Origin of the sequence: Pseudovibrio axinellae (genome assembly GCF_900110875.1) — a bacterium.
In the GTDB taxonomy this organism is placed as follows: domain Bacteria; phylum Pseudomonadota; class Alphaproteobacteria; order Rhizobiales; family Stappiaceae; genus Pseudovibrio; species Pseudovibrio axinellae.
In genome coordinates this window covers 1-107,949 of record NZ_FOFM01000012.1, presented here as the reverse complement: position 1 = coordinate 107,949, position 107,949 = coordinate 1, and the positions used below count along the sequence as shown (strand labels likewise).

At 51.0% G+C, this 107,949-nt stretch carries 97 protein-coding genes and 1 pseudogene; 47 read left to right on the top strand and 51 right to left on the bottom strand.

Annotated elements, in window-relative coordinates; all coding sequences use genetic code 11:
- The 3 genes from BMZ51_RS19720 to BMZ51_RS19710 form a co-directional block, all read right to left on the bottom strand.
- Positions 1-326 (bottom strand): transposase (locus BMZ51_RS19720; RefSeq protein WP_175485050.1); only part of this gene is annotated, 326 nt, incomplete at its 3' end.
- Positions 327-755: 429 nt separating this feature from the next.
- Positions 756-2,252, bottom strand: coding sequence for an NAD-dependent succinate-semialdehyde dehydrogenase (locus tag BMZ51_RS19715; RefSeq protein WP_068009265.1), 1,497 nt, complete (start codon positions 2,250-2,252; stop codon positions 756-758).
- A gap of 71 nt (positions 2,253-2,323) precedes the next feature.
- Complete coding sequence (locus BMZ51_RS19710) at positions 2,324-2,494, bottom strand: cyclase family protein (RefSeq protein ID WP_208979585.1); 171 nt, start codon at positions 2,492-2,494, stop codon at positions 2,324-2,326.
- Positions 2,495-3,179: 685 nt separating this feature from the next.
- On the opposite strand from BMZ51_RS19710, the gene BMZ51_RS19700 reads away from it, so the two are divergent.
- Positions 3,180-4,343, top strand: coding sequence for an MFS transporter (locus BMZ51_RS19700; RefSeq protein ID WP_082825690.1), 1,164 nt, complete (start codon positions 3,180-3,182; stop codon positions 4,341-4,343).
- A gap of 251 nt (positions 4,344-4,594) precedes the next feature.
- Here BMZ51_RS19700 and BMZ51_RS19695 read toward each other — a convergent pair whose 3' ends face one another.
- Positions 4,595-5,281 (bottom strand): hypothetical protein, encoded by a 687-nt coding sequence (locus tag BMZ51_RS19695; RefSeq protein ID WP_068009259.1) that lies wholly within the window; start codon positions 5,279-5,281, stop codon positions 4,595-4,597.
- Between the two features lie 387 nt (positions 5,282-5,668).
- Between BMZ51_RS19695 and BMZ51_RS19685 the strand changes: the two genes are divergently transcribed.
- From BMZ51_RS19685 to BMZ51_RS19670, 4 genes are all read left to right on the top strand, one after another.
- Positions 5,669-6,994, top strand: coding sequence for an MFS transporter (locus BMZ51_RS19685; RefSeq protein WP_082825695.1), 1,326 nt, complete (start codon positions 5,669-5,671; stop codon positions 6,992-6,994).
- Positions 6,995-7,008: 14 nt separating this feature from the next.
- On the top strand, positions 7,009-9,204 hold the full coding sequence (locus tag BMZ51_RS19680; protein WP_208979584.1) for a TonB-dependent receptor: 2,196 nt from the start codon (positions 7,009-7,011) through the stop codon (positions 9,202-9,204).
- A gap of 65 nt (positions 9,205-9,269) precedes the next feature.
- The gene (locus tag BMZ51_RS19675) at positions 9,270-10,289 is read left to right on the top strand and encodes a siderophore-interacting protein (protein WP_068009255.1); all 1,020 of its coding nucleotides are present in this window, start codon (positions 9,270-9,272) and stop codon (positions 10,287-10,289) included.
- A gap of 542 nt (positions 10,290-10,831) precedes the next feature.
- Positions 10,832-11,989: a helix-turn-helix transcriptional regulator gene (locus BMZ51_RS19670; protein WP_068009254.1), complete on the top strand. Its 1,158-nt coding sequence runs from the start codon at positions 10,832-10,834 to the stop codon at positions 11,987-11,989.
- A 75-nt stretch (positions 11,990-12,064) separates the two neighbouring features.
- On the opposite strand, the gene BMZ51_RS19665 is transcribed toward BMZ51_RS19670, so the two are convergent.
- Together BMZ51_RS19665 and BMZ51_RS19660 are read right to left on the bottom strand one after the other, a co-directional pair.
- The gene (locus tag BMZ51_RS19665) at positions 12,065-12,691 is read right to left on the bottom strand and encodes a 2-hydroxychromene-2-carboxylate isomerase (RefSeq protein ID WP_068009253.1); all 627 of its coding nucleotides are present in this window, start codon (positions 12,689-12,691) and stop codon (positions 12,065-12,067) included.
- An 11-nt stretch (positions 12,692-12,702) separates the two neighbouring features.
- Entirely contained in the window at positions 12,703-13,446 is a 744-nt protein-coding gene (locus BMZ51_RS19660; RefSeq protein ID WP_068009250.1) for an SDR family oxidoreductase, read from the bottom strand.
- Positions 13,447-14,121: 675 nt separating this feature from the next.
- Between BMZ51_RS19660 and BMZ51_RS19655 the strand changes: the two genes are divergently transcribed.
- The 3 genes from BMZ51_RS19655 (at position 14,122) to BMZ51_RS19645 (ending at position 16,558) form a co-directional block, all read left to right on the top strand.
- On the top strand, positions 14,122-14,910 hold the full coding sequence (locus BMZ51_RS19655; protein WP_068009327.1) for a pentapeptide repeat-containing protein: 789 nt from the start codon (positions 14,122-14,124) through the stop codon (positions 14,908-14,910).
- Between the two features lie 178 nt (positions 14,911-15,088).
- Positions 15,089-16,189 carry an NAD(P)/FAD-dependent oxidoreductase gene (locus BMZ51_RS19650; RefSeq protein WP_068009248.1) on the top strand — a complete coding sequence of 367 codons (1,101 nt, stop codon included), beginning with the start codon at positions 15,089-15,091 and terminating at the stop codon, positions 16,187-16,189.
- A 15-nt stretch (positions 16,190-16,204) separates the two neighbouring features.
- On the top strand, positions 16,205-16,558 hold the full coding sequence (locus BMZ51_RS19645) for a RidA family protein (RefSeq protein ID WP_068009247.1): 354 nt from the start codon (positions 16,205-16,207) through the stop codon (positions 16,556-16,558).
- A 90-nt stretch (positions 16,559-16,648) separates the two neighbouring features.
- Here the strand turns inward: BMZ51_RS19645 and BMZ51_RS24545 are convergent.
- Positions 16,649-17,075, bottom strand: a pseudogene (locus BMZ51_RS24545) (IS6 family transposase).
- A 547-nt stretch (positions 17,076-17,622) separates the two neighbouring features.
- On the opposite strand from BMZ51_RS24545, the gene BMZ51_RS19630 reads away from it, so the two are divergent.
- The 5 genes from BMZ51_RS19630 to BMZ51_RS19610 all read left to right on the top strand — a co-directional run bounded on the left by BMZ51_RS19630 (position 17,623) and on the right by BMZ51_RS19610 (position 22,816).
- Positions 17,623-18,678, top strand: coding sequence for an ABC transporter ATP-binding protein (locus BMZ51_RS19630; protein ID WP_068009243.1), 1,056 nt, complete (start codon positions 17,623-17,625; stop codon positions 18,676-18,678).
- A 22-nt stretch (positions 18,679-18,700) separates the two neighbouring features.
- Positions 18,701-20,068 (top strand): ABC transporter substrate-binding protein, encoded by a 1,368-nt coding sequence (locus BMZ51_RS19625; protein ID WP_068009241.1) that lies wholly within the window; start codon positions 18,701-18,703, stop codon positions 20,066-20,068.
- A gap of 55 nt (positions 20,069-20,123) precedes the next feature.
- Positions 20,124-21,044 carry an ABC transporter permease gene (locus BMZ51_RS19620; RefSeq protein WP_068009324.1) on the top strand — a complete coding sequence of 307 codons (921 nt, stop codon included), beginning with the start codon at positions 20,124-20,126 and terminating at the stop codon, positions 21,042-21,044.
- Complete coding sequence (locus BMZ51_RS19615) at positions 21,041-21,895, top strand: ABC transporter permease (RefSeq protein WP_068009240.1); 855 nt, start codon at positions 21,041-21,043, stop codon at positions 21,893-21,895. The genes BMZ51_RS19620 and BMZ51_RS19615 overlap by 4 nt, the downstream gene beginning before the upstream one ends.
- 165 nt (positions 21,896-22,060) lie before the next feature.
- The gene (locus BMZ51_RS19610) at positions 22,061-22,816 is read left to right on the top strand and encodes an SDR family oxidoreductase (RefSeq protein ID WP_068009238.1); all 756 of its coding nucleotides are present in this window, start codon (positions 22,061-22,063) and stop codon (positions 22,814-22,816) included.
- 54 nt (positions 22,817-22,870) lie between these two features.
- Here BMZ51_RS19610 and BMZ51_RS19605 read toward each other — a convergent pair whose 3' ends face one another.
- From BMZ51_RS19605 to BMZ51_RS19575, 7 genes are all read right to left on the bottom strand, one after another.
- A complete protein-coding gene (locus BMZ51_RS19605; RefSeq protein ID WP_068009236.1) occupies positions 22,871-23,737 on the bottom strand; it encodes a YjjW family glycine radical enzyme activase in 867 nt (288 codons plus the stop codon).
- Entirely contained in the window at positions 23,712-25,244 is a 1,533-nt protein-coding gene (locus BMZ51_RS19600) for a YjjI family glycine radical enzyme (protein WP_068009234.1), read from the bottom strand. The genes BMZ51_RS19605 and BMZ51_RS19600 overlap by 26 nt, the downstream gene beginning before the upstream one ends.
- 201 nt (positions 25,245-25,445) lie before the next feature.
- Complete coding sequence (purU, locus tag BMZ51_RS19595) at positions 25,446-26,330, bottom strand: formyltetrahydrofolate deformylase (protein WP_068009322.1); 885 nt, start codon at positions 26,328-26,330, stop codon at positions 25,446-25,448.
- 99 nt (positions 26,331-26,429) lie between these two features.
- Entirely contained in the window at positions 26,430-26,942 is a 513-nt protein-coding gene (locus BMZ51_RS19590; protein ID WP_068009232.1) for a sarcosine oxidase subunit gamma, read from the bottom strand.
- A gap of 10 nt (positions 26,943-26,952) precedes the next feature.
- On the bottom strand, positions 26,953-29,955 hold the full coding sequence (locus BMZ51_RS19585; protein ID WP_068009231.1) for a sarcosine oxidase subunit alpha family protein: 3,003 nt from the start codon (positions 29,953-29,955) through the stop codon (positions 26,953-26,955).
- Positions 29,936-30,253, bottom strand: coding sequence for a sarcosine oxidase subunit delta (locus BMZ51_RS19580; RefSeq protein ID WP_068009229.1), 318 nt, complete (start codon positions 30,251-30,253; stop codon positions 29,936-29,938). The genes BMZ51_RS19585 and BMZ51_RS19580 overlap by 20 nt, the downstream gene beginning before the upstream one ends.
- 12 nt (positions 30,254-30,265) lie before the next feature.
- Complete coding sequence (locus tag BMZ51_RS19575; protein ID WP_068009227.1) at positions 30,266-31,519, bottom strand: sarcosine oxidase subunit beta family protein; 1,254 nt, start codon at positions 31,517-31,519, stop codon at positions 30,266-30,268.
- Between the two features lie 116 nt (positions 31,520-31,635).
- Between BMZ51_RS19575 and BMZ51_RS19570 the strand changes: the two genes are divergently transcribed.
- Complete coding sequence (locus BMZ51_RS19570; protein WP_068009225.1) at positions 31,636-32,634, top strand: GlxA family transcriptional regulator; 999 nt, start codon at positions 31,636-31,638, stop codon at positions 32,632-32,634.
- Positions 32,635-32,724: 90 nt separating this feature from the next.
- Here the strand turns inward: BMZ51_RS19570 and BMZ51_RS19565 are convergent, their stop codons facing one another.
- Positions 32,725-35,286, bottom strand: coding sequence for a GcvT family protein (locus tag BMZ51_RS19565; RefSeq protein ID WP_068009319.1), 2,562 nt, complete (start codon positions 35,284-35,286; stop codon positions 32,725-32,727).
- A 554-nt stretch (positions 35,287-35,840) separates the two neighbouring features.
- Here BMZ51_RS19565 and BMZ51_RS19560 point away from each other — a divergent pair.
- Entirely contained in the window at positions 35,841-36,875 is a 1,035-nt protein-coding gene (locus BMZ51_RS19560) for a GlxA family transcriptional regulator (protein WP_068009224.1), read from the top strand.
- 75 nt (positions 36,876-36,950) lie between these two features.
- Here the strand turns inward: BMZ51_RS19560 and BMZ51_RS19555 are convergent, their stop codons facing one another.
- The 4 genes from BMZ51_RS19555 to BMZ51_RS19540 all read right to left on the bottom strand — a co-directional run bounded on the left by BMZ51_RS19555 (position 36,951) and on the right by BMZ51_RS19540 (position 42,572).
- Positions 36,951-38,600 (bottom strand): BCCT family transporter, encoded by a 1,650-nt coding sequence (locus BMZ51_RS19555; RefSeq protein ID WP_068009222.1) that lies wholly within the window; start codon positions 38,598-38,600, stop codon positions 36,951-36,953.
- Between the two features lie 140 nt (positions 38,601-38,740).
- Entirely contained in the window at positions 38,741-39,871 is a 1,131-nt protein-coding gene (locus BMZ51_RS19550; RefSeq protein ID WP_068009220.1) for an FAD-binding oxidoreductase, read from the bottom strand.
- Positions 39,868-41,142, bottom strand: a complete 1,275-nt coding sequence (locus BMZ51_RS19545; protein ID WP_068009219.1) for an aromatic ring-hydroxylating oxygenase subunit alpha — start codon at positions 41,140-41,142, stop codon at positions 39,868-39,870. Before BMZ51_RS19545 ends, BMZ51_RS19550 begins: the two co-directional genes overlap by 4 nt.
- A gap of 554 nt (positions 41,143-41,696) precedes the next feature.
- Positions 41,697-42,572 carry a MurR/RpiR family transcriptional regulator gene (locus tag BMZ51_RS19540; RefSeq protein ID WP_068009217.1) on the bottom strand — a complete coding sequence of 292 codons (876 nt, stop codon included), beginning with the start codon at positions 42,570-42,572 and terminating at the stop codon, positions 41,697-41,699.
- 159 nt (positions 42,573-42,731) lie between these two features.
- Here BMZ51_RS19540 and BMZ51_RS19535 point away from each other — a divergent pair, with 159 nt between their 5' ends.
- The 7 genes from BMZ51_RS19535 to BMZ51_RS19505 all read left to right on the top strand — a co-directional run bounded on the left by BMZ51_RS19535 (position 42,732) and on the right by BMZ51_RS19505 (position 50,713).
- A complete protein-coding gene (locus tag BMZ51_RS19535) occupies positions 42,732-43,562 on the top strand; it encodes an N-formylglutamate amidohydrolase (RefSeq protein WP_068009216.1) in 831 nt (276 codons plus the stop codon).
- A 1-nt stretch (position 43,563) separates the two neighbouring features.
- Complete coding sequence (locus BMZ51_RS19530; RefSeq protein WP_068009214.1) at positions 43,564-44,073, top strand: TRAP transporter small permease subunit; 510 nt, start codon at positions 43,564-43,566, stop codon at positions 44,071-44,073.
- Complete coding sequence (locus BMZ51_RS19525) at positions 44,070-45,395, top strand: TRAP transporter large permease (protein ID WP_068009213.1); 1,326 nt, start codon at positions 44,070-44,072, stop codon at positions 45,393-45,395. Before BMZ51_RS19530 ends, BMZ51_RS19525 begins: the two co-directional genes overlap by 4 nt.
- A gap of 140 nt (positions 45,396-45,535) precedes the next feature.
- Positions 45,536-46,591: a TRAP transporter substrate-binding protein gene (locus tag BMZ51_RS19520; RefSeq protein ID WP_068009211.1), complete on the top strand. Its 1,056-nt coding sequence runs from the start codon at positions 45,536-45,538 to the stop codon at positions 46,589-46,591.
- Positions 46,592-46,727: 136 nt separating this feature from the next.
- A complete protein-coding gene (locus BMZ51_RS19515; protein ID WP_068009209.1) occupies positions 46,728-48,125 on the top strand; it encodes a glutamine synthetase family protein in 1,398 nt (465 codons plus the stop codon).
- Positions 48,126-48,161: 36 nt separating this feature from the next.
- A complete protein-coding gene (locus tag BMZ51_RS19510) occupies positions 48,162-49,544 on the top strand; it encodes an aldehyde dehydrogenase family protein (RefSeq protein ID WP_068009317.1) in 1,383 nt (460 codons plus the stop codon).
- 5 nt (positions 49,545-49,549) lie between these two features.
- Complete coding sequence (locus BMZ51_RS19505; RefSeq protein ID WP_068009207.1) at positions 49,550-50,713, top strand: iron-containing alcohol dehydrogenase; 1,164 nt, start codon at positions 49,550-49,552, stop codon at positions 50,711-50,713.
- Positions 50,714-50,817: 104 nt separating this feature from the next.
- Here BMZ51_RS19505 and maiA read toward each other — a convergent pair whose 3' ends face one another.
- Together maiA and BMZ51_RS19495 are read right to left on the bottom strand one after the other, a co-directional pair.
- A complete protein-coding gene (maiA, locus tag BMZ51_RS19500) occupies positions 50,818-51,453 on the bottom strand; it encodes a maleylacetoacetate isomerase (protein WP_068009201.1) in 636 nt (211 codons plus the stop codon).
- Positions 51,454-51,483: 30 nt separating this feature from the next.
- A complete protein-coding gene (locus BMZ51_RS19495) occupies positions 51,484-51,993 on the bottom strand; it encodes a MarR family winged helix-turn-helix transcriptional regulator (protein WP_068009200.1) in 510 nt (169 codons plus the stop codon).
- A gap of 307 nt (positions 51,994-52,300) precedes the next feature.
- Here BMZ51_RS19495 and fahA point away from each other — a divergent pair, with 307 nt between their 5' ends.
- Together fahA and BMZ51_RS19485 are read left to right on the top strand one after the other, a co-directional pair.
- Positions 52,301-53,569: a fumarylacetoacetase gene (gene fahA / locus BMZ51_RS19490; protein ID WP_068009198.1), complete on the top strand. Its 1,269-nt coding sequence runs from the start codon at positions 52,301-52,303 to the stop codon at positions 53,567-53,569.
- A 15-nt stretch (positions 53,570-53,584) separates the two neighbouring features.
- Entirely contained in the window at positions 53,585-54,535 is a 951-nt protein-coding gene (locus BMZ51_RS19485) for an MBL fold metallo-hydrolase (protein ID WP_068009314.1), read from the top strand.
- Between the two features lie 214 nt (positions 54,536-54,749).
- On the opposite strand, the gene BMZ51_RS19480 is transcribed toward BMZ51_RS19485, so the two are convergent.
- On the bottom strand, positions 54,750-54,944 hold the full coding sequence (locus BMZ51_RS19480; protein ID WP_068009195.1) for a hypothetical protein: 195 nt from the start codon (positions 54,942-54,944) through the stop codon (positions 54,750-54,752).
- Between the two features lie 22 nt (positions 54,945-54,966).
- Here BMZ51_RS19480 and BMZ51_RS19475 point away from each other — a divergent pair, with 22 nt between their 5' ends.
- From BMZ51_RS19475 to map, 9 genes are all read left to right on the top strand, one after another.
- Complete coding sequence (locus tag BMZ51_RS19475) at positions 54,967-56,586, top strand: FAD-dependent oxidoreductase (protein WP_068009193.1); 1,620 nt, start codon at positions 54,967-54,969, stop codon at positions 56,584-56,586.
- Positions 56,583-56,792 carry a DUF2783 domain-containing protein gene (locus BMZ51_RS19470; RefSeq protein ID WP_068009191.1) on the top strand — a complete coding sequence of 70 codons (210 nt, stop codon included), beginning with the start codon at positions 56,583-56,585 and terminating at the stop codon, positions 56,790-56,792. The genes BMZ51_RS19475 and BMZ51_RS19470 overlap by 4 nt, the downstream gene beginning before the upstream one ends.
- A gap of 20 nt (positions 56,793-56,812) precedes the next feature.
- Positions 56,813-57,355 (top strand): VOC family protein, encoded by a 543-nt coding sequence (locus BMZ51_RS19465; RefSeq protein ID WP_057461348.1) that lies wholly within the window; start codon positions 56,813-56,815, stop codon positions 57,353-57,355.
- An 88-nt stretch (positions 57,356-57,443) separates the two neighbouring features.
- Positions 57,444-58,493, top strand: coding sequence for a TRAP transporter substrate-binding protein (locus BMZ51_RS19460; protein WP_068009188.1), 1,050 nt, complete (start codon positions 57,444-57,446; stop codon positions 58,491-58,493).
- A complete protein-coding gene (locus tag BMZ51_RS19455; protein ID WP_208979583.1) occupies positions 58,490-59,002 on the top strand; it encodes a TRAP transporter small permease in 513 nt (170 codons plus the stop codon). Before BMZ51_RS19460 ends, BMZ51_RS19455 begins: the two co-directional genes overlap by 4 nt.
- A gap of 4 nt (positions 59,003-59,006) precedes the next feature.
- Positions 59,007-60,323: a TRAP transporter large permease gene (locus BMZ51_RS19450; protein WP_068009184.1), complete on the top strand. Its 1,317-nt coding sequence runs from the start codon at positions 59,007-59,009 to the stop codon at positions 60,321-60,323.
- A 154-nt stretch (positions 60,324-60,477) separates the two neighbouring features.
- Positions 60,478-61,737, top strand: coding sequence for an FAD-dependent oxidoreductase (locus BMZ51_RS19445; RefSeq protein WP_068009182.1), 1,260 nt, complete (start codon positions 60,478-60,480; stop codon positions 61,735-61,737).
- Positions 61,738-61,827: 90 nt separating this feature from the next.
- Positions 61,828-62,034, top strand: coding sequence for a ParD-like family protein (locus BMZ51_RS19440; RefSeq protein ID WP_068009180.1), 207 nt, complete (start codon positions 61,828-61,830; stop codon positions 62,032-62,034).
- Positions 62,031-62,810: a type I methionyl aminopeptidase gene (gene map / locus BMZ51_RS19435; protein ID WP_068009177.1), complete on the top strand. Its 780-nt coding sequence runs from the start codon at positions 62,031-62,033 to the stop codon at positions 62,808-62,810. The genes BMZ51_RS19440 and map overlap by 4 nt, the downstream gene beginning before the upstream one ends.
- A 184-nt stretch (positions 62,811-62,994) precedes the next feature.
- Here map and BMZ51_RS19430 read toward each other — a convergent pair whose 3' ends face one another.
- The 4 genes from BMZ51_RS19430 to BMZ51_RS19415 form a co-directional block, all read right to left on the bottom strand.
- Positions 62,995-63,849, bottom strand: coding sequence for an isocitrate lyase/PEP mutase family protein (locus BMZ51_RS19430; protein WP_068009174.1), 855 nt, complete (start codon positions 63,847-63,849; stop codon positions 62,995-62,997).
- Positions 63,850-63,864: 15 nt separating this feature from the next.
- Positions 63,865-65,136 carry a TRAP transporter large permease gene (locus BMZ51_RS19425; protein WP_068009172.1) on the bottom strand — a complete coding sequence of 424 codons (1,272 nt, stop codon included), beginning with the start codon at positions 65,134-65,136 and terminating at the stop codon, positions 63,865-63,867.
- Between the two features lie 9 nt (positions 65,137-65,145).
- Entirely contained in the window at positions 65,146-65,652 is a 507-nt protein-coding gene (locus BMZ51_RS19420) for a TRAP transporter small permease (RefSeq protein WP_068009170.1), read from the bottom strand.
- 183 nt (positions 65,653-65,835) lie between these two features.
- Entirely contained in the window at positions 65,836-66,825 is a 990-nt protein-coding gene (locus tag BMZ51_RS19415) for a TRAP transporter substrate-binding protein (RefSeq protein ID WP_068009166.1), read from the bottom strand.
- 529 nt (positions 66,826-67,354) lie between these two features.
- On the opposite strand from BMZ51_RS19415, the gene BMZ51_RS19410 reads away from it, so the two are divergent.
- On the top strand, positions 67,355-68,500 hold the full coding sequence (locus BMZ51_RS19410; RefSeq protein ID WP_068009163.1) for an NAD-dependent epimerase/dehydratase family protein: 1,146 nt from the start codon (positions 67,355-67,357) through the stop codon (positions 68,498-68,500).
- Positions 68,501-68,520: 20 nt separating this feature from the next.
- The gene (locus BMZ51_RS19405) at positions 68,521-69,534 is read left to right on the top strand and encodes a glycosyltransferase family 4 protein (RefSeq protein WP_068009160.1); all 1,014 of its coding nucleotides are present in this window, start codon (positions 68,521-68,523) and stop codon (positions 69,532-69,534) included.
- Between the two features lie 17 nt (positions 69,535-69,551).
- On the opposite strand, the gene BMZ51_RS19400 is transcribed toward BMZ51_RS19405, so the two are convergent.
- The 6 genes from BMZ51_RS19400 to BMZ51_RS19375 form a co-directional block, all read right to left on the bottom strand.
- On the bottom strand, positions 69,552-69,854 hold the full coding sequence (locus BMZ51_RS19400) for a cytochrome o ubiquinol oxidase subunit IV (RefSeq protein WP_068009156.1): 303 nt from the start codon (positions 69,852-69,854) through the stop codon (positions 69,552-69,554).
- A gap of 9 nt (positions 69,855-69,863) precedes the next feature.
- Entirely contained in the window at positions 69,864-70,472 is a 609-nt protein-coding gene (locus BMZ51_RS19395; RefSeq protein ID WP_068009153.1) for a cytochrome (ubi)quinol oxidase subunit III, read from the bottom strand.
- Positions 70,469-72,472, bottom strand: coding sequence for a cytochrome o ubiquinol oxidase subunit I (cyoB, locus tag BMZ51_RS19390; RefSeq protein WP_068009149.1), 2,004 nt, complete (start codon positions 72,470-72,472; stop codon positions 70,469-70,471). Before cyoB ends, BMZ51_RS19395 begins: the two co-directional genes overlap by 4 nt.
- On the bottom strand, positions 72,466-73,392 hold the full coding sequence (gene cyoA / locus BMZ51_RS19385) for a ubiquinol oxidase subunit II (protein WP_082825689.1): 927 nt from the start codon (positions 73,390-73,392) through the stop codon (positions 72,466-72,468). Before cyoA ends, cyoB begins: the two co-directional genes overlap by 7 nt.
- 169 nt (positions 73,393-73,561) lie before the next feature.
- Positions 73,562-73,987, bottom strand: coding sequence for a hypothetical protein (locus BMZ51_RS19380; RefSeq protein ID WP_068009146.1), 426 nt, complete (start codon positions 73,985-73,987; stop codon positions 73,562-73,564).
- Positions 73,988-74,714: 727 nt separating this feature from the next.
- Positions 74,715-75,041, bottom strand: a complete 327-nt coding sequence (locus BMZ51_RS19375; protein WP_068009144.1) for a hypothetical protein — start codon at positions 75,039-75,041, stop codon at positions 74,715-74,717.
- A 727-nt stretch (positions 75,042-75,768) separates the two neighbouring features.
- Here BMZ51_RS19375 and BMZ51_RS19370 point away from each other — a divergent pair.
- On the top strand, positions 75,769-76,899 hold the full coding sequence (locus BMZ51_RS19370) for a manganese-dependent inorganic pyrophosphatase (protein WP_203416220.1): 1,131 nt from the start codon (positions 75,769-75,771) through the stop codon (positions 76,897-76,899).
- A 346-nt stretch (positions 76,900-77,245) separates the two neighbouring features.
- Here BMZ51_RS19370 and BMZ51_RS19365 read toward each other — a convergent pair whose 3' ends face one another.
- Positions 77,246-78,604, bottom strand: a complete 1,359-nt coding sequence (locus tag BMZ51_RS19365) for a ferredoxin reductase family protein (RefSeq protein ID WP_074882251.1) — start codon at positions 78,602-78,604, stop codon at positions 77,246-77,248.
- 584 nt (positions 78,605-79,188) lie between these two features.
- Between BMZ51_RS19365 and BMZ51_RS19360 the strand changes: the two genes are divergently transcribed.
- The 4 genes from BMZ51_RS19360 to BMZ51_RS19345 all read left to right on the top strand — a co-directional run bounded on the left by BMZ51_RS19360 (position 79,189) and on the right by BMZ51_RS19345 (position 83,896).
- Positions 79,189-80,280 carry a patatin-like phospholipase family protein gene (locus BMZ51_RS19360; protein ID WP_068009138.1) on the top strand — a complete coding sequence of 364 codons (1,092 nt, stop codon included), beginning with the start codon at positions 79,189-79,191 and terminating at the stop codon, positions 80,278-80,280.
- Entirely contained in the window at positions 80,277-81,176 is a 900-nt protein-coding gene (locus BMZ51_RS19355; RefSeq protein ID WP_068009135.1) for an alpha/beta fold hydrolase, read from the top strand. Before BMZ51_RS19360 ends, BMZ51_RS19355 begins: the two co-directional genes overlap by 4 nt.
- A gap of 23 nt (positions 81,177-81,199) precedes the next feature.
- Positions 81,200-82,750: an MFS transporter gene (locus BMZ51_RS19350; RefSeq protein ID WP_068009132.1), complete on the top strand. Its 1,551-nt coding sequence runs from the start codon at positions 81,200-81,202 to the stop codon at positions 82,748-82,750.
- Positions 82,751-82,843: 93 nt separating this feature from the next.
- Positions 82,844-83,896 (top strand): serine hydrolase domain-containing protein, encoded by a 1,053-nt coding sequence (locus BMZ51_RS19345; RefSeq protein WP_068009128.1) that lies wholly within the window; start codon positions 82,844-82,846, stop codon positions 83,894-83,896.
- 342 nt (positions 83,897-84,238) lie between these two features.
- On the opposite strand, the gene BMZ51_RS19340 is transcribed toward BMZ51_RS19345, so the two are convergent.
- Complete coding sequence (locus BMZ51_RS19340) at positions 84,239-85,144, bottom strand: LysR family transcriptional regulator (RefSeq protein WP_068009125.1); 906 nt, start codon at positions 85,142-85,144, stop codon at positions 84,239-84,241.
- A gap of 109 nt (positions 85,145-85,253) precedes the next feature.
- Between BMZ51_RS19340 and dkgB the strand changes: the two genes are divergently transcribed.
- Positions 85,254-86,054, top strand: a complete 801-nt coding sequence (dkgB, locus tag BMZ51_RS19335) for a 2,5-didehydrogluconate reductase DkgB (RefSeq protein ID WP_068009122.1) — start codon at positions 85,254-85,256, stop codon at positions 86,052-86,054.
- Position 86,055: 1 nt separating this feature from the next.
- Complete coding sequence (locus tag BMZ51_RS19330; protein ID WP_068009306.1) at positions 86,056-86,634, top strand: NAD(P)H-dependent oxidoreductase; 579 nt, start codon at positions 86,056-86,058, stop codon at positions 86,632-86,634.
- Positions 86,635-87,010: 376 nt separating this feature from the next.
- On the opposite strand, the gene BMZ51_RS19325 is transcribed toward BMZ51_RS19330, so the two are convergent.
- The 7 genes from BMZ51_RS19325 to BMZ51_RS19295 form a co-directional block, all read right to left on the bottom strand.
- Positions 87,011-88,327, bottom strand: coding sequence for an HlyD family type I secretion periplasmic adaptor subunit (locus BMZ51_RS19325; protein WP_068009119.1), 1,317 nt, complete (start codon positions 88,325-88,327; stop codon positions 87,011-87,013).
- Positions 88,320-90,044, bottom strand: coding sequence for a type I secretion system permease/ATPase (locus tag BMZ51_RS19320; protein WP_068009303.1), 1,725 nt, complete (start codon positions 90,042-90,044; stop codon positions 88,320-88,322). Before BMZ51_RS19320 ends, BMZ51_RS19325 begins: the two co-directional genes overlap by 8 nt.
- A 77-nt stretch (positions 90,045-90,121) precedes the next feature.
- The gene (locus BMZ51_RS19315; protein WP_068009115.1) at positions 90,122-90,475 is read right to left on the bottom strand and encodes a hypothetical protein; all 354 of its coding nucleotides are present in this window, start codon (positions 90,473-90,475) and stop codon (positions 90,122-90,124) included.
- Positions 90,476-91,428: 953 nt separating this feature from the next.
- Positions 91,429-92,742 carry a TRAP transporter large permease gene (locus tag BMZ51_RS19310; protein WP_068009111.1) on the bottom strand — a complete coding sequence of 438 codons (1,314 nt, stop codon included), beginning with the start codon at positions 92,740-92,742 and terminating at the stop codon, positions 91,429-91,431.
- Positions 92,743-92,747: 5 nt separating this feature from the next.
- The gene (locus tag BMZ51_RS19305) at positions 92,748-93,281 is read right to left on the bottom strand and encodes a TRAP transporter small permease (RefSeq protein WP_068009108.1); all 534 of its coding nucleotides are present in this window, start codon (positions 93,279-93,281) and stop codon (positions 92,748-92,750) included.
- A 61-nt stretch (positions 93,282-93,342) separates the two neighbouring features.
- Positions 93,343-94,323, bottom strand: a complete 981-nt coding sequence (locus tag BMZ51_RS19300; RefSeq protein WP_068009105.1) for a TRAP transporter substrate-binding protein — start codon at positions 94,321-94,323, stop codon at positions 93,343-93,345.
- A gap of 32 nt (positions 94,324-94,355) precedes the next feature.
- Positions 94,356-95,597 carry an NAD(P)/FAD-dependent oxidoreductase gene (locus BMZ51_RS19295; RefSeq protein WP_068009102.1) on the bottom strand — a complete coding sequence of 414 codons (1,242 nt, stop codon included), beginning with the start codon at positions 95,595-95,597 and terminating at the stop codon, positions 94,356-94,358.
- A gap of 603 nt (positions 95,598-96,200) precedes the next feature.
- On the opposite strand from BMZ51_RS19295, the gene proC reads away from it, so the two are divergent.
- The 3 genes from proC to BMZ51_RS19275 all read left to right on the top strand — a co-directional run bounded on the left by proC (position 96,201) and on the right by BMZ51_RS19275 (position 98,019).
- Positions 96,201-97,031 (top strand): pyrroline-5-carboxylate reductase, encoded by an 831-nt coding sequence (gene proC, locus BMZ51_RS19285; RefSeq protein ID WP_068009097.1) that lies wholly within the window; start codon positions 96,201-96,203, stop codon positions 97,029-97,031.
- 123 nt (positions 97,032-97,154) lie between these two features.
- Positions 97,155-97,508 carry an ArsR/SmtB family transcription factor gene (locus BMZ51_RS19280; protein WP_068009094.1) on the top strand — a complete coding sequence of 118 codons (354 nt, stop codon included), beginning with the start codon at positions 97,155-97,157 and terminating at the stop codon, positions 97,506-97,508.
- Positions 97,509-97,521: 13 nt separating this feature from the next.
- Positions 97,522-98,019: an SRPBCC family protein gene (locus BMZ51_RS19275; RefSeq protein WP_068009092.1), complete on the top strand. Its 498-nt coding sequence runs from the start codon at positions 97,522-97,524 to the stop codon at positions 98,017-98,019.
- Positions 98,020-98,147: 128 nt separating this feature from the next.
- On the opposite strand, the gene BMZ51_RS19270 is transcribed toward BMZ51_RS19275, so the two are convergent.
- The 9 genes from BMZ51_RS19270 to BMZ51_RS19230 form a co-directional block, all read right to left on the bottom strand.
- A complete protein-coding gene (locus BMZ51_RS19270; RefSeq protein WP_068009090.1) occupies positions 98,148-98,438 on the bottom strand; it encodes an SCP2 sterol-binding domain-containing protein in 291 nt (96 codons plus the stop codon).
- Positions 98,439-98,557: 119 nt separating this feature from the next.
- Positions 98,558-99,394 (bottom strand): S-formylglutathione hydrolase, encoded by an 837-nt coding sequence (gene fghA / locus BMZ51_RS19265; RefSeq protein ID WP_068009087.1) that lies wholly within the window; start codon positions 99,392-99,394, stop codon positions 98,558-98,560.
- A gap of 80 nt (positions 99,395-99,474) precedes the next feature.
- Positions 99,475-100,584, bottom strand: a complete 1,110-nt coding sequence (locus BMZ51_RS19260) for an S-(hydroxymethyl)glutathione dehydrogenase/class III alcohol dehydrogenase (protein WP_068009085.1) — start codon at positions 100,582-100,584, stop codon at positions 99,475-99,477.
- A gap of 188 nt (positions 100,585-100,772) precedes the next feature.
- Positions 100,773-101,837, bottom strand: coding sequence for a YeiH family protein (locus BMZ51_RS19255; protein WP_082825687.1), 1,065 nt, complete (start codon positions 101,835-101,837; stop codon positions 100,773-100,775).
- 154 nt (positions 101,838-101,991) lie between these two features.
- The gene (locus BMZ51_RS19250; RefSeq protein ID WP_074882249.1) at positions 101,992-103,191 is read right to left on the bottom strand and encodes an MFS transporter; all 1,200 of its coding nucleotides are present in this window, start codon (positions 103,189-103,191) and stop codon (positions 101,992-101,994) included.
- 129 nt (positions 103,192-103,320) lie between these two features.
- Positions 103,321-103,635, bottom strand: coding sequence for an ArsR/SmtB family transcription factor (locus BMZ51_RS19245; RefSeq protein WP_068009075.1), 315 nt, complete (start codon positions 103,633-103,635; stop codon positions 103,321-103,323).
- 241 nt (positions 103,636-103,876) lie between these two features.
- Positions 103,877-104,431 (bottom strand): GNAT family N-acetyltransferase, encoded by a 555-nt coding sequence (locus BMZ51_RS19240; protein ID WP_203416218.1) that lies wholly within the window; start codon positions 104,429-104,431, stop codon positions 103,877-103,879.
- An 11-nt stretch (positions 104,432-104,442) separates the two neighbouring features.
- On the bottom strand, positions 104,443-104,703 hold the full coding sequence (locus BMZ51_RS24785) for a YjhX family toxin (protein ID WP_068009073.1): 261 nt from the start codon (positions 104,701-104,703) through the stop codon (positions 104,443-104,445).
- A 454-nt stretch (positions 104,704-105,157) separates the two neighbouring features.
- Complete coding sequence (locus BMZ51_RS19230; RefSeq protein WP_068009071.1) at positions 105,158-105,718, bottom strand: TetR/AcrR family transcriptional regulator; 561 nt, start codon at positions 105,716-105,718, stop codon at positions 105,158-105,160.
- 462 nt (positions 105,719-106,180) lie between these two features.
- On the opposite strand from BMZ51_RS19230, the gene BMZ51_RS19225 reads away from it, so the two are divergent.
- Positions 106,181-106,810 (top strand): pyridoxamine 5'-phosphate oxidase family protein, encoded by a 630-nt coding sequence (locus BMZ51_RS19225; RefSeq protein WP_068009069.1) that lies wholly within the window; start codon positions 106,181-106,183, stop codon positions 106,808-106,810.
- 108 nt (positions 106,811-106,918) lie between these two features.
- Here the strand turns inward: BMZ51_RS19225 and BMZ51_RS19220 are convergent, their stop codons facing one another.
- Entirely contained in the window at positions 106,919-107,725 is an 807-nt protein-coding gene (locus tag BMZ51_RS19220; RefSeq protein WP_068009066.1) for a GNAT family N-acetyltransferase, read from the bottom strand.
- Positions 107,726-107,737: 12 nt separating this feature from the next.
- Here BMZ51_RS19220 and BMZ51_RS24365 point away from each other — a divergent pair.
- On the top strand, positions 107,738-107,949 hold a 212-nt coding region (locus BMZ51_RS24365; RefSeq protein ID WP_208979582.1), incomplete at its 3' end, for a hypothetical protein.

Sequence of the window (107,949 nt, the reverse complement as noted above, 5' to 3'; positions counted from 1 at the left end):
CGGGACAGTGTCGAAAAGTCTGGAACTAACAAATCAATTTTCATCAATCGGACCACAGAGCGCATTAATCCTTGCGTCTGCCGCAACGCCAGGGCATACACGCTACGCAGTGTCAGCCACGCCTCAATGGCCAAATCAGAATACTTGCGTTGCCCTCCGCGAGTGGTCCGGCGCTGCGCTGACCACTCCTTCCCAATCTCACCGTTGACCCAGATCGTCAAATCTCCACGAATACGAAGACTTTCGTTATAGGCACGCCAGTTCGTGACACGATATTTCTTCTTGTCAAATTTGTGACGACGGCTGGCGTTGAATTTGTGGGGCATCGGATAGCTTTATGAAGACGAACAAGCCTTCTAATTACAGACACTGAGCGACCCCTGCAACAAGGCCTTAATAAGGAACTTGCGGCTGTTGGTGCGCGTGTAAATGAGCTAACCGGAAAACAAAGTGATGCTGCTTCAGCTGATGCACTCATTATGGGCATCGGTCTTTTTGTATTCTGGCCAAGCCTATTCCTGCTTGCTGCGACAGAAGACAATAAAGAGGAACTGGCTCGCCTGAAAGGCGAATACGATGCGCTCCAAGCATCGGCAACAGAGAAAAACTGTAAGCCGCCCGCGCCATCAAAAAGCTCTTAAGCGCAATTGAATTTCAAACCATATGCGCCGTTTCAGGGATAACTTGCCTTAGAAGATCAAGCCATCCCTGAGCTGCAACTAAGCCCCGGCGAACACCTGTTCGCCGGGGCTTTCTCAAACACCACCAACGCAGACGTACTTGATTTCTAGGTAATCATCGCAACCATATTTTGAGCCTTCGCGCCCAGACCCTGATTGTTTGATTCCACCAAACGGGGCCACCTCGGTGGAGATTAGACCCGTATTCACGCCAACCATGCCGTATTCCAAAGCCTCGGCGACTTGCCACACCCTTGATAAATCGTTTGCATAGAAATAGGAGGCCAAGCCGAAAATTGTATCGTTGGCTTGCTCAATCACATCGTCGACGCTGTCGAATTTAAAGAGAGGAGCAACCGGACCAAACGTCTCTTCTTTTGCAATACGCATACCTTGTTTGACGCCAGTCAGCACGGTTGGCTCAAAGAAGGTTCCACCAAGCTGGTGCCGGGCACCGCCGGTCACGATTTCAGCACCTTTGTCGGAGGCATCTTTAATGTGCTCTTCAACCTTTTTCACGGCAGCTTCACTAATAAGCGGCCCGGCAACAACGTTTTCTTCAAAACCATCACCGACCTTCATTTTCTTTACAGCAGCAACGAGTTTCTGGGTGAAGTCTTCGTAGACGGCAGCCTGCACATAGATTCGATTGGAACACACACACGTTTGGCCGTTATTGCGAAATTTGGAGATCATAGCGCCCTCAACAGCGGCATCCAGATCAGCATCATCGAAGACAATAAGCGGCGCATTTCCGCCAAGCTCCATGGAGGTCTTCATTACCTGATCAGCAGATTGCCGCATTAAAATGCGCCCAACCTGAGTAGAGCCGGTGAACGTGAGCTTTCGCACCTTCTCGTTCTCGCAAAACTCCTTGCCGATATCTGAGCTTAGGGTAGAGGTAATGACAGAAAAGAGGCCCTTGGGCAGTCCGGCCTCTTCTGCAAGCAATGCCATTGCCAGCGCGGAAAGCGGCGTTTCATCTGCAGGTTTTGCTACAAACGCGCAGCCAACAGCAAGAGCAGGGGCGATCTTACGGGCGATCATCGCATTTGGGAAATTCCACGGGGTGATTGAACCGACAACGCCAATCGGTTGTTTGAGCACCATAATCCGCTTATCGCTCTGGTGCCCTGGTATAATATCGCCATATACACGTTTGGCTTCTTCACCAAACCACTCAACGAAACTCGCACCATACATAATCTCCCCTTTTGCTTCCTGAACGGGCTTTCCCATTTCTGCGGTTAAGATCACTGCAAGGTCATCAGCATTGGCAACCATGAGTTCAAACCACTTGCGCAGCACGGCTGCTCGTTCCTTCCCCGTTCTCTTTGCCCATTCTTTTTGCGCAACATATGCAAGGTCAATCGCGGTTTTGGTCTCTGCTCTCCCCATATTAGGAAGGCTTGCAATCAGATCATCGGTCGAAGGATTAACCACATCAAACAGAGCGCCATTGTTACTGGCAAAGTCGTTTGAACTTATCCATTCACCGCCTACAAAGGCCGCGTTGATAAGCAAGTCTTTCCTCACGAGTCGCTGCTCGAGGCTCTTGTTTGGTTTAGACATAAGTGGTCACCTTGACGATCTGAGAACTCCAAAAAGTGTGACCGAGAAATGTCCTCGCCCACACTAAACGATCAGCGAATTGCAATCGGGTTGATGAGCATTTGCACAGCACCCTTCAAACGCGCTGGTCCAAGTACAAACATAAATTCGTTGACATCATCTGCAACAAGCTGACGTGTTTCCATATTCTCCAGAATGTAAATCCCGTTTTTGGGGATCAGTGTCTGATGAACCGAGAACACTCCATCGTTTTCGCCTCAATCATTGCCCACTTCCTTTGATTCTGCCCTAGCTTCTCTTCAAGCTTGCCTGAAGTCGAAGAGATGCAGACTGAACGCTCTATTGCGGTCTCGTTTGAAGCGTTCCGCTGATGGGCAGTTTAGGTTCATCCCGGTTTATGTTCGGCGAGGGGACCGCAAAGTGCCACGCATCAATGATATCTGGTATCTTCTATCTGGATGAGTTTTTCGTCAGCATCGACGGCAAGAAACTTTATCTCCGGCATGCCACTGTCCATGGTAGGAATGTGTTTGACGAAATCGTGGAAAATCGATGCAATAGAAGACCTCACCCGCTCACTCAAAACTCGCAAAAAGAGGGTCCCGTATTGCACCCGAACTTACAGAAAGCGGCATAAGGTCGTAAACCGGTTCGCCAAGCTCAAACACTAGCGCAGCATTGCAATGTCACACGATCGCTGTGCCAGCATATTCAAATCCGCAATCTAGATCGCCGCAATAGAAATATTCTGCTGACCTTCGGCTCAAGTTAACGTTTCATCGCCGTGCCAACCCACCAGTTCCTATCTCAACTGCATCACCACTGCCAAAGTTACCTTTGAGATCGCCCGATCTATCCAACTCCATATAGCCAAGCTAAACAAAGCTATAGAAAGTCTCGATTGGCATAGGGTAAACATCCTGTCAAATGACAAGCATGTCTAAACTAATATACCAAAGATCATTTTTTTCCTGTATTGCCGTCCTTTTGCTCGGATATATCACAGGATTGCAACTGGGGCGAATTACTCCATACGCATTCCGTCTGACTTCAGAATATGGCTTCAGCCTACCAATAATTGGTTGGCTCACTTCGCTAGTGACGCTGTTTGTGGCCATTTTTGCACTGCCTGCTTCCCGACTAATTCCGACATTCGGGTTAGCACGCATGGTTAAGGTTGGAGCGGCGACCGTGGCGACAGGGGCCTTCCTGTTCATCTTTGCTGATACCCTCACAATGATGATAGTCGTTCGGATTGTCGAAGCGACAGGTCATATAATCACTGTAATTTCAGCACCTTCATACATAGTAGCCAAGGCACCGGAGAACCTTAAGGCTGTCTTCCTTGCTCTATGGAGCAGTTTTGTTCCAATTGGCTTTGCTCTTTCAAACACTTTGGGAGGAACGCTACAGAAACAAACTGACCTGCAGATCATCTGGTCTTACTATGCAATTGCAGCAGTCGTTGTAGCTATATTTGTCTTTCTGTCTTTGCCTAACACCCCTCTAGAGAAACCTGATAGCCCAAACAATTTGAATAAGACGAGCATAGCCTGGATCCTTGTGTATTCATTTGGCACTTATGGGTTTCTATCGATTGGTTTTTTTGCCTTTATGCCCTCATTTATCAAAATGACTGGCCCCCAACTCCTGGCCCCTGGCGTAATCCCACTGTTTGTACCGCTGGGAAGCTTTTGCGCTGCTTTTCTTTTTGCGCGAGCGAGCCTGGCTTTGGCCTCAAGGACCATTAGCGTTGGATTTCTAATCATCGCAATCGCGTCTTTTTTCTGCTTTCCGCTTGCTGCCTCAGATGCGTCAATCTACAGAGCGCTCTTTGCCTTTGGGTGCGGTATTACAGCAGCATCTATTTTTACCTCCGTTCCAGATCTCACTCGCTCATCAATGGAAGCGACACAAACAATCGGAGCAATTGCTCAGGCAGGCGGCCTGATGGTTTTGATCGGAGCACCCTTTGCAGGTTTTATCATTGAAATGGCAGGCTGGCAGACACTCGGGATATCATTCGGATTTGCTGCGTTCTCTGCCTCTATCGTGGCGGGTGCCGCGGCGCTGACACGTAAACTAGAGTGAGTCGAAATAGGTCTGTAACCTTATGGCTCAGGCCTCAGTCATGGTAGCGCTTTTCCAGAGGGCGATATGGGAATCACCGAGGAAGAGAAAACTCCAGCAAATTCCGAGGCATAACTTCTTAAGTTAGCGCCTATGGGGGAACTAGCCCTAAAATGCGCTTAACGCCAACGCGCAAGCCTAGGAGAAATAGTTCCCCTTGGATAGCAGGAGATTTGCGTACCTCCTGCCATGTATCATTTTAAGCAGTTGTCTTAGCTCAAGAATTCCTGAAACTCTGCTATGCGTTTCGTCAGGTCCTGGGGCTTTGCAGAGTGCTTTACGAGCTTGGAAAGCAAGTCGGTACAGCGCTGACAAGACATACGCAATGCGTTGTCTTCCTCTGTCATTTCATAGCCATCAAGGTTTTCATTGGTCCGCAATGTCGAGACGGCATGGTCCGTACGTACGATCGCCTGATTTAGAGCTTTGTCCAAGAGCATTTGATCGCGGCCTTCAAAAGCCTCTTTGCTTGCAAGGTTGGACAGGTGCGGAAGCATGAACAAAATATCGGTGGCGATCGAGCTTTTCATAGCGAAGGAAACGCGTTTTAAGGCTTTGGAAATAACGGGCGGCATGCGGCCGACGGAGCTGCCATAGCCAGCACTTTGCATGAACTTTGGCAGGTTTTGGGAGTATTTCATAATCGCAAGGTAGAGGAAACCAGAGCACTGAAACAGGTCAATCGCGGCGCCCTGTGCCACATTGTCTGGCTCTTCGTCAGCGTTAAGAAATACGGCTAATTCACTGAGCGCGTTGAACCTTTCAGTGGTGAGCTCGTGCGTTTCATCCAGGCTCTTGGCAAACGCTTTAGGTGATCCGGCTGGCGCGGTAAACGGTGATCCAAAGCTTTCAAAAAGGTCGGTCACCTTTCGGGCAGCTGCTTCGATTTGTTCAGACAAGGTTCGTCCTCTGGTCGTGTGAATTAGGCATGTTGTTTCCTACTCACTCCTTAGCTCCTATGCAATCAGCAAATTCAATGCATTAGGGACCGCAGCGAACGCTTGCGCGGTTTTGCGCGATATGTTGCGTTGGTTTGAAAGGAAGGCGGATTTTTTGCGTTTTTGCGGTGAGGGCTGTCCTGTAATCCCAACACGAAATTGCAGCGCAAAACCTGCTTGTCGAGCGCCCCTTTTACCCCTGCCTGAGCGCGACCATACACTTTCATTTAATAAAGTTTGATAGAGTCTCTTGCAAACATGAGTATTACACTCTAGTTATTTTTCATATCTTATTGGTCAGCCCGAATCTCATTTCCAGCCAGCCTGTCGCACCACATGGACAAAGCAATGGCAGGAAGCAAACCCGATACCCCAAGGGCTGGCAGACAGGCACTCAGAGTTCCCCTGACACGCACATCACGAGCACGTGTTATCACCGTGCTTGCCGGTTTGTATGTCGCACAGGCGATTCCGGTCTATCTGGTTGGCGCAGCAATGCCTGCAATTTTGCGTCAGCAAGGCATCAGCCTGGTCAGTATTGGGTCGATGGCCTTGTTGATGTTGCCGTGGGTGACCAAGTTTTTATGGGCACCTGTTGTTGACCGTTTTTATGTTGAACGGTTCGGCAAACGCAAAAGCTGGGTTGTGCCGATGCAAACTATCTGCGTGGCGATTGTCCTGTACCTTTCCACGATCGACGTACAGCAGCAACTCCAAATCCTGTTCCCCATGCTTATGGTGTTGGCACTGGCATCCTCCACGCAGGACATTGCAACAGACGGGTATGCGGTGGAACATTTGCCGCCTGAAGATCAAGCGTTGGGCAACGCGGTGCAAGGTGGCAGTGTGGCTGCTGGCGTTCTGATTGGCGGATCGCTTTCGCTATTCCTGCATGATCTTTGGGGCTGGAGTATCGCTTTAAAGGTCGCGGCAGCTCTGTCTTTCCTCACCATGCTTCCACTGCTGTTACAGCGCGAAGGGGAGAACCTGCGTGAGGATAACAGCGCACCGACAGCTCAGGCCCGCAAGCCCTCTGTTTTCCAGTTTTTCAAACGACACAACGCTTTGATGATTTTGTGTTTTGCACTTTTGTTTCGCCTTCCCGAAGGCCTGATCAAAGGCGTGGAGCAGGCTTTCCTTGTTGATTTTGGTTTCACGCTCTCTCAGATCGGATTGGTCAGCGGCGGCGCAGCTGCTGGTGTTGGGCTGGGAGGCGCTGCCATTGCTGTCCTGCTCATCAAGCGACTGGGTCTTGAAGCATTTTTGTGGGTCATCGGCATTTCGCGCAGCCTTTGCTTTGCAGGTTATGCCTGTGCGGCCCAGTTTGGGTACAGCGGCTTCGCCTTTCTTGTGGTTCTTTCCGCAGCCAATACCTTCATCCGCTACATGGAAATTGTCGGCCTTTACAGCGCCTTCATGCGGGTCAGCTCACTCAAGCAAGCGGGCACAGACTTCACCATCTTAAGCTGTGCCAACATTTTCGTTTACATGCTTGGCAGCGTCGCTGCTGGCGCTATTGCACAATACTTTGGTTACGGGCCTTTGTTCACTTTAGCCACGTGCCTGTCACTCCTTGGCATCGCCGCGAGCATGGCATTCTTCAAAAAAGCGTCGATTAGTGCAGGCCACCCTGACTTCGATGCATCTCTAACAAAACTATCAGCTTCTAAATAAGGACACATATCGTGATGACTGTAGCGCGGGGGAGCGCTTGTTCCCTGGCACGCGTGTTGCTTTGCACAACTGCCGTAATTTCACTGTTTCAAACATCGCTTTACGCATATGCACAAGAGAGTGTGAGCGAAAGCGAGGAAGACCTGACGGTTGTTGTCACCGCAAGCCGAACCGAAGAATCCGTTGCATCCATTCCCGGTGCAGTGCAGGTCATTGGCAAAAAAGAGCTAAACAAAGCGCTGCAAGGTTCTAGCGATATCAGCACTGCACTGTCACGTCTGGTGCCGGGCTTTTCACTGGATAATCAGACGCTTTCGGGCGGGGGGCAATCATTTCGTGGTCGCTCTGTTCAGATCCTTGTAAACGGAGCACCTCGCACCACGTCCTTGCGGCGGTTGTCTCGCGCGCTCAGCCTGATCGACCCGGACAGCATCGAACGAATTGAAGTCGTAAACGGCGCAAGTGCTATTTATGGCGATGGCGGAACCGGTGGTGTCATCAATATCATTACAAAGACAGCTGAAAGCGAAGGGTGGTCTGGAGACATTTCCACCACGGTATCCGCATCTGAGCGTGATGTTAGCGACAGCCTGAATGTGACGACCAGCCTTGGTGCAGGGTTCAAAAAAGACGGCGCAAGCATTCAGCTCAATGGCCAGTTCAAAAACACTGGCGATATGTTTGACGGCAATGGATCGCGCATTCCAGAAGACCCACTCACAGGCCAGGGCGGTGGCTCTGGTATTGAGCAGTACGACCTGTCGGGCCAATTTGTGTTTGAAGGCGATGCATTTGACCTGAGCGTTTACGCCAACATCGTCAAGATGGAACAGGACATTAAATACAATACGGATTACACAAGTGATCCGGTGTCGATCGATTATAGCAGTGAATACCTTGGTCTTTCCCCAATGGAAGACAGCGCAAATCTCAGCATGACGCTGAACTTTTACGACCTGGGCGCCGTTGGCGATGCAAAGCTTGAGCTTTATTACAACAATGCTGAAAAGCGAGCAGCCTACGTGCCAATTAGCGCTGCGAACATCATTGAATACGACACGGTTGCCAATGAATCCCAAACCGTTTTGTTTGCCGAACAGGCAGGCGCACGCCTGACAATCGACACTGATTTGAGCACGCTTTATGAAGGCTTGCAATTGACCTGGGGCTCTGACTACAGCTTCGACGATATCTCTCAGAGTTTGCCTGACGGTCAAGACATCATTGCGCCAATGACGCAGCATGGTATTGCAAGTTTTGCGCAGATAAAGGCACCAATCGGCGAGCTTTTTGAAGTTCGCGCTGGAGTGCGTAATCAGCTGTACTTCCTCGACATTGACAGTTTTGTACGCCCGGGTGGAACACTGCTTTATAACGGTGTTGAATACCCGCTTGGGGAACACACTTTTACCAAGGCTCAAAAGTTCTACTCCGCTCACGTTTTCAATATTGGGGGTGTGATGCATGTGAATGAAGCCACGCAGGTTTTCGCCGGCTTCTCACAGGGCTTCTCTGTACCTGATGTTGGTGGGTTCACGCGCCGCGCGCTGCCTGCAAACTTTACGGTTGATGATGTGATCGATGTCTCAGCGATCGCGCCTGAAGCAGCAATCACGAACAGTTTTGAAGTGGGATCGCGCTACACGACTTCTAACCTCTCCATTTCTGCCTCTGCCTTCTACTCCACCTCTGATAAAGGGGTGAACTTTGATGATGCGACACAAGAGATATTGCAGGCGGAAGAACGAATCTGGGGTGCTGAGCTCAACGTGAGCGGCAAAATCACTCCAGTTTGGGGCGCTGGTGTCGTCCTGGCTTATGCAGAGGGCGTTTGGGATCAGGATGGCGATGGCAAGCTGGATGAAGACCTGCCAAACAACCGCATTCAATCTCCGTTTAAAGCAACGTTATTTAGCGATTATGACTTCAAAAATGGCTTTAGCGTGCAAGGCGAAGCGGTCATCGGCTCTGGTCGTTCTGGCAAGAAGGGAACGACTAGTTCTGGCACAGCGTACGACCTGACAAAGCTGGAGCCGAGCGTCACAATCAATGCCAGTGGTACCTATGCCTCTCAGTATGGCGACTTCCAGTTTGGGGTTTCCAACCTGTTCGACACCGATCAGGACAACGTGACGGCCACTGCTCTTAGAGACCGTGTTGTGCTTGCTGAGGGACGTCGGTTCTTCTTAACCTACAGCAAGAGCTTCTAATCTTTGAAAATGATCATAACCGGGAAGGGCTCCTTCCCGGTTATGTGCTTAGCTTTGAGGCCCCAATGAAAAAAACAGGCAGCGCAACTCTTTCCCCATCACACAACATCCTTCAAGAACTTGCAGATATTTGCGAGCGTGCCGATGTTGAAGTGCACGGCGTGCCTTTTGGGCTGGTTGCCACCACCGCATTCGGCAATGTCCTTTTTGAGGTACATGCAACCACCCTTCGTTTTACCCTGACAAGCGAAACGGAGAACCAGTGTTTGCAGCTCATACCTGCTGTCGTGTCTGCGCTGAAACATTGTAGCTGCGTTGATTTGGACTCACTTGCATGGGATGGCCGCTTAAACACCAACAGACCACTCCTCAACTTCCGAAAGGTGGTCGTTGAAGAGATCCAAATGCTCTCTGAAACTATGAAGCGTATCTGGTTTAGCGCAGAGGATCTGGCGGTTTACGCCACTGAGCTTCACTTGCGTTTGCTTATACCGAAAAGTCAGACGCATGATGTTGAATGGCCCTTTTATGATGCATCAGGTTCAATCAAAAACCCCGGCACGGACAACCCTGTCCAGATGCGCGCCTATACGGTGCGCGAGCTTGATGTGCCGCGCAAACGCTTGGCGATAGATTTTTACCTGCACCACTGTCAGGGGGTGGGCTCTGACTTTGCACACAACGCCAAATCCGGCGATACGCTTGGTATCTCAGGCCCGGGAGGAGGGGGAATACCAACCGCGCAAAAGCTTATCCTTGCTGGCGATGAAACCGCTCTTCCTGCGATCCTGCGTATCTTGGAAGCTCGCCGCGCCGCCCCGCCTCTGCATGTATTCCTGCTTTTAGGTGACCAGGCAGACGAGGCTCTCATTCCGCAGGAATTTCGCGGCCACATTACATGCCATTTTCGCGCAAAAGAACAAAGCGCAAGCTGGGAGCAAAAGGTGCTCGACCAGGCTTTCCAGATGGCCGAGGCTTACAGCTGGGTTGCAGGCGAAAAGACAGCCATGCGCCGGATACGCAAAGCACTGCGAGAACAGGGCAGAGCAAGCGACACCTACTGCATCGCAGGATACTGGAAGTAGCAGCTACCTTTACGCGCACGGGCAACCAGATCATCTGCAAGGTCATAAAGGACACAAAGCGGTGCCCTTTGCTAAAACCACTGGTAAACCTTGGCGGTTGTCCAAGCGTAGTGAGGAACATAAATCGGTATCGGACAATTATGTGGCCGTAGACTCAGGTCAAGCGAAGCGTATCGCCACACAAAACGCTATGTGCATTGCCATGCTTACGGAAAACAGTGCAGCACAAGATGAAACACCTTTAGCGCGAATGCCTTCAACATCATTAAAGTAGACACCTCTTCATTGTTATCTGTTGTGCTTACCAGGCGAGCTTTGGGAGCAATATTAGTTTCGCAGGTCAGATCATTTTGCAGTCAAAAAGCTTCATGCTATTGCCGCAGCGTAGCCTCACAATTATTCACCTAAGTGTTTTTATTAGGTCATATGCTTCATACAGCTTGATTTACCCAGCTGATCTTTGAATACTGATCTGGTTTTCTAAGAGGAATCACAAGGTTTTGCCTTGTCATTTTAACTTGGCCCAACCCGCGAGCTGTCTGATGAACCCGCTCCTTGACCAGAGTATCAGTGATATTTTCAGGACCTTCATGAGCGAAGAGCCGCTGGAAAATGCGCTAAAGCAGCTGCAAACCAAGTACTCTGAGGTTCCCTTTGCCATCAACGTTCAGAACCTGAGCGATAAGGAATTCACCTATCGTAAGGTCCTCAATGTAGACCAGTTCTTTCACGATACGTTTGAACCGGTGGCAAAATACAACCCGCTTCCCAGCATATATTCTAGCATTGACCTAGGCTCGCCATTTCGGTCACAGCAGTTTGTCAGCAAAGAGGATGTGCACCCCGATTATGTCGGCAGCTTTATTGAGCCCAACAACAACATTGAGCGCTCAATTGGCATGATCATAAATCGTCACAAACACACGGCCTCATACATCAATATCTGTTTGCCTGAGGCGGTTTCTGAAAGTGATGAGAAACAGCTTTTTCAGGAAATTCAGTACCTTCAGCCGTACTTTCGAAATGCCTTTCAACTGGCGTTGCAACGGCGCATGCGCGAAACCATCTCCCTCACCAAAGACCTTGGCAAATTCTGGCTGGAACAGATGCCATACAGCGCCCTGATCGTTGATGAGAACGCGCAGGTGCAGGAGATGAACGCGCGGGCAGAAAACTTGCTGAGCGACCACGCAAACCTAGGTCTTTGCGCCAACAAGTGCATCACAGCGAAAGCGAGCGCTGATGCAAGTGCCCTTGAGAGCAAAATAAAACAGAGCCTGCAACTTGGACAGCAGGCCGAGCCGGTGGTTGTGAATAATGAATATGGGCCCAATACCTTAATCTACATCCAGCCTACTGAAAGCAAAGTGGATGCACCGTCATATCTCTCCTCGTTTTTGGTAAAGCCTCAATACTGCCTGCTGATGATTTTTGATCCGACGGACTTTATCGCAGTGCCGGACGATATGGTCAGCTACCTGCTGAACCTGACGCCCAAAGAAACCCAGGTTGTGCGGGCATTGACCAACGGCGCCTCAACCCGAGAGGCTGCTGAGCAGCTTGGCATTTCTTACAATACAACGCGCAACCACATCGCCAACGTTTCGCGCCGGCTTGGAGCCAGTTCGCAGAGCGAAATTGTACGTCTCGTAATGACAACGCTTTCACGCTACCCGTGGCCCGCTGACACCGCCTGTTAAAGCACGCCCAAACCCCTTGGTGCGGCACCCAGCGCATGTAGCGCTGGATTTAAGCCCGGTGAAAGAGGGGGGGTATCAGCTGACTTTAACTGCAGCCATTTGTGAGAGGACCTCTTCCTCCAGCTGCCCCAAACGCTCCTTACCAAAAAACATCTCATCACCCACATAGAACGTTGGAATACCGAAAGTTTTACGGGCAACAGCGGCTTCGGTATTTGCCACAAGCTTCGCCTTGATCTGGGGGTCTTTTGAGCGCTCCAGCAGCGAGGCACCATCAAGTCCAGCTTCGTTCATCACCGCCACAAAGGTGTCCGGGTCGTCCATTTTCTGGTCGTTCTCCCACATGGCAGCCATACCCGCTTCAACATAACGGGCGAGATTTCCGTCCATTTCGCTGGCAACGGCACCGCGCATCATGAGAAGTGTGTTTACCGGAAAGTTTCGGTTGAAACGGAAGTCATTAAGCTGGTGCCGTTTGATGAAACGCATGATCTCGATGCGTTCATAATCATTCTTGCCCTTGACCTTGGCGTAGGCCATCATCGGCGCCTGGTTGCCTGTGGCTTTAAATATGCCGCCCAGAAGGCAAGGCACATAATTAAACGTTGCGCCCGTACGCTTTTCCATATCCGCAAGCAAGCGGTGGCAAAAGTATGCATTCGGGCTGCCAAAATCGAAGATAAAATCTACAGAAACTGTCATTGTCATCTCTCCTACCAATTTTCTTTCCAGGGACGAAGGTCAAGTTCATGGGTCCATGCGGTGCGGGGTTGTTTGTGGAGCATGACGTAGTTTTGCGCGATGTGATCGGGGTTGAGAATTGCATCTTGCTCACGCAGCTCGTCCACCTGCGGAAGAAGCTCACGAATGAAATTTGAATCAATAGCGCCATCAATGATGGTGTGCGCCACATGGATGTTCTTGGGGCCAAGTTCGCGTGCCATGGACTGTGCAAGCGCACGCAAACCATGTTTTGCTCCGGCAAACGCAGAAAGGTTCGCGCGCCCTCGCATACTGGCGGTCGCCCCGGTAAAAATGATGGTACCGCGCCCGCGCTCCAACATGCGTTTAGCAACTTCACGCCCCATGAGGAAGCCAGCAAAGCAAGCCATTTCCCAGACTTTCTGGTAAACACGCGCCGTGGTCTCTGTAATGGAAAACTGAACGTTCGCGCCAATATTGAACACAGCGACTTCCAGTGGACCAACGCTGGATTCAATGGTCTCTACAAGCTTGATGACCTCTTCCTCTACCCGAGCATCAGCGGGCATCGCCACTGCCTTAAATCCCTCATCACGAATGGACTGAGCCAGGGCCTCAAGGCTTTGTGCGTGCCGCGGCCGCCTTACAAGGCACGACGTTAATCCCTCGCGCGCAAAAGCCCTGCCGATGGCAGCACCAGTATCATCGCCTGCCCCAACGACAAGGCAGGCCCCAACTTCCTTTGTCTGTTCCAAATTCTAATTCCTTGCAAAACCCTATGTTTTTAAATCACTAATCAATTTCCCCACGCACAGAAGACCGCACCAATTAAAAACATAGTGCGGCCTAAGCACCAGCTTCAGGTTACGGTCTTTAAGAGGTGCATGGAAACGGCTGCAACAGGATAATATCCAAAACCTCTACCAAAGATGGAGCTTGCAACTGTGTTCAGGTGCGCCTTAACGCGTTTGCTACTGACACCGTCCAATTCCGGGCCTAAAATGCCATATGTATTTGTTTAAAAGGTCTTTTTTCTTGCGGCGTGCATAGCTGGTTGCATACATTTTGACCCAACCTATAAAAATTGCAGATTTGTCAAAAACTAGTGCATTTGTATCAATCTCTCCGCTGAGAATCATGTTACCTTAACGTCAGCAAGTACGGGGTGTCGGGAGCATTCATCTTTGGGAGGTACTCTTCAGCGAAGAGGGATATCTTCTTTACGCAATTCGTCTCTACGTTGTTTGCTAATTGTGGTTTGTTTGCTTGGGAGACAAATCGCTTTCATTTTTTACACATTGTTGACTACCCGGCTCAGCCTTCTTTATTTCAAAAGGCGATGCCGGTTTTTTTATGCGCATATTACCGCTTGAACACCAATTGAGCGCATGGCACAGTGTCGTCTCTGTCCTCTTTCTTATGGTGCGGCCATGACCTCCTCTGAAACCTGTAATACGTTAGATTACAAAGGCTTTTGCGATTTCGTTGAAGCTGGTAAGCCGATTGAAAATGCTGAACTGGAGGCGAACTGGCTGGAAGGGAAGGACCTGACAGACATTGAGTTCAAAAACTGCTATTTCGAGCCGGAAAGCGAATTTGATAGTGTTGACTTTCGTAACTCTCGCTGGAAGGACACCGAATTCGCGGCCTGCACGTTTAAGAACTGCGATCTTCGCGAGGCGACCTTTGAAAACTGCGGCTTTTATTTCGCCACGACCCGCGCTGGCAGCTCATTTCGTCATTGCGATCTAAGCGATGTGGAGTTTCATAGCTGCGACTTACGGATCTCATCATTCCCGTTTGCCCACTTGTTTTGTGTCAGCTTTCAAAACTGCAGAATGGGTGGCACTTTCTTTGAGGGCAGTGATTTCGGCAAATCAATGGGCGCGCGAGCCCTTAAGCCACGTGCCTCATTTACCGATTGCCAGATGGCATATGCTTCACTGAATGACCTCGACCTTGACGACGCCATTATGACGGATTGCGACCTTTCAAACACCAACTTGTCCAATACCTCTTTAAGCGGCGCAGACTTGCAGCGCAGCTCCATTGAATACGCCGAAACCGACCGGCTTAATCTCTCCTATGCAGATTTGAGAGGAGGGCAAATCGGTACATTACTGTTGCAAACTCTAAGCGGGTATCGTGGTCTTATGATCTCGGCCAACCAACAACATCTTTTATTGACAGGCCTCGGCATCAAGGTGGAGCCAGACTAAAAAGACCCATCAACAGCTAACAGACCGATGAGCGCCATATCCAATGCCTCATGGAGCACTTCTGGCCTGTGATTGTCATAAATACAATATATACGTGCGTAAGCTGGTTTTTCGCTCGCACGTTCCCCCAGTAATGATAGATATATCACCTGTTATTCTAGGTATTTATGAGGGGCCTATGGTGCAGCACTGCGATTTTCTTGTGGTTGGTGGCGGCATTGCTGGCATCAGCGCAGCAGCTCGGCTGGCAGAACAAGCCACAACGATTGTGCTGGAAATGGAGGACGTGATTGGTCATCACTCGACCGGACGTTCGGCTGCTGTTTTTGTACGCAATTACGGCAATGCAGTTATTCGTGCGCTCAATGCTGCCTCAGAGCCGGTGCTCAAACATCCCGATGGGATTTGTGAGGGCTCTGTACTCACTGAACGTGGTCTTCTTATGCTTGCAGAGGAAGGCAAAGAGGACCAGCGGGATACCTTTGAAGTAGGGGCGGTCGGGTTAGAGCAATGCTCTCCACAGCAAGCGCTCGAGATGGTTCCAATTCTCAATCCCAAAAAAGTTTCGGGCGCGCTCTATGAACCAAATGCGCTAGACATAGACGTAGACCGTTTGTTTCAGGGCTATGCACGCCTCTTCAAATCTCGCGGCGGTGAGATTGTAGTTTCAGCACCAGCCAAAAAAATCGATCGGGAACAGGACTATTGGCGGATTACGACGCCCAAAGGCGAGTTTTGCGCACCGGTGCTGATCAATGCGGCAGGCGCGTGGGCGGATAAGATTGCCGAACTTGCTGGTGTGAGCCAGATTGGCCTGACGCCAAAACGCCGGACAGCCGCCATCATCCCTTTACCAGAAGGGATAGACCCCGGCGATTGGCCCTTGTTTGAAGGTGCAGCCGAGCCATTTTACGCAAAGCCAGAAGCCGGTAAGCTGCTTGTTTCGCCTGTCGATGAAGACCCCGTTGAACCGCATGATGCATATGTTGACGATATGGTTCTGGCAGAGGGGCTTTATCGCTTCGAGAACACCGTAAATTTCCCCATAACGCATGTAGAACACAGTTGGGCCGGCCTGCGCAGCTTCGTAACAGACCGAAGCCCTGTGGTCGGCTTTGCGCATGATGCTGAGGGCTTTTTCTGGCTTGCCGCGCAAGGTGGCTACGGGATTCAGACCAGCCCCGCGCTATCTCGCCTGGCGGCAGACCTTTGCCTAGCACGCCCAAGCGAGCTTGATCCGCAGATCATTCAGGCTCTTTCACCACAACGATTTCAATAAGCTATAGGAATAGGTATGACTGACATCATTCGGCTCAACAAGAATGCTCGCATGAGCCAAACGGTAATCTATAACGGCATCATTCACCTTTCCGGTCAGGTTGATACAACTGGAAAAACGACAGCAGAGCAGACCAAAGCAATTTTGGCGAATATTGACGCCCTGCTGGAACAATCAGGCTCTGATAAATCCCGCATTCTGCAAGCCACGATCTGGTTAAATGATGTGGCAGATTTTGATGAAATGAATTCTGTCTGGGACGCTTGGGTTGACCCTGAAAACCCACCAGCACGGGCGTGCGGCGAATGTAAACTGGCACTGGATGGCCTAAAAGTGGAAATCCTGATCACGGCAGCGGTTGGCGCATAGTCTATTGGTGTATGCAGCAAAGGGTTGCCAGCTGTGATGCCGCCTAAGGGCAACAGATGCTGAAAGCCGACTCTTCATTGGGCATGGCTCTCAGCATTGGGCTTGGGTTCTGCCCACCGGCGATGAAGCTGGTTCGCTTGCAATGCCGTGCACTATGCTGGCAGGCGTTAGTTCACTCAGGCGTTTGAGCTTGCCATGATCGTTTTCAAGCCGGCTATTCAGATACTTCACCTGTCGCAGTTTGACGTAATCGGGGGCTTTCCCCTCGCGTTTAAGCTCAGCTAAGGCCAGATCATAGGCGGGGCTCTTGTCTGTGTTGATCCTTGAGGGAACATACCGCCCTGACCGCCTCACCGCTTTGGCAAAAACCCGCCTTGGTGTTGCGCCGGGATGTCAGCAGAAAATCAATCGTATCACCACGCTTGTCGATTGCCCGAAACAAATATTTCCATTGTCCTTTCCCCCAAACATAGGTTTCATCGACACGCCAAGAGAACGCAGCCGATTTTGATAGCATAAACTATGCTTTTCTAGCTCAGGCGCGTCGTGCTGAACCCAGCGGTAGAGGCTGGTGTGGTCAACATCCACGGCGCGCTCTTTCAGAATTTCCTCAAGATCACGGTAGCCGATGCCATATTTGCAATAGCACCTCACTGCCCGAAGAATGATCTCTCCCTGAAACTGACGCTACTTGGAGTCTGACATTGATAAACTCACACAACCGAGGATCATGCAGGCAGGGTTCAAACTTGCAACAGGGTCCAACAAGTCCAGTCAAGTTGTTCACTGTGCCGAATTACCTGGTATGTGGGGTAAGAAATATGTGCAAAAGAGCGTTGTTTCATGGGGCGTTGGTCATCGTAACGCTTAAGTCACGTTGGTTTTACTGTACCTGCAGCAATAAGCTGGGTTAGCACGCGGGATACTTAATTGAGAGCAGCGACAAAAAAGCTTCGCAGCTGGTGGGTAGGGTGTTGTCATTGCCGCGTTTTCTCTAAGGTTTCGAGGCATCTATTAAACGGAACGGATTTCCAAATCCGATCAAGACGCGTGAAGAGGCACTGGTGACACAGGTTCAGCTTAAAAACCTATCAAAAGTGTTTTCTGGCGCGCCAGCGGTTGATGCTATCGACCTTGATGTGGTCAGTGGTGAATTCCTTGTCTTGCTTGGCCCCTCGGGCTGCGGGAAGACAACCACACTGCGTATGGTATGCGGGTTGGAGCAACCAACGTCAGGGTCCATCTGGTTCAACGAGGCGGATGTTACTCAGGTCTGCGTGCAAAATCGTCGTGTCGGGTTGGTTTCGCAGCGTTTTGGCCTGTTTCCGCATATGACAGTTGAACAAAACGTTGCATTTGGTTTGTCTGTTCGCGGACTACCTGCTGAGCTGCAAAAAAAGCAGGTGAATGAAATGCTCGACATTGTGCACCTTTCAGAATTTGCAAACCGCTTCCCCTCTCAGCTTTCTGGCGGTCAGTGCCAGCGCGTTGCAATTGCACGCACGTTGGTGACCAAGCCAGATGTGCTATTGCTCGATGAGCCAATGGCAAGCCTTGACACTTTGCTGCGTGCGCAAATGCGACAGTTCATTCGGGACTTACACGATGAATACGGCATGACGACCTTGCTGGTTACGCACGATCAGGTTGAGGCCATGGACCTTGCAGACAGGATCGCGGTGATCTTTGATGGACGCATTGCCCAGCTTGCAACGCCAGAAGAGATCTATCAAAATCCCGTAAATGAACGGACAGCCCGGTTTATGGGGCACTCTAATATCTTTGAGTGCACGCCCTCATCTGACGGGCATATTGAGAGTCCGTTTGGGCGCTTAACTTTGGGCACGCCAGCACGGCCCCGCGCAAATCAGCCGACAAAAGCGATGTTGCGGTTTGAAAGCATCCAGATTGACTCGCACAAAAGTGATACGCAGCATAATGTTCTTAAGGGAACGATCAAGAGAGCGGAATTTCTTGGCGCGATGATGCGCTATACGCTTCAGGTGGCGCAGGGAACGCTCACCGTAGAAGAAGCATCGACGAACATCAGAAAAACGGGCGAAGTGGTTAGTATCAGTCTTCCGCCAGAACAAATTTGGCTGCTTGACGCGAGCGCCTGAAGAACCGATTGGGAACAAGAATATGCGAAAAGCCAGTTTACGCTCAAGCCAGATGCTTCTTGCAAGCGCACTCGTTTTTGCAAATATGAGCAGTGCTTTGCTGGCTGAAAGTGCACCGGGAGTCTTTCGCAGTGAATTCTTAAAGGGCAACCTGGGCTGGGCAGATGTAACAGCCAAAGCGCGCACCGAAGGCAACGTCAACTTTTATTACTGGGGCGGCTCCGACCTCATTAACCTTTGGGTGGATCAGGTGGCTGTGCCCGAGCTTGCCGCAGAAGGGATCAAGTTAAATCCTGTGCGCATCACCGCAACAAAAGACACAGTTGATGTTGTCATTGCGCAGCTTGCGGCTGGTCGGGGCGAGGAGCAGGGCAGCGTAGATCTGGTCTGGGTGAATGGAGAGAATTTCTTTTCTTTGCAGCAACAAAACGCATTGTGGGGTGCGTTTGCAAACCGGTTGCCAAACTCTGTAAATTTTGAGTGGGACGAAGCCGATGCCCGCTCACTTCTTAACCTGCGAGATTTTGGCGTTGCGACAGAGTTTCAGGAAATGCCGTTTTCTGGCGAGCAGTATGTCTGTTCTGTCAACCGTGCTTATGTATCCACCGATCAGACACCAGCCACCTTTGCAGAGTTGAAGACCTATCTGGAAGCGAACCCAGGAAAATTCACGTATGTGAAGCCCCCCCACTATCTGGGCAACACCTTTGTGCAGTCTGTGCTTTATGCCCATAATCCCGATGGAACTGGCGCAGAGCCATACCAAAAGACCTTTGAGGATCTGGGCAGCGCTGAACTGGCGCGCCTTATCGAGCCCGGCTTTGATTACTTAAAGAGCATTGAGCCCCTGCTTCTGGGCGGTCCTTCTGGCCAAACCCGTTACCCAGAAAGCTCAGGCGAGTTAGATAATATGTTTCTCAATTCGCAGGTGCACTTCAACTGCAAATTTGGAGTATTTGCCAACCATACGGGCTTAATTACCGGCGCTTACCCTGAGCAGGCAGAGGAAATGATCTTTCCGCGCGGGAATATGATCAAGAACAAGAACTATCTTGCAATTCCTTTGAACAGCCCCAACCCCGCAGCAGCTCTTGTTGCAATCAACTACTTCTCATCCGTCGACTCACAAGCCTCCAGGCTAAAAACCGCCGGAATGCCAGTGGGCCTTGATGTATGGCGCTTAAATCAGAGCGATAAAGACCTGATTGAAGCATCTGCACCGCCTCATTACGGCATCACCCAGCAAGAGCTGGACGACAATACGGCGCCAGACACGAATGCAAGCCTTGTCGATGTTATTGAAGCCACGTGGCTCGCGGTGATTGAACGTAAAGAAGACAAGCCAATTGCAGACATTGTTGCGCAGGTTTCGGGCGAGTTAAACAACTAACCTACTCCCTTGAGCAGGCGTTCCGCCCTTTGTTCGTTTGGAAATGACAGATCTGATGCCCAAGCCGTATAAGGCACATACCGCGATAACAGGCCCGCTTGCCCGGCGGCAAACTCTGCGTGATCTTGCGCAAGTGCTGCCACTGTTTGTGGTGCTGTTCTTTCTTTTTGGCGGGGCGGTGGTGCTGGCCGTTCTGCAAAGCTTTGGGTATGCGCCCTGGTTTGGTATCAATGAGTTTCCGAGCACGCACTATTATGAACGGCTCTGGCTCTCAGCTGATTTTTGGCTTTCGCTGGGGTACACGCTCTACTATGCCATTGCTGCAACGCTTATCGGGCTTGTCATCTCCATTCCCCTTAGCATTGCGCTATGTGCCCGGTTTAAGGCCTCCCGCATTTTCAGCGCACTTATTCGCCTGCCTTTGATGGTTCCTTATAGTGTTGGTATTGCGCTGGCGCTGGTCATGCTCGGAAACGGCGGCCTCCTGTCTCGCTTCTCCGCCTTTATTGGCTGGATAGACGACCCTGCACAATTCCCGCTTATCCTGCGAACCCATTGGGGCTGGGGTATCATTGCGGTTTATGTGTGGAAGCAAGTCCCCTTCATGACGCTCGCGCTTGCTGCTGTTTTGGTCCGTAAAGGGGATGACACACATGAAGCCGCTCTGGTTTTAGGGGCAACATCCAGCCAGATTTTTTGGCGCGTCACACTCCCCCAAATCATGCCCGGTATTGTTTCTGCCTCTTTGATCTGCTTTGCGTTCAATATCGGAGCTTTCGAAGCCCCCTTTATTCTTGGCGGAGGATATCCAGATACGCTGCCGGTCCTCGCCTGGCGCTATTTTCAAGATGCCAACTACGCGTTTCAGTTGCAGGGCATGGCCGTGGTCGTTTCGCTGGCATTGGTATCTGGTCTCATCCTCTCACTTTATCTGCTGGCTTATCGCAGATATGAAAGAGCGAGGGGGCGTGTATGAAACTCAAAGGCCACACACAGCCGCGAGATTTCAAGGCTATCAACCCATGGCAACGCCTGCTTGTGCTGGCTATGGTCACGTTCACCATTGCACCGTTTGCGCCTTTAGTTATCCAGTCGCTCGCGTTTCGTTGGGCATGGCCAAACATTCTTCCAACCGTGTGGTGGCATGAGCAACGCGGTCTCTCTCCGCTTCCGCTGGCATGGGATTATGTGTTCTCATCAAGCTCTCGCGTTGCAGAAGCAACGGCCAACACGCTAGGTATCGGGATAGCAGTAACCTTGCTTTGTCTGGTGGTATGCCTGCCTGCAGCAAGGGTGCTGGCACAGAGTAATTTTCGCGGCAAAAGCCAGCTGGAATTTCTAATCGTACTGCCGCTTCTCCTTCCTGAAGCCGCAATCGGTATTGCCTTGCTGATGATCTTTATAGGGCTTGGTTTGGCCGGAACTTATGTAGGGGTCATTATTGTTCACCTGATCCCGACGATCCCCTACATGGTGCGGATGCTCACCGCTGTTTATCAAGGGCATGGAACCGAGGCGGAAGATCATGCCCGCGTGCTGGGAGCAAGCCGCTCGCAGGTCTTCTTTCAAGTTACCTTGCCCATGATATTGCCCGGTGTCATTGCGGGTTGTCTGTTCACCTTCCTTGTCTCTACCAACTTGTTTTTGTTGACCTTCTTTATCGGGCAGGGGGAGATCATCACCTTACCGACCTTGCTGTTTGCCAAGATTTCAGGTGGCGCGCTGAACGCAACAGGAGCAGGCATCGCGTTGATAGCATCCCTTCCAGGCATCATCCTGCTCTTCTTCACGGACCGCTTCATTCGTAGCTATCCGCTGGCGACATAAGCCGCGCCAGACCTCGGGCGCGGCTCCATCACTTCCGGTAATTCGTGATCGCAAATCATCTCATTTTTTGCTCTTCAATTTAGGTCGCTACCTCTCGCAAATCGGGTGGGTTTGTGCCTCCAGTCTTCCTATCGTCCTCTCATCACAACAGTGAGGAAACAAGACATGGAACTTGATGAAAAGACGATCATTATCACCGGTGCAAGCAGTGGAATAGGCGCTGCAGCAGCACAGCTTTTTGCGCAGGAAGGTGCCAACGTCGTCCTTGGAGCAAGGCGCCAGGCAGAACTGGAAGAACTCACAGATCAGATTACCCAGCAAGGCGGAAAAGCAATCTACCTTGCTGGTGATGTGACTGAGGAGACCTATTCAGCGGATCTGGTGGATGTCGCGAAGGCAGAGTTCGGCGGCGTCGATGGTGCCTTTAACAACGCAGGCATTGTCGGGGACATGGCCCCTATCTCTGACATGACAAGTGCAAATTGGGATAGTGTTTTAAGCACCAATTTAACTAGCGCTTTTTATGCAGCCAAAGCGCAAATACCGGCACTCAAAGAAAACGCCAAAGGTACAATCGTGTTTACATCCTCCTTTGTGGGGCATGCAAACAGTGGTCTGCCAGGGATGAGCGCTTATGCGGCCAGCAAGGCCGGGTTGGTTGGGCTGGTCAAATCGTTAGCAGCTGATCACGGCGCTGATGGAATACGCGTGAATGCTTTACTGCCAGGAGGGACGAAAACCGCGATGGCAGGCGATGACCCCGATGGACATGAATTTATCGCCAATCTGCACCCTTTGAAGCGACTTGCAACTGCCAATGAGATTGCGCAGGCTGCTTTGTTCATGCTTTCGGATCGCTCCAGTTTCGTCACTGGAAGTGCGATGGCAACAGACGGTGGTGTTTCTATTCGCCTTGTCTAAAACATCATAGTGCTGGCCGAAGCAGGGTCCCTTCGGCCAGCATAATTTGTAGCCTTAGATATAGACTGAGGGCGTGACCACGTTCTTCAACCCTCTTGCTTTGAGGTCCTGCGCAATGCGTTCAACATCCGCTTTTTTCATGGTCGGCCACTTCAAAGCACCTCCCTTAACGCCATGATGCTGAAACGCGTTGAGCCGTAACTTCAGGTCCACATCCAGCTCACGAACAAACTCAAACAGCTGTTTTAATTCCTGTTGGCCATCGGTTCGCTCAGGAATAAGCAAGTAACGCAACTCGTGGAGCTTGCCAGCTTCAAAAAGCTGTCTGGCTGACGCCAAAACCCGCTCGTTGCTGCGCCCGGTAAGCTTGACATGCAACGCGCGGTCAAAAGCCTTAATATCCAGCATCACCCCATCAGTTACCGGCAGGACGCTCTTCCAGGCAGCTTCCGGCAAATGACCGTTGCTGTCGATGAAGCAGGTGAGGTCATGAAGTGTTTTGTCCGCTTTGATGGCCGTAAACAACGCGATAATGAACTTTAATTGCGTCGTTGCTTCACCGCCCGATACCGTGATCCCATTCAAAAACGGCTTGTTTTTGCGCACCAGCGCCAACACGTCGTCCACGCTATATTGCGTAACTTTTGGGTTGGCGTTGATTGGGCATACATCGAGGCACTTATCGCATTGGCTGCAAATAGAGGCATCATGCAACACCTTACCCTCTACCATTGTTAAAGCGCCGGTTGGGCAGGTTGGCACGCAATCACCGCAATGATTGCAAAGGTTGATAGTGTGTGGGTTATGGCAACTCGGACAGGCGAAATTGCAGCCCTGCAAAAACAGGACAAGCCGGTTACCCGGCCCGTCCACGCAAGAAAACTTAAGGACCTTACTAACTGTAGCGAGGGCTAAGTTCATGGCTCATCACGCGCGGTGCACGCTCCAGTATCTTGCCTTTGTCAGCAGCTTCAGCACCAAGCACTGTTGTATTGGTGCGCGACCCGCCACATTCGTTAAACTTTTCAATGTCCGACAAACGCACCATATAGCCGGTGATCCGCACCAGATCATTGTTGGAGATGTTTGCAGAAAACTCGCGGAAACCTAGAGAGAAAGCACCTTTGACCAACTGCTCCAAGGCAGCGGGGTTGTTCTCGATGGTTTCATCGAGTGTCAAAATCTCAGATACACCTGAGGGATAGTAGGCGTGATGCTCAGCAAGGGCCTGTACGTGCGTTACCGGATCCGGTTCGCTGCCATATGGAATACGAACACCCGGAGTGCATCCATCATCATCGCTCAGGCCAGCTTGTGAGTGCAACATAGCTTTGCCGCGCCACACGTTTTCCATTGGCCGTGCATCTACCGCTTCAAAAAGCACTTTTGAAATACGGTGACCTAGCTTATTGGCGGTCTCATCGTGCCCGTACTGGCCAGAACGGCCTTCTTTCTCCTGAAGCTCATTCACGCATTGTGCCATGGCAAACACGCCATACATTGCGGTGAACCGGTCCCTTTGAATCCAGCCTTCCTTCACAAGGAAGCTTTCAAAGAAGCCCGACTTGTTGAAGAGATGATCGATACGCGCTTCTGTCAGACGGAAGTTAAGATCGATGTATTTGGGCAGCACATTTTCAAAGAAGTCTGTTGTGTCTTTTGAACGACGAGCCACTTCGCGCAGGTTGATACGTGTCAGTGTAGAAGCGCCACCGCATAACGGCAGCACGTTATAGCAACTTGCAACGCCGTAGCCATACTCATCAAACAATGGCTGGTGCAGCGGATTGTTTGCAATGTGAGGCTTGGAGCACTCAATGATGCTCTGACAGGCCTGGCTGAAGATCTCGTCAGAACTGACCTGCGGGTCCCAAAGGAATGTCAGGTTCGGTGCAATCTGCTTGAGCTCTGCATCAATGCGCATGATGGTACGCGCAACACGGTTATCGCTTGGCCCCACATTCGCATGCATAAATGCGTCAGGTAAAACACGGTCCAGATAACGCCAAAACAGCTTGAGTTTTTTATAAAGGTCCTCATCACTGACATCGCTGCAATACCGAAGCAGCAGATCATCAAGGCGACCAATGAACACCGGCATGTTGGTGACTGATGGCACATGGTGATACGCAATCATCAACGAGTTGAGTGCTTCATCCAGCGTGGTGGCCGGGTCTAGCTCAAGGAAGGCACTGCCCTTTTCAAGCACCACCGAATAATCCGGCATGACATAGCGTGGTTTGAACGGCGCATGGCCCTCATACATGTCGCAGATAACCCGCTCACTCAGTGCCTTAGCGGTATCCGCATCAAGAGCAGGGTAAGGCAGCGCGTTTTCTGCCTCCAGCGAAAGGTAACGCGCTTTTTGCGCAAAAGAGAGGCCAGGGTCTTCAGTAATTCCCTTAAACCGTCCAAGAAGCTCCGTCATGGGTCAATTCCTTTTGTTCTTTGGAAAAGATCTTAAACGCCATAACGGAGCAAGGAATTGAACTAACGCAATTTTTGGGTAAATTCTGACTGTGATACACACAGCAAAATAGCATGCCTTATGGTCACTTTCAGGCAGGAAACGAGTGACCACGATCGTCTGCTCGTTACCTTACAAAATGTAAAGATCAGGCGAGTGCTATCAGCCGACTTTGCTCGACGCGAAACTACCGGGGCTTGCGGGGAATACAACTGCTTTCTCACCGTTGAGGAAAGAACGCCGATGGGAATGAGCGTGAATTGCGCGTGCGAAAACCTGGCTCTCCACGTCGCGCCCCAGTGAGACAAAGTCTGCCGCAGACTGTGCGTGTGTAATCCGCACAATATCCTGCTCGATGATTGGCCCTTCATCCAGATCCGGCGTCACATAGTGGGCCGTTGCGCCAATGAGTTTAACGCCGCGCTCGAAGGCCTGCTGATAAGGCTTTGCGCCTTTAAAACTTGGAAGAAACGAGTGATGGATGTTGATAATGCGCCCCGACATCCGCTGACACATTTCGTCAGAAAGCACCTGCATATAGCGGGCCAGCACCACCAACTCAGCACCTGTTTCCTCAATGACCTGCATCTGCGCGATTTCAGCTTCGGGCTTGTTGTCCTTAGTCACCTTGATATAGTAAAAAGGTATATCGTGATTAACAACAAGCTTTTGAAAATCAACGTGATTTGAAATAACACCAACGATCTCAATCGGCAGAGCACCAACGCGAACACGATAAAGCAGATCATTCAGACAATGCCCGAAGCGCGAGACCATCACCAGAACTTTGATCTTCTCCCCATCGCGGTAAATACCAGCCTCAATCTCCAGTTTCTTGGCAATTGGGACAAAGTCAGCTTTCAGGCTTTCAAGCGTCTCGCTGTCTCTGGCTTCAAAGGTCATGCGGGCAAAGAAACGGTCAGTCTCGTTGTCGTTAAATTGGGCCGCATCAAGAATATTGCAGCCCCGTTCTGCCAAAAACGTAGAAACAGCAGACACGATGCCAATCTGAGATTTGCACTGAACAGTTAAAACATATGCGCTCATTTTAAAGCCTGTCGATAGGGGCGACGTGTTCAGCTTGCTTGAAAGCTTGCTGCCTGCACGCTCATTAATTGACGTTGATTGCCAAACGGGATTACTCATCTAAACCCCGCTCTTGAATTCCGCATTTGCTGCACTCAAAAGAGCATGCACATGGGGAAAGAAAGAGCACCAGATATCCAGACGGTACTGATCGGTTTCTTCGCGTGTCAGGATCACCTGCACGCTGTCAAAGATTGTCCGCACACCGCGACCAGAGGGAAGTTCTGCCAGGTTACGCGGGCACGAGGTATTTAGCAAAGCGGCCGCCTCGCGCCCTTTCACCCGAATGCTTCGTTCTCGGCTGGAAATATCAGTCAAGCTGTGCGGGGCACTCTCACACACCTTTGCAAGGGCTTCCTTTATGGCAGGGCGGTCATCGCACTCACAGCTCAGCACCCATTCATCCGGTCCCAGCATGAGTGCGGTACGCCCGTTAGCTGCAACCTGTAAGCTGATCTTGGTTGGCAGGGCGAGGCCGAGCGCGCGCGATAAGACGGCGATGTTTTGCTCTTTGCAACGCAGGCTGAAACGCCCTGTTGCAGGCAGGCTTTCCAAACTAGTGTTATTATTCATTGTCACACCCTCACATGTTCAGCCGTTCGCCCTCAGGATCGTAAAATACGGTTCCTGTGACGTTTGCTCTGTGCGTTTTTCCTGGCATTGGAATGTCAACGGCTCCGCCATCACGATGATGCCCACCTTCCACAAGTGCCAGAGCGATGGACCGATTGAGCGCGCTGCTCCAGTAAGAGGAAGTGACATGCCCAAGCATCTTTGCAGGAATGGCGGTATCTCCGACCTCAACGATCTGCGCACCTTCTTCCAACACTGTATTTGGGTCTTCAGTTAGCAGGCCAATCAGTTGTTTGCGGTCAGCTTGCAACATGTCCGGGCGGGATAGCGAGCGCTTGCCGACAAAGTCCGGCTTCTTCTTGCCAATGGCCCACGTCAGCCCCGCATCTGCCGGAGTTACGGTGCCATCCGTTTCCTGCCCAACAATAATGTAGCCCTTCTCGGCGCGCATCACATGCATGGCTTCAGTTCCATAAACACACAAGCCGTGTTTTTGGCCCTCTTCATGAAGCAATTCCCAAAGCGCCCGGCCATGTTCTGCTGGCACATTAACTTCAAAGCCGAGTTCACCGGTAAAGCTCACGCGAAACACTCGCGCTTCAAACCCAGCAACCAAACACTCTTTCAGTGCCATATGCGGGAAGGCTTCTGCCGATAAGTCAGCGTCTGTCACGAATGGCTCCAGCACTTTGCGCGCATTGGGGCCATTAAGCGCGATGGTGGACCATTGCTCTGTTGTTGACGTGAGCCATACATCCAGTTCCGGCCACTCCGTTTGCAGGAAGTGCTCCATCATCGTAAGTACCCGCGCAGCTCCGCCAGTTGTTGTGGTGACGTGGAACCGATCCTGCGATATACGGCCAATCACACCATCATCACGGATGAAACCATCTTCCCCCAACATCAACCCATAGCGACACCGGCCAGGTGCAAGTTTGCTCCACGGATTGGTGTAGATCCGGTTCATGAACTCGGCGGCGTCTGGCCCAACCACTTCGATTTTACCCAGAGTTGAAGCGTCAAACATTCCAACACTGGCCCGGGTTTGACGGCATTCGCGCAAGACTGCCGCATCCATATCCTCACCAACCTTGGGGAAGTATCTAGCCCGCCGCCATAGAGAGACTGACTCAAAAACAGCGGCGTTTTCTTCTGCCCAGCTATCAATGTTTGTCTTGCGCGTTACCTCAAACAATTCACCCTTGTGGTAGCCTGCAAAGCTGCCGAAGGTCGTTGGCGTATAGGGCGGGCGGAAGGTGGTCAGTCCCACAGCTGGAACCGGGCACTCCAGCTGTTTTGCTGCAATCTTCAGCCCGTTCATGTTGGAGAGCTTGCCCTGATCAGTCGCCATGCCTGTGGTCGTAAACCGCTTTACATGCTCAATAGAGCGCATGCCCTCGCGCACGGCCAAGCGAATGTCTTTCGCACAAACGTCGTTTTGGAAATCAACAAAAGCGCGCGGTGCCGATCCGCCCCCAGCTCCCGGTAGCTCCTCCATCACAACTCCGGTACCAGTGCGATCACCACGCACGTTAACAGCGTTTGGTGTTGCGCTTTGACCGAGTGCAGACAGGGCCTCTAGTGCCGCATGCTTACCATCGTCAAACGCCTGTTGCTGACCCCACAAGCCACGTCCGGCCCCTGCAATATGGCAGCGCTCTGTTTTCTCACCGGGTAGGAATACTTCATTTTCCTCATCCCAAATCAGGCTGCCCTTTGTATGAGAGAACAGGTGAAGGGAAGGCGTCCAACCACCACTCATCAACACCGTATCGCACGCAATGCTGCTCACAGCGTCAGACTGGCTGCCAGCGTTTACTTCGCAAATGGTAATACCTGAAGCCCGCTTGCGCCCCTTTACGGTTGCAACAGTATGGCCCAATCGCACTGCAATTCCGCGCTCAGCTGCACCGCGTTGCAAATCTTGGGAGGCATCTTGGCGCAGATCAACAATGACCGGAATTTTCACCCCTGCATCAGCCAGATCAAAGGCAGCAAACCAGGCAGAGTCATGCGTGGTGACCACCGCAGCGCAGTCTCCTACTTTCACGCCAAAGCGATTGAGATAAGTTTGTGCCGCGCTTGCCATCAGCACACCGGGGCGGTCATTATTACCGAAAACCAGTGGCCGCTCGATAGCGCCTTGCGCAAGAATGACTTCCTTTGCACGGATACGCCACATGCGCTCGCGCGGTGCTCCATCAGGAACTCGTGTCAGATGGTCCGTCAGTTTTTCTGCAACACCCACCATGTTTTCATGGTAATATCCGATGGCTGTGGCGCGGGTAAGAACGCGTACGTTTGGTGCTGCTGCCAGCTCTGCAACGGCCTTGGCCAACCATTCATCGCAGGCTTGGTCATTCAGTGTTGTGGCGTTTTCAAAGAGCAAGGACCCACCAAGCTCTGGGTTTTCATCCACCAGCACCACATCGGCTCCGCTTTTCATCGCAGTGAGCGCGGCTGCAAGGCCAGCTGGCCCAGCCCCAACAATAAGCAGGTCAGTGTGCAGATAGCGCGAGGCGTATGTATCTGGATCATCATGTGACGGGGCTTTTCCAAGACCCGCTGTTGCACGGATAACAGGCTCATAAAGCTTGTCCCAAAAGCTCTTCGGCCACATAAATGTTTTGTAGTAAAACCCGGCGGCGAACAAACGGTAGAGCCGGTCATTGATCTCCCCTATATCAAAATTCAGGCTTGGCCATTTATTTTGACTGGTGGTGATCAAACCCTGATAAATTTCTTGAGTGGTTGCCTTCGTGTTCGGCTCAAACTGGCCTTGACCAGCACGCGATGTGCCGATCAAGGCATTAGGTTCTTCAGACCCCGCAGTGACCGGTCCGCGTGGGCGGTGGTATTTAAAAGAACGGCCCATGAGATGAACACCATTTGCCAACAAGGCAGAGGCGACCGTATCTCCCTCATACCCCTTATAGGCTGTGCCATCAAAGGTGAAGCTGACCGTTTTATTGGTGTTGATGCGGCCTTTGCCTTTAACGCGCCAGTTGTTCATTTTTCTCTTCACCTGCACAATTGATGTCAGGACGCGTTTCGCCCATTGGATAAGTGGTGATGAACTTGTCACTCACGGTGTTGCGCAGGGCGTTGAAGTAGCGCCCGCATCCGTGTGTATGCCGCCATTGCTCGGCATGTTCGCCGCGCACGTTAGAGCGAATGAACAGGTAGTCCTTCCACTGATCATCTGGTTCATCACTTGGGTTTTGCGGGCGCGCAATATGCGCTTCCCCGCTATATTCAAATTCCAGTTCGGGCAGCGTTTCTGCGCAATAGGGACAGCGGATCAAAAGCATGAATATCTCTCCTTAGTGCGCAACGGCAGCAGCGGCCGCTTCATCGATCAACCGACCAGTTTCAAACCGTGACAGTGTGAAGGGGGCATTGATTGGGTGTGGTTCATCTTTGGCAATGGTGTGCGCAAACACATGGGCAGAACCGGGCGTTGCTTTAAAACCGCCCGTGCCCCAACCGCAATTGAGGTACAACCCACCAACAGGCGTTTTGCCAAGGATAGGGGAGCGGTCTGGCGTTACGTCTACAACCCCGCCCCATTTGCGTAACATCCGCATACGCCGAAAGCTCGGAAATACCTCACAAATTGCTGCCAGAGTATGCTCTATCAGCGGCAGCCCGCCGCGCTGTGAATAGGAAACGTATTGATCCGTACCTGAACCAATGACCAGCTCCCCCTTGTCAGACTGGCTGATATAGGCGTGGACTGTGTTGGACATAACAACCCCTGGACAGACCGGTTTAACAGGTTCCGAAACCAGTGCTTGAAGCGGATAGCTTTCCAGTGGCAGGCGAACGCCAGCTGTGTCCATAATCACCGAGGTGCCACCAGCCGCAGAAACAGCGACTTTCTTGGCCTTTACAAAACCACGCGCGGTTTCAACCCCGTTCACAGCCCCGTCTGCCCCTCGGCTAATCCTTACGACAGGACAGTTTTGTACAATATCAACACCGCGTGCAGCAGCCGCTCGTGCATAGCCCCACGCCACGGCATCATGACGAGCCGTGCCCGCGCGTTGCTGGAACGCTGCGCCCATCACAGGGTAACGCGCTGTGCTTGAAATATTGAGTGGCGGGCATTTGGCTTTGGCTTGTTCAGGACTAAGCCAGACATTATCAACGCCGTTTAAACGGTTGGAGTGAATATGACGCTTGAAGCTTTGTACGTCATGCACATTGTGCGCCAGCATCATCACACCGCGCTGTGAGAACATGACGTTGTAATTGAGTTCCTGACTTAACCCGTCCCATAGGTCGACCGCGTGGTCGTACAGGCGCGCACTTTCGTCATAAAGGTAATTGGAGCGAATAATGGTAGTGTTACGCCCTGTATTGCCCCCGCCAAGCCAGCCCTTGTCAATGACGGCGGTATTCGTTACGCCGTGCTCTTTTGCAAGGTAATAAGCCGCGCCAAGGCCATGGCCTCCAGCACCAATAATGACGACATCATATTCGCTTTTAAGCTCGGAGTTTGGCCATTGGGGCTCCACATTTTTATGACCCGATATGGCCCCACGCAAGAGCGAAAGTGCTGAAAATCTGGACAACGCCACCTCCTTGTAAGTTAAGGTAGTTTGCCGAAGTGATGAACTCGCGTATGGTACAAATGCGTAGCTATTAGAGTATATTTGCGTTAGTCGTCGGGGGAGAGGCCGTGAACAATATGAGGGTGCAAACAAGGCCAGCATTGCGTGTTGGGTTTATACTGGCCAACCGCTTCACCTTGTCTGCCTTTGCCAGCTTTGTAGATGTATTGCGCCTTGCAGCCGACGAGGGCGACAGCAGCCGCCCTATTTTATGCCGCTGGAACGTCATTGCGCCAGACATGAAACCCATCCGCGCCAGTTGCGGGATACTCATTCACCCTGACGAAAAGCTGATTGACCCCTCACAGTTTGATTACCTGGTCGTGGTTGGTGGACTTATTGAGCATATCGAACGCCTCGACCCGCGTTACGTCGTCTATTTAAAGACAGCAGTCTCCAAACGAGTTCCATTAATCGGATTGTGCACCGGGAGTTTTATCTTGCACCGTGCAGGACTTATGAATGGATATAAGTGCTGCGTTAGCTGGTTCCACCGTGCTGATTTTCTTGAACAGTTTGATGGCCTGGAACCTGTCTCCGATCGCATCTTCATTGTAGACCGCGATCGCATTTCCTGCTCGGGGGGGACCAGCACTGTACACCTGGCCGCGCATCTGGTGGGGCAACATGTAGGAGTAAAACCCGCGCGCAAAAGCCTGCACATCTTGATGGTGGATGAGGCCTTTGACGACAACAAAGCCCAGCCTTTCTTGCCAGTTTCCTTCAAAACAAAGGACAACCTTGTCCAGCGCGCGCTGTTGATCATGCAACAGGAAGTGGAAAGCCTGCGCACGATTGAACAACTGTGCCGACAACTGGGCATCGGCCGCCGTTCATTGGAGAAAAAGTTCCGCACCAGCCTTGGCAAAACGCCCGGCGAGGCCCTCACGCAGATCAGATTGGAGGAGGCTAAGCGGATATTGTCTGAAACAGATGCAACGATCACACAAACCGCCCTTCGCTGTGGTTTTTTTGATGCCTCTCACTTCAACAAGGCTTTTCAAAAACACACCGGCCGCACCGCCCGCGTGTATCGCGATGAAAACCAAAGCAGCATGAGCAAAACACTGGACTGAGGCAACTTGGTGGGCCCTTCACACCAAGCGATCAGGCAAGGGCCAACTTTTACGGGACGTTAAAGGCCCTCGCATGCGTCGCTTCAGTGCTTAACTACGTGGTTTTAGGTTCTGCGGATCGTATAAGGGGGTATAGCCAACTCCGGCAACCACGACAGGGTATATCTCGTCAAAATACGAGATATTGAGGGTTTGCCCTTCCTGACAAAACTCCCATGGGAGGTAGGCCAGAGCGATGTTCTGGCCAATGCTTGGACCAAAGGCAACTGAGGTGGTGTAAGAGCGCCGGCCAAGCTCATCGACCAGAGTTTCTCCGGTTTTCGGGTCCATCACAGGCATAGTGCCCACCGGGTAGCGCGCGACGCCCTGCTTATCTAGGTTATCTGCCATCACCAAAGTGCACAGCATCGCAGGCTGGTTTTCGCGTTCGTGGTACTTAATATGCTTGGCCTTGCCGCGAAAATCTGCCGCTTTGACTTTGGGACGTGCCAGATCAGCCTCAAGCAGGTTGTACTGAGTGTGCAGGTCAGCATTTTGCAAGCGCAGAGATTTTTCCAATCGCCGTGAATTTGCGTAGGTCTCAACGCCCACCGCAGTAATGCCCTGCGAACGCAAGGCATCCCACACTGCCAATCCATCCTCATAGGCCATGTGCAGCTCCCAGCCTTGCTCACCAACGTAAGAGATGCGGAAGGCAGAAACTGTTTTACCGGAAATCTTGATTGGCCGGATTGCTGCAAACGGGAAGTTTTCTTGGGTAAGAGCGTCGGGTTCCTCAACTATTTTTTGAAGGTTCTCACGCGCGTTTGGTCCCCAAATGCCGATGGTGGTGAACGCCTCTGACACATCTGTGATTGAGACATCAAGGCCCTTATCCTGTGCTACACGCTGCATATAGGAACAGTCACGCGGTCCAGCATCTGCACCATTCACAAGGCGGCATCTGTCGTCCATGCGAAATACCGTGAAGTCAGCGCGCACGTTGCCTTCATCATCAAGCATGTGGGTATAAATCCCTTTGCCGATGTTTTTCTCACCCCCAATTTTTGCCGCACAGAGCCACTCCATCAGCTCCACATGATCAGGGCCTTCAATATCCGTGATATGGAAGTGAGACAGGTTGATAATCCCGCAATCCTCACTCATTTCCAAGTGCTCTGCGTTAGAGACCCGCCAGAAATGCCGGTTGTCCCATTCGTTTTCGCGCACAGGAACACGATTGCCGTGTTTTTCCAGCAAGTGCTCGTTGGAGGCATATCCGTGCGCACGCTCCCAGCCGCCAAGCTCCATGAAATAACCGCCTAGGTCGACCTCGCGTTCATAAAACGGCGAGCGGCGGATGCCACGCGCATTGGCAAATGGCTCGCGTGGATGAACCGGCGGGTTGTAAATCTTCTTCGCGGTCTCCCAGCAGCGATCATGGATGTAGTCCTCACTCAGCTGAAAGTCGTTAAAGCGGGAATAGTCTATAGGGTTGTGGTCCACATGGGTCCGTCCATACGTCATCCAGTCCGCAATCAGTTTACCCATTCCCGGACCATCCTTGATCCAGATACCGACCCCATACCAAAGCCCGCGCAATTTGCGACTTTCTCCGATGGACGGCCCGCCATCAATGGAGGTTTGCAGCAGGCCGTTAAAAGAGTGACTTTCATTATAGCCAAGCTCTGAAAGGATAGGCGTCAGCTCCATTGCGCGTTCCAATGGTTCCATAACGTCTTCAAGTTCAAGATCGCGCTGGGAGGGAGAAAGTCGGGCCTGCTCCTTCTCCAGTATATCGCGCGGATGAACGAGGCGAGGGTTCTCCTCGTAATAGTAGCCCCACTCGATCTGGCCACCTTCGGTGCTCTTGGGATCTCCCGTATCACGCATATAAGCTGAGTTGCCCTGATCACGAAGTAGCGGCATCCCGATCTCTTTTCCGGTGCGCTCATAAGCTGTGTAGGGGCCAAAGAATGTGAGGGGATGGTCAACCGGCATTACCGGAAGGTCTTCGCCTGCCATCTCTGCAATCAAACGCCCCCAAAGCCCGGCACACACCACGACGTAATCAGCACTGATTGTGCCGCGTGTGGTTTTCACCCCTGTTATACGCTCGTTGTGCATGACAAGTTCAAGCGCAGAGGTGTTTGCAAAGATCTGGAGTTTACCGGCTTCAACACCTTGGTCAATGAGCTTACCAGCCACCGTTTGCGAGCGCGGCGTGACGAGGCCTGCATCGGGGTCCCACAACGCACCTTGTATTTGATCCTCTTCCAGCAGTGGAAACTTTGCTTTTGCCTCAGCAGCACTTATGATTTTAACGTTGGTTCCAAACGCCTTGCCAGAATCTACACGCCGCTTAAGTTCAGCCATACGCTCGTCATCGCCCACACGCGCCACTTCCAGCCCGCCAACGCGCTCGTAATGTCCCATGCTCTCGTAAAAGTTCATGGAATACATCGTGGTCCAGCTGGTAAGCAGATCATGGCTTGTTGCAAAGCAGAAGTCAGAGGCATGGGCGGTAGAGCCAATATCAGTTGGGATGCCTGACTTGTCTATCGCGACAATATCGCTCCAACCATTTTCGATAAGATGGTGCACTACACACGCACCAACAATTCCACCAGCTCCGACAACAACGACTTTCGCCTTTTTAGGAAGTGCGGCCATGGTCTCATCCTTTACTTCAATCAAGCTGCTTGTGGTGTGTGCGGACACGCCAATGCCCCTCTGCCATCCTCAAAAGAGTAGCCACTGTTTGGCCAATTCAAAGCTTCCCAAACTAAGCTGCATCGGCAAAAGCCGACGTCAACACGCTCCTTCAAGGTCAATCAAACTCTGCTTTAAATGCACCGGACTTCACGGCCAAAAAGGAAGTGAACTTGCCATGCTTTGCTACTGGTAGCTGTTCTTTTAAAAATCCAGTTGTTTGTTTGGAGAGATTACTTTGGCGACTTCCTGAAGGTAAAAAAAGGACATTTGCGTCACACCGGGATTATCGCCACGACATAGCCTTCAGCTTCTCATGACCAGTTAAGCAATTATTCTTCACGTCTGAAGCTTGTTCTTATTCTCATGGTCAAACTCATGAATTTAAGTATACTTATTTTAGTTTTACTTGCGGACAGAGACCGGGATGATTCGCTGATACCCTTGCGGTGATGACTATGACAGGCATACGCACAGCGAACTTTTCACCCGCATTGCAAAGAGAAAACTAGTGCATGACGCAATTGACACACTCCCCAATGACCCGATTGCGTGGGACGAACCTTAGGCCAGAAAAGCCTCGGCTTTCGGTCGGCTTTATCCTTGCCAAACGCTTTACACTTTGTGCCTTTGCTAACTTTGTAGATGTCCTACGCCTTGCAGCTGATGAGGGCGATCGAAGTCGCCCGATCTTGTGCAACTGGACGGTGCTTTCAGACCGGATGGACCCAATCCCTTCCAGCAGCGGTATTTTTGTGCAGCCCAAAGAGCGCTTGGGAGACCCAACGCGCTTTAACTATATCGTGGTTGTCGGCGGGTTGATTGACGAGAGCACCTCTCTTGGCACTTCTTATCAAGCCTTTCTGCACGAAGCTGCCGCAGCCGGGGTACCGCTTATTGGGGTATGTACCGGCGCGTTTTTGCTTCACGATGCAGGTCTTTTGAATGGTTACCGCAGCTGCGTCAGCTGGTTTAGTCACTCAGACTTTAAAGAACAGTTCGACGGGCTTGATCCGGTTGCAGACCAGATCTTCGTCGTTGATCGGGATCGGTTGACGTGTGCTGGAGGCGTCAGTTCTGCCCACCTTGCAGCCTATCTGGTTGACAAACATGTTGGTCGCGCACATGCGAGCAAGAGCCTGCACATCATGATAATTGATGATGCCCATCAGGCGGAAAAACCACAACCGGGCATCCCGCTTGACCTGAAAACGAAGAACCCTGTTGTACGGCGTGCGCTCTTGTTGATGCAGCAGAACATCGATACACCAATTTCCATACAGGACATTGCTGGTCGTATGGGGAAGAGTAAACGCCAGATAGAGCGATATTTCCGCCTCTCACTGGGCACATCTCCGCAAGCTGCCTTCTTGAATATCCGCCTTGATATGGCGCGCCACCTTATCGAGAACAGCGAGAAATCTGTTGCGCAGGTCGCAGTGGATTGCGGATTTTGCGATTCCTCCCACTTAAGCCGGATGTTCCGCCGTCGCTATGGGTGTACACCGCAGGTTTTGAGAATCCCCCCAACCGCAGACGCTAGTGTTTGAGCCTCGTAAATAAAAAAAACCACCGGCACATCAGGTACCGGTGGTGAAGTAAAGCAATTATGAGCAGCGCAATCCTCAGCGTGGCTCGCTGGCCAGACCACGTATGATCGCGTAGCACATGAGTAGCAAAACGATCGTGAACGGCAGGCCCGTCGAGATCACCATAGATTGCAGTGACTTAAGGCCCCCAGCCGAAAGCAATAAGACAACTGCGATCAACCCTTCAAAAACGCACCAGAAGACCCGCTGAGGAACCGGTGCATCCAACTTACCGCCCGCAGCAATCGTATCAATCACCAGGGATCCTGAATCGGATGAGGTGACAAAGAACACAATGACAAGAACAATCCCGATAAAGGAAGTGATGCTTGCGAGTGGAAGAGCGTCAAGCATGGTGAAGAGCTGGACCGGAAGAGCAGCGCTTTGAACCGCTGTGTAACCGTCTTGTACAACCTGGTTGATCGCTGTACCGCCGAAGATAGTCATCCATAGGACACAAACAAACGATGGGATCAACAGCACGCTAATGAGGAATTCTCGCACCGTACGCCCACGGCTTACACGAGCGATGAACATGCCGACAAAAGGCGACCAGGATATCCACCAGGCCCAGTAGAAGGAGGTCCACCCCTGCATAAAGTTAACATCCTCACGCGCTACCGGACTGGAAAGGGCAGGGAGGTATTGCAGGTAGGCGAGCAAGTAGTCAACAACGTCGGCTGCCAGGAACAATGTAGGCCCTGCAACAAAGACGAAGAGGAACAGAATGAATGCGACGCCCATATTGATCTCGGAGAGCACCTTCACACCGGCCTCTAGCCCACGAACAACTGAGAACAGCGCAATCGATGTAATTCCAACAATCAAGATAACTTGCCAGGTGCTGTCAATGGGCATGCCGAACAGCTTGTTAAAGCCAGAGTTTGCCTGAGCAGCACCGAGCCCCAGCGATGTCGCGAGCCCGAAAAGTGTCGCAAACACTGCCAGAATGTCAATAATGTGCCCTGGCCAACCCCATACACGATCACCAAAAATTGGATGAAACGCAGAGCGAATGGTGAGTGGGAGACCCCGGTTATAGCTAAAAAACGCTAGGCTGAGGGCAACAACTGCATAAATCGCCCAAGGGTGTAGCGCCCAGTGGAAGATTGACGCCGCCATACCCAAGCGGATTGCTTCTTCCTGGGTGAGGGCTGCAGCCAATGGCGCCCAGTCTGTGCGCACACCATCAACCCCAACAGCAGTTCCCCCCATGGCGGATGTGAAATGGCTGAGAGGTTCGGAAACCCCATAAAACATCAATCCAATGCCCATGCCGGCGGCAAAAAGCATGGAGAACCAGCTTGCATAGCTAAAGTCCGGCGTCGCTGTTTTTCCGCCGAGCCGGATTTTTCCATAGGGACTGACGACAATAACAAGGCAGAGGATTACGAAAATATCAGCAGCGCCAATGAAAAACCAATCAAAACTTTTCGTGACTGTCGAAAACAGCAAACTGAAAATTGAATTCGCCTGCTCAGGCATGAGCAGGGTATAAGCAACAAATGCAATTGCGCTCAGAGCTGAAATAACAAAGACGGGATTGTGAATATCAAAACCGATTGGACCAAGCTTGCCCTCAATATTGTCTTGTCCAACACTGTAGTCCGAGCTGGTTGGGTTATCAGGCGGCGTATTTAATAGTGTCCCCGCCGACGTACGGCTAGGGTCGGGTGAGTTAGGCATAAAACTTTCTCCTGTTATGGACCTGCGAAATTCTTCCGTCAGGAGAGACCCTTGGTGGACCTTTCTTATTTTTTTAAAACGCCAAAAGCATCAGTAGATAAAACTCTTAGTGCAGCGCTTCTGGCTGGCATATCACACTATCATAGTTCGACCACCACGTCTGACAATGGTGTTGCACAACAAATCAAGATCTTGCCCTGATCAATCTCACGTTGGCGAATGCCCCCACCGTGTTGCATATCAACCTCGCCAGAATGAAGGATGGATTTACACGTACCACAGATTCCCCTTTGGCAAGAGGACATTGGCAAGAGCCCCGCTTCACGAGCGGCCGACAAAAGGGTAATGCCCGGGCCGCATTCCACCACGTGACCCGTCTTACTGAAGCTGACAAAGAAGGTTTGATCGCTGATCTCTGGAGCAGCTGTTGGGTCGTCTACCGTTCCTGCTGTCTCAGCACCAAAATCGAAGCTCTCTTCATAATACCGCTCCATGGCAAAGTCGGTACTTTGCAACATGTTGCGCACACCATCCATAAAGCTGGCAGGCCCGCAGCAAAAAATTTTGCGCTCCATAAAGTCCGGGGTCATGAGCGAGAGCATCTGCATATTCAACCGGCCAGTGTAGCCTGTCCAACTGTGTTGAGCCGACGCGGTATCGCAGGTAAATCCAAGTTTCAGGCCTGGATTTTGAGCTGCAAGAAGCGCAAGCTCCTCGCGGAAAATTATATCTGAAGGGCTTCGAGCCGCATGAATGAAATGCAAATCAGATGGTTCAGACAGATCGCAAGCCGTACGGGTCATAGACATCATTGGAGTGATGCCACTCCCGGCAGAAATAAACAGAACTTTATGATCGGCTGTCGCATCAGTCGTAAACTCCCCCGCAGGGCCAGAGACATTGATCTCTTTGCCCGGCACCATATAGTCGTGAAGCCAGTTGGAGCCGGGGCCTCCGGGGACACGCTTTACCGTGATTTCTATTCTGTATGGGCGCGCGGCAGAGGCCGATATTGTGTAGCTTCGAAAAATCATACCCTCAACAGGCAGCTCAAATGTCATGTGCTGCCCCGGGTAAAACCGAAAATCACGCGGTTCACGTCCCGAAAAGAGGAAGGTCTTTACATCGTGTGTTTCCTGGCGAACCTGACGACAAACAAGAACGTCGTCAGTCTCAGGATCCCACATTGGAATGCGGGTCGCTTCTGTGAATTTTTCACTTGCGAATGGCCGAGCGTCTCCCTCGGTTTTCGGGTATGTATCTTGCGTCATTCGGCTGCAATCATGGGTTGGCTGGCTTGCAGGTGCGCCTCTAAGCGCTCCAAATACCAGCTGCAGAATGCTTCTACATGGGGTTCAGTATATTGAGAGTAAGGGCCGGGCTCATAGGCGCTCTGCTCGACGCCCAGCTGGGCAAGACGCACGAGTTCGGCATCCTGATGGTTGGTCATCTTCCACACTTGCTTGAGATTATCGAGGTTATAGTCCTGGCCCTCAATTGCGTCTTTGTGAACCAGCCAAGTGGTGCGCAGCAATGTCTTGTTAGGGGCAAGCGGTAACACCGAGAACGTTACAATGTGATCGCTCATGAAATGGTGCCAGGAATTTGGATGCGTCCAAAAACTCAAACCACCAAGCTTGGGGTCGGCCAACTCGCCTAGTAGTTTTTTGGAGGCAACTTTCGTATCCAGAGTATGCGACTCGCCTTCACCCATGAGCGGGAGGCGCATGGTTCGAAACCCTGTCACGTTGGAAAGGCGCTCTTCTTCAATGGAAGGCAGACCATTGGCTTCCCAGCGTGCATGATCTCTCTCAACCGCTGCCATATAGTTATTTACATCCTCAGAGCGACGTTCATCGACATCATCAACGGAAAATCCAAACCCAAACTCGGAAAGAGGTATTGTCAATTGCGGGTGCGTGCCCTCGCAGTGGTAACATTCGCGGTTGTTTTCTAGCGTGAATTTCCAGTTGCCTTCCTCTATCAGATCATAGGTATGAGCAACCTTACAGTTGGCAACGTCATGCGGCGCCAGATAAGGCTCGATGACGCGCGCCATTTCCTCAAAGTCTTCTGGAGCATTTTCAGCAAGGCAGATGAAGATCAGACCAGCCAGGGAGCGCACGTGAACCGTTTTCAGGCCGTGGCAGCTCTTGTCAAAGTCAGCTCCCATATGCTCCGCAAGGATCAGATCACCATCTTCGTTATACGTCCAGCCATGGTAGCGGCAGACAATGTTTCCGATGGTGGTGGCAGCTTCATCGACAAGTTTTGCGCCGCGATGGCGACAAACATTGTGGAATGCACGGATACCCATGTCATCGCCGCGCAAGATCAAAACAGATGCTGCACCGATTTGCACGGTGATGCAGTCGCCCGGTTCAGGCAGCTCTGGTTCAACAGCAACGAAAACCCAGTGTTGCGCGAAAATCGCCTCTATATCGAGGTCATGAATTTCAGGGGCTTTGTAAAAAGGCGCTTCAAGGCTCATGCCTTTTACACGACTGCGCACAAGTTCTTGAATGTCAGAGGAAAAGCGCATGTTCAGATACCTTGGCTTTGGGTGGAGACTATTTGGTTAGTCTGCGTCGGTTCCTGGGAAAAAGCCCGTGAATGGGCCGTTGCTTGTTAAACAGAAAAAGAACAAAAGACACTTCGCTGGCCGAACACCTTGGGCACGCAACCATGTCGTGGGCTAAGGCAAATACCCCAGTATTCGGCAACGGGGGAAAGGCCGAAATGCGGAAAGTTGTTCTGGCGTATAGCGCTGACTGTTAGCTGCATCCAAGCCCCCTTCTCTTAAGCGGCATGTAACCCTTTCTTAGGTCATCCTAAATGGAGAAAGGCGACATAAGAAAATCAGAGTGAACTGAAAATCTAGTGCGAATTGAACCAGGGTTGGCAGTAAGCTTGAGGCAGATATACAGTAAAAATGCGACGTGGCCGCCGAAGGTATGCTCCCTCCGATACCCGGCAGCGCTCTGAAGCACCAGTTTTTAAGTTTTTGGCATCGCGAAGGTGGAAGGCTGCATGCAGCTACAGCCTCTTTAAAGCAGAGTTTACCGGCTTCGGTCAAGCTCGTCAGGACTCGCTCAACTAACTGGATTTACTAAACATTTTCGTTCTATCGAATAAGGTCTCCAAGGTATTCATCCGGTCCTTGGTGACTTCCCAAGTTGTGGTGGTCATTGCTTCAATCATCGCCTCAAGGATGAACATAATCACCACCGTGCTGTCCCAGGCGGAAGGTGCTTCAATACGGGCGTTAAATACATACTCCGCATTCACAGCTGCAGGGGAGGCCCATTGGTCAGTAAAGACGATCACCAGCACACCACGTTCTCTTGCAAGGTCCACAAAACGCAGGATGTCATGCTCATAACGGCGGATATCGAAAACCACCACTACATCACCTGGCTTCATATTCAGCAAATAGTGCGGCCAAGTGTTTGCATTTGAGGCAATGGCAATCACGTCATCACGGATCACCTGCAAATGCGTAAAGAAATAGTCTGACAGAGCACGTGTGATACGCCCGCCAACAATGTGGACAGCCCGCTCGCGATCCGTCAACAAACGTACCGTTTCATCAAAACTTTTCGTATCGAGCTGTTGTAAGGTTTGTTTCAGGTTGTCGATGACCGCATCTGCAAATCTGTTTAGAATATGAGCATCAGGTGCATTTCTCGTCCAGCGTTCCTGCTTGGAAATAGGGTTGGAAATCGTTTCTTCAACTTCCGATCGCAGCGCCGCCTGCAGCTCGGAAAACCCCGCAAATCCAATCTTTTGTGCCATCCGAACCACTGTCGGACCAGACACGTCTGCCGCCTTTGCAAGTTCTGAAATACTGCCCAGGCCGCTCATGGGATAGTTGGATAGGAGTGTGACCGTCAGTTGGCGCTCCGCACGAGTTAACCCATTAAAGTGTAAGCGTAATTTCTCCGCTACTGTCTGCTCATTTGGGTCTCGCACGCGTCTTACCTACCTATATATGTATATTTGCCTAGATTTTAGGCTTTATGTAATGAACGATACAGACTACCATCCGCAGGAACATTTATTTCAGAATCTGTTTTACGAAAAAAACGACTGAAAGTTCAAGGAAAAACAAGATGTATCGGAGGGGTGGTCTTGTCTCAGGTCTCAAATGACCCGATAGATTCTGCCGTGGGGAATACGGTTGAAACAATCAATACAGCCGGTTCAGCACCGATTGTATTGGTATGTGAACACGCCTCAAAAGCAATTCCAGCATATTTGAACGGACTTGGCCTTGATAAGGCTGCAGCAGAAAGTCATGCGGCTTGGGACCCAGGTGCCCTGGCAGTTGCGCAAATGCTGTCTGCACGCCTTGACGCACCGCTGGTCGCCCAGAGAATTTCGCGCCTTGTTTACGATTGCAATCGACCACCGGAAGCCGATAGCGCCATGCCGGTTAAGAGCGAAATCTACGAGGTGCCGGGCAATGTTTCTCTGAGCGACGAGCAGCGTGCGGATCGGATTAACCGATATTATCTTCCGTTTCAGGCCTGTGTAAGGGACACGATCGATGCCAAGCAGGTAAGTGGTCAACTGCCGGTCATGATCACTATTCACTCGTTCACGCCGGTTTACAACGGGAAGACACGAGACGTCGAACTCGGCATTTTGCACGACAGCGACACGCGTTTTGCAGAGGCACTACTTGAGGTACTGTCGCGCTCCTCTCAATACGACATCCAAAGAAACCAACCATACGGTCCGGAAGACGGGGTTACGCATACCCTTGTGTCTCTGGCACAGTCCCGCGGCCTGCTCAACGTTATGATCGAAGTGCGGAACGACCTGATCGCGGACAGATCGGGACAGGAGACCGTTGCAAAGGTGATAGGCGACGCAGTTTTGCAAGTGCTGCCACAGTTTGAAAACGAAACGACGGCCCATGAGCCGAGGGCTTTTACGAAAACAAGGGCAGCAGACTGACATGCCAAAGCCACTCGTTATATTTGTGAAATACGTGGACTGGATCAACAAGTATGTTGGTCGCTTTGCCATGTATCTCATCTTCGTCATGCTGGGAGTGCTGCTTTACTCCTCATTTGCAAAAACCTTTTTGGCGCCGCCCCTTTGGACGCTGGAAACCGCTCAGTTCACCATGGCAGCTTATTACCTGCTTGGCGGCGCATATTCCATGCAAACCCAGTCCCATGTGCGGATGGATCTGTTTTACGGCTCCTGGTCGCCGCGGCGCAAAGCCACCATGGATGTGATGACCATCCTGCTTCTGATTTTCTATCTTGTCTTCCTCCTGTACGGCGGCCTTTCCTCGTTGGAATACGCCGTCAAATACGGGGAGGAAAGTTACTCGGCCTGGGCTCCACCAATGGCCCCTATCAAAGCCGTTATGTGTTTCGGAATATTCTTGATGCTGCTCCAAGCTATTGCGACGTTCATTAAAGATCTGGCAGCCGCCCTTGGGAGGCCTGTGCCATGAGCTATGAACTCATCGCTGTATTAATGTTCTCCAGCATGATGTTGATGCTTCTAACCGGGCAACGCGTTTTTGCTGCAATCGGATCTGTCGCTGTTATCGCCGCCCTGCTTCTTTGGGGCGATGGCGGGTCAGAAATCGCCTTTTCCGCCAGCATGAAGTTGATGAAATGGTATCCGCTCCTCACGCTGCCACTCTTCATCTTTATGGGGTATATGCTCTCTGAGTCAGGCATTGCCGAAGATCTTTATAAGATGTTCCATGTCTGGACCGGAAACCTGCATGGCGGATTGGCGATCGGCACAGTCGGCCTCATGGTGATGATTTCTGCCATGAATGGTCTGTCTGTGGCCGGTATGGCCATCGGGGCAACCATTGCATTGCCAGAACTGTTGCGTCGTGGTTATGACAAGGTCATGGTGACCGGCGTTATTCAGGCAGGCTCGTCTCTCGGCATCCTTGTTCCGCCAAGCGTTGTTCTTGTGCTGTATGGTATGATAGCGCGTCAGCCAGTGGGCAAACTCTGGCTCGCTGGCGCCCTTCCGGGCCTGCTGCTTGCTGGGCTGTTCATCTTGTACATCGTGATCCGTTGTAAGATTCAGCCTGAGCTTGGGCCAACGTTATCGGAAGAAGAGCGGGCGGAAATCACATGGTCAGAAAAGCTTCGTTTGTTGCGCGCAGGCATTATCCCGGTTGCAATCTTCTTTTGTATGACCGGTCTGTTCCTGATGGGCATTACAAGCTTGGTGGAAAGCTCCGCTGTTGGTGCAACAGCTGCCACACTCGCAGCAGCGTTGAAAGGCCGGTTATCCTTCCGCCTTATTCACATCACCACTGAAAAGACATTGCAGATCAGCTGTATGTTCATGTGGATCATTCTTGCAGCTTTGTGTTTTGGCGCAGTGTTTGACGGTCTGGGCGCTGTGCGTGCAATTGAGCGTTTCTTTGTAGGTGAACTGGGGCTTGGTCCCTGGGAGATTCTGCTCCTGATGCAGCTCTCCTACATCATCATGGGCATGTTCCTGGATGACACCGCAATGTTAGTGATTGTGGCTCCGCTTTACGTACCGCTGGTAAAGATGCTTGGCTTTGATCTTGTTTGGTACGGCGTGCTTTACACCATAACCTGTCAAATCGCTTATATGACACCGCCATTCGGGTATAATCTATTCCTAATGCGCGCCATGGCCCCGCCGGAGATTTCTTTGAAGGACATCTACAAGTCCATCGTTCCGTTTGTCGCGATCATGGTCTTTGGGTTGGCACTCGTCACAGTCTTTCCGCAGATCGCTCTGTGGCTACCAAATCTGTATTACTCGCGCTGACGAGGTGGAGACCATGTCAGCGTAGAGTTTGAAGTAATTCGCAAATTCCGGATGGAGAGAGATAAAAATCACCTCCCTCGCTATAAAAAATTCCACCGGTACTGAGGGGTTGAAAATTCATATTCCAAGGGGAATTGAGTATGACAAATAGACGTGATTTTCTTAAGAAAGCCGGTTTGACAACCGTTGCTGCTGCCGGTGCAACCACGCTTGCAGCACCAGCCGTACATGCCGCTGGTCGTCCAATCAAGTGGCGTCTTCAGACCTATGCCGGTGCAGCACTTGCACAGCACGTCATCAAGCCATCGATTGACGCCTTCAACAAGGCTGCCAACGGTGAGATGGAAATCGAGCTGTACTATGCAGATCAGCTGGTTCCAACTGGCGAGCTGTTCCGTGCCATGCAGCGCGGTACAATTGATGCGGTTCAGTCTGACGATGATTCCATCGCAGCGCCGGTCGATGTGTCCGTTTTCGGCGGCTATTTCCCGTTCGCCTCTCGTTACAGCCTCGATGTTCCGGCGCTGTTTAACCACTGGGGCCTTAAAGAGATCTGGGAAGAAGCCTATGACGAAGTAGAGGGCGTTAAGTGGCTTTCTGCCGGTGCATGGGACCCTTGTCACTTTGCGACAAAAGACCCAATCCGAAGCCTTGCGGACCTGAAGGGCAAGCGCGTCTTCACGTTCCCAACTGCTGGTAAGTTCCTCACTCGCTTTGGCGTTGTGCCGGTTACCCTACCATGGGAAGACATTGAAGTTGCAATGCAGACTGGTGAGCTGGACGGAATTGCATGGTCCGGTATCACTGAGGATTACACAGTTGGCTGGGCAGACGTGACCAACTACTTCCTCACTAACAACATCTCTGGTGCCTGGGCCGGGTCCTACTTTGCAAACGAAGAGCGTTGGAATGAGCTGCCAGCTCACCTCAAAACACTCTTTAACCTGTGCATGGACAGCTCCCACTACTACCGCCAGCATTGGTATTGGGCGGGTGAAGCGAAGCTGCGCACGCAGGGCGAAAAAATGGAACTGACCACCATTCCAGATGAAGAGTGGGCAACTGTAGAAACAGAAGCACACAAATTCTGGGATGAGATCGCAGCCAAGTCTGAGCGCAACGCGCGTGTTGTTAAAATCCTGAAGGAATACAACGCTGCGATGGCTAAGGCCGGACGTCCTTACCGTTACGGATAAGCGAGTACATATTTCAAGACTGGTCGTCCCGGACTACGGGCCGACCACCCAATTGAATTAAGATCTTAGTGCTGCTGGTGTTCGCAGGAGAGGCGACCGCATTAGCCGCTCACAAATTGGTCCTCGGGGAACAGGTATGTTGCGAGAAGAAACTAAAAAGACACGTAGAACCGGAAAGCTGACCCTTGAAGAGCTGCGTGAGCTGGTCGGCACCGGTGAGATTGACACCGTTGTCGTGGCACAGGTTGATATGCAGGGTCGTTTGATGGGCAAACGCTTTCAAGCCGAGTTCTTCGTGAACAGCGCTTGGGAAGAAACGCACTGCTGTAACTACCTGCTGGCGACAGATATGGAAATGAACACGCCAGATGGATACAAATCCACCAGTTGGGAGGCTGGGTATGGCGACTATGTCATGAAACCCGACTTAGATACATTGCGTGTTATTCCTTGGCTGGAAGGGACTGCGCTTGTTCTTTGCGATGTATTGGACCACCACACCCATAAGGAAGTTCCCCACTCGCCTCGCGCCATTTTGAAAAAACAGGTGGACCGTCTTGAAGGCATGGGAATGACCGCCAACATGGCAACCGAGCTGGAATTCTTCATCTTCAAGCAAAGCTATGAAGAAGCAGGCGCACAGGGTTACCGCGGCCTGAACCCAGTTTCCAACTACAACGAGGACTACCACATCTTCCAGACCACCAAGGAAGAGAACGTCATGCGCGCCATTCGCAATGGCCTGAACGGCGCTGACATTCCAGTGGAATGCTCCAAGGGGGAAGCTGATGCGGGCCAGGAAGAGATAAACGTTCGGTATTCTGATGCTTTGAAAATGGCGGATCGCCACTCCATTATCAAAAACGGCTGTAAAGAGATGGCATGGCAGCAGGGCCAAAGCGTTAGCTTTATGGCTAAGTGGAGCTATGAGGCTGCTGGCAACTCTTCACACGTACACCAGTCCCTTTGGGGGAAGAACGGCGAATCCTTGTTCCATGACCCCGCTGGCGAATACGGCATGTCTAAGGTGATGCGCCAGTATCTGGCTGGTCTTTTGAAACACGCAAGCGAAATCACTTATTTCCTTGCACCAAACATCAACTCCTACAAACGCTTTGCCGAAGGTACGTTTGCACCAACCAAAGCGATCTGGAGCCTGGATAATCGCACCGCCGGATACCGCGTATGCGGTGATGGCACCAAAGCCGTGCGGGTTGAGTGCCGCGTGGGTGGGGCTGATCTTAACCCATACCTTGCTATGGCCGCTCTGCTTGCTGCTGGTATTTATGGCATCGAAAATGAGCTGGAGCTTGAACCAGAGTTCCGCGGCGATGCCTATGGAAGCGCTGATATTCGCGAAATTCCGAAGAACTTGCGCGATGCCGCGCAAGAGATGAAATCCTCTAACATGCTTCGAAACGCCTTTGGTGATGATGTGGTTGAGCACTACGCACACGCCGCCAAAATCGAACAAGACGAGTATGACCGCCGCGTGACCGACTGGGAAGTTGCACGTGGATTTGAACGCGCCTGATGTTGATAGCCTTGTGCTGTGATTGATGAGTTGACCATGATTAAGACACTAAAATGTATTTCGCCTATTGACGGTTCTGTCTTTGCAGAGCGTCCGGTGGCAAACCAAAAACAAGCAGAAGCTGTAATTGCCAAGGCTAAATCCGCTCAAAAGCAATGGGCTGCCCGCCCGTTGGAGGAGCGTATCAAGCTGGTGATGGCTGGTGTTGCCAAGATTGGTGAACAAAACGACGAGATTGTACCTGAACTGGCACATATGATGGGACGCCCTGTCCGGTATGGTGGCGAGTTTGGCGGCTTTAACGAGCGCGCATCTCACATGGCTGAAATTGCAGCACAAAGCCTTAAACCCATCGTGGTTGAGGAAAGCGACAATTTCGAACGTCGCATCGAGAAGGAACCCCACGGCGTTATTCTTGTCATTGCACCGTGGAACTATCCGTACATGACCGCGATCAACACCGTTGCACCTGCATTGATTGCAGGCAACGCTGTTATCTTAAAACACGCAACCCAGACCCTTTTGGTTGGAGAGCGCCTCGCCGCAGCCTTTGCCCAGGCCGGCGTGCCAGAAGAGGTATTCCAAAACCTGTTCCTGGACCATGAAACAACATCTCACCTGATTGCAGGGCGTCACTTCGGCTTTGTGAACTTTACGGGTTCCGTTGGTGGGGGCCGCGCTATGGAAATTGCCGCAGCAGGCACTTTCACGGGCCTTGGCCTTGAGCTTGGCGGTAAAGACCCAGGTTACGTGATGGATGATGCAGATGTTGATGCAGCGGCAGAAACACTCATTGATGGTGCCATGTTCAACTCTGGCCAATGCTGTTGCGGGATTGAACGGATCTACGTGCATTCTTCCAAATACGATGCCTTTGTGAAGAAAGCCGTTGAGATTGTTTCCAGTTATAAGCTGGGTAACCCACTGGATGAGAAAACAACCATTGGGCCAATGGCGAACGTTCGCTTTGCTGAGATTGTGCGCAAGCAGGTCGCTGATGCACAGGCCTCCGGCGCAGTAGCGCAAATCGATACAGCTCTGTTCCCAGAAGACGACGGCGGGGCCTATCTTGCGCCTCAGATCCTGACCAATGTCACGCATGAAATGGATGTGATGCGTGAAGAGAGTTTTGGTCCTGTGGTCGGTATTATGAAGGCTGAGAGCGACGAACAGGCTATCTCCCTGATGAACGACAGCCACTACGGATTGACGGCTTCTCTTTGGACGCAAGATCCGGCGCGTGCGGCAAAAATCGGTGCGCAGGTTGAAACTGGAACTGTGTTTATGAACCGCGCTGACTATCTGGACCCTGCTTTGTGCTGGACTGGTTGCAAAGATACAGGTCGCGGCGGAGCTCTTTCAGAAATCGGCTACCAAAACCTGACCCGTCCCAAATCCTATCATCTTAAAAAGGCATAAGAACCATGACGCTGATAGCAAACTGGAGCTACCCGACCGCCATTCGCTTTGGTGCAGGCCGCATTAAGGAACTGGCAGAAGCATGTACAGCTGCTGGTATGAAAAAGCCGTTGCTCGTGACAGATAAAGGCCTTGCCAATCTGCCAATCACATCCAGCACGCTCGACATTATGGAAGCTGCTGGCCTTGGTCGTGGCCTTTTCTCCGATGTCGACCCAAACCCAAGCGAAATCAATCTGGAAGCAGGTGTGGCAGCCTTCAAAGCCGGTGATCATGACGGTGTGATTGCGTTTGGCGGCGGCTCAGGTCTGGACCTTGGAAAGTTGATTGCCTTTCAGGCTGGGCAAACTCGTTCCGTTTGGGACTTTGAAGATATCGGAGACTGGTGGACCCGCGCCGACGCAGACGCGATCTACCCAAATATCGCCATTCCAACAACAGCAGGAACGGGCTCTGAAGTGGGCCGTGCGAGCGTGTTGACCAACTCACAAACCCATGTGAAGAAAATCATCTTCCATCCGAAGATCCTGCCAAGTGTTGTGATCTGTGATCCTGAGCTGACCGTGGGCATGCCACAGATGATCACTGTGGGAACGGGCATCGACGCGTTTGTCCATTCCCTAGAGGCTTTCTGTTCACCTCACTACCACCCAATGTCACAGGGCATTGCGCTGGAAGGTATGCGTTTGGTCAAAGACAACCTGCCAAGGGTGTTTGCTGATCCAAACGATATTGAAGCGCGCGGCCACATGATGAGTGCAGCAGCCATGGGTGCGGTTGCATTCCAAAAGGGCCTTGGTGGCATTCACGCTCTGGCGCACCCGGTGGGCGCGGTTTACAACACCCATCACGGCATGACCAACGCTGTGATCATGCCAGCAGTGCTGAAGTTCAACCGGTCAGCCGTAGAAGAGCGCATTGAGATGCTGGCCGCTTACCTTGGCATCAGCGGCGGTTTTGATGGCTTCTACGAGTTCGTAATGAAAATGCGGGAAGACATGGGTGTTCCGCAAAATCTGAGCGCTCTTGGGGTCGGAACAGACAAGGTTGATGTGCTGGCAGCAGAGGCAATCAAAGACCCAAGTGCTGGTGGCAACCCGATCGCATTAACGCATGAAGCTGCAAGAGCTTTGCTTATTGAAGTGATCGGCGAACCGGTAAGCGCTTAACCCAACTACTCATTCATTAAAAAGCCCCGCAGCGGAGATCCGTTGCGGGGCTTTTCGTTCGATAGGGCTGCTCAAGATGTTGAAATGAAATCCCGGGTTAAATCTTAAACGTCTTGACTGGGCGCAGCGTCTTTAAAAGCTGCCAGTTTTTCAGTCTCTGCACATATGGCGTTGATGCGGGTGAGGTGAGAGCGGTCTGCGCCCCAGCGGTCGCTGTTATAAACCTGCGGGACAAGGCACAAATCTGCCATAGAGACCTGATCTCCGTGACAGAATTTACCGCTTTGCCCATCTGCCAAAAGCTCCTCAAAAGCATTAAGCCCCTTGCTGATAAACTCGCGCATCCAGCACACTTTCACGCTTTCATCGCCCCCGCTGAGCTCTACAATCCTTTGCACGATACCCAGATTACACACTGGATGAATGTCCATCGCAATAGCATGGGAAAGGATGCGCACACGGGCTCGCTCTCGCGCAGTTGCAGGCATCAAAGCCGGGGTAGGGTGGAGCTCATCCAGATATTCAATGATCGCAAGAGACTGAGTTAACATGTCGCCATCGATATCCAGGGAAGGTACGAATCCTTGTGGGTTACGCTTTAAATTCTCGCCCCCTTTTTGGTCGCCCTTCAATAGATTGACAGTCACACTCTCATAACTCAGGCTTTTCAGGTTCAGCGCAATACGCACCCGATAGCTTGCCGATGAGCGCCAGTAATCATAAAGCGTTATATTGGACATGGTATCGGCGCCCCCCTGAGCACGGTTCTGTCAGTTTGGTTCATTGTCTTGTGTGTTCGCACCCAACTCACCAACCAAGGCTTCAGCGTTATGTTGAACCTTTTCCATGAGGGTCATAAGCAGCGTTTGCTCCTCCTCACTCAAATTGGCTGTCAGGGCGGCTTCAACGTCACGAACCAATGGAATGACATCGTAAAAGATGCGCAGGCCTTCAGCTGTCAAACGCAGAACGGATTTTCTACGATCCTCTCCGTCAATATCCCGGCGCAGAAGCTCCTTTTTGCGAAGCGATTGCACCGCACGACTGACATTCACTTTATCCATGCTCGAGCGCTCAACAATTTCGGAGGCTGACAGCGCCTGATTGCGACCGAGGATGGCCATCGTGCGCCATTCAGAAACGCTCAGACCATACCGCTCGCGATAAACACTTGAAACCGCCGCACTTACGGCTGTGCCAAAAACACGAACCTTATAGGGAAAGAATGCTCCGAGCTGGAAATCATCCCTGTCTGTCGTGTTCGTCGGTATCGCCATCATTGAGACTCGTTGGTTTAGGATGAAACTATTGTAGTCAAAAATTTATATATTCCCTCTAATAGTATCATTTGAAACTATATGTCAAGGCCGAATCTTGACTTGGTGATATATATGCGAAAGTAGTATAGAGCGCTAATTTCAGCCATATTCCGGTATTTTATGTGGCTTCCTCGCCTGGCAAGAACCGTTCGCTTTAGAAAATGCTATTGACAAAGTTACAAGTGAAACTATTCTAAACTCAAATCTATGACTGACCGCCTGAGTCTTGCAAGCTTCAGCTGCGATCTTCAATTGCCAAGGATGTGTTATGACGAGTTGGATCGAGAGTGCGAACGCGCCGCACTGCTATTTCCCAATCCAGAATCTTCCCTACGGTGTGTTTGCCACATCAGGTGAAGAGCCACGCTGTGGCGTTGCGATCGGAGACATGGTTGTTGATATGGCTGTGTTGGAAGCAGCTGGCCTTCTCAAGACGGGTGCAGCTGCCACTGTGTTCGATAAACCGGCTCTCAATGACTTCATGGAGCTCGGCGCCGCGGCCTGGGACAGTGTGCGCGACCAGCTAACATCCCTTTTTAAACAGGGTGGCGATACGGCACTTTCCGGCGACCCCTCACTTCAGTCAAAAGCACTGGTGCCAATGAGCGCAGCGCAAATGTTCCTGCCCTTCAAGGTCTCCGAATACACCGACTTTTATGCGGGCAAGCAGCATGCCATGAACATCGGTACTATTCTTCGCGGCGCTGAAAATGCGCTACCTCCGAACTGGCTGCACATTCCAATTGGCTACAATGGTCGCGCCTCGACCGTAGTTGTCAGCGGCACTGATGTGGTGCGCCCGTTGGGGCAGACCAAAGCCCCAACCGCACAAGTCCCGTCTTTCAAAGCCTGCGCTCGCCTCGATATTGAGCTGGAAATGGGTGCTGTTGTTGGCACGCCAAGCAAAATGGGGCAACCAATCACCGTGCAGGAAGCCGACGATATGATCTTCGGTTACGTGCTGCTCAACGACTGGTCCGCTCGTGACATTCAGGGCTGGGAATACCAGCCGCTTGGCCCATTCCAGGCGAAAGCATTTGCAACTTCCATCAGCCCATGGGTTGTGACGAAGGCAGCGTTGGAATCCTTCCGCACCAGCACACCAGAGCGTGAAAAAGAGCTTCTGCCTTACCTCAATGAGCCGGGTCCGATGATCTACGACATTGAACTACAGGCCTACATGCAGCCGGAAGGCGCTGATAAAGCGACACTGCTCTGCCACACCAACTACAACCGCATGTACTACTCTGCAGCACAGCAGCTGGCGCACCATGCAATTGGCGGCTGCAAAATGAACACCGGCGACCTGCTCGGATCTGGCACCATTTCCGGTGTAAGAAAGTCCGAATTCGGTTCACTAATGGAACTTACATGGGGCGGTAAAGAGCCCATCACTCTGGACAGTGGTGAAAGTCGCACGTTCATCGAGGATGGTGATGCCTTGACGCTGACAGGCTGGGCACAAGGCGATGGTTTCCGCATCGGCTTTGGCGAATGTACCGGCAAAGTTCTGCCAGCTCCAGATTTCAAAGCATAACTTAGGATAATGACGATGGCTAAAGCATTTGCATCAAGTGGCGACATGGAAGCCAAAAAGATCTCTTTCACTGAAGTTGGACGCGATCTTTACGCGTTCACCGCTGAGGGCGATCCGAACACCGGCGTTATAATTGGTGATGACAGCGTCATGGTGGTTGATGCGCAGGCAACGCCTGTCATGGCCCAGCTCGTGGTTGATAAAATTCGCGAAGTGACTGACAAGCCTATCAAGTACGTAACCCTGTCTCACTACCATGCTGTACGCGTGCTGGGGGCATCGGGCTATGGTGCCTCTGAAATCATTGCCTCTGAAAAGTGTGAGGGCATGATCTATGAGCGCGGTCAGGAAGACTGGGACTCTGAGTATGGCCGCTTCCCGCGTCTGTTTGATGCCGCTGACTCTATTCCGGGCCTGACCTGGCCAACCATGACCTTTAAAGACCGCATGACCATTAACATGGGCAAGCGCAAGGTTGAGCTGATGCATCTGGGCCGTGCCCACACTGCAGGCGACATTGTTGCGTGGGTTCCTGATGAAGGCGTGATGTTCACCGGTGACACGGTTGAGTACAACTCCGCTTGTTACTGCGGTGATGGTCACTTCAATGACTGGGGCACCACACTGGATGCCATCAAGGCCTTCGCTCCAGATGCAATTGCACCGGGCCGTGGTGATGCGCTTGTGGGTCAGGAAATGGTCAACAAAGCCATTGAAAGCACCCGTGACTTTGTTGAAAGCACCTATAAACCAGCCGCCCGCGTCGCAGTACGAGGCGGCACGCTGAAAGAAGCATGGGATGCCGTGCGCGCAGAATGCGATCCGAAATTCGCTGACTACGCAATTTATGAGCATTGCCTACCGTTCAATGTCGCCCGCGCTTTTGATGAGGCCCGCGGCATCGACACACCCCGTATCTGGACTGCAGAGCGTGACCAAGAAATGTGGGCATCGTTGCAGGGCTAATGTGAATGAGTAGGAAGTGAGGTCGCGATTTGCTTGCTCCGCGCTAGTTTTGCAGTAGCCGACCTCATCATCCTTATCCTGAAAGGGATAGTGCTCTTTAAGTTCAACCTTAATAGAGGTGGAAGTTCTAAAGAAAGACGTCAGGCAATTACAGAATTTGGGTTTTGCCTCTGAGGATTGAGGTTCCCAAAAATTACAAGATACTCGCACAGAGCTATTGCTTAGACCCTTGTCTCTCTAAACGCAGCGTTTGTGATGTTTTTTTAAACACCAGATATTGCAGACTTCCTTCCACCTTCAATACCGCAGGCGAAAGCCGCCCCATATGCGTTAGAGCGCCGGATGGAACGATTGTTCCAGCTGGCTCACCAAAGTTGATTGATGTTTTGCCGGATGCTGGCTGATGCATCACACTTGCTGGGAGGCAGCGTATGACGAAAAAGATTTTCGAAGTTCCGCTTTATCCATATGTCCGCTCGCCGGATCAGGATGCGGAAAAGGCAGTGCGCCATAAGGTTGTTGTGGCGGGAGCAGGCCCGATTGGCCTTGCCGCAGCAATTGAACTGGCCATGCAGGATATTGAGGTTGTCGTCGTCGATGACAACGACAAGGTGAGCTGGGGTTCGCGCGCGGTTTGTTATGCCAAGCGCCCTCTGGAAATTCTCGACCGCATTGGCTGCGGTGACCAGTTTGTCGACAAAGGCGTTCAGTGGCATGTGGGCAAGGTGTTCTTCGACGAGCGTCAGGTCTATCAGTTCGATCTATTGCCGGAAGATGGTCACAAGCGCCCCGCCTTCATCAACCTGCAACAGTATTACTTTGAGGAGTATCTGGTTGACCGGGTCAAAGAGCTTCAGGCACAGGGCAAGCCAATCGAGATCCGCGGCAACAATAAGGTTGTCAGCGTAGATCAGAGCAGTGACGTTGCAACTGTTGAGCTGGAAACACCCGAAGGCAACTACATTGTTGAGGCTGACTGGGCGATCGCTTGTGACGGTGCTGCTTCTCCAATTCGTTCCATGATGGGTCTGGACTTTGTAGGCCGCGTGTTTGAAGACAACTTCCTGATTGCAGATGTGATCATGGATGCTGACTTCCCAACGGAGCGTTGGTTCTGGTTTGATCCACCATTCAACCGCGGGCAGTCCGCTCTTTTGCACAAACAGCCAGACAATGTATGGCGCATCGATCTTCAGCTTGGCTGGGATATAGATAAGGAAGCAGAGAAGAAGCCTGAGAACGTCATTCCACGCCTCAAAGCCATGCTTGGCGAGGACGTGAAATTCGAGCTTGAGTGGGTTTCCATCTACACTTTCCAGTGCCGCCGTATGGAACAGTTCCGTAAAGGACGTGTGATCTTTGCTGGCGATAGCGCCCATCAGGTATCACCCTTCGGTGCGCGTGGTGCAAACTCCGGCCTGCAAGACACAGACAATTTGATCTGGAAACTGAAGCTTGTCATGGACGGCAAAGCCCCGGTGAACTTGCTGGACAGCTATGATGAAGAGCGCATTTATGCTGCGGAAGAGAACATTATGAACTCCTCCCGAGCCACTGACTTCATCACGCCTAAGTCGGCTATCAGCCGTGTATTTCGCGATGCCGTGCTGGACCTTTCCGAGCAAGTCGAGTTTGCCCGTCCTCTGGTCAACTCCGGTCGCCTATCTGTTCCTGCAACATATGACGGTTCCTCGCTTAACAGCCCAGACACCGCGGGTATGCCAGCACGTTCTCGTCCGGGGTCTCCGGCGAGTGATGCTCCAACTGCAAATGGGTACTTGCTTGACCAGCTCGGCAACTCGTTCCAGCTGCTGGCCGTGAATGCAGATGTGCCAGACACTGTAGAAGTGAATGGCATAACGATTTCTGCTCTGCGCGTGGAAGCCAATGACGAGATGAAAGCCCGTTATCTTGGAGAGAAAGATTCCGCTGTTTATCTGATGCGTCCCGACCAGCACGTCGCCGCGCGTTGGGAAAGCTATGACGGTGATCAGGTGATAAAGGCCATGAACCGCACAATCGGCATTCTTGAGCAGGAGGCCGCACAATGAGCCATCTGAATACAAAGGCGAACATCGCCAAGGCCGATGACTTTTACGAAGAACTTCTGGCTCTGCATCAAGGCCGCTCGGAAAAGGAGAGTGAGGCACTCAACGCCAAGCTTGTCCTTATCCTCGCCAACCACATTGGCGACAGGGCGGTTCTTCGCGAAGCAATTGAACTGGCTGCAAAAACTCAGGGAGGGTCCAAAGCTTAATCGCTTTGGGTTGTAGACACATGAAAATTGAGCAAATTCACCACGTCGCTTACCGTTGTAAAGACGCAAAAGAAACCGTGGAGTGGTACACCAAAAACCTCAACATGGACTTCGTGCTGGCCATTGCGGAGGACAAGGTTCCTTCAACGCACGAGCCTGATCCGTATATGCACCTGTTCCTTGATGCAGGCAACGGCAACGTGCTGGCGTTTTTCGAACTGCCAACCAAGCCGGAAATGGGTCGCGATGAAAACACACCAATCTGGGTGCAGCACATTGCCTTCAAAGTGAAGGACCGTGAAACTCTGATCGAGTTTAAAGAGCACCTTGAAGGCAACGGCATTGATGTGCTGGGCGTGACAGATCATTCCATTTTCCATTCCATTTACTTCTTCGATCCAAACGGACACCGCGTTGAACTGGCGTGTCCGGATCCTGCAGAAGAAGAGAAGCTCAAGCGTCTCGACGCTGTGAAGTGGGACATGCTGGAAGAGTGGAGCCGCACCAAGAAAGCGCCGAAACACGCTGACTGGCTGCATGCAAAAGAGCTCGGCAAAGCTTAGTTTTAGAAGTGCCTGAAGAATGGGGGCTGGGAGGTTCCCGTTCTTTACCCAACAAAATGATTTTATTGGTATCTTAAGGGAGGGAGCCATGGAATTCTCGAAGACGAAAGTTGCTCGCCGCACGCTGCTTGGCATGGCAACTGCTGCGATGCTGGCACCAACTGCATTTGCAACTGCTGCCTACGCAGAAACCAAGCTGGTTCTTTCCAGCTGGTTGCCACCGCGCCACCCTATTGTGGTCAATGCGATCAAGCCTTGGGCCAAAGAAATTAGTAAGGTGACCGACGGTCGCGTCTCTGTGCGCGTTCTTGCGAAGTCTGCTGGCGCTCCACCTGCGCACTTTGACATGGCGGCGGATGGTGTTGTCGACATCACGTATGGCCTGCACTCCTTCACAAAGGACAACCGTTTCCAGCGCTCGCGTATCGGCCAGTTCTCCTTCCTTGGAGATGACGCAGTTTCCGGTTCCAAAGCATTTTGGGATGTTTACGCAAACGATCTGGATGCGCAGGCTGAGCACAAAGGCACCAAGGTTCTTGGTCTCTTCGTTCATGGCCCGGGCGTGTTCCATAACAACGTTCGCAAGCTGAACACACCAGCTGACATCGAAGGCCTTAAGATCCGTGTTCCGGGCGGTTACATTGCTGATTTGGCCAGCGATCTTGGCGCGTCTCCGCTGTTCATGCCATCCGGCGAAGTGTACGAGACCCTGTCTCGCGGCATCATCGACGGCGTGACCTTCACCTATGAAGCGTTGACCGCGTTCAAACTGCTGGACCACGTCAAATACTCCATGCGCGTTCCAGGCGGTATCTACAACACCACATGGTTCCTCGTGATGAACGAAGACAAGTGGAAAGGCATCTCTGCTGAAGATCAGGCTGCCATCATGGCGATCTCCGGCGATACTTTTGCTGAGCGTGTTGGCAAGGCATGGAACGATGCGGATGAGAAAGCAATCGAGCGCATCAACAAAGCTGGCATCGAAATCTATGATGCCTCTCCTGAAATGGTTGCGGCCATCAAGGAAAAAGCAGCTGCCTATGAGGCCGAATGGGCAAAGGCTGTTGCAGAAGATGGCTTTGACGGCACTGCTGCTCTCACAAAGTTCCGTAAATCTACCGGCGTAGAAAAGTGATCGGGTCTAACAACTCTTCTGGGGGCGCATCGCGGGTGCGCTCCCTCGCCAAGCTCATCGAGCTCGGCCTTGGAATATGTTGTGCGTTGCTCCTCGCGGGTATGACTGGCCTTACAGTCGTTGATGTGGTTGGCCGGTACTGGTTCAACACGCCGGTTCGTGGTGCGTTCGAGGTGACCCAGTTGATGCTTGGTGCATTGGTTTTTGCCGCACTGCCTCTGACCACCTCACGCCGGGAACACGTTGAAGTCGACATGATTTATGGCATGGTGCCCCCTGTCATGCAGTCATTGATGACCGCCATTGCCGGGTTCGTTTCTACCGTTGTTCTCTTCGTCTTGTCCTGGCGTCTTGCTGCCCATGCAGTTCGCTTGATGGAAGATGGTTCTGTGACAAACGCCCTGGATATTCCGCTGGCCCCGCTGTCCTGGATTGCGGCTGTGTCAGCTCTTTTGAGCGGAGCTTATACGCTCGTGCTGTTCAAAAAAGCATTCCGCAGAGGTTTTTAAAGTCATGTTTGAGTCCCTTGTCGGCTTTGCAGCTCTGCTCACCTTAATCTTCCTGCGCGTTCCAATTGCCTTTGCCATGATCCTTGTCGGCTCCGTTGGGTTTGCCTGGATCCGCGGCTGGTCGGCCACATGGCCCGTTGTCAGCACGGTCGGGTTTGAAACAAGCCTGTCGTACTCGCTCTCTATTGTTCCCCTGTTCATCCTCATGGGCAACCTGCTTACCATTTCTGGTGTAAGCCAAGGGCTTTATGCAGCCGCAAACCGATTGCTAGGGGGAGCACGCGGCGGCCTTGCCATGGCCTCAGTTGTTGCCTGCGGCGGGTTCTCAGCCGTTTGCGGGTCTTCTTTAGCAACAGCGGCCACCATGTCCAAAGTTGCGATGCCCTCCATGCGCAAATACGGTTATGCCGACAGTCTGGCATCTGGCTCTATTGCAGCAGGCGGAACACTCGGCATTCTCATTCCGCCCTCTGTGGTGATGATCATTTACGGCCTGTTAACAGAATCCGACATTGGCAAACTGTTCATTGCAGGTGTTCTTCCTGGAATTTTGGGGCTCTTGCTCTATATTGGTGCAATCTACGTTGCGACCCTCATCAACCCCTCTCTTGCGCCCAAAGCTGAAGGCGTTGAGCCTTTTACGCGCAAGGAAAAACTCGGTGTATTTGCTGTACTGGGGCTTTTCGCGGTGATTATGGTTGGTATCTACGGCGGGTTCTTCACCCCGACCGAAGCTGCCGGCATTGGTGCTGCAACTGCCTTCCTGATTGCGCTTGCAATGGGTGGCATGAAGCTGGAAAGCCTCTATCAGGCAATGCTGGAAAGCGCACGCACCACGGCGATGATCTTCATGATCATTATTGGAGCTGAAGTGTTCTCCAACTTCGTCAACTTTGCAGGACTGCCAGATACACTGGCGGAGTGGGTGCTCAACCTTGACGTTAACGCCTACATGGTGCTCCTTGGCATCGTACTCATTTACATCGTTCTTGGCTGTGTTTTGGAAAGCCTTTCCATGATCCTGCTCACTGTTCCAGTGTTTTATCCGCTTATTTTGGAATTGGATTTCGGCGTGGACGCTTTAAACGATCCTGAAGCTGTTCTGATCTGGTTTGCGGTGATTGTGGTTGTCGTGACAGAGATTAGTTTGATTTCGCCCCCTGTCGGGCTCAACGTATTCGTGCTGCGCAACGTGTTGCAAGACGTGAAACTCTCAACAATCTTCAAGGGTGTATTCCCATTCTGGGTCTCAGACCTTGTTCGTCTCGCACTGCTGATCGCGTTTCCCTGGTTCTCACTCTGGCTCATCGGGGCCATGTAACCTACTACACCAAATTTATCGCAAGGGGAGGGCATCTGCTCTCCCCTTTTTGTAGTGGTTTCATAAAGTCCGCTTGCATCCTAACTTTCGTTCCAACCGGCAATTAACCTGCAAACTCCATAGTACTTTGGTCCGCAACAAGGCTGAGGGTCACATGGGTCCGAATATTGCGATCATAGGAGCAGGCCCGACAGGATTGACCGCAGCAATCGAATTGAAGCGGCGAGGCCTAAAACCAACCGTATTTGAAGCAAGAGACTGTCTAGGCGGCCAGTGGGCCTATGAAGCGTTGCCTTCTATCCCTGTCGACATACGCGACCCACAACGGCGCAACGTCGCGTCAGCAATGTACCCAAAACTGCGGGCAAATCTGCCTCAGCGGGCCATGCAGCTGTGTGATTATAAATTGCCGGAGGAACTCAAGCTCTTTCCAGATAGAGTAGATATCCTCAGGTACATTGAGGCCTCTGCAAAGGCAGCCGGCATCACACCACTCATCAAGTTCCAGACGCCTGTCACGGGGCTTGAAAAGACACAAAACAACTGGAGCATCACGAGTGGCAAAACACGCGAACTCTTCACGCATGTTCTTGTAGCAACGGGAAAGGATAGCTACCCCAACATTCCTTTCATTGATGGCCTTGAACGCTTTGAAGGTTCGATAACACACTCACAATCCTATCGGACACCAGAGCTTTATCGCGGGAAGCGCGTAGCACTGATTGGAGCTTGTGTCTCTTCCGAAGACATTTCACTCGACCTGAGCGCTTTGGCAGAACAAGTTTACATCTGCGGAACATTTCCGCCCAATGGACATAAGTGTTATGTGCGTGAGGGCCGTTATGGGGATGGCCATAACATTACGCAGCATGCCCGCCCCGAGCGCATTGAGGCCAACAGCATCTATCTGCAAGATGGTGAAAGCCTATCTGATGTTGATGCGATCATCTTATGTACCGGGTACATCTACGAGTTTCCCTTCCTGAAAAGTGCTTTAAAGAACATAATAGTAAGCGGCGCGACAATCGGTCCGCTCTACATGAATATGTTCTACCCGGAAGACCCAACACTGATCTTCCTTGGGTTGCCGCGCTTTACAGTCCATTTTGCCAACGTACATTTACAAAGCCTGTACTGCGCAATGGTGCTCAATGGAGAGGTAAGTTTGCCGACGCTGCGTCAGATGAAACAAGAGTTGGCTGATGGGGGCTGTGTCCTTGAAAAACGAACCAGCGAACTGGAAGAATACCACAACGGTGTTTTTGAATGCATCAAGAAGATGAGTGAGCTGACCGGGCAGCCACACCTTGACTGGAGGGGGTTTTTAGGCTCGCTGAATGACCATAAACGCCTTTATCAGCAAGATTATCGCCAACACCCCTTTGACTACGACCTGCCTGAGAACAACCGTTAGCGCAGTCGCTGCAAATAACTATGCTTCTCTTCGCTTGCAATTATGCGATTCGTATACGATATGTATATCAATCGTATAAAGGGCCTTTCCATGGGTATAGTCAAAATCTCCGATGACCTTCATGAGGACATCAGAAAGGCGAGTGCAGTTATGTCTCGCTCCATCAACGCTCAGGCTGAGTTTTGGATCAAGATGGGGATGCTTGCAGAGCTAAACCCCACACTCACCTATGCAGAATTGATCCAACAGCAACTCAGATCCAGTAATATAACTCCTCCTGAGGTGATCGAAACATGAGCGCAATCATCGTGAAAACTGCCGAAGAGATTGCGCTTATGCGTCAGTCTGGCAAGCTTCTTGCTCGTGTTTTTGACATGCTAAAAGGGGTCGTTAAACCGGGTGTCTCCACGTTGGAAATCAACGATCGGGTAGAAGACTATATTGTCAACGACTTGAAATCTCGCCCCGCGAGTAAGGGACAGTATGGCTTCCAGTTTGCGCTGAACACCTCCGTCAATGAGGTCGTCTGCCATGGTATTCCCAGCAAAGATCGGCTCCTGAAAGCGACAGATATCATTAATGTCGATATCACTTTAGAAAAAGACGGTTTCATCACCGACTCCAGCACCACATTTGTCTTACCAGCGGCTTCTCGTGCATCACAAAAGCTCGTGAAGACAACCTACCGCGCCATGTGGGCTGGTATCAAAGAGGTTCGGCCCGGAGCACGATTAGGCGATGTTGGCGCAGCCATTCAAAAACTGGCAGAAACTGCGGGTTATTCCATCGTGAAAGAGTATTGCGGCCACGGAATTGGGCGCGATATGCACGAAGGGCCCTCCGTCATGCACTTCGGCAAACGCGGCACTGGCACGCTGCTGAAAGAGGGCATGACCTTCACCATAGAACCGATGGTCAATGCGGGCACAGAACTAACGGTGACCAAAGAAGACGGCTGGACTGTCGAAACACTGGATAGGAAGCTTTCCGCCCAATGGGAACACACGATCTTGGTAACTAAAACCGGATTTGAAGTGCTTACACTCAGGGATGGAGAGAAGATACCCGGATAAGAAGAAGCAAACGCAGCTTCCGCGCTCTGGTTCCTCTCAAACCTCTACACCTTCATCACAGGTCGCACATGATGGACCTCCCAGTCGGTGGGAGGTTCGCGCTTTGTAACCAACCATGCAATGCTGGCCTTAGGCCGCTTGCTACCCGATACGGTTTTACTGACACACTATCGCTGCAACACACTCAATGCCTGTAATGCTCTTCAGCTTCATAATACCTGTCAAAACCGACGGCTTTCTGGAGGTCTTCAAAGCTCATTACGGGATCAGAGAAAATACCATTTTTCATCTGGTCCAAGGCATCTTGTTGCGCCTTAATCATCGCCATCAACCCGGTTAAGGGATAGGTGGAGATGGCGTAGCCGAGCTCTTGTAGTTCAGCAGGTTGGAGGAACGGTGTAAGCCCGCCTTCCAGCATATTTGCCATCTTGGGGCCTTCTACCTCTTCACTGACACGCCTCATTTCTTCCACTGTGCGCGGCGCTTCAACGAAGGTCATGTCGGCACCTATCTCACGGAATGTTTTTGCCCGTTCAATAGCTTCCTCCAGACCATGTTCGGCCCGTGCATCTGTACGCGCCAAAATGAGAATGTCTGCACCTTCATTCTTTGCATCAACGGCAGCGCGAATACGCATGAAGGCTTCATCTCGAGCCACTACGTGTTTGCCTTTGGTGTGACCACATCGTTTTGGTGCAAGCTGATCCTCAATCATCACACAGGCCATCCCCGCATTGGCATAGCCGTTTACGGTGCGTTTAACGTTAAGTGCATTGCCGTAGCCCGTATCGCCATCCCCAATCACCGGAATGCTGGTCGCATTAGCGATCGATCTGGCCTGATCCACCATCTCAGCGTAGGAAATGAGGCCGGCGTCTGGTTGCCCCAAACGGGCCGCTGAAACGCCAAAGCCGCTCATGAATGCCAACGGGAAACCTGCTTGCTCTATAAGGCTTGCAGATAGGGCATCCCAGCAACAGGGCGTAACATTAAGTTTGCCGCTCTCAAGAAGAGCTTTGAGGACTTTGGCTTTGGACATGGTCTTGCTCTCAATCTATGTGTTGTATGGGATATACAGGGCAAGCCCTTGCCAATAGTAAAGAAGAACTGCTGTCGCCAGCATCATAAGAGCAAAAGGCCATGCACCTTTCGCCACTTCTGATAGTTTCGCCCTCCCAACGGCTTGAATAATAAACAAATTCATTCCCACTGGAGGCGTGATCAGCGCAGTCTCGATCAAGACGACAAAAAAGATACCAAACCATATAGGGTCAATCGCCATACCACTAAGCGCTGGAAACAGCACCGGCACCATGATCAGTAGCATGCTGAGGGACTCAAGGAAGAACCCAACAATGAGCAGCACCAAACCAACGGCCAAAATGAATATAGTCGGGTCGGAGATGTTGGTAGTCAGTAGCGTTGAGATATCCTGAGGCAGGCGATACAGCGTGATGGCATAGGAGAAGACCTTGGCACCGGCAATAATGAGGAACACCATTGTGGTGGTCTTCATGGACTTGTAGGTGGCCTCTTTCATCTTTTCCCAGTTCATCCGGCCCAAAGCGAATGTGATTACCAGCGCTAAGACAAAGCCAACTCCTGCACTTTCCGAAGGAGTTGCAATACCCAAGTAAATTGAACCGATGAGAGAACCGGCCAGCAACATTGTCGGCAACGCCATCAAAGTAGCGCGTTTGCGTTCACTCCAACTTGCCTTTTCAATGGGCTGATACTTGCCGCTGAAGCGAGCATACAACATGCCGTAGGTGATGAAGACACTGGCAAGGAAAAGCCCCGGCCCGATACCGGCCAGAAACAATTTAGGGATCGAGCTTTCGGTAACGATGCCATATAGGATAAGCGGGATAGATGGTGGAATGAGAATGCCGAGCGTTCCACCTGCGGCCAGCATACCCAATACAAACGGGCGGTCATACCCGCGAGAGGTCATCTCAGGGATAGCAACGGTTGCGATGGTGGCAGCTGTGGCAACAGACGAGCCAGACACTGCCGAAAACAAACCGCAGGACAAGATCGTGGCAACGCCCAGACCACCTGGCCAGTGGCCAACCCAGCTTTGCACCGCTGCAAAGAGATCTTTCCCCACGCCGCCTTTCAAAAGTACGTTAGACATGAGCAAGAACATGGGCACAGCAAGCAATTCAAAGCTGTCCATAGTTCCGTATAAGCGTTGCGGGACGGCGTTGAGAGGCAAAGGGAAATACCAGAGCAAAAACACGCCTAGCGAACCAAGCGCGAAAGCCACCGGAACACGCAAAACAAGAAGCAGCAACAGGGCCGCGAGAACAAAGAATGCGGTCATCAGATGCCCCTAAACTTCATGTCGCAGCGTTTCATCTGCTGGGATTCCAACGGTCCAGATCTTTACCGCCTCGGCAATTGCCTGCAGCCCTAACAAACCAAATCCAAACCAGACAGAGGCCTGTGTAAACCACTTTGGAAGAGCCAAGTATGTATCTGTCGTGTGACCACGAAGCGTGGATTTAAGCCAAAGGCCATAGCCGTACCAAACAGCAGTCAGGCAAAACAAGATCACCACACAAATTGCAAAGGTTTCGACAACTTTGCGGATCGTGGTATCCGGTCTGCGGAAAGCAATGTCGATAACAATCATCTCACGGTGCTTAAGCGCGAAAGCCCCAGCAAGGTACGCTGCCCAAATTTGCCCAATACGAGAAACTTCGTCGACCCAGACAGTGGGGCTGTTGAACACGTAACGAGAAATGACCTCATACGTAATGAAGAAGCCAATTGCAAAGAACACCCACGCGGCAACCTTACCGGTGAATTCTGAGATACTATCGATGAGCTTAATCACAACAGCGTACCAAATATGTTTCCTGAGGGGTAGTTGCGCGTCTCATAGATTTAAAAGGGCAACCATCCTGTCGTGAAAGGGCATTAGGATAAGGAAAATGTGCCAATGGGCTCCCTTTTAGGGTTTCATAAACGCGGCCAGTGCGACGCAAGGATCAGGCGCAAACAGGGCGCCCGAGATTCCCTACATTTTTTTGGCAGCCTCGACAGCTTGTGCCCCAACAGGGCCAGCTGCTTCAACAAAACGGTCCTGAACAGAGGCGGTAGCTTCAACCCACTTTGCCCGTTCTTCATCGCTCAAACGAACGACGTTGATTTTGTCTTCAACGCTTGCAACCAATGCATCTTCGCCAGAATAGACTTCATTACGCAATTGCTTTTCAACCACAGCTGCAGCCTCAAGAATGATCTTCTGGTTTTCGGCAGAGAGCCCCTCGAAGAAATTATTGTTGATCACTGCAACGAGTTCGATTGCAGAGTCATAGGAGAGTGTCATGTTTTCCATGACTTCGTAGAGTTTCCGACTGATTACACCTGAGGTCCCCGTCATGCCGACATCAACAGCCCCTTGCTGGTAGGCAAGGAATTGCTTGGAAGCAGACATAAGTGTTGGGGCGCCGCCAAGAGCTTCGACTGTCCAGCCCGGCACTTTACCATAGGTACGAACTTTTTTACCCTTGATATCATCCGGAGTTTTGATCGGGTCGCCGTTGTTCAGGTAAATGTTACGGCCGTAAGCCTGCCACCACAAAACCCGAGCTCCGGTCTCTTCCAATATGGCATTGTCGAGAATTTCACGCATTGGGGACCCTTTTGCGACTGCTGCGCGCAAATGCGCTTCATCACGAAAGAAGAATGGTAGATTGACGATTTCAGCGGCTGGCACAGAGCCCGCAAAACGGCCCAAGACTGCGGAGCCTGCCTCAACAGCACCAGATCCAACTGCTTCAGGAACCTCCTTGTCGGTAAAAAGCTGTGCAGAGGGGAACAGCTGAAGGCTCAGGTCTCCATCTGACCTGTCTTCGATAATCTCCTTAAAGGCATTCCAATTTTTGCCAATGCTATGCGTTTCAGGCAACTGAAGAGTGACGCGTATTGTTTCCGCAGCCATCGCTGTTGTGCAAGAAAAAACAAGGGCAGCAGCTCCCGCCATTGATATAACCTTGGTCTTCATCGGTTCCTCTCCAAAAACTTGAACAGACCCATCCTTAGCTATTAAACGCTGTTTATACCGTAGTGGCGGCCATTATTATTAAGAAACTATAAGTAGACTCTCTAGATCTCTCACTTTCATTCTATCACGCCTTGCCTTCTTGCAGGTTAATCAATCGCAAGTAGTTAACGCTCATATGCTTCAATGTGTTTCTTTCCCAGAATGTATTTACTAACCTTGTCACTGCGGAACTGTTCTTAATAACAAGCGGTTCAAATGTGCTGATCATCGCGATTTTCAATGCGCTTAAGCTTCATTTTGAATGAGCAGTGGCCGTAAGGCGCATGTATTCATGCATCGCCAAGTCAGACTTCAAGTTATATCCACCAAAAACGTTTTGAGTAAAATTCGCGAACCAACAACAAAGATCTCGAAAGGGAAGAATAAGTCATAACAAGGTGAAGAGAGCTGTTCATAAGTACGTACCAATTATGTGCTAGGTCAGTTGGACAAGAGATGCCTCAGGAAGGATGATTTCGTGGACAAACTTATGGTACTGGGCGGTGACGGCTTTTGCGGTTGGCCTACAAGTCTTTTGTTTTCCAGCCTTGGTTATGATGTCATCATTGTTGATAATCTATCTCATCGCAAAATCGACATCGAGCTGGAAGTAAGCTCCCTCACTCCAATGCAACCGATCAGCAAACGTCTGGCGGCATGGAAAGAGCTGACAGGCAATACGATCCGTTTTGAAAACCTGACAGTTGGCCAAGACTATGATCGGTTTTTGCAATTGCTAAAGCACGAAAAGCCTGACGTGATCGTCCACTTTGCAGAACAGCGTGCAGCACCTTATTCCATGAAATCGTCATGGCATCGCCGGTATACCGTTTCTAATAATTTGAATGCCACCAATGATTTGCTCTCCGCAATCGTAGAGGCAGGCCTTGATACACATATTGTTCATTTAGGGACCATGGGTGTCTACGGTTACAGCACCGTAGGCTGCGAGATCCCCGAGGGTTATTTGAAGGTATTTCTTGATGTTGATGGGAAGATGCGCGAGCAGGAAATACTATACCCAACAAGTCCTGGCTCCATATATCATATGACTAAATCGCAGGATCAGCTGTTCTTCCAGTTCTATGCAAAAAACTACGAGCTCCGTATCACAGATCTCCATCAAGGCATTGTTTGGGGCACGCAAACTGAACAAACATCCATGGATGAGCGTCTGATCAACCGCTTTGATTATGATGGCGATTACGGAACCGTCTTAAACCGCTTCCTTATGCAAGGGGCCATTGGTTATCCATTGACGGTGTACGGCACAGGCGGGCAATCACGGGCATTCATTCACCTTCAAGATACGGTGCGCTGCATAAAGTTGGCTGTACAAAACCCTCCCGAACGCGGGGACCGCGTGAAGATCCTCAACCAAATGACTGAGGTTCACCGGGTGAGAGACCTCGCTGCAATGGTCTCCAGCATGACAAACGCAGATATCGCTTATCTGGATAACCCGCGTAAGGAAGCTGCTGAGAACGAGCTTATCGTTGCAAACCATCAACTACTGGAGATGGGGCTTAAACCAATCACTTTGAGCGATGGTCTCCTTGAGGAGGTGACGCAAATCGCCCGCAAATATGCGCATCGTTGCGACACAACCAAGATTCCCTGTGTGTCTTTGTGGTAGTCGACAGCGGAGCATGGCCAATGAAAATAGTGATCGTCTCTGATGCTTGGCATCCGCAAATAAACGGCGTTGTTCGTGTATTAGAAATTACTCGCCGCGAACTCACTGCCATGGGGCATGACGTCACCCTGATTACACCTGACCAATTCCCACAAATTCCTCTGCCAACCTACCCTGATATTAAACTTGCAGTGACGCCCAGTCGTAAGCTCGCCAGGAGGTTGCGAGAGCTTGAACCTGATGCACTACACATATTGACAGAAGGCCCACTTGGCTGGGCTGCACGAAAGTTCTGTCGGCGCTACAACTACCAATTCACAAGCTCATGGCTTTCCAAATATCCAGAGTACATAGCGATCCGGACCGGGCTTTCCACATCATGGCTCTATAAGGTGTTGGCGGCCTTCCATAATCAAGCTGCATACACCATGGTAACAACCTCCAATATGATGGAAACTGCAAAAGAAGTTGGCATACCTCGTGTTGTGTGTTGGCCGCGTGGCGTAGATCTCAGCAAGTTTAGACCAGTTGCGTCCGCTGAGTTCGAAGGTCTTCCCAAACCTATCATGCTGTATGTTGGCCGTATTGCGCCAGAGAAGAATCTTGCAGCGTTCTTGGATCTGGAATTGCCAGGCACAAAAATCCTGGTGGGTGATGGGCCAGACCTCTCAGCGCTTGCAAAACGCTACCCATCTGCTGTGTTCACAGGTTCAAAGGTGGGAGACGACCTTGTCAAAGCGTATTGCGGCGCAGATGTAATGGTATTCCCATCAAAAACAGACACGTTCGGTCTTGTAAACTTGGAAGCGATGGCCTGCGGCATTCCCGTTGCAGCTTTTCCCGTTACCGGCCCCAAAGATATCATCGGCACAGCTCCGGTCGGCGCGGTGGATGAAGACTTGTCAGAGGCAATCAAACGGGCTTTGCCAATGAAGGCAAAGGATTGCATTGCGCACGCTCAAACTTTCTCATGGGATCAGGCAACACAAAAGTTCTTGAAGAACCTCGTCGCGTTCTCAGCTGCCGCGCCATAATGAACAACGCGAAAAGGTCACATCATCATACGCTCATACAGGTCAAACATAATCCACAGTGAGCCACCGACCATCAGGAAGATCAGAACCCCGGCAAAGGCCATTGCAAGAATATTCTCGACGGGCGTTTTACTGTCTATCCCAAGGAAATAGTGAAGGTGTACCGCAACCTGAAAGAGTGCAGAGATTGCTATGATCCCGAACGTCAGTTCAACTGGAAACGCCAAGGTCCAGACGGCCGCAAAGGCAATGAGCGTGAGTGCCAAAGCAAGGACAAACCCAGTGACAAGCTTTCTCGTATTGGATGAGTGTGGCTGCATGTTTCCCTCCTAAATCAGCCAGGCCGGCATATAGACGATTGAAAATATGCCAATCCAGACGATGTCTAGAAAATGCCAGAACATGCCGAGGCGGTGGAGACGAGACTTGACTGGTGAAGTAAGTCCCTTGATCAGTATTTGAAAAATCATGACCGTAATTCCGATCATCCCAAGGCTGACATGCGCTCCGTGTGTGCCAACCAGTGAGAAAAATGCCGTTAGGAACCCGCTGGTTTGCGGTGCGGCTCCGGAATTTATCATTCCGACAAATTCAGCCACTTCCAGCGAGATAAAACCAAGGCCGAAGATGATCGTGACTATGAGCCAGATGATAGCCTGTCCTTTATGCTCCCTCACACAAGCCAATGAGGCAAAGCCGAACGTTACGCTTGAAACCAACAAAAACATAGTTTCAGCGAAGACATGTTTGATATCAAAAACCTCTACAGGCAATGGGCCTGTTGCTGTGTTTTGAAACATCACCACATAGGTTGCAAACAAAAGAGAAAAGATGACTGCATCAGTCATCAGATAGAGCCAGAAACCGAAGTCCCTGACATCTAAAGTCTCTTCGGTCGGTCCGGGTGACCTGGATGTCGTTGGTCTGTATGAGTTCATGACCAGAAGTCCCCCGGTGCTTGTTTGTGTTCCGCTAAGGCTTTGAAGCGGGCAGTCTCATGGGCCTCAATCTCTGCAGCAGGGATGATCTCAAAGGTATGGTCCTGCGAAGCTCGCACGATGAGGCAGGTGAGGATGCCAATAAAGCAGAGCGCGACGAGCCACCAGATGTACCAGGTGACAGCGAACCCAAGGAGAAAACCAAGTCCTCCGAGGAATACGCCAATGCCGGTATTGCGCGGCAGGTGGATATCCTCATAGGGCGCTTGAGGGGCATAAGCCACACCGCGCTGTTTCATATCCCAGAACGCATCCAACTCACGAACCTCGGGGATCTTGGCAAAGTTATACTCGGCAGGCGGTGACGAGGTTTGCCACTCCAAGGTGCGTCCGTTGTATGGGTCTCCGGTGACGTCCATGTTCTGTTCACGATCACGATCACGTATGCTGACGTAAAGCTGCATGCCCTGGCATATTATTCCCATCAAAACAAAAAGTGCACCAAGGGCCGCAACCATCAAATAAGGTTGCCATTCAGCCAGTTCATAACGCTCCATTCGGCGGGTCATTCCAAGGAAACCAAGGGCATAGAGCGGCATGAAGGCCACATAAAAGCCGATGATCCAGAACCAGAACGAGCGAACGCCCCACTTCTTATTCAACTTGAACCCAACTGCCTTTGGAAACCAATACTGGAAACCAGCGAAGTACCCAAACACCGCTCCCGGGATCAGCACATTGTGGAAGTGGGCCACGAGGAAGGTTGAGTTATGCATCAGAAAATCCGCGGGAGGGATCGCAAGAAGCACACCGGAAACACCTCCAATTACAAACGTAATCAGAAAACCGATCGTGAATAACATGGACGGATGAAAGATGATCCGACCCTTATACATCGTGAAAACCCAATCAAAGATTTTCACACCGGTCGGCACCGCGATAATCATCGTTGCCATGCCAAAGACAGCGTTTACGTTGGGACCTGAGCCCATGGTGAAGAAATGGTGCAGCCAGACCGAGAAGGACAAAATGGTAATAGCTGCGGTGGCATACACCAGTGATTTATATCCAAAAAGCCTTTTCTGAGAGAAGGTTGCGGTCACTTCTGAGTAAACGCCAAAGGCGGGTAGGATGAGGATGTAGACTTCTGGATGCCCCCAAATCCAGAACAGGTTCACGTAGTTCATCATGTTTCCACCAAGTGCGTTGGTGAAGAAATGGAACTCTAGAACTCGGTCCAAAGCAAGCATCGCTGTAACGACTGTGAGCGCTGGAAAAGCGAATGCCATCAAGGCACTAGTGCATAAAATGGTCCAAGTAAAAAGTGGCATTTGCATGAGGCGCATGGAGGGGGTACGGCATTTTATGATCGTGACGATAAAGTTTATCCCCGTCATCGTGCTGCCAATGCCGCTGATCAATACAGCCCAGACCCAGTAGTCAACACCCACGCCGGGGCTATACAGTGCACCGGAATAAGGCGGATAGCCGGTCCAGCCTGCCGTCGAGAATTTGCCGATCACCAGGGAAACCATCACCAGCGCTGCACCTGCGGCGGTGAGCCATAAGCTGATGGAGTTCATGAACGGAAAGGCCACATCGCGCGCGCCGATTTGCTGAGGGACCACGATGTTGACCAGGCCAGTCAGGAAGGGCATTGCCATGAAGAAAATCATGATCGTCCCGTGAGAGCTGAACACCTGATCGAAATGCTCGGGCGCAAGGTAGCCGTTATTGTTTAGCGCAATGGCCTGTTGTGCCCGCATCATGAGCGCATCAACGAAGCCGCGCACCAGCATAATCAGTGCCAGTACAATATACATGATGCCGATACGTTTATGGTCCAGCGACGTCAGCCATTCCTCCCAGAAATACCGCCACTTACCGAAATAAGTGACCAGCACAAACACGGCAAGGCCGCCAAGTACAGTGACAGAGGCGCCGCCAAAAGCCACGGGGCTGTAGAAGGGAAGGGAGTCAAAACCCAGTCGGCCTAGCATGGTTTATTCCCCTCGCAATTGGTCTGGGTGGGTGGCGGCGTGTGCCGTCGCAGTGTGGGGGCAGGCCGCCTGGCATACTTTTTCAAGACCTCCTCAAACAGGCCAGGTTTGACCCAGGAGAAGAACTCGACATCATGCTCGATACTTGGCTTGGCCAGTTCGTTGTAGGTGACCGTGGACAATGGTTTACTTTGGGCTTTGACGTTGGCAACCCAGTCCTCAAACTCTTGTGTTGTCATAGCCACCGCATCAAAAAACTGCATGGAATACCCATCACCGCTGTACTGTGTGTTGCGACCACGGAAGCGGCCCGGCTCGTTGGCTTGCAGATTCAGCTGTGTGGTCATGCCGGCCATGGCATAGATTTGTCCCCCTAATGCGGGAATGAGGAAGGAGTTCATGACCGTATCGGACGTCAGCTTCAAACTGATGGCTTTATCCGCGGGGAAGGCAAGTTCATTGACTGAGGCGATGCCAAGTTCCGGGTAGATAAAGAGCCATTTCCAATCTTGAGCAATCACCTGCACATTGATGGTGTTCTCCGGCGCCGCGATCTTTTTATATGGGTCCAACAGGTGAGAATAAGTCCACACCAGATAACCAAGCGCAATAATGATGACCGTTGGAATAGACCAGACAAAGACCTCGATCGTGCGGGACTTGCTCCATTCTGGCTTATATTCTCCGCTTCCCCCTTTGGCGCGGTACCGCCAGGCGAACCAGAACACCATTATGAAAACGGGAATAACCACGATCAGCATAATAAAGAACGCAGTGTAAAGCAGATCGCGCTCCATCAAGGCAATCGGGCCTTTAGGGTCAGCGATTGGAGAGGTTTGCAAGCTGCATCCCGCTACAACAAGCAGCAGACCCAGCAGACTTATTCCCCATATGAAAGCTCTTAAAAATAGATGTTTCATCGTTTTCCCGCGCAGGATTGGGTGACCTAACGGGGAGTATTCAAGAGGCAGGGGATTACAGAAGATTTAAGGGGAAGGTGAGACTACATGAGATCCAGTAGATTTCAGGAGGTAATTCTATGAGGGGAGCAACAAAGTGGTTACTATTTACTCCCCTATGCTTTGAAGTTTATCCTGAGATCTTTGCTGGTGTCTTAATTGTTTCCAACAGCTCTGCCATTTTTGTCTGTACAATCGTCATGGCTTTCAGCGGACGCAACATCACCTTAAAGTCGTCAATCAAGCCCTCTTCATTCCAATGGATCATATCAATCCCGTTGACGATAATACCGTCAATTTCGGTCTCGAACTCAAGCACAGCATTCTCTTCACAGTCCAAAATACGTATGTATTTGAAGCTCTTATTAACACCAAGCACCTGCGAGGCGCCATAAAGATACATGGTGGTGAGCTGCTGACCTTTTTGCGGTGTGTGCAACACCGGGCTATAAAACACGCAGTCCTGTGCGATTTGAGCAGACAACTTGGAAAGGTCCTTGCCTTCCTCCAGCATGTCCAGCCACGTTTGCAAATTCTTTGAATATTTGGTCGACATAAAACTTATCCTCCCCGGAGCTTGCCTTTGAACCTTCTGCGCTATCGCTAAAAGAGGCACAGCTTTGACAGTCAAACCCATATTAACGTATTGGTCAACCTAACAGGTTGAGGGTCAGACCATAGGGGAATAGCTGCATGGGCTGCCCTGTCCATTTACACCGCGCAGATGGCTTTGGCCCAACCACCACGCGCACCGCTATTCGCACTAAACCATTCAAAAACAAACGTATTTATCTGAAACGCTGCATTTTGCGTGGTTTTGCGCGATTTTGCGTTTTTTAAGGTTTCCTTGCGTTTTTCACCGCGGTTTTGTCAAAACACTCATATGACAAAACCAAGCAATATGCAGCCACCACCAAGAGCGCTGCGCACCGCTGAGAAAGAGTAACAAACACCCAAACTGGCAAGCTCCCCTATCTGCCATCACTCAGAGCGCACATCTTAGCAAGTGCGGCATCCCGTTTTGTGACCTTTGCTGCCGTTCGCGCAGATAGCTGACAGCTCGACTAGCACGCGGTTACAACCTCAAGTCGATCTCCTCGAACATACTGTTGATTCAAAAATCATCTGTTTGTTGAGACCAGAACAAACGCCTATGCGGACTAAGGGTGAATTCGCTGCACGTGTGCAATGACTGCTTTCCGTTAGGCTAAAATCAGACTGGGCTCGCCGATAAGCGACCCAATCCGGCTCTTTACGAATGGCCATCAGCCTGAGAAGAATATTCATTCAATAGATTTAGCCCAAGCGATGAAAGCATCTACATCCAGCTCAAGTTCGATTCCGCCGGTTTGTGTGATTCCTTTCTGATAGCAACAATTGCATTGGTTGCACGCATCAATAAGGCTGCCACCTCGACCCGAACCCGCACCATCGTTTCCACCGCTGGATATTGGGATCACCCTGTCCCAAGTCCCATCAGAGGTACATACTTGGCCATCTCGAACTGCGCCAGTGCTGTAACTTTGGTCAGCATGCAAACAATCAGCCCATGCGGGCGCTGAAAAAAAACAAAAAACAATGGCGGCAGCTACGAAGTCTTTAGAATTCATCTGAATCTCTCCTGATCAGTAAATATGAAGCAACAGTGCTGTGCAAAACCGAGTGCTTTCAACACTTGAATGCCCGCTGGTGATCTTTGCACAAACTTAAGCTTCCAACCAAGTTAGCAAATTTGGGCATGAGAGGAGCAACTGCCGACGCCAGCGCAAACTTCGGACATTCGTGGGCATCGCAGCATTGGTCGCTATGGGCTCAAGAACCCCAATGTGCTCTCACCACAATGAGCACGTGGATCTTATAGGCTTTATTAAGTTTCATTTTTCGAGAAAATTCTTTCAACTATAGATAGAACAGTGCGAACGGCTGGTCATGACCCGTAGGCCGGAAGTGGGTCGCTGATCGCTTGGGATTTTGCTTCGCAACGAATTGCGGCTTTGTTCCGCACTTGAGTCCAGAACGCTATCTACCCTAACAGGCAACTCAAGATCAATATGCGCTCATCATAAAGCGCACTGCGCACCGCTGCGAGGGGGTGATAACCGTCCTCAGAGCCGACTCTCTCATGGCAAAGCTAAATTCAGTATGAGCGCCAAAGCGGGAGAGCAGCTGATTACCCTGCTTCACAGGTGCAACGCACCTTTGTCGCCTAAAAGCGATTGTTCAAATGCCAATGTTTGCGGTGTGAGTTTATTTGTAAAGCTCATTGATTATACAGCTTAGCGGGCAAGATATATTGCTTGATGTTGAACTTCAATGGCCCGTGCAGAGGACGTGTTGATGCCTTTTTCCTTGCGGTTTTCTAAGGGTGATGTCAGGCCGCTTCGCGTTGGGCGCGCCCCCCTTATTGCAATCTGCGTGCTCATCCTTGGAATAAGCGGTTTCGCGTCATCACTAGCCAATGCATCAGAGCAGGGCCAGTCCGTTGCACGTGCAAACGGTGCTCAGGTCAACTATCTGAAAAAGCTGATTGAAAGCCACGAAAACATGATCTGGATGGGGCATATTATTCCAGATACGGATTCACTTGCAGGAAGCATGCTTGCAGCATACCTGCATGGTGGTCGCTCTGGAGTTCCAAGCCCGCTCAATCCTGAGTCTCGTTTTGTTATCGACAAGTGTGATGCAGATGAACCCAGTGTCGTCGATGACTTTTCTAACATGACAGTGGGATTGGTGGACTTTAACCAAAGCACACAGCTGCCCGCAGGAATTTCGACAGGCAACATTCTTGCAATCATTGATCATCACGCAATCGGAGGCTCGCCGCTCAACATCGCCGATGTGATCAGCATCGAGATCAGGCCCTGGGGTTCCACGGCAACAATTCTTGCAGATCAGGCCGAACTGCTAGGTGTAAAACTACCCAAGACCTTGGCTTGCGTTGGCATGGCGGCAATTTTATCCGATACAGTCAACCTGACATCGCCCACCACCACAGAATACGACAAAATCTATGTTCAAAAGCTCGCCCAACAAGCTGGCATTGATGATGTTGACGCCTTTGCAAACAGCATGCTTTTGGCAAAATCAGACCTCAGCGGATTGTCTGCGACAGATATTGTTTTGCTTGACTACAAGGACTTTGAGTTCGCGGGCCAAAAGGTCGGGATTGGCGTGGCTGAAACACTCACCGCTGACGAGTTGATCACGCGGCGCTATCAGTTGAAATCAGCGATCGAAGCACAAAAAAAGGCAAGCGGGATCGATCATCTGATCTTTGCAATCGTCGACACGCGTGACCAAAAATCCTATATTCTGTGGGGAGATGCAAAGGACGAAAAGCTCGCCCTCTCTGCCTTCGGTGGTACTGTTAAAGACGATATGGTTGTTACAGATGGCACAATCTCTCGCAAAAGCCAGATCGGCCCAGCCATCCAGAAAGCAGTTGAAGCGGAAGCTGCCAAATAAGGCCTTTGCTGGCATTCAAAGGCGGCAGAGTTGTGTAATAGTTCGCTGTTGCAGCCTGGTGCGATCGGGTCGAATAGCCATCTTGTTGCGAGAAGGCAAAACCGGCGCATTCAGGAAAGCAACGCTTTCTCACACTGGAAACATGTTGCTATGTCTGCGCTTAAAGTAAGCTTGAAGAAAACTATTGCGAGCAGTGTCAGGTTAAATTTACAGCACCATCGTATCTACTCGGTCAGTGAGTCCGTGAAGATTCACTGACCGAGTTCACCATTTTAGGGCTTGAAGGTGCGTCCCGCAAATTTGCCAACTGCTCGCTTTAAGCCTAACGTTGAACGTACGTTGCTGATCAACGCATCTCGAACAGCTCCTGATGAAAACTATCAGCTCTAAGACCGCCCTCTGTCAGGTGGGTTTTGAGTGTCCGACCCATTTGGTGCGGTCCACAAAACCAAAGGCTACCTTGCTTCCACTCCGGAACCAGATGCTTCAGCTTTTCAGCAGAAAAGCCTGTTCCGTTACTATCAATAATGAGGTGAAGGTCGATATTGGCAGCCTTAGCATCCGCCCGCAGCTCTTCTTCCATTTCAGGCGTAATGGCCGAAGTAACATGGAACAGATCAATAATCTGGGAAGAGCCTGTCACTGCCAGCTGTTTCATCCGAGCCATAAACGGTGTAATACCAACGCCCGCACTGACCCAGATCTGCCGGCTTTTACTATCCCCAAAGGTAAAGTTGCCATACGGTCCTTCAATCTCGACTTCCCCACCCTCTTTCAATTTATGCGGCAGAGCAGAGGTGTAGTCGCCCAGCTCCTTTATCAGCAACCTAATGCTCTGGTTATCAGCATTCCAATGAGAGGCGATAGTATACGGATGCTGGCCTTCTTCTTTATCGAAGCTAACAAAGGCGAATTGTCCGGCATCGTGGCCCTTCCAATCCTTGTCAACTTTGACTGAAACCGACAGCGTTTTCATGCTTGGCTGGTATGTCAGGGCGGTAATCTTACCCTTGGTCCGATTGGATTGACCATGCCTTCGAGTGAGTATCAAGACAGCAGAAACAGTACCACCTACCAGAAGTGCGGCCATAACAACACCGAGCGGATGCAACCAAAGATCAAAGGGGAACAAAACGATAGAGTGAAAAACCAGAACCAGATAGCAGACGCCCAGAACCGTATGGGTTTGAAGAAACCGCTTGTAGGGAAAGTTTTTTACAAGCGCTAGAACCATCAAAACTAAGGCGATGTAAAAAGCGTACTCACCGACGAACTCTGCAAGGCCCCTCTGATTAAGCAGGGTTTCTTGAATAACCTCCAAAGCAGATTGAACAGATTGCTCGCTAATTCCGGGTGGGACGCGACTGCGATCTGGTGCTTCCAACACGCCCCAATCCACCATCCATTTCGGCAATGTGACGATAAGCCAATGGGATACGGAGACACTAAGGGCGGTAATACCAAGCCACTTGTGCAGCCGATAGCTTTTGTCCATGCCATTGAGCCATCCCTCAAACCACTTGGAACGAGTGGCCAGGATCATGGCGACCGACATTGCCCCCATCGCCAGAATGCCCGTGTAACTTGTAAGTGCAGTCCGGATTGGGAAAACACTAAAGCTCTCGGGGTAGGCTGCGGATTGGGAAAACCATAGAACAGTCAATCCTGCCAATAAGCTCCACAATGAAATTCGAATTGTCGTCATAGGTTCTGCCTTGATGTTTTTCTAAGCCCAAACAGGCCTTGTTTGACAGTTTACAAACGCACTCGCGCCGATACTGATTGATCGGGCAAAAATACTGCAGACATGGAACTTAGAGAAGGCTCAGCTAGCATCGATTATGCATTAACAAGTCGCAAAACATGCTTATGAGACAGTTTGTTACCTTTTATTGGACAGAGATAAAATCTTGGGTGGGCGATAGTTAAGGTGCGGCTCCTGATCGTATTAAGTAAGCGCTGGTTGAGCCCGACCTAACGGTGCTGGATTTGTTGTTTTATCATGCGTGTCGTTTTATCTGCATGGGCTTTGATGCTGGCTGTAAAGGCACTTTGGAAAGCTATGACGGGCAGCACTGCTTCAGGCCCGCGGCGGCTTTAAGCCCGTTTATAGGATGGGCTTTATGCTTTATTCGCACGTTCCGGCTTATGCTTTCCCAGTGAAGTGGGTCGTCGGGTTGCTCATCGCACACTGTGTTCTCAGGTTACGTGGCAGAAGTTTTCTTCTGTCGCGCCCCTTGAGAAGTCGAGGGGGGGGAATAGTTAAGTCCGCTTTCGGAAGGATGGTCGATGACACAAAGAGTTGGCCTTGTCATGCAAGGCGGAGGAGCTCTGGGCGCTTACGAAGTAGGTGCTTTGACCCGCATTTTTCAGGCGGGCTACACCCCGCAGATCATCGCCGGTACATCCGTCGGCGCATTAAATGCGGCTGTCATTGCGGCCCCTAAACTAGGTGATCCGATTGAGACGCTTCATGCGCTTTGGGAGCATCTAGGCCACTCCCCGGGATTCATATGGCATTCCAGCCAGCGGTTTTTCCGCGCCTGTCTTGGCCACCCCCGTTTGTTCAAACTGCACCCCTTTTTCGTGCTCTCTGCGACGCGGCCCAGCATTTACGACATCACACCTGCTTTGGAGACGATGGAGCAGTTTATCGACTTTGATCGGCTCAATCATCCTGACGCACCGCTTGTGGTGATCACCGCAACTAATGTTGCTACAGGGCAGATCGAGCGTTTTTCGAACCGCGACCACTGCCTTACAGCCAAACACATTATGGCAAGCGGCAGTATTCCGCCGGGGTTCCCGCCGATCGAGCTGGATGGCAATTATTACTGGGATGGCGGCCTTTATGACAACACGCCGGTTCGCTCCCTGTTACGCATTCTGGATGAACATCAGATAGCATATATGCCGATCTTTTTGATTGAGCTATTTCGCCCAAAAGGGATTATTCCCAGCACCGTCGATGAAGCAATCCTGCGCATGACCGAACTCGTATTTGAAGACAAATTCTGGCACATGCTGGATGGCGATAAAAGCGCTCAGCATTACGCTAAGATGCTTTGGGATCTGGACCAACAGGTTCCGGAGGACTCCCCCATTCGTGATTGCGAGCACTACCAGTCCCTCATGAAAATGCGGGCTCTTTCCCATATTTTCACGGTGGAAGCAGAGCACAATGCGCTCACCGGCATCGTGGATTTTGAGCCTGGCACTATCAGAACCCGTATCGAGACCGGCTATCTGGCAGCTGATGAAGCGCTTATCAGATACGCTGATCGTCTCGAAGCCATCAACATTGCAACCTGCGAGGGTCACTTAACACAGGCAATCCACTCAAAGCATATGCCCCACCCAGAAAAGACGCCTAACCGATGATAGAGGTAGATGAGTGCAAATACGACAGCGGCGCCTATGAGAACGAATGGTTCATGACCGCTGACGGCCTGAGGCTCAATTACAGGGTCTATGGTCAACCCACGCACAAAGCCCCCGCCATTATCGCTGTGCCCGGCCTGACACGATGTGTCCGCGACCTTGACCCCATGGCAGCGGAACTGGGCAAGCGCTTTCGGGTCTATACGTTAAACTTACGGGGCAGGGACCTGTCTGACTACGACCCAGACTACAGGAACTACAAGACCAGCGTCTATATTGATGATATCTATGCGTTCTGGAGATTTACGGGTGAAGAGCGCGTTGTGCTGCTTGGCTCTTCACTGGGCGCGCTGCTGGCCATGCTCATGGTGCAAGACCACCCTGATATGCTCGCCGGTACTGTGCTGAATGATCTGGGCGCAACGATTGAACTTGTCGGTATGGCGCGCATTCTCTCCTATGTAGGACGCCTAACTGATGAGCCCGATCTTGCAATAGTGATCTGCACCTTAAAGCAGCACTTAGGCAGCCAATTTGTAGATTTGCCAGAGGCCAAGTGGGAGCGCATGGCGCTTGCGATGTTCGGCCTCAACAAAGGCAAATGGCACAACCGATACGACGATAACCTTGGTGTCGCATTGCTGCGCAATAAAGAGTGGCCGCGCGACCTGTGGGCTGCTCACAAACAAGCCGCATACCTGAACCTCCCCATCCTTTCCCTGCGCGGTGCCCTGTCCGATGTAACCTCGGTCAATACCGTTCGCCTCATGATGCAGATGGCCCCCAACATGAGGGCGGCGGATATTCCTCAACGAGGTCATTGCCCGATTCTGGATGAGCCTCAAAGCCTTGAAGCCCTCACTGGTTACATGAACCAGTTTGAGAACCGTGCCTAGGCCGCACAGAAGTGGAGACAGGTATGACCCGTAAATATCTGATTCTGCTAAACATGATCGGCATTGTTGCGCTGGTTATGATCGATCAGAGCGTCATGGGCATCATCCTGCCTCCCTTACAACGCACTTACGAATTTGACCCTATCCATATGCAATGGGCGATCAACGCCTACCTTGTTGCACTGGCCGCCATGCTTATGTGTGGTGGCTGGCTCGGCGATCAGCTTGGCTACTTTGCGTCACTGCGTATCGGCGTCGCACTTTTTGCAGTGGCTTCGCTGTTTTGCGCCTATGCACCAAGCGGCGACATATTCATCATCTCTCGTGTGTTTCAGGGCGCTGGTGCAGCTTTAATGCAACCAGCAGCGACTGCCATTATCTTTTCCGCCTTTCCAAAGGAAGAGCGCGGCAAGGCCCTGGCACACTATGGCAGTGCAGGCCTGCTGTTTTTGGCAACTGCCCCACTGATTGGCGGTGCGCTGGTTCAATATTCTTCGTGGCGGGCGATCTTTCTGATCAACATACCGATTGCAATCACCGTGCTTGTCCTATCCTATTTCGTGGGCGAGCGCGTAACCAAAAAGGAAAGTGTCTCCTTTGACCTGAAAGGCGCAGCGCTCTTCATCGTCGCTCTTGTCGTTTTTACAGTCTCAATCCAATTCTTCGGCGATGATCGCCTTCACCCTATCGACGCACTCGTATCTGCAGGTGTATTGTTAGTGATCTGCTGGATGCTCTATGCACGCAGGCATAAGGTTGCCCACCCCTTCATCCAGTTTTCACTGTTTAAGAACAAGACCTATCTTGGCTGCTGCATCCTACTGTTTTGCATACCGTTTGCCTTGCTGGCGCAGTTGATCTTCGGTTCTATATTCCTGCTTAATGTTATCGAACTCACACCAATCCAAACCGGTCTTTCGATCCTGCCAATCGTCGTGACGATAACTATTTTTGCCCAGATCGGAGGCAGGTTGGTTGGGAAAGTCGCTTTCCGAAACCTAGCCTTTGGCGGCAGTATGGCCATGGCAACGGGCTTTGTTTTGCAGGCGCTTGTGGTTAAATACCATAATCTTTGGATGCTCTTTCCGGGAATGATTGTAATGGGCGTTGGGTTGGGCTTTTTGTTCAGCACGGTCTCTACCGAGGCACTCACCCATATCTCGCTGTTTGCGCGCGCGCGTGCGACGGCACTTTTGCAAACCTTCCGTCAGGTGGGCGGCCTTTTTGGCGTTGTCTGTATCGGGTCTCTCATTAATTGGCGTGAAAAGACAATGATTTCTGAGGCCGCCGCACATCTGAAGATCGATGACAAAGAGCGTGAATGGCTTCAAATTATGCTTTTCCGCTCTGCAAGTGACCAGCCTATCGCTATCGCTGTGTTACATGAACGCTGGCCTGAGGGCCTATTGGCGCTCAAATCCATCAGCAGCAGCGCGTTGTCCTCCGGCTATTATCTCGCCGCCTTTGTTTTACTCTCTGCCGCATTGGTTTCACTATGGATGTTCAAGGTCCATACCAAGGCCGAAACCAACGATGCATCTGACCCTTCCACCGAGGAAACAGAGCCCCCCTAGGCGTTACAGACATATTGGTTACAACCTGACATCTTGACGCCATAATCATTACCTAGCACTTTTACAAAGGGCTTTAAGCAAAACGGGTTTCACATGCACCTTCGGATACTTGGGGCTTTAGCAGGAGTTTTTGCTCTTGGGGCCTGCGATCAGGCAGCGCCTTTACAAACATCTGCGCCTCGGGATCAGGTGATTACAGCGCTGGACGAACAGGCCAGAGCCATCCACCTGGAAAACCCGAGCACATCCCTCAGTGTGGCTGTGGTGCGGGGCGGGCAGGTGGAGTTTATTCGCTTATATGACAGGACCGCAACGGGGCAGACGGTTTCTGGCGCGCAAGAGCCCATCTTTGAAGCAGCCTCCTTGGGCAAGCCGGTCTTTGCCTACCTTATTTTGAAGATGGTTGAGCTAGAGATCCTCAGTCTGGAGCGTCCGCTCTATCAATATGCACCTGATCTGTTTGATGATACTGACCCGCGTGTGCAAGACATAAGCGCCCGTATGCTGCTTTCTCACAGTGCTGGCTTTAAGGGCAACGCTGCCAAGGCGCAAAAAGCGCTGCGGTTTGACCCAGGCACCAGCTTTTCCTACTCCGGTTATGGCTATGGCATGCTGCAAAAGGTTTTGGAACGACGCACTGGCCTTTCGCTGGAAACGCTGGCCCGCATTCACGTGTTCGAACCGTTCAATATGCCCTCCACCAGCTTCCAGTGGCAAACAGCTTACGACTATCGCATCCGCCTTGGTTATGACAGTGACGGCAACCCCATAGGCGAGAAACGAAAGCCGGTCTCCGGCAGCGCAGCGTGGAGCTTGCATACAACGGCGGGAGACTACGCTCATTTTCTTGCAGCGATGCTGGATGAAACCCACGAACCAGCACTTAAACAGATGATGATAAAGGCTGACACAAAAATCACCGGCGCGATTGCGTGGTCATTAGGTTGGGGCTTGCAGGCCAGTGAGCCAAGTCCGTCAATCTGGCACTGGGGCAGCAACCCCGGATACCGCTCCTATGCCGTTGGCTACCCAAAAGAAGACATCGGCATCGTTGTCCTTTCCAACAACGAAAAACTATTTGAGCAAATAGAACCCCTCATCATCAACACCATTGGCGGCAACCTCCCCTCCTACCACTGGTTCTAACTCCACATGCCACGCGATCCACAAAGCAACCGGAGGGCGCGCAGAGTGGGTGTTGTGGCGTGTGAGAGGCAACCAATAACAGGCGATCAATAACGCGGTGGGACAGAAGCGGACCTTACACGAAGGTCTATCAAGGGTTGAGGCAGCCTATCCGAAATCATATAGCAACGTGCCGGAGGCAAGTAGATCCATTGCCCTTTACATTTCCACTTAAAATCGGGTCGGTCTAAGTTCGCTGCATAATATAAGCAGGCCCTCTTAACGAACAGAATCAAACTTTGCAGAAAAGCGAGACAACATATGTCACTTAAACCAGTATTCAATGTTGATGTTACAGATCGTCTACATGAACTCGTTATTTTCAACCTTTAGGTTCTCTTTGAGAAATTTGATAAATGATGAAATTCTCAGAGATGTCGCAGAGTTTTTATAGTAAATAGCATGAATGGGTTGATCAATTTTCAGCGAAGACTCTTTGAACAGTTCGACCAAGCTGCCGCTTTCTCTATCTCGATATGTCATAAAATCAGATAAACATGCAATCCCAGCACCACTTAGCGCTAGATGCCGAATTACCTCACCATTGTCTGCTCGTAAGCTACTCGTTGCTCTGAAGATTTTGTCGTTTTCATCTATAATTGGCCAATTTTTTAATACTTCAGGTTTACTGAATCCCAACAGTCTATGATTGGAAAGATCTTTGATACAACTTGGTGTACCAAACTCTTTTAAATAATCGGGACTGGCAACAATACGTATTCTGCTGTTGCCAATAAATACCGCTCTCAATGTAGAGTCTTTCAATTGACCAATACGAATAGCTATATCGGTGTGTTTCCCTACTAAATCAATATTTTCTTCGTTTGTCGTAAGCTCGATTTCAACGTCAGGATAGAGGGCCCGATAACGAGAAATACAAGGAGCCAGCCCATGAAGGATGAAAGGCGTTGCTGTATTGATGCGTAAGAGGCCTGAAGGCGTATCTTTCTGGATTCTCAATTGCTGTTCAGTTAGTTCGACCTCTTCAAGTATCTTCCTAACTTTTTTTAAGTAAATGCTTCCCTCCGATGTGACGCTTAGTTTGCGTGTGGTGCGGCTTAACAAGGTGGTTTCGAGTTTGGCTTCTAACCTCGAAATGGTACGGCTCACCGCTGCAGGTGTGAGGGAGAGAATTTCTGACGCCCCTCGTATGCTTCCTGTATCCACTACAGTAACTAGGGCTTTCATCTCATCTAAGGTCGACTTCATTCGTTACTCTGTGTCAATTCAAAATTGATTAATGTTAACTTTACAGAATTTATACTGCCGCGTAAAGTTTGTATCACCAGTTAACAATAATAAAAATTTTGGAGACATCATGAACGTACCTCCTTTTGGTGTAGGCACTTTTCGCTTAGAGGGCGAAGTGGTTAAAAGCTCAGTATTAAACGCGTTAGAAGTTGGATATCGCGCAATTGATACTGCTCAAATCTATGGTAACGAGTCGAGCATTGGGGAAGTATTAGCTGAATCAGACTTACCTAGAGAAGAGTTGTTTCTCACAACCAAAATCTGGGTAGATAATCTGTCCAAGGCTGAACTGATCCCTAGCCTCAAAGAGAGTTTAAAAAAATTAAACACAGACTATGTGGACTTAACGTTAATTCACTGGCCTGGTACAAACGAGAATGTTGAAGAGTATATGCATGCATTGCTTGAGGCAAAGTCTTTAGGGCTAACCAAGCAAATTGGTGTCTCAAACTTCAACATCGAGTTGTTAAACAAAGCTTTTGATGCGGTAGGTAAGGAAAATATTGCTACCAACCAAATTGAACTAAGTCCATACTTGCAAAACCAAAAACTGGTTTCATTTATGCGAGAAAACGGCATTCAAGTAACCTCTTATATGACGCTAGCCTATGGCGAAGTTTTAAAAGATCCTTTGATCATTGATATCGCAAGCAAGTATAAAGCAACGCCTGCACAAATTGTCCTAGCATGGGCAATATCAAAAGAGTTCGCCGTAATTCCGTCTTCAACCAAACGCGAGAATCTAACAAGTAACCTTGAAGCTCAGAGGGTCCATTTATCTAGCGAAGATATTGGCTTGATTGATGGTCTTGAGAGTAACGCGCGTAAAGTGAGCCCAGATGGTCTTGCGCCAAAGTGGGATGATTAAAATGAGCAAGGTTTTAATCATCAATGGAAGTAAGAAGTTCGCTCATTCGGATGGATCTCTCAATAATAGCTTGGCAACACTGGCTGAAAGCTACTTAACCGAGTTGAACCATGATGTTAAAGTTACTGAGATCGATAAGACCTACGACATAGAGACTGAAATCGAAAAATGGTTATGGTCGGATGTCGTGATTCATCAGAATCCGGCCTGGTGGATGGGACCGCCATGGATCGTAAAAAAGTATATTGATGAGGTGTTTACCGTTGGCCATGGTCGTTTGTATCAAAGCGACGGGAGAACCAGGAGTGATGCCGAAAAAAAATACGGTTCAGGTGGCTTAATCCAGGGCAAAAGGTATATGTTTTCGGTTACGTGGAATGCTCCGCAACAGGCATTTACTGATCCTTCTCAGTTTTTTGAAGGGGCTGGTGTTGACGGTGTTTACTTGCCATTTCACAAAGCACATCAGTTTTTGGGAATGTCTCCGATCAAAACCTTTATGTCTAATGACGTTATGAAAAATCCTCAGATAGAGGTCGATTTTGAAAGATATAAGGCACACTTGAAGGAACTAATTTAGATTGAGCTAACACACCGACACACGCAATCTTTCTCTTGACTATCCCACTTGGGGGAAGATTGCTCTTAGACAGCATAGCCTATCAACCCTCTTATGTGTCGAGAGGGTTGATGCTTTTTATGGCCCTGTTGCAAAGGTTTATTCGAGCATTGAAACTTAGAATATCATTTAATTTACAATGACTTTAGCAATAGCACCGGATATTTCATTGCGCCCAGACGAGCAAGCGTTATGGCTTTAACCTAGACTTGAATGAAATCCACCTGCAGTCGAAAAATACTTATAGCCTGAGTTCTTCCGCGCAAAGCTCCAATGTCTGCTTTGGTCAAACAGCACAATTCAGCGCCTACAAGAGCGTGCGTTCCAATTATGTATATCAGCTCTCTCTCATCGCGTGGGCGATTTGGTCCATTACGGGTTTGACGAGGTACGATAGGACAGAGCGGTTTTCTGTTGTGATGAAGGCCTCAACGGGCATGCCCGGGATAAGGGTTTTGCCCTCCAGACGCTCCAGTTCCTCCTCTGCAATCGACAGTTCCGCCAGATAATATGGGTTTCCTGTTCTTGGGTCGTACACAAGATCGGGCGAAATTGTTTTGAGCCGTGCTTTCAACTCTGGCGTTGTGCGCCTGTCAAAAGCGGGCAAGCGGATGGTGGCGTCCTGATCAGGATTGATCTGGTCCACATCCACCGGCTTGATTTTCGCTTCCACGATGAGCTGGTCTTCTTGCGGCACGATCTTCAGTACCACATCGCCCCCCATGATCACCCCGCCAATGGTGTGAACCGCCAGATCAAAAACCTTGCCGTCTTGCGGGGCGCGAATTTGTGTGCGGCGCAACTCATCCTTTGCAGCAATGCGGCGCTCTTCGAGCTCAGCAATGTGTGCCCGTGCTTGCCCAAGCTCATCCAGATTTGCGGAGCGCAGCTCCTCGTCCGTCTGCAGGATCATAAGCCTGCGTTCGCTGATGGCCTCTTGTGTTCGGGCAATGTCTGCAATAATGGCACCCAGTTCACCTTCCAGTGCGCTGCGTTCGCGCTGAAATGCCATCACCCGAGAGGCGGTCACCAGCTTCTTCTTGCGCAAGGATTCCAAGCCAGCCAATTCAGCATCAATCAACTCCACTTCAACCTGCTTGGCCTGTTGCTGGCGCATCATCCCGACAATTTGCTTTTCAAACTGCCCGATCTGCGCCTTCAACTGCTCTTTCTTGCTTAAATGGTTTTTTTGACGAGCTTCCAACATGTTGCGCTGAGTGCTTTGAACACTCAGTTGGTTCGCACTTGGGCCTTGGGATGCTCCGTTCTGTTTAAACTGAATATCCCCATCGCCCCGGATCTCGGCAAGCAGCCGTGCCTCGCGGGCATACAGCTCATCCAACTGGTGGGTTAAAACAGCAAGATTGGCGCGCGTCAGCGTATCATCCAGCTTCAGCACCAGATCTCCAGCTTTCACCGGGTCCCCGTTCCTGACCAAAATCTGTTCAATGATCCCGCCATCGCGATGTTGAACCGACTTGGTGCTGGTCTCCACCACAATCCTTGCAGGCGCAACAACTGCACCGGAAATCTCACTGATGACCGACCAGCTGCCAGCACCCAGCACCAAAACTACGGCAAGATAGCCCGCAACGCGTAAATGACGGCCAATACTTGCGCTGATATCGTAGGGTCCGCGCTCTTTCTTAACCATTGAGCACAACCTCCTGTGGTTTGCAAAGAGGGGCGATCACCTGTTTCATGATCGTGTCTTTGGGGCCTAAAGCTTCGGCGCATCCATCATTCATAACCAAAACCTGAGAAACGGCTGACGTGGCTGCAGGACGGTGCGCGACCACGATTACAATTGACCCGCGCTCACGCATATTGTGGATCGCATTGGTTAGCGCTGCTTCGCCCTCAGCATCCAGGTTGGAGTTCGGTTCATCCAGCACGATCAGGAAGGGGTTGCCATACAGCGCCCGCGCCAGTGCTATACGCTGCCGCTGACCACCGGACAGGCCGTAACCGGTCGCTCCAATATGGGTATTATAACCCTCCGGCAAACTCACAATCAGCTCATGCACATCGGCAAGACGTGCTGCCTCTATCAACTTGTCAGTGGTTGCCTCTGGCTTGAAGCGTTGGATATTTTCAGCGATGGTTCCGTCAAAAAGTTGAATATCTTGAGGTAGGTAGCCGATAAAGTCACCGCGCTCAGAGGCACTCCACTGGCTAAGCTGCGCGCCGTCAAAGCGGATGGAGCCTTTGATTGGGTCGGTAACGCCAACCATTGCTCTGGCCAGTGTTGACTTGCCAGAACCAGAGTGTCCGATGATCCCCAGGCCATCGCCCGCCTTCAGGTCCAGCGAAACATTTTTAACAAAGGACTCACGTGCTGCAACCGGGCCGCAGGACAAGGCATCAACCGTCAGCGCTGCGTCGGGGTAGGGGATGGATATCTGCTCTTTGGGTGCGCCTTGTGTTTCAAAAGTTCTGGTAAGGCGCGCAATGCCCACTCTGGCGGCAACAAAGCCGCGCCAATTCACGATCGCCATTTCAACAGGAGCCAAAGCACGCGCAGTCATGATGGAGGACGCAATCATCACTCCGGCTGAGACTTCCTGCTTGATCACCAACCATGCCCCAAGGCCCAAAATAGCAGACTGCAGCATGAAGCGCAGGGTCTTAATCATGGTGGTGAAAGTGTTGGAGCGATCAAAGGCAGCGCGCTGGCGGCCAAGATAGACTTGGTTATTGGTCTCCCAGCGCGTACGCAGGTTGTCAATCATCCCCATCGCCTCAATGCTTTCTGCATTGCGCCGACAAGTTTCAACAAGTGTGGTGCGCTTGTTTGCTTCAACTGCGGTGTTTGCTGCTGGACGACGAGAAGACAACTCGTTCAGCGCAATTAAAACACAAATGAGCAATGCGCCGCACAAGGCAGCGCTTCCTAAAAGCGGGTGAAACAGGAATACGATACCAAGATACAATGGCATCCAAGGCATATCAAAAATAGCTGATGGACCAGAGCCGGATAAAAACTGACGGATGGCGTCCAGATCACTCACGGGCCTGGAGCGTTCACCCTCAGAGCCCATAACCAGCGGGATACGGGTGGATGCCCCAAAAGCAAGACCGGAAAGTTGTTCGTCCACGCGCTGTCCAACACGCAAGAGAACCCGGTTTCTCAAGCCTTCAAGAATTCCATAAAACACATAAAGGACAGCCACAAAAAGGCTGAGAACAACGAGGGTTGGAACGGAGCTGCTGGACAATACACGATCATAAACCTGCAGCATAAACAATGGGCCTGTGAGCATAAGCAGGTTGATTAACATGCTGATACCACCGATGCCCCAAAACACGCGGTAAAGATTGCGAAAGGCGTTGGAGATATAGGATGGACGTTCTTGTGACAGCTTACCCAAAGGACCCTCCAGCTTCTTGTTCCTGTCAAGATGAGATGGGGACCGCAGCATATGCCGCTGGCCCCCAACCCGACTGATTACAACAGCATGTCATCAGAGCCATAGTTTGCAGTAAGCTCCAAACCAGGTGCATCTGTCATGGCAAGCTCAGTAGGAGTCACCGGCTCGGTAAGAGCGTCGTAAACATCCTTAGCTCCCTCTGCCAGGTCAATCACGACATTTATCGTGGCCTGTACTGGGGTTGAAGTTGAAACCCCGACCGCTATATCGACAACAACATCAACAATAGTTTCTGTCACAGCTTCAAAAACATCCGCAATCTGCTTGCCCAATACAGGCTCGCCAAGTGCTGTCGCCACACCTTCAATAACCGTTGCAATTGCTTGCGTTGCAACGTCTGCGATTGCTTCAAATGGATTCCACCAGCCCATGTCTTTTTCCCTTTCAGACAAAAGTTAGATGTGTTCCACCGTTCCCGGAAAAGGCCCCAGGTGCGATGGTGTTAGATTGTCGTGTGAGACCGTTGGCAGGAGGTCCTTTAGCTGGCTTCACAAACAGTGCTGGCTACAAAGGTTCCAAACCCAAAACGGTTTCTATGTCAGGAAAGTCTCAGCGGACCCGAACGCGGCAAATGCCACACTCAGAGTGCAAGTCTACACTACGAATATATGTCATAGCCTAGCCTCCCTGTTTCGCCATGTACTCAATTGAGTATGCCCCATAGCGACAAACATCGAAAAGGATCACACCGTGATCCTCACTCCATTTCAGTTTCCTGAAACGCAACCAAACCCCCGATACATAACTTGCAGAATTTTCACCACTCGCCCGAAATACTCATTCGAGAAGGGATTTAAACCGCAGGTTACACCCCAATGTTGAGAGGGGGCCTGATCTGCCTTCGATATTTCGCCTTAATTGAGGCTGAAATGTGTCTTAAAATTTTATACTTTAAAATCGATAATCAATATTGATCTAATGTTTAGTATAAATACAACTACAGGTATTCATATTATATGTAACAAACCTATACTTAAATTTATATTTAGATGTTATTTCATAAAATTTTATAGATAAAATGTCCTTGTTTTTCAGTGCTTTAACATGGGTGACACGCAGAATATTAAACAAACAAATCTGTCAACCGAAAAAACATGAGGCCTACATTCATTTTATGGTGAAAAGTATACACTCAGTTGTCGTTAAGGAGATGTACCTAGAGCCATTGTGACCAGATCGTGGCAAAATTAAAATTCTAAAATGCCTCATAGGCCTACCAAAACAGACGAAATTGAGGTCAGGAGTGGGCTGGTGGGCGCTGCAACAAACGTTGGTCACATATAAAAGCCCCCGACACGCTTTCGCACACCGGGGGCACCTTGCTTTAGTCGCCTGGCCTGTTTCGAATGTTCTCCGGCAGCCATGTGGCGACCTCAGGAAACGCGATCAAAACGAACACCATGGCAACCATGATCAGGAACATCGGAAACGCTGCACGTGCGATGAAGCCCATCTGATAGTTGGTCATGCCTTGCAGCACGAACAGGTTAAACCCAATCGGCGGCGTAATCTGCGCCATCTCAACCACCACCACGATGAAGATACCAAACCAGATCAGGTCAATGCCGGCCTGACGGATCATTGGTTCCACCACGGCCATGGTCAGCACCACAGAGGATATCCCATCAAGGAACATGCCCAGGATCACATAGAACACCAGCAACACCATCAGCAGCTCAAAGCGGCTTAATTCCAGCATTGCGATCATGTCAGCCAGACCGCGTGGCAGGCCCGTAAAGCCCATGGAAAGCGACAGGAACGCAGCACCGGCAAGGATCAACGCAATCATGGAGGAGGTATAAGTCGCCCCCATGAGGCTGCTTGTGAAACTATTCCACGACAGCGAGCCTTGCGACGCGGCAAGGATCAGGCTTCCAATCACGCCAAAGGCGGCGGCTTCTGTCGCTGTGGCATAGCCGAGATACATGGAGCCAATCACGACAAGGATCAGCAGGATCACTGGCAGCAGGAAGCGGGTGTTTTTCACCTTCTCAGCAAAGCTCATCTCAGGCTCTGCCGCCGGTTCCCATGCAGAGGAAACTTTGGAGGTGACCGCTACATAGGCCATGAACATGCCAGCTAGCACGATGCCCGGAACAATGCCCGCAAAGAACAGCTTGGAGATACTCTCGTTGATGGTCACGCCATACACGATCAGCGTCAGGGACGGCGGGATCATGAGGCCAAGGGTTGCAGCCCCAGCGAGCGTGCCAATGATCATTTTTTCCGGATAATCACGCTTGCGCAGCTCGGGAATAGACATCTTGCCAACGGTGGTCAGCGTGGCAGCGGAAGAACCGGAGACCGCTGCAAAGACGGTACAGCCGACAATGTTGGTGTGAACCAGACCACCGGGCAGGCGGGCCATCCAAGGGGCGAGGCCGCGGAACATATCTTGCGACAATCGGGTTCGGTAGAGGATCTCACCCATCCAGATGAACAGCGGCAGCGCGGTCAATGTCCACGAAGAGGCGGAGGACCAGATGGTCGTCAACATCACATCGCCAACAGGGCGGGTGGTAAACAATTCCATGCCAACCCATGCCACACCCATGAGCGCCAGGCCGACCCAAACGCCGGTGCCAAGCAAGGTGAACATGACAAACAGGAACAAGATGATAATGCTTATATTTTCCATTGCTCTTATTCTCCGGCAACTGCTTCTTCAAGTTCAGGCGCAATACGGTGCTTGCCAGTGAAAATGAGTTGAAGGAGGTGGTCTGTAAGAGCAATCGCAAGGATCACGGCACCAACGAACATAAAGCCCTGCGGAATCCACAGCGGCGTCCGGTCCTGCCCCTGACTGATGTCGTTGAACTTCCACGACCAGTACACAAAGCGATAAGCGTAGTACACGAAGTACCACACCGTGGCGGAACCAATGGCAAAACACCAGATTTCCAAAATGCGCTGTGCGGTCTTGCCCAGCATTTGGTGCAGGATGGATACGCGAATATGGATCCCCTTGTTCAAGGCATTGGCAAATGCAAGGAAACTGGCGGCGGCCATGGCATAGCCTGCATATTCTGCGGCGCCCGGAAAGACCTCTCCCGTCCAACGTGCCAGCATCTGCACGACAATCAACCCGAGAATGGCAATCAGACAGAGCGCGGCGAGAACTCCGGCTGTCTTGTAGATCCCATCCAGCCCAAAGCGCAGTGCGCGTGTCAGCTTCATTGTTCTTCCCCTCAAAAGAAGAAAAGCCGGAGTTCCAAACGGATCTCCGGCTTTTGCGTGCTTATTTCATTGTTTTAAAGGCGCTGACAACAGTTTCGCCGTTCTCGCCAGCAGCTTCAAGCCATTCTGCAGTCATGGTTGCACCAATTTCCTGCAGGTCTGCTTGCATCTGCTCGCTTCCCTTCTCAACCTTCATGCCGCCCTCACGCAGGCCATCAAGAGTGAAGTTTGTGTAGTCGATAGAGCGTTGAAGGCCAGTTGCTTCTGCCGCCGCCGCACAGCCCTCAATGATGCCTTTGTTCTTGTCAGAAACACCTGCCCAGACATCAGAGTTCACGAGCATGTAGTTGCGCGGCAGCCATGCATCCACTGCGTAGAAGTAATTGAGGCTCTCCCACACTTTACGGTCATAACCAGTTGCGCCAGAGGAGATCATGGAGTCGGCAACACCGGTTGCAAACGCCTGTGAGATTTCCGCTGCTTCAATTGAAACTGGCAGCATGCCGGTCAGCTCTGCAAAGCGCGCAGTTGCAATGTTGTAGGACCGAAATTTAATGCCTTCCATCTCAGCAACAGAATTGACTGCATTTTTGAAGTACAGGCCCTGTGGCGGCCACGGCACAGAATACAGCAGCGTCAGGTTCTGCTGGCCAAGAACGTCCTCAAGCGCAGGCTTTGCAGCTGTCCAAAGCTTTCCCGCCTCATCAAATGATGTTGCAAGGAATGGAACAGAATCCACGCCAAACAGCGCGTTTTCGTTTTGGTGACCGGAAAGCAGGCGCTCACCAATTGGCACCTGACCAGTCTGAATTGCCCGCTTGATATCGCCGCCCTTGAACAGAGACCCGCCCGGATGGGTCGTGACGTCGATTTCGCCGCCGGTACCAGAGGTAATACAAGCTGCAAACTCTGCACCCGTCACAGAGTGGAAGTTGGACCCTGAGTACGCCATGGGCAGGTCCCACTTTTCAGCAAACGCGGCAGTTGCGCCCAACGCCATAGCTGAAACGCTAAGTGTAACCAGTAAATTAGATTTTTTCATATGTTCTCTCCTCCAAGAAAATTTGTGACGCCCTAAGTAAACCTGTGCGGGTCGTAAGGGCTTATATCGTTATTGGGGCGTTTGCCGCTGATCAGATCGGAGACCAGCCGCCCGGTTTTTGGACCGCCCGTCAGCCCGATATGGTGATGCCCAAACGCTGCATAAACACCGCTTTTGCGCACTTCACCGATGAGGGGGAGACTGTCCGATGGCGCAGGGCGGAAGCCCAACCATTCCTCTTCGCTTGACGCTTCCAGATTTGGGAAGTTCTCGCGAACCTTTTTGCGTAGTAGAGCCAGAGGTGCTTTGGAAGCCCCCGCTTCCAGCCCGCCAAACTCAACAACACCGGCACAGCGCAACCCTTGTGCCATTGGCGTTGCCACAAATTTTCCAGAAGCCACCATGATTGGCTGGCTCGGCTGTTCACTCGGGTTCTTGAATAAAATGTGGTAACCGCGCTCTGCTTCCAGCGGCACGTTGATGCCAAGCTTCTTCATCAAAGGTTTGGACCAGACACCACATGCCAGAACCGCCCGATCGCACTCAAAACGTCCTTTGTCGGTCATAACAGCTGAAATCGAGCCGCCCGACAAATCGAAATCCTTCACCTCGGCCTGCACCAACAGGCCGCCCATATCCTCAAAAACCTGCACCAGATCCTGTACATAGGCACCTGGGTCCAGAATAAACCCATGGTCCCGCATCAATGCCAGCAGTTTGATATTTTTGGAAAGGATCGGTTCCAACTCCTGAACGGCATCGCCTTCAATAAGTTCGGGCACAAACCCGGCATTGCGGCGCAGCTCCCAGGTGTATGCGTCTGCTTCAAAGGCGGCTCTGTCGTTGTAGGCAAAGCTGTAGGTGCTTTCCTGAAGCCACTTTGCAGCGTTGGTCCCTTCCACCAACGCACGGTGCAGCTCCACGCTATCACCCACAATCGGCGCCAGCCCCTGCGCGATACGGCGGGTTTCTTTGTCCGTTGCATGTGAGAGATACCGCATCAGCCAACCCGCCAACTTTGGCAGATAACTCCAGCGCAGAAACAAAGGGAAGTTCGGGTCGAGCAGAAACTTAGGGCCTTTCATGATCAGGCCCGGCGCCGTGACTGGGGTCACTGAGCAACTGGCCAAAACACCCGCGTTGCCAAAAGATGCGCCCATCCCAGGTTCACCTTTGTCGATGAGGGTCACATCATGCCCCTCACGCTTCAGCCATAAAGCTGTTGATACACCAACGATCCCAGCGCCAATGACAACGACATTATTTTTCTTCATGCGCCCCCCATCACCGCAGTTCGAGAAAATACGCCGCGCTCAATGCTCTCCCGACGCCGGCAATCGCACAAATTTGCCAAATGCAGGATAAACACATCGCCGCTTTGTGATTTAAACAACGTTCCCATCAGGTCTTTTACTGAGAAAAACTTTGCCTGATAGAATCTGACAGCACAAGTAAGCTTCTGTATTATAGCCATCTTAGTCCTACCCCATCCAACGGCATACAGGTGCATTGCTCTCTTCTAAAGGCTGGCTCACGTTGAGGGGCCAGTTCCTTGCTTCCTTGGCAATGGCTTTAGGGTGGCGAGCCAAACACACAAGTACTGACTGATCGCTTTTGGGGGTGCGGAGAGATCCTGACGGCCGCTTCAAGTGGGTGACGGGCATCATGCAAACTCACGAGCGTTGAAAAGTCACAAGATCGAGCTACGAAATCTGCGTCACCATTCTTTACACAATGACATTCGAAAACTGACCGGTTTACCCGTCTATTCCATTTACACGCTCGTGAACTGGTTCCAATCAGGTCTTGTTCCGCGTAAGTTCGCCCTGGAACTGGATGATCCGCGTTTGAATTTAGCGAACTACGGAAGTTGATCGATGTCGAAGCTTAGTCACATTAAAGAGATAAACACAAACGGCCTGATTTTGCTTGGCTGCGGAAAAATGGGCTCTGCCATGTTGCAGGGCTGGCTTGAAGCAGGTGTGCTGCCATCCAGTACCACAGTCATTGATCCTTATCCCTCTGATTGGCTCAAATCCTTAGTCGATCACGGTCTAAAGCTAAATCAAGACCTTCCATCACGCCCAGCTGTTTGCATTTTGGCGGTGAAGCCGCAAATGTTGGGCGATGCAACCCCGCAGGTTGTCGCGATCGGTGGTGGGGGCACGGTGTTTATCTCCGTTGCCGCTGGCACAAACCTTCATACGCTTCACTCTCTTGTTGGCGAGGGCAGCCCGATTGTTCGCGCAATGCCAAACACACCAGCGGCCATTGGCCGTGGTATTACAGCGCTTATCGGTAACGCCCATTGTTCGCAGGATAATGTGGCGATGGCGCAGGAATTGCTCAGCGCAGTGGGCCAGTGCGTGGTACTGGAGAAAGAAAGCCAGATGGATGCAGTAACCGCTGTTTCCGGGTCTGGACCTGCTTATGTATTCCACTTGATCGAAACGCTTGCTCAAGCAGGGATCGAACAAGGTTTGCCGGAGGAACTGGCAATGCAATTGGCCAAGGCCACCGTTGGCGGCGCAGGACAACTGGCGGAAGATGCCAGCGACAGCCCGTCCCAACTGCGCGTCAACGTAACATCCCCCAATGGCACCACAGCAGCAGCGCTGGATGTGCTTATGAACGAGAAGGATGGCATGCCAGCGCTTCTTTCACGTGCCGTAGCAGCAGCACGTAAACGCAGCCAAGAGCTAGGCTAACAAACATTCACAGCGCAAGTAAAACCCTGCTTTCAACGCGAAGGCAGGGTTTGTTTTTAGCCAGCTTATTCCCCACGTCATTTCCTACTTGACGTGACGACGATTATATATAACCATCTGGTTATGCAACAGGTCAATCACGTTCCCCATCAAGCCAATCTGGACGCCGTATTTGCAGCGCTGGCAGACCCAACCCGCCGCGCGATTTTAACCCGTTTGGCGGACGGCGAAGCCTCAGTGGGTGAGCTTGCTGAGCCATTTCGGCTAAGCCAGCCAGCTGTCTCCAAACACCTTAAAGTTCTGGAACGGGCAGGGTTGATTGAACGCGCCGTAGACCGGCAGCGTCGCCCGGCGCGGCTTAAGGCCGGCCCCATGCGCGATGCAGTGCACTGGCTGGAAGAGTTTTCCCAGTTTTGGTCAACCAGCTTCGATCAGCTGGATGATCTACTGGAGGAATTGAAGAGATCTGAGAGTTGAGGAGGGAATAGGAATGAAGGAACTACCAAGCTATGTACTGGAGAGGACTTTCAACGCACCACGTGAGCTTGTGTGGCGCACTTGGACCGAGGCAGACTTGGTCTCGCGCTGGTACGGCCCCAATGTGGAAAGCATCGTCCATAAGCTAGATGTCAAGCAGGGCGGCCTTTGGCTGCACGAAATGAAGTGGGAGGGGAATTCCAACTTCCAGCGCGTAGAATATACAGAAGTCACCAAGCCTGAGAAACTGGTCTGGCTGCACGCCACCTCAGACGCAGACTGGAACGTAATTTCCAGTCCTATGATGGTGGACTGGCCCCGCGTTTTGCTAACCACCGTTATATTTGAGCAAGATGGTGACGCAACCAAGATGCGGTTAACCTGGGTGCCCCATAACGCGACAGAAGCGGAAATTGCTTGTTTTGAAGCTGCGATCGGCGGCATGAGCCAGGGCTGGAACGCTGGTATGGCCTTGCTGGACGAATTGCTGGCAGAGCTTCAACCTGCATAACCACATGCTCTTTTATGGAAATGTTCTGTGCCCCGACCTCACACAGAGTCGGGGCTCAACACTACCAAAGGCAGAACACCTTCAGGACAACGGTGCAGGTGTGCCCCGATGCACTTATACAAACTGGATTAGCCGAAGATTTTGCCAAGGTTCATGGCAACCATCTTATCGCCACCAATCTTGATCTTCCCCATCATCACAGCCGTCATCGGGTTGACGGAACCATCCACGAGGCCCTTGAAGGTTTTGGCAGAACAGCTGATTGTGCAATCAGCTTCAGCTTCTTCTGCACGAGCGCCCTGGTCATCGATGATGATGAAGCCTTCATCCTTGATGTTAAGTGCGATTGATTTTGACATATCGACGCCATCAATCTTTCCGTTGATACCGGTTACGATCTTCTGGATGAATTCGGACATACGTTCCTCTGGCTGTTTTCGTGTTTGGGCAAGGTATAGAACCCTGCAAAACGTCGGAGCTACTTATCGTTTATCTGGGCCAACAACAAGCCGCTCATACGTCTAGTAAAGGTAAAGGGCTAGACCAATTCGTCATAGTGCCAAGCAATATGGTCTGGCAGGAAGGTTGCAACGAAGTAGTACAGGTGATCGTATCCACCCTGCATGCGCAGGGTGAGGTCTACACCCTCCTCGCGACAAGCCTTTTCAAAGGCCCACGGTTTAAGCTGTACTTCAAGCACGCTGTCGGCTGTGCCTTGATCAATCAGAATACGACCTTTCCAGCCGCGCGCTTTCACCAACTCACACGCATCATAGCTCGCCCATGTAGAACGGTCTGACCCCAGATAACCAGAGAATGCTTTTTCACCCCATGGGCAATTCATTGGGTTTACGATTGGTGCAAACGCAGAAACGCTTTTGAACAGGCCTGGATTCTTCATCGCAAGGGTGAGTGCCCCGTGACCACCCATGGAATGCCCCGTCACGCCCAGTGCAGAAAGATCAACCGGGAAGTGTTCCTCCAAAATCTCAGGGAGTTCCTGCGTGATGTACTCTTCCATGCGGTAGTGTTTCGCCCATGGCTCTTGCGTTGCGTTGAGGTAAAACCCAGCGCTTTTGCCCATGTCCCACGCCTCATCATCCGCCACATCTTCGCCGCGCGGGGAGGTATCTGGAGACACGATGATCATGCCCAATTCTGCAGCTGTGCGCTGGGACCCACCTTTGGAAACCATGTTTTCCCATGTGCAGGTAAGGCCGGACAGGTACATCAATGTCGGGCACTCTTCGCCATTCAAAGCACGGCGCGGCAAGAACACGGCAAATTCCATCGGCGTACCGGTGGCTTTACTGTCATGTTTGTAAACCCGTTGCTCGCCATCAAAACAACGCCAGCTGGATACCAGTTCAATCATCTTAGGATCTCGCAGAAATTCGGGCCTGAATGGAAACCGTTCCCCTCAGACCCGCTTTGAATTTTAGTGGTTAAGGCCGCTTAAAAAGTTATTACAGAGCGGATGGATTTGCCTTCGTGCATCAGGTCAAACGCTGTGTTGATCTCGTCCAGCGGCATGGTGTGCGTAATCATGTGATCGATGTCGATCTTACCATCCATGTACCAATCTACAATCTTTGGAACATCTGTGCGACCACGTGCGCCGCCAAAGGCAGTACCTCTCCAGGAACGCCCCGTTACCAGCTGGAAGGGACGGGTGGAGATTTCCTGACCGGCGCCTGCAACACCAATAATGATGCTTTCGCCCCAACCTTTGTGACAGCACTCAAGTGCCTGCCGCATGGTGGTCGGGTGACCGATACACTCAAAGGTGTAATCCGCACCGCCCCCTGTCAGGTCAACAAGGTAAGGAACCAGATCGCCGTCAACTTCCTTCGGGTTGACGAAATCGGTCATGCCATACTGTTCGGCCAGCGCTCTTTTATTTGGGTTGATATCCACGCCAACAATCTGGTCAGCCCCGATCAAACGAAGGCCCTGCACAACGTTAAGGCCAATGCCGCCAAGGCCAAATACAACAGCCTTACAGCCCGGTTCAGCCTTTGCGGTATTGATCACAGCGCCAACGCCAGTGGTCACGCCACAACCGATGTAGCAAACCTTATCAAACGGTGCATCCTTGCGGATCTTCGCCAAGGAGATCTCTGGCAGAACCGTGAAGTTTGAGAAGGTGCTGGTGCCCATGTAGTGGTGGATTTTCTCGCCATTGATGGAGAAGCGGCTGGAGCCGTCCGGCATCACACCAGCGCCCTGCGTCGTGCGGATAGACTGACACAGGTTTGTTTTCGGGTTCAAACAGTACTCACACTCGCGGCACTCAGGGGTGTAAAGCGGGATCACATGATCTCCCGGCTTCAAAGAGGTAACGCCCTTGCCAACCTCACGCACAATGCCTGCGCCTTCATGGCCAAGGATAGCGGGGAACAAGCCTTCTGGGTCATCACCGGACAGGGTGAACGCATCGGTGTGACACACACCTGTTGCCATGATTTCAACCAGCACCTCAAAAGGTTTAGGGCCTTCCAGTTGCACTGTCTCGATGGAAAGAGGGGCTCCGGCTTTATAAGCAACAGCGGCGCGTGTATCCATATTTTGAACCTATACGTCTTGTTATCGCCCCGCCGGATGTGGCGGGTGCTCCCCAAAATGAATTAGGTGGCGCACACCGCATGAGTGTCACCACAAAATTTGCATCATCAACTTATAACGCGCAGCGCAAGCAAATGCATCAGCGTATTTGGAGTTATGCGTAGAGGGTGATGATTGAATCCCAATCTCTACACTAGGTATTTGAGTGCCAGAATAATCCCGCCAAGCAAGACGAGCGTTTCGCCCACAATGACAAACAGATGTTGATGCCCGAGGCTCACAAGCGTCTTAAGTGTCGTCATAACGCCCAAAGCAGAAATAGCGATCACGAGGCACCAGCTTGAGGCATCAACGAGGATTGCGTGCGGTGTCTCGGGGATCCAGCCAAGAGAGTTCACAACCACTAAGGCGGCAAAGCCGAACGCGAAATAAGGGACTGGTGCTTTCACCTCCATTGCCGAGGCAGACGGCTCATCCTTATTACGTAGCCATCTGGTTGACCAGAACGAGATAATGAAGATAACGGGCAGAAGCATCATCACCCGCATGAGCTTGACCACAGTCGCGATCTCACCTGCATCATCAGAGACTGCAAAACCTGCTCCGATCACCTGGGCAACATCATGAATGGTCGCGCCGAAGAATATACCAAGGTGAACATCATCAAGACCAAACATTTGGCCGATGCTTGGGTAAAGGATCATCGCCAATGTAGAAAGCGCTGTTACAGCGATGACCGTGAACAACGTGTTTTGCTCATTTTCCTTTGAGTTTGGCAAAACAGAGGAAATTGCCAGCGCAGCAGACGCTCCGCAAATTCCAACAGCACCGCCTGTTAGGAGGCCGAAGCTCGACGAACGCCCCAACAGCCGGGCAACCACTAACCCAACAAGCAGCATGCCCAGAACAGAGAGGATAACCAGAGCCAGCGTTTGCCAGCCAAGCTCCAGTATCTGGGAAAAAGAAACGCGTAAGCCGAGCAAAATAACGCCCAAACGCAACACCTTCTTTGCAGCAAAACTCAGCCCGGCCTGACAGCTCCCATCCTCATAAATGGAATGCACCGCCATGCCGATAAGCAAGGCATAAAGCATAACGGGGCCGCCCTGGTGCTCGGAGATGTAGCGTGCAGCAACAGCAATCACCGTTGCAATGATGAGGCCAGGTACGATCTCTCGCCCATTGTTTAACCATTTAGGAACAAGGGCACCTGGACCTTCTGGTTGATCTGGCATGCTCGACTGTGGTTGCATTGAACCTCACTTTTACAGGTGCACCTGATTGGCACAACCCGATGGAATGAGAGTGCCTGAAACCGCAGGGAATAGAGGGGACTTGCGCCTTTACCCCGCACACATCAAAAATCACCACGCCATAAAAGCAGACAAGGCGTGGTGCATTGCTTTTCTAAGCCTCGTTGGGCTCTGTTTGCGCAACCTGACTGGAGCTGAGGCTGAGCGCCAGCCCCAAAACGGTGATCAACCCCGCGAGCACAAGAACGAGCCAACCGGTGTATTCAACAGAGGTTACAAGCCCCACCAACAACCCAGAGATCGGCAATGTGATGTTGTTAAACAAGATGATCACGCCAACGGTTTTGCCATAATCTTGCGCAGGAATGATCTTTTGCCGGGCACTGCGGATATAGACATTGAACATGCTGTCGAACCCAAGAACCAAGCTGTATCCCAGCAGATAGACCCAATAGCTTGTTGTAAAGCCTGTAATCACGGCCCCAATGACCAAGCCAGTATAGGAGATAAGCCCGATCTGCGTGAGTTTTAAACGGCTCATTCCTGTAACCAACAACACCCCAAAAGTTGCCACGGCACCAACGGATTGCAACAGGGCGTAGAACTCTTCTGACTGCTCATAAAGGCCTGTCACCATACTTGCAGAAGTGGCAAGTGTTACGCCAAAAACCAGATTGACCATAGCTGTCAAAGCGACAATGCGTTTTAAACCGGGCAGGAAAAACAGATGATTAAGCGCAGTGCGGAAGGGCTGCGTCCAATGGCCTTCCAGCGGTTTAGATTCTTTCAGCGTCACATCGCTGACACGTCGCCAGATGGAAATGAACACATCTGCGCTAACAAACAGCGCCGCTGACATGACGACCACAACTTCCCAGCCAAATAGGTTGAAGAGCGCTGCAGCAATAACGGGTCCCAGCACGATACAAACCTGATCTACACTTTGTGCGTAAGACTGTACTTTGGTGAAGGCCACATTTTTAAAAATCTGTGGCAGCATCACTTCGCGGGCCATAAACCCTTGCGTGGTCAAAAGCCCGCTGACGGCTGCAATACCGACAATCCAGCCCACATGAGGCATAAAGTACTGACCCAACAAGCCCGTCGCACAAACCAGCGACCGCCCAGCTTGAGAAATCCGAACAAGGGTGACGGGCGAGAACCGATCTGCAAGAATTCCACAAACAGGAAAGAACAAAACACGCGGAAGGGTTTCAGCTGCAAATGCAAGCCCTGAGAGCGCCACGCTTCCGGTGGTTTTAAAGACAACAAGTGGGACAACGAAAAGCAACAGTTGATCCCCAAGGCGGGAACCGAACATTGAGCCAAAGAACAAAAGAACGGAGCTTTTCACTCTGTATTCCAGTCATTTCAGAATGGGACAATAAATTAGTTGGCACCTTACAGACATGTTCCACTCAAAGGTCAGGACATGATGCAAAAAAAATACCTGAAGAATGGGCTGATTAGCTGTAGTGCCGCGCTAATGGTTGGGGGTGACTTTGTCTTCAAGGTCTTTAATAAAGCGAGAGAGAGCCTCCTGATTTAAGCGAAAAAACACCCAGTTTTTAATGCGGGTGGGCGTGACCAGCCCGGCATCTGCCAATACCTTCATATGGTTTGTTGCAGTAGGCTGCGACGTACCCAGTTTGCGGGCGATCGCACCCAGGCAAACGCCGTCCTCAACCAGATCACCATTCTTTTGAGCAGCAAAGTGTGCTTCAGGGTTCTGGAGCCACTCCACAATGGTAAGCCGGTTTTCATTGGCAAGCGTTTTAAGGGTGTTCATCAAATTCATTAGATATCTATATAGGATTTCATCTATATAGTATGTGACTTATATATCTTATCCACCATACGCTTATGACTGACTAAAGCTTCGCAATCCAAACGTGTAGAACCAGTTTCACGTAACCTTAGGGGCAGCTTTCACCGGGGTGAAACGTTAAGATTGGCTTTTTAAAAAAGAAAAGCAGACCAGTAAAACTGACCTGCTCCTCGACCTTTTATAACGACTTAACGATTACTCCCGCTGCATATTACTCACGCCAGTACTCTTCTTTATTCATGCTATCTGCACATTGAACTTTACCTGTGATGGTGCCAAGGACACCAGAATTTAACTCCTGAACCATCCAGGCATTTGCATTTTTTTCTGGTATAGGGAAAGGCGCATCCAAACCCTGCTTACCTGACGGATTGAAGCCAAAGCGAGGGTAGTATTCTGGATGTCCTAAGACAAAGACAAGGTCCACTCCAGATGCTTTTAGCAATCGCAGGCCTTCCTTGACCAGCGCACCACCAACTCCACGGCCCTGCATATCTGGCAGGATGGCGAGAGGGGCAAGAATTGACGCTGTTATTTTATGTTCCGCACCTATCAATTCCACTGCTGTAAACATGATATGGCCTATGCATTTGCCATCAATTGTAGCCAAGAGCGATAGGCTTGGAGCGGCGCTAGCATCATGTAATAAGTCGGAGACAAGTGTGGCCACTTTGTTGCTTCCAAAAGCCTGATATTCAATATCTAATACTGAATCAAGATCACTGCTTGTTGATTGGCGAATGACCATCATTTCATCAATTTTCATTGTCGTCACTCCTATATATCGATTGCTGAACTGAGAGCGCACACCAAGTCGCCCTGCGCGAGATAGTCGCTGGGATTTCCCTTGATGGACTTTATAAGTTTTCTATTTTTTGGCTTACAAACGGCTTGTGGGTATGAGCCTATAAGCGCAAAGCCTTCCCGTGTCGGATAAGTAACTTCAGCAACACGGCCAGTGCTTGCTTGCTCAAAGCACACGTATCCACGTTGAGCAGATACGTGCACAACACGTTGTTCAATTCTTGAGATATTCATTAGGTTTGGACTCGTAACTATACCACGGCAACTTCAGGCTGAAGCACACGAAAACGTGCGCTACCAGACACCTGGTTGCGTCGAATGCTTCACACAAAAGTGAAACGGTACTAGTTAATTACAATCTCTAACATAAAAGCCCATTCAGATGATGGAGCGGACGTCCATCAATTCACAGAGCGTCCTACTAAAGAATCCATATTGCCACGTCAATATGGTTTAAACCCGCATTCAATAAAGTGCGCTTGGTTTCTGTCATTAGTTTATTGGCGTTATCGACACCGCAATTCCCTTTCAATAGAAACTGCACCTAATGATCAGCAATGGTTTACTGGGCTGATCAGTTTCAAAGGGATGCCCTCACGATAATAGTAAAACCAACTTGATACCGTAGATGTGAGAGCATGGCTTTAGCGCCCATTAAGTATACGCGTTATCATTTTCCACCAACATGTCACGATGCTGCGTCAATCACCATTTTAGCGGCTTTCTTTGCATCTGCAGCAGGCTCGGGAATGTTGCCAATTTGAGCTGTCACAATTGCTCCTTCAATAAGCATCAGAACCTGCCGTGTCACGCTATCAGCGTTCTTCAAACCCGCTTGTTCAACCAGCTCGAAAAGGTGCCGATATATTAGCTGTCGGTGCTTTGCTGCCCGCTGATGAATTGGATGATGCGCTTCAGGGAACTCAAAGCTGGCTTTCAGGAACATGCAACTTTTAAAGCTCTTTTCGTTAAACCACTCTGCAAGAACATCAAAAACTGCAAGCAGCTTATCTTTTGGCTCACTCGCCAGTTCATCCATATGATCGATGAAACTTTCAAAGAACCGCTTTTGTCGTAATTCCAGTACTGCAAGGATCAGTTCATCCTTGCTATTGAAGTGCTTGTACATGGACGTCTTAGAAATACCTGTCTCAGCAACAAGCATATCCATTCCGGTGCCACGGAAACCATTCCGATAAAAAATCTCGTATGCATTTTCCAAAATTTCATCGCGTTTATTTAAGCGCATAACATCTCCAAATTTTCAGATCAGCACAGCCACAATATTTTCTTTAGATTCTCAGATTATGTCTTTGGTAATAAAAACAAGCACCTAAACAAGTTTCTATCGGTTTGAGACCTTCGCTCCCGAATTAGTGATTTGACTAGATGAACAGATCAGTACACCATACCAGCGAATATCACGAGTGACCAGAAGGCACAGGGATAAAATCATGCAGATTTTGTTCCCTAGTGCTCAATCACTACGCATCGCCAGGGAGCGGCATGCGTAAGACGATAGGTCGCACAACTCGTTTCATTAAGAAGGTTGCAAGGCAAAAGACCGCGGACTTTTAGAAATATAAATTACCTAGGCTCAGGCACGCGACAGAGCGTACTCGTAATTGGTTGGGAACCGCCTCGTCAATTTTGGCAGGTCGAGACGCACGTCAGGGTGAAATACCTGGATATTTATTGAGAGGATTTTTGAATGGCGCTTGCATATGCCAAAATTGCTTTCACAGATGCCGTCCGTCGTGAGCAAGAAGAGCGTGGTTCTGCTCACATCTATGAATGGATGTTGGATGAAGACACTGGTCCGGAAAATGTGCTCAGTGCAAAAGAGGCAAGTTTCATTGAAACGATGAATGGCTTTTATCAAGCAACCGTCAACGAGCACGGGTGGCCCTACGTTCAGTTTCGCGGCGGCCCTGTGGGGTTTCTCAAGGTGCTGGATAAGACTCGCATTGGGTATGCAGACCTTCGCGGCAATCGCCAGTACTTGAGCCTCGGAAATCTTGCGGGAAACGATCGTATCTCAATCATTTTGATGGACTACGCACAACGTCGACGCCTGAAACTCCTTGGCCGCGTGGAGATCGTAAGCATTCAAGAAGATCCGGAACTGGTTAAGAAACTGAGCATAGCGAAGTATAAAGCTATTCCTGAGCGAGCTGTGATAATCAACATCGAAGCACTGGATTGGAACTGCTCCGCTCACATCCCTGTTCGTTTATCGCTCGAAGAGCTGGAACCACAACTTTACAAAATGAGAGAGGAACTGGTGGGGTTACGAGCAGAAAATGCCGAACTCAAAGCTTTAGTTAGCCAGTCCCTTTAAACGCTGGCCCCATCCAGTATGGCCTCATCGGCCACGCATAACGCCTTGAAATGCAGTGATCTCATTACGCGTGTAAGGACTGGAGCCGGAGCCCCAGTCCTGTTGTTCTTAGGCGACATACTCCCACAGACTGCGCGTATTAATAGGCATAAAGCCAACGCGCTGACAGTTGCGCTGGCTGGTTGTGTTGGGCAGGACATCGCTCATAGTACATTGAATTCCCCTGCTGTGTGCGTGTTCAATGCGTGCTTCCAGCAAAGCCCTTTGGCAACCACGCCCGCGATATGAGTCCAGCGTGACAGCATTTGCCAGAACGCCCAGTGCCCCTTCAACGAACAAGGTTGCGCAGGCGCAAGGCTCACCATCGACATAGGCAACAAAACACACAAACTGCTGCGTACAATAGAGGTGTTTGCGCTTCAGCCAGAGTTCCTCATCACATGTCAGGCCCACCAGTTTCTTTAGCAGGTCAAGAAAGGTATCAACGCGCGCGTGAGGCACTATCTCAACCCGCACATCAGACGGGAAATCTGTTTTTGGTGAAGGGCAAAAAGGATCCTGATGGGTGTTATTCATGGCCAAAAACACCAGTGATGTTGTCGGGAAGTACCCATGCTGGTTCAAGGTCTTTGCTGTCTTTGTTGTGAGCGCCTCCGGTTCAAGATCAATACGCGGACGAAGGCCTAACGAGGAGAACTTTTGCAATGCAGCAGGCACTGCATCAATATTGCTCTCACAAACCCCAAGTAAGCGATTGTCATAAGAACGGGCCTCATCAATCAACAAGGTCAGACCGCCTATATGATCAAGGTAAAAGCGACTTTCAGATGAACTTGATAAAGTTCTTTGGGCATTGAACCTGGAATAAGAGATTTCGAGGTTTTTAAGAGTGTCGTTCATTGACAAAACAGTCATTGAATTCTCCAGATGCACGAGAGGGAAGACCTCAATGAGGTGCTCGCCCGCGTTTACAGAGCAATGAGAACCGCGCTTAGCGCCGCTTCTTGTTGCCGTTCAAATTTCGGTTGGTGGATGAAGCTGCGTGGCCTTGTTGCAGAAATCGAATTCAGAATGCAGGTTGCTCTTACCCGTTCAATTCAGGTCGCGAGTACGCGCTCGAACGCCGGGCGTCCAAGTGC

Excerpts from the sequence above, each read along its gene's own strand:
- BMZ51_RS19715 (WP_068009265.1), bottom strand. The coding sequence starts at position 2,252 with ATGTCTAAACCAAACAAGAGCCTCGAGCAGCGACTCGTGAGGAAAGAC.
- BMZ51_RS19700 (WP_082825690.1), top strand. The coding sequence starts at position 3,180 with ATGACAAGCATGTCTAAACTAATATACCAAAGATCATTTTTTTCCTGT.
- BMZ51_RS19685 (WP_082825695.1), top strand. The coding sequence starts at position 5,669 with ATGGCAGGAAGCAAACCCGATACCCCAAGGGCTGGCAGACAGGCACTC.
- BMZ51_RS19680 (WP_208979584.1), top strand. The coding sequence starts at position 7,009 with ATGACTGTAGCGCGGGGGAGCGCTTGTTCCCTGGCACGCGTGTTGCTT.
- BMZ51_RS19675 (WP_068009255.1), top strand. The coding sequence starts at position 9,270 with ATGAAAAAAACAGGCAGCGCAACTCTTTCCCCATCACACAACATCCTT.
- BMZ51_RS19670 (WP_068009254.1), top strand. The coding sequence starts at position 10,832 with ATGAACCCGCTCCTTGACCAGAGTATCAGTGATATTTTCAGGACCTTC.
- BMZ51_RS19665 (WP_068009253.1), bottom strand. The coding sequence starts at position 12,691 with ATGACAGTTTCTGTAGATTTTATCTTCGATTTTGGCAGCCCGAATGCA.
- BMZ51_RS19655 (WP_068009327.1), top strand. The coding sequence starts at position 14,122 with ATGACCTCCTCTGAAACCTGTAATACGTTAGATTACAAAGGCTTTTGC.
- BMZ51_RS19650 (WP_068009248.1), top strand. The coding sequence starts at position 15,089 with ATGGTGCAGCACTGCGATTTTCTTGTGGTTGGTGGCGGCATTGCTGGC.
- BMZ51_RS19645 (WP_068009247.1), top strand. The coding sequence starts at position 16,205 with ATGACTGACATCATTCGGCTCAACAAGAATGCTCGCATGAGCCAAACG.
- BMZ51_RS19625 (WP_068009241.1), top strand. The coding sequence starts at position 18,701 with ATGCGAAAAGCCAGTTTACGCTCAAGCCAGATGCTTCTTGCAAGCGCA.
- BMZ51_RS19620 (WP_068009324.1), top strand. The coding sequence starts at position 20,124 with ATGCCCAAGCCGTATAAGGCACATACCGCGATAACAGGCCCGCTTGCC.
- BMZ51_RS19615 (WP_068009240.1), top strand. The coding sequence starts at position 21,041 with ATGAAACTCAAAGGCCACACACAGCCGCGAGATTTCAAGGCTATCAAC.
- BMZ51_RS19610 (WP_068009238.1), top strand. The coding sequence starts at position 22,061 with ATGGAACTTGATGAAAAGACGATCATTATCACCGGTGCAAGCAGTGGA.
- BMZ51_RS19605 (WP_068009236.1), bottom strand. The coding sequence starts at position 23,737 with ATGAACTTAGCCCTCGCTACAGTTAGTAAGGTCCTTAAGTTTTCTTGC.
- BMZ51_RS19600 (WP_068009234.1), bottom strand. The coding sequence starts at position 25,244 with ATGACGGAGCTTCTTGGACGGTTTAAGGGAATTACTGAAGACCCTGGC.
- purU (WP_068009322.1), bottom strand. The coding sequence starts at position 26,330 with ATGAGCGCATATGTTTTAACTGTTCAGTGCAAATCTCAGATTGGCATC.
- BMZ51_RS19590 (WP_068009232.1), bottom strand. The coding sequence starts at position 26,942 with ATGAATAATAACACTAGTTTGGAAAGCCTGCCTGCAACAGGGCGTTTC.
- BMZ51_RS19585 (WP_068009231.1), bottom strand. The coding sequence starts at position 29,955 with ATGAACAACTGGCGCGTTAAAGGCAAAGGCCGCATCAACACCAATAAA.
- BMZ51_RS19580 (WP_068009229.1), bottom strand. The coding sequence starts at position 30,253 with ATGCTTTTGATCCGCTGTCCCTATTGCGCAGAAACGCTGCCCGAACTG.
- BMZ51_RS19570 (WP_068009225.1), top strand. The coding sequence starts at position 31,636 with ATGAGGGTGCAAACAAGGCCAGCATTGCGTGTTGGGTTTATACTGGCC.
- BMZ51_RS19565 (WP_068009319.1), bottom strand. The coding sequence starts at position 35,286 with ATGGCCGCACTTCCTAAAAAGGCGAAAGTCGTTGTTGTCGGAGCTGGT.
- BMZ51_RS19560 (WP_068009224.1), top strand. The coding sequence starts at position 35,841 with ATGACGCAATTGACACACTCCCCAATGACCCGATTGCGTGGGACGAAC.
- BMZ51_RS19555 (WP_068009222.1), bottom strand. The coding sequence starts at position 38,600 with ATGCCTAACTCACCCGACCCTAGCCGTACGTCGGCGGGGACACTATTA.
- BMZ51_RS19550 (WP_068009220.1), bottom strand. The coding sequence starts at position 39,871 with ATGACGCAAGATACATACCCGAAAACCGAGGGAGACGCTCGGCCATTC.
- BMZ51_RS19545 (WP_068009219.1), bottom strand. The coding sequence starts at position 41,142 with ATGCGCTTTTCCTCTGACATTCAAGAACTTGTGCGCAGTCGTGTAAAA.
- BMZ51_RS19530 (WP_068009214.1), top strand. The coding sequence starts at position 43,564 with ATGCCAAAGCCACTCGTTATATTTGTGAAATACGTGGACTGGATCAAC.
- BMZ51_RS19525 (WP_068009213.1), top strand. The coding sequence starts at position 44,070 with ATGAGCTATGAACTCATCGCTGTATTAATGTTCTCCAGCATGATGTTG.
- BMZ51_RS19520 (WP_068009211.1), top strand. The coding sequence starts at position 45,536 with ATGACAAATAGACGTGATTTTCTTAAGAAAGCCGGTTTGACAACCGTT.
- BMZ51_RS19515 (WP_068009209.1), top strand. The coding sequence starts at position 46,728 with ATGTTGCGAGAAGAAACTAAAAAGACACGTAGAACCGGAAAGCTGACC.
- BMZ51_RS19510 (WP_068009317.1), top strand. The coding sequence starts at position 48,162 with ATGATTAAGACACTAAAATGTATTTCGCCTATTGACGGTTCTGTCTTT.
- BMZ51_RS19505 (WP_068009207.1), top strand. The coding sequence starts at position 49,550 with ATGACGCTGATAGCAAACTGGAGCTACCCGACCGCCATTCGCTTTGGT.
- maiA (WP_068009201.1), bottom strand. The coding sequence starts at position 51,453 with ATGTCCAATATAACGCTTTATGATTACTGGCGCTCATCGGCAAGCTAT.
- BMZ51_RS19495 (WP_068009200.1), bottom strand. The coding sequence starts at position 51,993 with ATGATGGCGATACCGACGAACACGACAGACAGGGATGATTTCCAGCTC.
- fahA (WP_068009198.1), top strand. The coding sequence starts at position 52,301 with ATGACGAGTTGGATCGAGAGTGCGAACGCGCCGCACTGCTATTTCCCA.
- BMZ51_RS19485 (WP_068009314.1), top strand. The coding sequence starts at position 53,585 with ATGGCTAAAGCATTTGCATCAAGTGGCGACATGGAAGCCAAAAAGATC.
- BMZ51_RS19480 (WP_068009195.1), bottom strand. The coding sequence starts at position 54,944 with ATGCATCAGCCAGCATCCGGCAAAACATCAATCAACTTTGGTGAGCCA.
- BMZ51_RS19475 (WP_068009193.1), top strand. The coding sequence starts at position 54,967 with ATGACGAAAAAGATTTTCGAAGTTCCGCTTTATCCATATGTCCGCTCG.
- BMZ51_RS19470 (WP_068009191.1), top strand. The coding sequence starts at position 56,583 with ATGAGCCATCTGAATACAAAGGCGAACATCGCCAAGGCCGATGACTTT.
- BMZ51_RS19465 (WP_057461348.1), top strand. The coding sequence starts at position 56,813 with ATGAAAATTGAGCAAATTCACCACGTCGCTTACCGTTGTAAAGACGCA.
- BMZ51_RS19460 (WP_068009188.1), top strand. The coding sequence starts at position 57,444 with ATGGAATTCTCGAAGACGAAAGTTGCTCGCCGCACGCTGCTTGGCATG.
- BMZ51_RS19450 (WP_068009184.1), top strand. The coding sequence starts at position 59,007 with ATGTTTGAGTCCCTTGTCGGCTTTGCAGCTCTGCTCACCTTAATCTTC.
- BMZ51_RS19445 (WP_068009182.1), top strand. The coding sequence starts at position 60,478 with ATGGGTCCGAATATTGCGATCATAGGAGCAGGCCCGACAGGATTGACC.
- BMZ51_RS19440 (WP_068009180.1), top strand. The coding sequence starts at position 61,828 with ATGGGTATAGTCAAAATCTCCGATGACCTTCATGAGGACATCAGAAAG.
- map (WP_068009177.1), top strand. The coding sequence starts at position 62,031 with ATGAGCGCAATCATCGTGAAAACTGCCGAAGAGATTGCGCTTATGCGT.
- BMZ51_RS19430 (WP_068009174.1), bottom strand. The coding sequence starts at position 63,849 with ATGTCCAAAGCCAAAGTCCTCAAAGCTCTTCTTGAGAGCGGCAAACTT.
- BMZ51_RS19425 (WP_068009172.1), bottom strand. The coding sequence starts at position 65,136 with ATGACCGCATTCTTTGTTCTCGCGGCCCTGTTGCTGCTTCTTGTTTTG.
- BMZ51_RS19415 (WP_068009166.1), bottom strand. The coding sequence starts at position 66,825 with ATGAAGACCAAGGTTATATCAATGGCGGGAGCTGCTGCCCTTGTTTTT.
- BMZ51_RS19410 (WP_068009163.1), top strand. The coding sequence starts at position 67,355 with ATGGTACTGGGCGGTGACGGCTTTTGCGGTTGGCCTACAAGTCTTTTG.
- BMZ51_RS19405 (WP_068009160.1), top strand. The coding sequence starts at position 68,521 with ATGAAAATAGTGATCGTCTCTGATGCTTGGCATCCGCAAATAAACGGC.
- BMZ51_RS19400 (WP_068009156.1), bottom strand. The coding sequence starts at position 69,854 with ATGCAGCCACACTCATCCAATACGAGAAAGCTTGTCACTGGGTTTGTC.
- BMZ51_RS19395 (WP_068009153.1), bottom strand. The coding sequence starts at position 70,472 with ATGAACTCATACAGACCAACGACATCCAGGTCACCCGGACCGACCGAA.
- cyoB (WP_068009149.1), bottom strand. The coding sequence starts at position 72,472 with ATGCTAGGCCGACTGGGTTTTGACTCCCTTCCCTTCTACAGCCCCGTG.
- cyoA (WP_082825689.1), bottom strand. The coding sequence starts at position 73,392 with ATGAAACATCTATTTTTAAGAGCTTTCATATGGGGAATAAGTCTGCTG.
- BMZ51_RS19380 (WP_068009146.1), bottom strand. The coding sequence starts at position 73,987 with ATGTCGACCAAATATTCAAAGAATTTGCAAACGTGGCTGGACATGCTG.
- BMZ51_RS19375 (WP_068009144.1), bottom strand. The coding sequence starts at position 75,041 with ATGAATTCTAAAGACTTCGTAGCTGCCGCCATTGTTTTTTGTTTTTTT.
- BMZ51_RS19370 (WP_203416220.1), top strand. The coding sequence starts at position 75,769 with ATGCCTTTTTCCTTGCGGTTTTCTAAGGGTGATGTCAGGCCGCTTCGC.
- BMZ51_RS19365 (WP_074882251.1), bottom strand. The coding sequence starts at position 78,604 with ATGACGACAATTCGAATTTCATTGTGGAGCTTATTGGCAGGATTGACT.
- BMZ51_RS19360 (WP_068009138.1), top strand. The coding sequence starts at position 79,189 with ATGACACAAAGAGTTGGCCTTGTCATGCAAGGCGGAGGAGCTCTGGGC.
- BMZ51_RS19355 (WP_068009135.1), top strand. The coding sequence starts at position 80,277 with ATGATAGAGGTAGATGAGTGCAAATACGACAGCGGCGCCTATGAGAAC.
- BMZ51_RS19350 (WP_068009132.1), top strand. The coding sequence starts at position 81,200 with ATGACCCGTAAATATCTGATTCTGCTAAACATGATCGGCATTGTTGCG.
- BMZ51_RS19345 (WP_068009128.1), top strand. The coding sequence starts at position 82,844 with ATGCACCTTCGGATACTTGGGGCTTTAGCAGGAGTTTTTGCTCTTGGG.
- BMZ51_RS19340 (WP_068009125.1), bottom strand. The coding sequence starts at position 85,144 with ATGAAGTCGACCTTAGATGAGATGAAAGCCCTAGTTACTGTAGTGGAT.
- dkgB (WP_068009122.1), top strand. The coding sequence starts at position 85,254 with ATGAACGTACCTCCTTTTGGTGTAGGCACTTTTCGCTTAGAGGGCGAA.
- BMZ51_RS19330 (WP_068009306.1), top strand. The coding sequence starts at position 86,056 with ATGAGCAAGGTTTTAATCATCAATGGAAGTAAGAAGTTCGCTCATTCG.
- BMZ51_RS19325 (WP_068009119.1), bottom strand. The coding sequence starts at position 88,327 with ATGGTTAAGAAAGAGCGCGGACCCTACGATATCAGCGCAAGTATTGGC.
- BMZ51_RS19315 (WP_068009115.1), bottom strand. The coding sequence starts at position 90,475 with ATGGGCTGGTGGAATCCATTTGAAGCAATCGCAGACGTTGCAACGCAA.
- BMZ51_RS19310 (WP_068009111.1), bottom strand. The coding sequence starts at position 92,742 with ATGGAAAATATAAGCATTATCATCTTGTTCCTGTTTGTCATGTTCACC.
- BMZ51_RS19305 (WP_068009108.1), bottom strand. The coding sequence starts at position 93,281 with ATGAAGCTGACACGCGCACTGCGCTTTGGGCTGGATGGGATCTACAAG.
- BMZ51_RS19300 (WP_068009105.1), bottom strand. The coding sequence starts at position 94,323 with ATGAAAAAATCTAATTTACTGGTTACACTTAGCGTTTCAGCTATGGCG.
- BMZ51_RS19295 (WP_068009102.1), bottom strand. The coding sequence starts at position 95,597 with ATGAAGAAAAATAATGTCGTTGTCATTGGCGCTGGGATCGTTGGTGTA.
- proC (WP_068009097.1), top strand. The coding sequence starts at position 96,201 with ATGTCGAAGCTTAGTCACATTAAAGAGATAAACACAAACGGCCTGATT.
- BMZ51_RS19280 (WP_068009094.1), top strand. The coding sequence starts at position 97,155 with ATGCAACAGGTCAATCACGTTCCCCATCAAGCCAATCTGGACGCCGTA.
- BMZ51_RS19275 (WP_068009092.1), top strand. The coding sequence starts at position 97,522 with ATGAAGGAACTACCAAGCTATGTACTGGAGAGGACTTTCAACGCACCA.
- BMZ51_RS19270 (WP_068009090.1), bottom strand. The coding sequence starts at position 98,438 with ATGTCCGAATTCATCCAGAAGATCGTAACCGGTATCAACGGAAAGATT.
- fghA (WP_068009087.1), bottom strand. The coding sequence starts at position 99,394 with ATGATTGAACTGGTATCCAGCTGGCGTTGTTTTGATGGCGAGCAACGG.
- BMZ51_RS19260 (WP_068009085.1), bottom strand. The coding sequence starts at position 100,584 with ATGGATACACGCGCCGCTGTTGCTTATAAAGCCGGAGCCCCTCTTTCC.
- BMZ51_RS19255 (WP_082825687.1), bottom strand. The coding sequence starts at position 101,837 with ATGCAACCACAGTCGAGCATGCCAGATCAACCAGAAGGTCCAGGTGCC.
- BMZ51_RS19245 (WP_068009075.1), bottom strand. The coding sequence starts at position 103,635 with ATGAATTTGATGAACACCCTTAAAACGCTTGCCAATGAAAACCGGCTT.
- BMZ51_RS19240 (WP_203416218.1), bottom strand. The coding sequence starts at position 104,431 with ATGAAAATTGATGAAATGATGGTCATTCGCCAATCAACAAGCAGTGAT.
- BMZ51_RS24785 (WP_068009073.1), bottom strand. The coding sequence starts at position 104,703 with ATGAATATCTCAAGAATTGAACAACGTGTTGTGCACGTATCTGCTCAA.
- BMZ51_RS19230 (WP_068009071.1), bottom strand. The coding sequence starts at position 105,718 with ATGCGCTTAAATAAACGCGATGAAATTTTGGAAAATGCATACGAGATT.
- BMZ51_RS19225 (WP_068009069.1), top strand. The coding sequence starts at position 106,181 with ATGGCGCTTGCATATGCCAAAATTGCTTTCACAGATGCCGTCCGTCGT.
- BMZ51_RS19220 (WP_068009066.1), bottom strand. The coding sequence starts at position 107,725 with ATGACTGTTTTGTCAATGAACGACACTCTTAAAAACCTCGAAATCTCT.